This is a genomic window from Sphingobium sp. LSP13-1-1.1 (assembly GCF_040676415.1).
Classification (GTDB): domain Bacteria; phylum Pseudomonadota; class Alphaproteobacteria; order Sphingomonadales; family Sphingomonadaceae; genus Sphingobium.
Window position 1 is genome coordinate 229,931 of sequence record NZ_JBEGHU010000045.1, and the last position, 111,776, is coordinate 341,706.

The window sequence follows — 111,776 nt, forward strand, 5'->3', positions numbered from 1 at the left end:
GCCGAGGGCTGAAAATCACGGCGGTAGATGGCGATGGCCTCGTCCAGCGCGCCGGGCGCGAAGTGCGAGGCGAAGGCGTAGGGCAGGCCAAGCGCGGCGGCCAGTTGCGCGCCGTAGAGGCTGGAGCCGAGGATCCAGAGCGGCACATCCTCTCCTGCGCCAGGCGTTGCCCGGAAGCCGAGGCGCGCGTCGCCGGCGAAATAGGCCTGCAATTCCATCACATCGCGCGGGAATTCGTCGGGTCCGCCGCTCAGCGTTCGTCGCATCGCCTGCGCCACGCGCTGGTCGGAGCCGGGAGCGCGTCCTAGGCCGAGGTCGACGCGGCCCAGGAAGAGTGCGGCGAGCGTGCCGAACTGCTCAGCGATCAGCAATGGTGCATGATTGGGCAGCATGATGCCGCCCGCACCGATTCGAATGTGGCTGGTGGCCCGTCCGATATGCGCCAGCACCACGGCGGTCGCGGCGGAGGCGATGCCCGGCATGCCATGATGTTCCGCCACCCAGTAGCGGTGGAACCCGAGGGTTTCGGCATGGATGGCAAAGGCAGCGGCGCGGTCCAGCGCTTCACCGGCAGTGCTGCCTTCGTTGACGGGGACGAGGTCCAATACGGAAAAACGGGTCATGGCCAGCATATGGGGACATGACCCGTTTTATTTCAATACCTAATGGGGGCGGACGCCCGGAGCGGTTTTCGATCCGATTGGACCAGAACGACCACCCTATCCTTGTGGTGCCGCCATTTCTTGACCGTCAGATGATGCGATCCGAGTGGAAATCGCTCCACGCATGGTCCGGCGCCTGCGCCTGCCTGACCGCGCAATCAACCCGCGGCGCGGCCGAATCCGGGGGCGGGACTGTCGACGCGTCTGCCAAAGCCCTGCGGGCGGCGCGCGACGAGTGGATTTGCGTCGCGGTCGAGCAGCGCCATCGTCTCGGTGAAACAAGGGCGCAGCGCAACCACGTCCTCGATCAGTTCATCGGGCCCTTCCCGGCTCTCGACGCAGCGGCGAGCGACCATCTCTATCTTCTCGGCCAGGACGCTCAGTCGATAGGCGCCGAATTGGCCCGACTCGCCCTTCAGCGTGTGCGCCGGGGTGACCAGTGCAGCGGCGTTGCGGGCGCGAAATGCCTCTTCGATCGCGCTTATCGCCTTTTCGCCATCCTCGCGGAAATAGCCCAGGATACGGAGGAAGGCGGTGCCCAACTCCGAACGGGATTTGGCAAAATCCGTCCAATTGACCAGTTCGGCCTCTTGATATGACACCCTGACACTCCCTGCCTTGCCGGGGGCAGCATAGAAGAAGAGCGTAAATAGGGGGTTAAGTCGCGAAAGATCGAAAGCCCCATATAATCCAGTGCCGTCCCACGGGCGTCATGGCGATCTGGAAATCTCGAAAAGCGAGGCACCAGTGGCGGTGAATTGCCAGCCCTGCTGCCGCGCCAAAGCCTCCAGTTCCGCCGGCGCGATCGGATCGTCGGCCTCCACCGTGACCGCATGTCCCGAACGCATCGCCCTTGCCACGCGCAGGGCGGGCCAGGGGCATTTCATCCCCCTGGCATCGATATGCACGGTCTCACTTGCTGGCATAGGGATTTTTGGCGCTGCGCAGCGTCAGGCGCACCGGCACGGCGCCAAAGCCGAGTTCCTTGCGGATGCCGTTGACGAGGTAGCGGCGATAGCTTTCCGGCAGCTCATCCAGCCGGGTGCCGAACAGCACGAAGGTCGGCGGGCGGGTCTTGTTCTGGGTGATGTAGCGAAGCTTGATCCGCTTTCCGCCGGGAGCAGGGGGCGGATTGGCCTCCAGCGCGCGTTCGAACCAGCGGTTGAGGATTCCGGTCGACACGCGCTGCGACCAGGCGGTGCGTGTTTCGAAGGCGACGCGGATGAGATCGTCCAGTCCCTTGCCGGTGGAGGCTGAGACGGTCATGATCGGTACGCCGCGTATCTGCGCGAGGCCGTCGGATAACGCCTGCTTGATGCCCTGATAGAGCGCCGAGCCGTTTTCCACCGTATCCCATTTATTGAGGGCAATGACGAGGGCGCGGCCTTCCTCGATCACCTTGTCCGCGATGCGCAGGTCCTGCGCCTCCAGCCCGCGGGTGGAGTCCAGCAAAAGCACCACCACTTCGGCGAAGTTCACAGCGTTCAGGCCGTCCGAAACCGCCAGCTTTTCCAGCTTGTCCTGCACCTTGGCGCGCTTGCGCATGCCGGCGGTGTCGATCAGGCGGACCGGGCGTTCCTGGCCGTCGGCGCTGGTCCATTTCCAATCGACCGCGATGCTGTCGCGGGTGATGCCCGCTTCCGGGCCGGTCAGCAGGCGGTTTTCGCCCAGCAGGCGATTGATGAGGGTCGACTTGCCCGCGTTGGGGCGGCCGACAATGGCCAGTTTGAGCGGTGCGGATTCGATGTCGGCTTCATCGGGTTCGGCCTCCTCCTCCTCTTCCTCGCGGTCGATATAGGGCAGGAGAGCCTGGAAAAGGTCGGCCATGCCCTGACCATGTTCGGCGGAAAAGGGGATGGGATCGCCCAGGCCCAGGCTGAACGCTTCCATTACGCCGTCGTCGCCCGCCTTGCCCTCTGCCTTGTTGGCCATCAGCACGACGGGCGCGTCGCCTTCGCGCAGCCAGCGGGCGATTTCCTCGTCCAGCGGAGTCACGCCTGCGCGGGCGTCCACGACGAACAGCGCGACGTCGGCATTTTCCACCGCCGCCTGGGTCTGCATGCGCATCCGGCCGGGCAGCGTCTGCGGATCTTCATCCTCATAACCGGCGGTGTCGATGATCGTGAAATCGATACCGAGCAGGTTGGCCTGCCCCTCTCGCCGGTCGCGGGTCACGCCGGGCTGGTCGTCGACCAGCGCCAGCTTCTTGCCGACGAGCCGGTTGAAAAGGGTGGACTTGCCCACATTGGGCCGCCCGACAATGGCAATGGTGGGCAGCATGAGAGGCCCTGTTCCTTTAAACTATGAGTGCTCCTGCGGAGACGTGAGCCCAGTCCAGGCGTTGGAACTGGGCTCCCGTCTCCGCAGGAGCACGGTTATCTAGCATTATCGATGGCGTCAGCGAAACGCCGTCAGCTTTCCATCGTCCGCCAGGATATAAAGCGTGTTGTTCGCGACGACCGGCGACAGCGACATGGATTTCTTCAGGTCGACTTCGGCCTGGACCTTGCCGGTCGTCGGATCGACATAGTTGAGGTCGCCATGGGTCGATACCAGGATCAGGCGGCCGCCAGCCAGCACCGGTCCGCTCCAGCGGATGGCCTTGTCCTTCTTCTTTTCCTTCTGCCAGCGGCGAAGCTGGCTGATCCAGCGGATCTTGCCGGTGGCGCGGGCGACGCAGAGCAATTTGGCGTCGCTGGTCACCGCGAACACCCATTCGCCCACGACCGCAGGCGTCGAGATGCCGGCGATGTTGATTTCCCAAAGCCGCTGGCCGCTCACTAGTTCATAGCTCGCCATGCGGCCGCCCTGACCAATGGCGAACACCCGGCCGCGATCGATAACCGGATCAGCATCAATGTCGGTGAGAGTGGCGACGGCCGTGGAAATGCTGGTGCGCGAAAGCGCATCGCCCCACAGCGTCCGGCCATTTTCATAACGATAGGCGGTGAGTTCGCCCGAACTGTAGCCCGCGATCACCGTGCCCTGTGCGGCGGCCGGAGCGGCGACACCGAAAATGCCGGTGACCTGCAGCGTGCCGCTGTCCGTCCACTGCACTTCGCCATCGCTCTGGTTAAGGGCGAAGATCTGATTGTCCTGGCCCATCACATAGACATGGCCGTTGGCGAGCGTTGGCGCGCCCCGCAGCGGGCCGCCGGGGCGCTTCTTCCACAGGACAGCGCCTGTATTCGCATCCATCGCGGCGACATCGCCGACGCCGGTGCTGGCATAGAGCTTTCCGTCCACCACGCTGACGCCGCCGCCGAACAGGGCGCGGCCGCTGCCTTCGGCAGGGAGGGCGGTTTGCCAGAGCTTCGCGCCGCTGTTCGCGTCGAAGGCGATTACCCGCGCGTCAGCGTCGATCACATAGAGCTTGCTGCCCACGACCACCGGACTGGACGCCAGGCGGGCCTGGGGCGTGCTGCCGGCGATGGAGGTGGTCCAGGCTTGCGAGGGGGACGCCCCGAGCGCCAGATTGCCCATGGTCTTGGCGGGGCTGCCGCCCGGCTGCGACCATTGATCGTTCACATAGGGTTCGGGCAGGGTCACTGGCACGTCGGCCAGCGTCGGGTCGACCTCCACCCCCTGTTCATTGCTGAGGATCGAGGTGCGCTTGCCGACCACGGGGGTCTTGGGCCCGCCCTTCTTGCCGCCAACAATGCCGCAACCTGCGAGCAGGGCGATCATCATGGCAACGGTCAGGGCGCGGCTGGCGCCAGAAAATTTCGTCATGCTGTGCATTCCCATGCGCCCAATCATTCCTGTCCGGCCACAACCGGCGTTTCGACTGCGTCCACACCCAATAAGCCCGCCATCTGTCGCGCGCGTGAACGGATCGACTGGGGCACGTTCCTGTCCTTCGCCATGGCGGCGAACAGCGGCCCGGCAAGATCGGGCTTGCGCATCTTCATATAAGCGATGGCGACCAGTTCCCCGGCGCTGCCGAACCAGGGCGCGCCCTCCACGGCGAGGGGCTTCAGCCGGTCGATCACCTGTTGCGGAGCCAGGCTTTCATATTCGAGCGTGGTCTGACGGATGAGGGCGAGGTCGCGATAGGGCTGGTCGAGCGAACTGTCATCGGCCATCGCCTTATAGGCGGCGATCGCAGCCTTGCTGTCGCCCTTGCGCGCGGCGGTGCCCGCCTTCACCAGCAGAGCGGAGGCGCGAAAGCCGGGCTGGCTCGCCTGGGTGAGCTTGTCCAGTTCCTTCGCATCGGGGGTGCCGCCGCCGACGGCGGTAGCGATCACCTTGTCCATTTCCTCGGACACCGCCTGCGATTGCGTCCTGGTATAATGCTGCCAATAGAGCCAGCCGCCGAAGGCAGCGAGGCCGATGATCACCGCCGCGACGATCCAGCGGCCAAAGCGCTGCCAGAAGGTCAGCAACTGGTCCTGCCGGACGGCCTCGTCGACCTCGCGCATAAAGGCTTCGCTGTTTTGCGGCGTCAGGGCCACTTGGGTCTCCAGAAATTCATCAGAAAAGGCAGGCGGAAGGCGCGATCATTAGCGGCGCTATTGCTTCGCGCAAATCACTTTTTGGGCCGATAGACCTGATCTTCGGTTGGAAAGTGCCGGTTTCGGACATCCGCCGCATATTGGGCAGCGGCCTTTTCGATGGTTTCCGCGATATTTTCATAGCGCTTCACGAAGCGGGGCACGCGATCGAACATGCCCAGCATGTCCTCCGCCACCAGCACCTGCCCGTCGCAATGGGCCGAAGCGCCGATGCCGATCACTGGCACGTCGACGCTGTCGGTGACGGTGATGGCGATGTCTTCCATCACGCCCTCCAGCACCATGGCGAAGGCGCCGGCCTGCGCCACGGCGCGGGCGTCGGCGATGATCTTCGCATGCTCTTCCTGGCTCTTGCCGCGCGCGCCATAGCCGCCCAGCGCGTTTACCGCCTGCGGGGTGAGGCCGATATGCGCCATGACCGGAATGCCGCGCTGGCTGAGGAAGCTGATGGTTTCCGCCATGGCGACCCCGCCCTCCAGCTTGACGGCCGCGCAACCAGTTTCCGCCATGACGCGGCTGGCGCTGGCAAAGGCCTGTTGCGGGGAGGCTTCGTAGCTGCCGAAGGGCATGTCGACCAGCACGACGCTGTGATAGCTGCCGCGCACCACGGCGGCGCCATGGGCGATCATCATGTCGAGCGTGACGGGCAGGGTGGAGGGGAGGCCATAGATCACCTGCCCCAGCGAATCACCCACCAGCAGCATGTCGCAATGCGAGTCGAGCAGTTGCGCCTGCCGCGCGGTGTAGGCGGTGAGCATCACCAGCGGTTCCTGCGTCTTCCCTTCGAACTTGCGGCGCTGGATGGCGGGCACCGTCAGGCGCTTCATCGGCGCGGGCGTCGGATTGGCGCGGCTGGTCGACGTGTCGAGCGTGAAGGTCGTGGACATGGCTGCGCTGTAACGCAGCGGGGCGCGGGGCGCAAATCATGCCACATATTTGGCATAAGTGGGGTTTTTCGATCTGATTGGATGAGGCCGATCGCTCTCTTGTTTCCTTCCATGCCGATTTCCCGACCGTCAGATGATGCCAGCTGACCGGAAATCGCCCATGTCTTCACAGGAGCACCACCCAAAAATACGGGAGCGACAGGGCCGTGTCGCTCCCGCAGGGGGTGAACCTCGCTTGAGTGTCTAGAAGTTCAGAAGGAAAATTTGATCGTTCCGCCCCAGGTCCGGGGGTCGCCGGGCGTGCCGGCGATAAGGCCGGTGTTGCCGGGGGCTACCTGAAGATTGTCGATATAGTTGACGTCGAAGGCGTTTCGGACCCAGCCGAAGACATCGAAGCCGTCACCCCGGAAGCCGGCGCGGAAGTTGGTGAGGGCGTAGCCCTTCACCTCCGTATAGATCGACGGCGTGGCGTTGGAGTTCCAGTGTGAACGATAGTTGCCGTCCACGCCGACATAGAGCTGGCCGTCCTTGTCGAGCAACGTCAGCGGAATATTATATTCCGCGCCGTAGGAGAAGGCCCATTTCGACACGCCGGGCAGACGCTCGCCGGAAATGTCGACGAAGGGCGGGCTGACCTGGCTGGCCGTAGCGGCGGGGCCAGGCGTGCCGGTGTAGGAGCAACGGCCGGTCACCACAATGCCAGTGCTTGATCCGCCAGCCAGTTCCGGAGGCGGCGGCGCGTTGCAGAACTTCACATATTTGGCGTCGGTATAGGCGCCGTTCGCATAAGCGGTGAAGCGGTCGCTGGCGACGATCTTGAAGTCGGCCTCGATACCCTGCGACCGGACCTTGTCCGCATTGGCGAGATAGCCGCGCGTCGTGCCGAACTGTCCGCCATTCACCGTCGCCTGGAAATCCTTGATCTCGGTGCGGAAGGCGGTGAGGTTGAAGGTCGCGCGACGGTTCCAGAACTGGGTCTTGAGGCCCACTTCGAAATGATTGACCGATTCCGGCTTCACCGTGCCGGCGGCATAGTTGACGGTGTTGTCGGAATTGAGCGGCAGGCCGTTCTGATTGATGCCCAGCGTCTTGAAGCTCTTGGCATAGGTCGCATAGGCCAGGATGTCGGGCGCGATCTTGTAGTTGACGTTGAAGTCGTAGGTGAAGTTCCAGGCGCTGTCGGAAGGTGCGCTGACCTGCGGCTGGTAGATGCCGCATTGGGCGGTCAGCACCGGATTGCCGGCCGTTGCCGAGGGAGCGCAGCTGGTGATGACCGCACCCGTACCGGTGGTCACGACCCGCTGATAGAAGCCCGACTTCTTGTCATAGTTGAGGCGCGCGCCCGGCTGAATGGTCAGGGCATCGGTGACTTTCCAGCTAAGCTGGCCAAACAGCGCCGCGCTTTCGCTCTTCAGCCATTGCGTGTTGGTTGCGGTCAACCCCTGCAGAATGCTCGGGTTGTTCGCATTCGCACCCGTGAGGTTCCACTTGCTGGCTGCAGCGCCCTGCTGTTCCGTACCCTGCGTATCGATCCGCTGCTTGAAGCCGAACAGGCCGACGACGAAGTCGATCTTCCTGCTTTCGTAATTATAGCGGAATTCCTGGCTATACTGGTCCTGCTGCGACGGGTTCTGCGACAGCGAGACAATCGGCAGGCCGGTGAAGTCGCGGTCGTTCGCAGGCTTCCAGTCCCAGAAGCGCCAGGCGGTGACCGACGTCAGCGTGCCGGGGCCGACATTCCATTTGATGCGGGCCGAGACGCCGCCGATCTTGTTGCCCGCGTTCAGTTCCGAATCAAGGTCGGTCAAGCGGTCATAGGGATTGCGGCTGGGGACCACATAGCCCTGCGCGGCGGCGAGCGCGTCATATTGGCGGGTGAGCGGGCGCTGCGTCGTGCCGACGCGCACGAAGACGGTGCCGCAGCATTCCGGGTTCTGCCGGCTGTAATCGCCTGACAGGGTCAGGCTGAAGTCATCGTTCGGCTGGAACAGCAGCTGGCCGCGAATGCCCAGATTGTCCTGCTCATTGATCCAGCGGTCCGACGTCACATTGTAGATCGTGCCGCGGCGGCTGGTCGAGGCGATCGCGATGCGCGCGGCGATGGTGTCCGACAGCGGTCCCGAAACGGCGGCTTTCGCCTGCTTGAGGCCCAGATTGCCAACGCTGAGTTCGGCGCGGCCCTCGAAATTGAAAGTCGGCTGGTTGGTCGTGATGTTGATCGCGCCGGCGGTCGTGTTCTTGCCGTAGAGCGTGCCCTGGGGGCCGCGCAGCACTTCGACCTGGTTGACGTCGAGAAAGTCGAAAGTCGCGGCGGCGACGCGCGAGTTGTAGACGTCGTCGACATAGATGCCCACGCCCTGTTCGAACCCGTCACTGGTAAGGCCGAACGGTACGCCCAGGCCACGGATGTTGACGGAGGTGTTGCGCGGGTTGGTGGTGTAGACCTGGAGCGTCGGGGCGAGTTGCTGAAGCTTCACGACGTTGAAGTTGCCGGTCGCTTCGATGCTGTCGCCGCGCACGACGGAGATCGCCAGCGGCACCTCCTGCGCGGTTTCGGCGCGGCGTCGGGCGGTGACGATGATCACTTCGCCGCGGGCGCTGGATGCCTGTTCTGCGCTGTCCGCCGCGGATTGCGGAGAGGTTTGAGACGCATCCTGCGCTTGTGCGCTGGACGCGATGATGGATGCGCCCGCCACGCTGGCGAGCAACAGATAACGCGCAATCATGATGATTCCCCTTCCGGATGTCCGGTGAATGTTGATCGCGGCCTCTGCGGTGATCCGCTCAAAGCCCCTGGTCTGGGAATGGAAAATGTGGCCCACCCCTTGCCACCTGTTGTTCAGCCCTTTGGCGGGCCTTTTTCAGCAACCCTGTAGTCTTGCGCCCCCGCTTTGCTTCAGGCGGTAAGGCGCGTCTTTTCCGTCACGTCGATCTGCACCACCCGTGCATCATGGACGGTCAGCGTGACAGATCCGAAGCGAAGGGCCTCCAATACGCTGCGCACCCTTTCGATGCTGACCGCTATGTCGTGGCGCTGCCCATCGCCGTGGCCGTTGCGGGCGAATTCGATCGATCGGTTTTCACTCATAAATACCTCTTGGCTGCTCTTTATCTCAACTGTATCGATAGACAAAAAAGCAAATATAAGGGGCGCTCAAGTTTCCCTTGTCGCGCCCTGGAAGAAAGTTCAGCCGTTGACCCGCAATGCCGCCAATCGTCGCTCCTGATGAGCGAGCGGGATGGCGGGCCTTAACTGGCGCATTGCAGAGGCCTGCTCATGCGCATTGTCGATCAGCTTGTCGAGAAGCGCCTGGCCGAAGCGCCATTCGCCCAGACCCGAATCCGCATTGATATGGCCGCAAAAGCCCGCGTCGACAAAGCTGCTGCCCCAGTTCTTGCCGATGCTGTGGGCGCGTTCGAAGAAGATATAGGGATCGTTGCGGCTCGCCACGACGACCGATGGAAAGGGCAATTGCGCGCGCGGTGTGGGGCCGAAGCCGCCGATCGTCTCGGGCGTTTCCATCCGGTCACAATCCGGCGGCGCCACCAGCAACGCGCCTGTCACGGGCCAGCCATAGGCCTGGCTCTGCAGGGCGCCCCACCAGGCGACCGCAAGGCAGCCCAGGCTGTGCGCGGCCAGGATGATCGGGCCGTTCGCCGCCCGGATCGCGGCATCCAGCCGCGTGACCCAGCTGTTGCGGCTGGGGCTGGCCCAGCTACCCAGGTCGACGCGCTCGCAATCGCCCCGCGTCTTTTCCCATAGTGTCTGCCAATGGCCAGGCCCGCTATTGTTGAGGCCGGGAATGGTCAGCACGACCGGCTGGCGCGCGTCTCCCGAATGTCCGAATCGCTCCATGGTGAGATCCTCGTCCTATTGTCGAGGGAGAGATAATTCTATTTATCCAGTAGACAATGGGGAAGCGACAAAATGTGTCGGAATCTAGGCAACCCGATTCATCTGACGTTCATCTAGCCAAAGGCGTCGTCGGCTACCTCCTTTGCGCGGCGGGACGCTGCCCGAATGTTCCTCACCAGGGGTAGATCAGCCCATAATAATGGAACACGCTGCGGCCATAGGTGTCGTCGTAATCCGGCCGTTCGTCGGGCAGATGCCGGGGCGCCTGGTCCAATATGTCCCGGGCGAGATCCACTACATAGCCGCCCCTGTCCGTGTCGTAGCTGAGCATCGACCAGGGCAGCGGATAATGGTCGGTGCCCATGCCCAGAAAGCCGCCGAAAGACAGGACCGCATAGCGCACCTGCCCGCTGCGCTTGTCCACCATGAATTTGGAGATATGGCCCAGCCGGTCGCCCTGGCGGTTATAGACTGTGGTGCCCTCGACCCGGTCGGATGCGATCAGGTCGCCATGATTTTCCCTCGCCATGTCAGACATTGTCACTCTCCTGCGAAAAAATCGCGCTATGGTGACCGAACCCAGGGGGACCGGCAGGGTTCCCCGAGCTCGGCAGGCAGACAGGAGGACGATCATGAAGATCAATCGCAGCGGATCGGCGGTATGGAGCGGCGGGCTGAAGGATGGGAAGGGTGCGATCTCGACCCAGAGTGGCGCGCTTGACGCCTATCCCTATGGCTTTGCGACGCGGTTCGAGGGCGTGCCGGGCAGCAATCCGGAGGAATTGATCGCGGCTGCGCATGCCTCCTGCTTCACCATGGCCCTGTCGCTGATTCTGGGCGAAGCTGGACTGACCGCGGAGAAGATGGAGACCAATGCCGTCGTGACGCTGGAACAGCAGGATGGCGGCTTTGCCATCACGGCGAGCAGGTTGAGCCTGAAGGCGAGCATAGCCGGCGTGGACGATGCCCGTTTTCAGGAACTGGCGGCCGTAGCGAAGGCCAATTGTCCGGTGTCCAAGCTGCTGAAGGCGGAAATCAGCCTGGACGCGGAACTGCTCTAGGCTGGAGCCATGCGCCTGGCGCGGACATGTTCCCGCCAGGCGATGTACAGGCCGCTTCCGATGATCAGCGCCGCGCCCACCCAGGTCGTCACCATCGGCCAATTGCCCCAGATCGCCCAACTGAGCAGCGTCGTCCAGATGATCGCACTGTAGTCCATCGGCAGCACCACCGAAACCGGCGCCTGGCGCAGGGCGGCCGTCATGCAGATTTGCGCGATCCCGCCCGCTACGCCGATCAGCAGCAGCAGTCCCCAGGTGACGGCATCATGCGCCTGACCATAGAACAGCATGGCCACGCCCAATGGCGGCAGGGACAGCAGAGTGAACCAGAAGACGATCACCCCGGCGCTTTCCGTTCGCCCCAATTCGCGCAGGATCAGGCTGACGCTGGCGGTGATGAACGCGCCGCCAAGTGCGACCGCCACGCCGATGGCGGGGAAATGGCCGGCGTCTGGCCGGACCATGATGAGAACACCGACAAAGCCGGCCAGAACGGCGCTCCACCTGTGGATGCCCGTCGCCTCGCGCAGGATCAGCGCGGACAATATGGTGCCGAAGATCGGCATGGTGAAACCGATGGTGGCCGCTTCCGCCGGCAGCAGCAGGATATAGGAGAGAAAATTGAGCGCCATGCCGGTCATGCCGATCGCCATGCGCGTGGCATGAACGCCGATGCGCCGCGTGCGGATCGATCCGATGCCTGTCGTCGTGGCAATCCAGACGAACACCACAGGCAAGGCCAGCGCCTGCCGGTAGAACAGCGATTCGACCAAATGGACGCCGTGCCTGTCGGCCAGCCTGATCGTCACCGACATGATCGACAGGCAGATGACCGCTATCAGTCGCAGGCCAATGGCCGTGAACGGACGATGCGGACGGCAGGAAGGGGAAGCGGGCGGCACGTTTTTCCCCTTAACCGGGAAGATGCGGCGCGCAACTACTATCCCCGTACAGGGCGAGACGCTACTTCATCGGCTTGCGAAATTTGAGCGTCATCCTGTCGCTTTCGCCGATGGCGAGATATTTCGCCCTGTCGACCTCTCCATTGCTCAGGGTCGGCGGGAGCGTCCACACGCCCTTTTCCCAATCCGCGCTGTCCCTGGGATTGGCGTTGACCTCCGACGATCCGACATATTGGAAGCCGGCGGCCTCGGCGAGATGGCGGATGGTCGAAACCTTGAGATATCCGCTCGTCTTCTCCATCGCGACATCGCGCGTTTCGGGCAGGCGATGGTCGACGATGCCCAGCGTGCCGCCCGGCTTCAGCAGGTTGAAAAAGGCCTTGAACGTCGCTGCTTCGGTTCCGTTCATCACCATATTGTGGACGTTGCGGAAGGTCAGCAGCGTGTCGACGCTGCCGGCCGGAACGAGGCTGGTCTGGTCAGGGAAGGGCACCAGCTGAACCTTGTCATAGACGGCGGGCTTTGCCGCAAGGAACGCCTTGTACCTGTCCAGGTAGCGGCCGGTCGGCTGAAGCGCGTAGAATTTGCCCTTCTCGCGCAGCAGGGGCGCCAATATCTCCGTGTACCAACCGCCGCTGGGCGCATATTCGACCACCGTCTGGCCCGGTTTCACGCCGAAAAAGGCGAGCGTTTCGGCCGGATGGCGATAGATGTCGCGGGCGACGTTGGCGGGCGTGCGGCTGGACGAGGCAACGGCAGCGGTGATCGGATCATTCGCCTGATGCTGGGCATGCTGGGCGGCGAGGGGAAGCAGCGGCAGGGACAGGCCGGTCAGCAGCAGGGCGGCGCGGGCTAGTCGGTTCATCGGCATTCCTCTCTTTGCGGGAAGAGCGTCCGATGTGCCGATGATGCGCGCCTTGCGCAAGCGGGCCAGCGGAAAATGTCCGCCGGCAACACATTGTTACAAACCCAATCCGGGTTCCCTGCTTTCCCGGCATATCAGGGTCGGCGGCCAGTTCGGATCGCTTGGAAGCGACTGGAGGCGCCGATCGTTACAGGCAGGCTTCCAGGAAAGGCTGGTCGAAGCCGAACTGCCGGGCCTTGTCGAGCGTGTAGGGGCGCAGGCCCATGGATCGATATTCGCCGATGATCTTCCCGCTGTCGTCCTCGTCATGATATTCGAACTTGAACAGTTCCTGGGTGACGATCACGTCGCCTTCCATGCCGATGACTTCGGTGACGTTGGTGACGCGGCGCGAACCGTCGCGCAGGCGCTTCACCTGCACGATCAGGTCGACCGAGTCGGCGATCTGCTTGGAAATCGCTTCCTTCGGGATCTTGATGTCGCCCATCAGGATCATGTTTTCCATACGGCCCAGGCATTCGCGCGGGGAGTTGGAGTGGAGCGTACACATGGAGCCGTCATGGCCGGTGTTCATCGCGGCGAGCAGGTCGAAACACTCCGCGCCACGAATTTCGCCCAGGATGATGCGGTCAGGGCGCATACGCAGGGCGTTCTTGACAAGGTCGCCGATGGTGATCGCGCCCTGGCCCTCCAGGTTCGGCGGGCGTGTTTCCAGCGGCAGCCAGTGCGGCTGTTGCAGGCGCAGTTCGGCCGCGTCCTCGATGGTCAGCACGCGTTCGCCCGGATCGATCATCTTCGACAGGGCGTTGAGCATGGTGGTCTTGCCCGAACCCGTACCGCCCGAGATGACGATGTTGAAGCGGCAGGCGCCTGCGATCTTGAGCGCCGTGCACATCTTCTGGCTCATCGCGCCCCATTGGGCGAGCATGTCGAGGGTGATCGGCTTGGCGGAGAATTTACGGATCGAGATGGCCGTGCCACGCAGCGACAGCGGCGGTACGATCACGTTCACGCGGCTGCCGTCGGGCAGGCGGGCGTCGGCCAGCGGCGTGGTCTGGTCGACGCGGCGGCCGACCTTGTTCACGATGCGCTGGGCGATCTGGAACAGATGTTCTTCGTCGCGGAACTTGATGGGCGCGATCTGGAGCTTGCCCTTCTTTTCGATATAGGTCTGCTCAGGACCATTGACCATGATGTCGCTGACGTCCGGATCCGCCAGCAGTTCCTCCAGCGGGCCGAGGCCGAGCAGTTCGTCCACCAGCACCTTTTCCAGCGCGAATTGTTCGCGGCGGTTGAGGGTCAGCTTCAGTTCCGCCAGCACCTCCATGATGATCGGGCGGAATTCCTCGGCCAGTTCATCCTTGGTCAGCGTGGCGGCGGCTTCGGGGTCGACACGTTCCAGCAGGCGGGGAAGCACCTGCTCCTTGATCTTGTGGACCGAGGCTTCGAAGCCCTGGGGTCCGGCATCGGCGGCATGTTCGGCATTGGCGCGATCCGACAGACGCTGCATCGCGTCGGCATTGCGCTGCATCTGGCCGGTGGGCGCGGAAAGCGGGTCGAGCGGCGCTTCCGTCGGGATGGCGGTCATGTCCAGGGGCGGGAATTGCTCGCCGCCCTTGACCTCTTCCCTGGGCGCGCCCCCCTGCATCGGTCGGGCGAGGCCGAAACCTGGCTTGATGCCTGCAGGTCCATTTTTCCGTCCAAACGCGCTCATAATTCTCCGCCGAAATGACTGGGGCACAGCTGTGGCTGAAAAAGGTGAATAAGGCGGAAACTTTGATAAATGCCTAATGGCGACGGGTCGTCTTGCCGGGCAAGGCAGGATGGAAACGCGCAAAAAAGAAGGGCCGCGCTCCGGATTGGAGCACGGCCCTTCTGTAGCATATGTCGCTGTGGCTGATGTCAGCCCGCATGCTCCGCAAGGACGGTCAGGCCCTTTTCGTTGACCTCGGCGAAGCCGCCGCGAACCGGAATGACCTCCGGTGCAGCGCCTGACGACGCGAAGATCTGAATCGCGCCGTCGCGAACGGTCGACATGAAGGGTGCATGGCCCTCCAGCACGCCGAAGTCGCCATCGGTGCCGGGGACGACCACCTGATAGACCTCTTCCGAGCGGACGAGCTTTTCCGGGGTCACGAGTTCGAAATGCAGTGCCATTCTTGGGAAGTCCTAAATCCCCTCCCATGAAGAGGGAGGGGGACATGAGCGTTGCTTAGGCGGCTTCGGCAGCCAGCTTCTTCGCCTTCTCGACGGCTTCGTCGATGCCGCCGACCATGTAGAAGGCGTTTTCAGGCAGATGGTCATATTCGCCTTCGACCACGGCCTTGAACGACTTCACCGTGTCCTCGATCTGGACGAACTTGCCCGAGATGCCGGTGAAGACTTCGGCGACGTGGAAGGGCTGCGACAGGAACTTCTGGATCTTGCGGGCGCGGGCGACGGTCAGCTTGTCCTCTTCGGACAGTTCGTCCATGCCCAGGATCGCGATGATGTCCTGAAGCGACTTGTACTTCTGCAGGATCGCCTGAACCGCCCGGGCGGTTTCATAATGTTCTTGCCCTACGACGCGGGGTTCCAGAACGCGGCTGGTCGAGTCCAGCGGGTCGACCGCCGGATAGATGCCCAGTTCCGAAATGGCGCGGTTGAGAACGGTGGTGGCGTCCAAGTGCGCGAACGAAGTCGCCGGTGCCGGGTCAGTCAAGTCGTCCGCGGGGACGTACACGGCCTGCACCGAGGTGATCGAACCCTTGTTGGTCGAGGTGATGCGCTCCTGAAGGGCGCCCATGTCGGTGGCGAGGGTTGGCTGATAGCCCACGGCCGAAGGGATACGGCCAAGCAGGGCCGACACTTCCGCGCCCGCCTGGGTGAAGCGGAAGATGTTGTCGACGAAGAACAGCACGTCCTGGCCTTCCTGGTCGCGGAAATATTCCGCGATGGTGAGGCCCGACAGGGCGACGCGGGCGCGGGCGCCCGGGGGCTCGTTCATCTGGCCATAGACCAGCGCCACCTTGGAGCCTTCGCTGATTGCGTTGCCGTCGGCGTCCTTGGCGATAACGCCGGCGTCGAGAAATTCGTGATAAAGGTCGTTGCCCTCGCGGGTACGCTCACCGACGCCCGCGAACACCGAGGTGCCACCATGGCCCTTGGCGATATTGTTGATCAGTTCCTGGATGAGCACGGTCTTGCCTACGCCCGCGCCACCGAACAGGCCGATCTTGCCGCCCTTCGCATAGGGGGCGAGAAGGTCGATGACCTTGATGCCGGTGACGAGGATCGACGCGTCGGTCGACTGGTCGACGAACTCGGGAGCCTTGGCGTGGATCGGGGCGGAGAGGGTGGTTTCCACCGGGCCGCGCTCGTCGATCGGCTCGCCGACGACGTTCAGGATGCGGCCGAGGGTGGCCGGGCCGACGGGAACGCGGATCTGCGCGCCGGTGTCGATGACTTCCTGACCGCGGGTCAGACCGTCGGTCGAGTCCATCGCGATGGTGCGGACGGTGTTCTCACCCAGATGCTGGGCGACTTCCAGAACGAGGCGCTGGCCGTTGTTGCTGGTTTCCAGCGCCGAGAGAATGAACGGCACCGCATCGGGGAAGGTCACGTCGACGACAGCGCCGATGACCTGCGAGATGCGGCCTACATTGTTGGTGGTTGCCATTGCTTCGTTTCCTTGCCTTCTTTGTCAGCGTGCCGGCAACCAGATGTCGCCGTGGTAAATTACATCAATTGAGCCATCGCCAAGCTCTTCAAGCTTTCGGCGCTTACCGGAAAATTTCACTCTCGCACCTTTGAATACGCAGCGGGCGATGATGTCTCCATCTTTATCGCTTCCATATTCAACGCACAAAACTTCTCTAAAAGTCGCTCCTACAGGCTGCTCCGGGTTGCAATTTGTATAGCCATCCAAATCTCTGCAGCCTCGAGATATCGCCAAGGCTGATCCCACTTCCTCAGCTGACGGTAGCGCGGTTGAACTTGCAGCCAAAAGAAGAGATAGCAGCATCAAACACCTTCTTTACAAGGCCTCGGCGCCCGAAATGATTTCGACGAGTTCGGTGGTGATCGCGGCCTGGCGGCTGCGGTTATACTGGATCGTCAGCTTGTTGATGAGGTCGCCGGCATTGCGGGTCGCATTGTCCATGGCCGTCATCGACGCGCCCTGTTCGGACGCATTGTTTTCCAGCAATGCCTTGAAAATCTGCACCGTGATGTTGCGCGGCAGCAGGTCGTCGAGGATCGCTTCCTCGCTCGGTTCATACTCCACCGTCGCGCCGATGGCGTTGCGGTCGGCGTCTTCGGGAATCTTGACCGGGATGATCTGCTGCTCGGTCGGGATCTGGGCGAGCGCCGACTTGAAGCGCGAGAAGAAGAGGTGCGCGACGTCGAACTTGCCGTTCAGATACATGTCGGTCAGCTCGTGCGCTATGGCTTCAGCCTGCGCATAGCCCGGCTCCTTGGCGCCCGTCGTGTCATATTGGGCGACGATCATGCCGGGGAAAGTGCGGTTGATGACCGGGCGACCCTTGCGACCGATGAGGTAGAAACGGACGGTCTTGCCCGCGTCGATCAGTTCTTGCGCCTTGGCGCGGGCGGCCTTGACGATATTCGCGTTGAACGCGCCGGCGAGGCCGCGGTCGGAGTTGGCGACGACCAGCAGATGCACGTCGTCCTTGCCGGTGCCGGCGAGCAGCGGGGAAGCGCCTTCGCCCGAACCGCCGGCGATCTTCGACGCGAGGCTGGCGACGACCGCTTCGAGGCGGCTGGAATAGGAGCGCGCAGCCTCAGCCGCGGCCTGCGCCTTGCGCAGCTTCGCGGCGGCGACCATCTGCTTCGCCTTGGTGATCTTCTGGGTCGATTTAACCGACCCGATACGGATCTTCAGTTCCTTGAGGCTGGCCATGTCCCGTCTCGTTCAATCCTGTTCCGTCATGCCAGCGCAGACTGGCATCTCACGCCCCCAGGTCGGACCTATCCGGCCTGAGACCCCAGCTTTCGCTGGGGTGACGGCTAAATATTAGGCGAAGGTCTTGCCGAAGCTGTCGAGCGCGGCCTTCAGCTTGGCCTTGGGCTCGTCACCCAGGTCCTTGCTGTCGCGGATCGCGGCCAGCACGTCGGCATGGTCGTGACGCAGATAGGCGAGCATCAGCTCTTCATAACGGGTCACGTCCTTGACGGGCACGCTGTCGAGATAGCCGTTGGTGCCAGCGAAGATTGACGCGGTCTGCTCTTCGAAGGGCAGGGGCGAGAACTGGGCCTGCTTGAGCAGCTCGGTCAGGCGAGCGCCGCGGTTCAGCAGCTTCTGGGTCGAAGCGTCGAGGTCCGAACCGAACTGGGCGAAGGCCGCCATTTCGCGATACTGGGCCAGCTCCAGCTTGATCGAGCCCGACACCTTCTTCATCGCCTTGGTCTGTGCGGCGGAACCGACGCGCGACACCGACAGGCCGACGTTGATGGCCGGACGGATGCCCTGATAGAAGAGGTTGGTTTCGAGGAAGATCTGGCCGTCGGTGATCGAGATCACGTTGGTCGGGATATAGGCCGACACGTCGCCCGCCTGAGTCTCGATGATCGGCAGCGCGGTCAGTGAGCCATTGCCATTGGCGTCGTTCATCTTCGCAGCGCGCTCCAGCAGGCGGCTGTGGAGATAGAAGACGTCGCCGGGATAGGCTTCGCGGCCCGGAGGACGGCGCAGCAGCAGCGACATCTGGCGATAGGCGACGGCCTGCTTGGAAAGGTCGTCATAGACGATCACGGCATGCATGCCGTTGTCGCGGAAAAATTCGCCCATGGTGACGCCGGTATAGGGCGCCAGATACTGGAGCGGAGCGGGTTCCGAAGCGGTCGCGGCGACGACGATGGAATATTCCATCGCGCCATTTTCTTCGAGCTGCTTCACGATCTGCGCGACGGTCGAGCGCTTCTGGCCGACCGCGACGTAGATGCAATAGAGCTTCTTGCTCTCATCGTCGCCCGCGTTGATGCCCTTCTGGTTGATGAAGGTATCGATCGCGACGGCGGTCTTGCCGGTCTGGCGGTCGCCGATGATCAGCTCGCGCTGGCCACGGCCGACGGGGACGAGGGCGTCGATCGCCTTCAGGCCGGTCTGCACGGGTTCGTGCACCGATTTGCGGGGGATGATGCCGGGCGCCTTGACTTCAACGCGCTTGCGTTCGGTGTACTGGATCGGGCCCTTGCCATCGATCGGGTTGCCGAGGCCGTCGACCACGCGGCCGAGCAGGCCCTTGCCCACGGGAACGTCCACGATGGTGCCGGTGCGCTTGACGGTGTCGCCTTCCTTGATCTCGGCGTCCGAGCCGAAGATCACGACGCCGACATTGTCGGCTTCGAGGTTGAGCGCCATGCCCTGCACGCCATTGGCGAACTCGACCATTTCGCCCGCCTGGACGTTGTCGAGGCCATGGACGCGGGCGATGCCGTCACCCACGGTCAGCACGGAACCGACTTCGCTCACCTGCGCTTCGGTGCCGAAATTGGCGATCTGGTCCTTGATGACCTTCGAAATTTCTGCGGCGTTGATATCCATGTTCAGCCTTTCATCGCCAAAGCGAGACTATTCAAACGGGTGCGGATGGAGGAATCGATCATCTGGCTGCCGATCTTGACGACCAGCCCCCCCAGGATCGCGGGATCGACCTTGGCATCGAGCGCGACGTCGCGGCCGACGCGGGCGCGAAGGCCCTGCTGCAGGGCGCTGACCTGTCCGGCGTCGAGCGGATGGGCGCTCGTCACTTCGGCGCGAACCTCGCCCTTGTGATTCGACAGCAGCGTTTCATAGGCGCGGATGATTGCGGGCAGCTGGGAAAGGCGGCGGTTCTGGGCCAGCACGCCCAGGAAATTCGTGGTCAGCGCGTCGAGACCCATGGAGGATGCGACCGCGGCGATTGTCTTGCCTGCTGCGTCACGGCTGAGGACGGGGTTGTTCACCAGACCCTTGAAATCGGCCGATTCGGCCAGGGCCGCCTTGAGCGCAGCCAAGCTCGCCGCGACGGTGTCGAGCGTCTTGCCGTCGCGGGCCAGATCGAACAGCGCCACCGCATAGCGGCCGCTGAGGCTGGCCTGAATACCGCCGGTCGTCTCCACGCGCTTACCGTCCTCCACTTGATTCCAGGCAATTTGAATTGCCGGTCATGCAAAAAGGGGGCCCGGTCTGTCCGTCCCGATCCCCTGTTGGGGGGCCGGTTAGCAGTGGGATTGTGACTATGCAAGCCATGGAACGCGATTCGACCGTCAGTATGAAATCATCGCGATTTGACAGGGTTTCAATATGGGCCGAATCGTTGACCGGCTGCGGCGGGCGTCACCCTTCGCCCGGGGTGAGCCGACCCTTTTGGCAATGGTAGACGATCCGTTCATTGGGCTGGGCCGGAAGCAGGGCGGCAAGATCATTCTGCAGACTTGCGATTTTTCCCAGCAGGGCAGGATCGCCCGCGCACCCCTTGATCGCGCCGCCGCCTAGTGCGCGGGCCTTCGCCATGGTATCGATGTCTGGCAGCCAGCGCTGGACCCGGAGCGTGCCCGTCGCAGGATCGAAGCGGCTGACGGTCACGAAATTATGATCATCGGGCACGGATGCGCGCTGCCATCCTGTGCCGGAGGAAACATATTGGGTGTTTCCGTCGACGCACCCGCCCTCGGCCCAGTGGAACCCGATGTCATTGGGCTGGGATATGGTAAGCCGGCTGCGGTTCATGTCCACCCGGCAGATATTGTCGCCCGCCCAGGCATAGGCGCCGTTGCCGTTGACGCCCGCATCCTCCGGAAGTTTGATGCGCTCCTCTATGCTGGAGAAGCTGGGCTTCAGGAAAAACAGCCCGATTGCCGCGAACAGCAGGATGCCGCCGCCGGCCAGCCACCAGGTCGCGCGCTTTTCCCGTCCCTGGCTGTAGAGCAGGCCGCCCGCGCCCAGCCCGAGCACCGCCAGCGCCAGCAGCACGGCGGCGCCCGCCATGGCGTTCTCCCGCGCGGAGATGACGTCGCGTTCGGCTGTGTCGCGCGCCTTGTTCAGCGCCGCTTCGCGGGCGTCCGCGCGGGCGCGTTCGGATTGCTCGCTCCGGGCTTGCTCCCGCTGGGTCAGGGAGGATTCGGCGGCGTCCGCCTCCGCCATCGAACGGCAGGGAACGATCGTGTGCAGCGACGATACGCCCGCCTGCCGCAGGAAGGAGGCGATTTCGCGCCACGACACGGCGAATCCGAATTCCGCATCATTGCCGTCGGAGACAGACCCGAAGCTGTTGACGCCCAGCACCCGGCCGCAATCATCGATCAGCGGTCCGCCGCTGTTGCCGGCGGCCAGGGGCGCGGTGTGCAGCACCGTGTCGAAATTCTGGCTGGCCCGGCCGGAGGAAACATTGCCGCTGGTCTTCACCGTGCCGAGCGGTTCCACCAACTGCTTGAGGCCCAGCCCCTGCGCCCGGTCGACCGTGCCCGGATAGCCGATGGCGGTCACATGCTGCCCGTCGCTCACCGCTCCGGCATAGAAGGTGCTGACCGGCAGATGGCCTTCCTCCAGCTGGATCAGCGCAAGGTCGTTGCCGGGCGAGAAGGCGATGATCTTGCCGCCATAGGTCTTGGTTCCCTCCGAAGGGATGACGCCGATGACGAGATCCTTTTCCTCGCGCGTCAGTTCGACGACATGGGCGTTGGTGATGATCTTGTCCGGCGCGACGGCAAAGCCGCTGCCGTGGCCCACGAAATAGGCGTCGGAACCGTTGGTCGCCACCAGCACGACGCGGACCACGCCGCGGGCAGCGGCGGCAATGTCCTGCTGTTCGGCATGCACGCCGGTCGGTCCGGCAAGAGCCAGCAGGGCGGCCAGGAAGGGGGCGAGGCGACGGAATGATGCGACCATGACTGGCGGCATTCATATGCGATGGCGGGATAGAGGCAATGCGCAAAAAGCGCAGAAACCGCTTTTTGACCGCAAGCGGCAGGAAGCCTGATGCGTTCGGGCGGGCTATCTCTTATCCATGACCGAGATGAGACAGATCGAAGCCCAGATCCATGCCGTGCCTGACGCCGACGCCTGCTGGGACGCGTTTTTACGCCGCGATCGCAGCTTTGACGGGCGGTTCGTGGGAGCGGTGCTGACCACCGGCATCTATTGCAAGCCCAGTTGTGCCGCGCGGCATCCGCGGCGGGAGAACATGATCTTCCTGGCCGACCCGGAGGCAGCGCGGGCGGCGGGTTTCCGCGCTTGCCTGCGCTGCCGCCCTGATGAAGTGGGACGCGATCGGCTGGCGGTGGAGGCGGCCGTCACCTTCATCGCCGCAGCCGAAACCCCGCCTTCGCTGGAGGCGGTGGCGGCGCATGCGGGCTATTCGCCGCATCATTTCCACCGGCTGTTCAGGCGGGAAACGGGAATGACGCCGGCTGCTTACGCCCGCTCGCTGCGCACCGAGCGGTTGAAAAGCGCGCTGGAGGATGGCGGCAGCGTCACCGGCGCCATCTATGAAGCGGGCTATAATGCCCCTAGCCGCGCCTATGCCGATGCGGAGCGGCACCTGGGCATGACGCCCAGCGCCTGGAAGCATGGCGGCCGGGGCGTGGCGATTCGCCATGCGGTGGTGCAGACCAGCCTGGGGAGAGTGCTGGTCGCCGGCACGGAGCGGGGATTGTGCCGGATCAGTTTCGATGAAGATGAGGCGGACTTGCGCCGCCGCTTTCCCAAGGCGGAAATCCTGCCCGCCGACGAGGCGTTTTCGGCGCTGGCAGCCCAGCTTGTCCGGCTGATCGACGCGCCTGCCGAGTCGCTGGAATTGCCGATCGACGTCAGCGGCACGGCGTTTCAGCAGGCGGTATGGGCGGCGTTGCGGGCGATTCCGCCGGGGGAGACGCGCACCTATGGCGAAATCGCGGCGGCCATCGGCAGGCCAGGTGCAGTGCGGGCTGCCGGGACGGCCTGCGGCGACAATGTTCTTGCCGTGTTGATCCCCTGCCATCGAGTGTTGCGGAGCGACGGGAGCCTGGGCGGCTACGCCTATGGGGTGGAGCGCAAGAAGAAGTTGCTGGAGAGGGAGAAGGGCTGAGTATCGGCGCGCTCCGGCGCAGGATCATCGGGCTTCAGCGGTCCTTCAACCGCTCCATGATCGCGCGGCGCTGGGCTTTGCTCATGCCCGCCCAGCGCTGGATTTCGTCCGTTGTCCGGCCGCAGCCGGTGCAGACGCGCCGGGCCTTGTCCAGCTTGCAGATGTTGACGCAGGGACTTTCTATGGTGTCTCAGGCCATCACATGAAGTTGTAGGGATCGACGTCCACCGCGACCCGCGTCCCGGATTTCCAGGTCAGATTGCCCAGCCATTCGCGAATGGCGCCTTGCACGTCGACCTGCCGCGTGGCGTGGATCAGCAGGCGGTGGCGATGGCGCCCACGCAGCACCGACAAGGGAGCCGGGGCGGGGCCATAGACGCGCATCCCGTCGATCAGGGGCGCTGACTTGCCGATCAACCGGGCGATCTCGGCGGCTTCGTCCGCCTCCTCGCTGGAGACGATGATCGCGGCGAAGCGGCCGAAGGGCGGGGCATTGGCGTGGCGGCGATTCTTTGTCTCCACCTCGTAGAAGCGCTCCGAATCGCCGGCGATCAGGGCCTTGATCACCTCCGCCTCCGGCATCCGGGTCTGGATGAAGACGCGGCCTGGTTTCTGCCCGCGCCCGGCCCGTCCCGCCACCTGCACGATCTGCTGGAAGGTGCGCTCCGACGCGCGCAGGTCGCCACCCTCCAGCCCCAGATCGGCGTCGATCACCCCCACAAGCGTCAGGTTCGGGAAATGATAGCCCTTGGTGACGAGCTGCGTGCCGATGATGATGTCGACGGCGCCTGCCTCCACTGATTTCACGAATTCAGCCACCTTGGCGGGCGACCAGAGCGTGTCGGAGGTGACGATGGCGGTGCGGGCGTTGGGCCACAGCGCCTTCACCTCGTCCGCGATGCGCTCGACCCCCGGCCCGCAGGCGACGAGCGAATCCTCCTCCTTGCATTCCGGGCAGAAGCGCGGGGCGGGGATGACATGGCCGCAATGATGGCAGGCCAGCCGGTGGGTCAGCCGGTGCTCGACCATCCAGGCGGTGCAATTGGGGCACTGGAAGCGATAGCCGCAATGGCGACAGAGCGTCAGCGGCGCATAGCCCCGGCGGTTGAGGAAAAGCAGGCTCTGCTCGCCCTTCTCCATGGTCTCGTCAATGGCGCGGACCAGCGGCGGGGCGATCCAGCGGCCGCGCTCCGGCGGATCGGTGAGCAGGTTGATGCCCTCTATCTCCGGCATGGCCGCGCCGCCGAAGCGGGATGGCAGTTTGATCTCGCGATAGCGGCCGAGTTCCACCTGATGTCGCGTTTCTATGGCGGGCGTCGCGGAAGCGAGGATGACCGGGAATTTCTCGATGAGGCCGCGCATCACCGCCACGTCGCGGGCGTGATAATGAACGCCATCCTCCTGTTTGAAGCTCGCCTCATGCGCTTCATCGACGACGATCAGGCCCAGATTGGGGTAGGGCAGGAACAGCGCCGAGCGGGCGCCGACCACGACCGACGCCTCGCCAGCCGCAATGGCTCGCCAGGCGCGGCGCCGCTCGCTCTGGCGCAGGCCGCTGTGCCAGTTGACCGGTACGGTGCCGAAGCGCTTTTCGAAGCGCTCCAGAAAAGGTTCGGTCAGCGCGATTTCGGGCAGCAGCACCAGCACCTGCCGACCCTCCCTCATCGTCGCGGCCATGGCCTCGAAATAGACCTCCGTCTTGCCCGAACCGGTCACGCCGTCGAGCAGGAAGGGAGCGAAGGCCCGGTCCCTGACTGCCGCGATGAACTGGTCGGCGGCGGCGCCCTGCTTGTCCGACAGCAGCGGCGGGGCGTGATCGGGATCGGGCATGGGGAAGGGCGTGTCGACGCTCACCTCCACCGCTTCGAAGGCACCGGCCTTTACCAATCCGCGAATCACCGCGTCGCTGACTCCGCCGATCATCGCCAGTTCGCGGATCAGCCCCTGCCGTTCGCCGATGCGTTCCATCGCCTGGGCACGCTGTTCGGTCATGCGGTCGGGAAGGTCGCCCGTGGCGCGATATTCGATGACGGTGCGCGCGCCCTCCAGCGCCGCCATCGAGGCCAGCGTCATGCGCAGGACGGCGGCGATGGGGGCGAGATAATAATCCGCCGTCCATTCGATCAGGCGGCGCACGGTTTCGGGCACGGGCGGCGCGTCGACGACCGCCATGATATTGCGCAGGCGATTGTCGCCCACCGTCTCTATCTCGGGGAAGCTGTCCTCTTCCCACACGACGCCGACGATCTGGCGCGGCCCCAGCGGCGCCACGACGATGCTGCCCGGCCTCACGGCCATCCCGTGCGGCACGCGATAGTCGAGGGGCCCCAGGGCGGCGTTCAGCAGGATGACACGGGCGCGCGAACTCATTGCCTCCTCCCTAAACTGCCGGGCAGGGGAGGCAAGGCCAAGAAGCGTCAGATCTTCCAGCTCAATGTCAGCCAGGGGATATGCGCCACCGCATCTGGGCGGCCGTCGCGAAAGCTCTGCTGCCGCATGTAGAGCAGTTGCGCGTCGAGCGCCCTGGTGATCGGATGGCGCAGGCCAATCTGGTTGCGCATGACGGCAAGGCCCAGCTTGTCATTGGGACGGGCGCGGTTCAGGTGGAACATCAACTCGGTTGCTGCGATCAGCGTCCACCGCTTCGCCCTATCCAGCGGCACCGAAGCCTGCACCCGTTGCCGCAGCCGCCAGCTCGCCCTGTCCGCCGTATCGAAAAAGCGCTGCTCGATGCGGGTGCGGGACAGCCAAATGCCCCTGGTCAGCGTCAACTGCTGGAACAGCCGCATTTCCTGCTCCGGGTCGGACCGGAAGAAGGCGATGCCGCCACCGATCTGCACCGCCTTTGCAATGCGGTGGTCGATCGTGATGCGCGCAGTCTGCTGCTCGCCACCGGAGGAGGCCTCGCGGAAACGTTGGCTGAGGTCGAGCGACACGATGTCCGCGTCGCTTGCCTGGACGACCAGCGATTCGCTCGTCCAGAACTGATTTTCCTGGCTGGCGGCAAGGGCGGGCGAGGCGGCCAGAAGGCCGGCAGAGATCAGCGCGTCCAATATGTGGCGGGGACGCAGGCGGCGGAGCATGGATCGGTCCTTTGGAAAGGCGCCGCCGTCATAATGGTGCGCGGGGCGCCCGGTAAAGGGCCAGTCGTCGGCAATAATGGCTAATCCATCAGGGAGCCGCTAAAGGGGACGCGATTCGAACCTTTCCCCTCCGCTGGAGCAGATCCATGAAGTTCTTCGTTGACACCGCCGACACCAATGAAATCCGCGAACTGGCCGCTACCGGCCTGCTCGACGGCGTCACCACCAACCCCTCGCTGATCCACAAGTCGGGCCGCAAGTTCCTGGAAGTGGTGGAGGAAATCTGCGGCATCGTCCAAGGCCCGGTGTCGGCAGAGGTCGTCGCGCTCGACCATGAGACGATGATGAAGGAAGCCGCCGTCCTGCGGAAGATCGCCGACAATGTCTGCATCAAGGTGCCGCTGACCATCGATGGCCTCAAGACCTGCAAGGCGCTGACCAGCGAGGGCGTGATGGTGAACGTCACCCTCTGCTTCTCGGCGAATCAGGCGCTGCTGGCGGCCAAGGCGGGCGCAAGCTTCATCTCGCCCTTCGTAGGGCGCCATGACGACAATGGCTTTGACGGCATGAAGCTGATCGAGGATATCCGCCTGATCTACGACAATTACGCGTTCGACACGGAAATCCTGGTGGCCAGCGTGCGCCACCCGATCCATGTGCTGGAAAGCGCGAAGATCGGTGCCGACGTGATGACCGCGCCTCCGTCCGTTATCAAGGCGCTGTTCAACCATGTGCTGACCGAGAAGGGCATTGCGGGTTTCCTGGCGGATTGGGAGAAGACCGGCCAGTCGGTTCTCTGATGTTCCAAGGATAGGCGTCGGGGAATGGCGGGTTCCTGCGAAGGCGGGAGCCCGTCCCTGCCGTCTGGACCGTGCCGGCGCGCCACTGGTCTCCTTCCAGCGGCTTTGCAGGGACACGGCGCTTTGCTCTTTTTCGTCGCAACTCCCCGCCGCGCAGTTCATTCTCTCCCCTGAAGGAGAGAGGCGATGTTCGTCGCGGTCTATTGGTGGCGCGTCCACCCCGGCAAGGAGGATCAGTTCCGCAAGGCATGGCGCCGGGGAACCGACCTGATCCGCGAGAAATATGGCAGCTATGGTTCGCGCCTGCATCGCGATGCGGATGGACGGTTCGTCGGCTATGCCGAATGGCCCGACGAGGCGACCTGGCGCACGGCCTTCGATCAAAAGATGGTCTATGACGATCCCGAAACCCGCGCCGCCTTCGTCGATGCCATAGCTGAAGTGCCGCCCGACGCCGATCCCATCTTCACCATGACGGTGACCGACGACTTGCTGTTGCGTTCGATGGGAGGGCGCGGCAGCAGCGACTGACCGATCGGTCAAGGACCCACCCCTTGCGCGCTCCTCCCTGCGCCTTCCAGCCAGCCTGCTAACACCTATGATCTTGGGGACTGTCCCGATGCGCCGATGCGCCGGGCGATACAGGCTCTATCACCATGAGCGCCTGCCAAATCCCTGGAAAAGAGGAGGGAAAGCATCGCTGCCAGTGCTTCCTGTCCGGTCTTGCCGGTTTCGTCCGCGACGGACGCCAGGCCATCCCTGGCCTATCGTCGCGATATCGACGGGCTGCGCGCTTTGGCGGTGCTGCCGGTGCTGTTCTATCATGTCCGACTTTGGCCCTTTACCGGGGGTTTCGTTGGGGTCGACATCTTCTTTGTCATCTCCGGCTATCTGATCGCCACGATCATCAGCCGGGAAATGACGGAAGGCCGGTTCAGCCTGACCGATTTCTATGCGCGGCGCATCCGCCGCATATTTCCCGCGCTGTTCGCGACCATCGCGGTCACCATCCTGGTCGGCAGCCAGATCCTGCTGCCGCTTGATTATCGCGCTCTTGGCCTGAGCGCCGCAGCGACGGTGCTTTTCGCCAGCAACCTGCATTTTGCCCGGCACAGCGGCTATTTCGGCAGCGCGGCGGAGGAGGCGCCGCTGCTGCACACATGGTCGCTGGCGGTGGAGGAGCAATTCTATATCCTCTTCCCGCTCCTGATGCTCTGCGCCTTTCGGGCGGGAGGGCGCAGCCGGCTGTTGCTGGCGATGATGGCGCTCCTGTCCTTCGCGACGGCGCTGCTTTTGGTCGATCGTGCGCCCGTGCTGGCCTTCTACCTTCCCTTTCCCCGCGCCTGGGAATTGCTGGCGGGGGCGTTGCTGGCGATGGGCCTGTTGCCGCCGCTGCGGAGGAGATGGGCGGCGCAGCTTTGCGCGCTGGCCGGCGTGGCGTCGATCGGCTGGGCGTTGTTCGGCTTTTCCAGCGCAACGGTCTTTCCGGGGCTGAACGCGCTTTATCCCGTGCTCGGCGCATTGCTGATCCTGCATGCGGGGCAGAGCGGATCGGCGATCAGCCAGGTGCTGGGCGGCGCGGTGCCCGTAGCCATCGGCCGCATATCCTATTCGCTCTATCTGTGGCACTGGCCGATCGTCGTCTTCTGGACCTATCGCACCGACGGGGACTGGCGCTTGCGGGAGCAGTTGCTCGTCATCCTGCTTTCTTTCCTCTTTGCCTTTCTGTCCTGGCGTTTCATCGAGGAGCCGTTCCGCCGGGCGCGCCGCTTCACGAACGGCCGCGCCTTTGCGCTGGCTGGCGCGATGATGGCGGCGGGGTGCGGAGCGGGAGCGCTGCTCTATCTTTCGGGCGGCTTGCCCGCGCGGGTGGCGCCGTCCGTCGCTGCGCTCGACGCAGCGAGCGGGAGCATGGCCTACCTGCCCGAGCGCTGTTCGGGCATGGCGGCGGTCCGGCACCGGACGCTCTGTGCGGTGGGCGCGCATAATGGCACGGCGCCCAGCTTCCTGCTGTGGGGCGATTCTCACGCCCATGCGCTGAAACCCGCATTCGATCAGGCGGGCGATGCGCTGGGCCTGTCCGGACGGATCGCATCCTACCCCGCCTGCCCCACCCTGCTGGGGCTGGACCGGCTCGACCAGCCTGCCAGCCATGATTGCAGCGCGTTCAATGCGCAGGTTCTGGCAATGCTGCGCGACAGCCCGACCATCCACACCATATTCCTTGTGTCCCGCTGGGGCCTGTGCGCAGATGGACGTCGCCCGGAAGGCGGGATGCCCTGCTATCTTGGTCGGGACGAGAATGACGACAGGAGCCTCAGCCGGGATGCCCAGCTGTTCCGGGCGGGGCTGGAGGAGAGCGTGCGTGTGCTGACCGGCATGGGCAAGCGGGTCATATTGGTCGCCCCGGTTCCGGAATTCCGCCGCAATGTACCGGAAAGCCTGGCGCGGGCCGAACTCTACAGCGAACCGGCGGGGCTGGACCTGCCCCTGGCGGATTATCTGCGGCGTCAGCGCAGCGTTTTCGGCGCCTTCGACGCGATGCGGCGGCGTTTCGCGGTCAGCATCGTCTATCCGCACCGTCTTCTCTGCCGCAGCGGCCATTGCGCGACCATGATGCATGGCGTGCCGCTTTATTCCGATGACGACCATCTGTCGCGGCAAGGCAGCCTGTTGCTGACAGGCATGATCCATGAAGCGATGCGGCCGATCCGGGATGGGGCCGATCGCCGCGAAAAGCGGTGAAGCAAAGGGGAATTGGCGACCCCGACAGGATTCGAACCTGTGACCATTCGCTTAGAAGGCGAATGCTCTATCCAGCTGAGCTACGGGGCCGTTGGCGCGTTCGATAGCGGCCCTTCGCCCCGCTTGCAATCATGGGCGATTGCATTTGCGCGCGCGCCCGATATGCAGGAGCGCATGACCGACAAGGGGGTAAGGAAAATCGATGCCTATGCGCTGGGTGCGCGGCCCTTGCGCTATTTCGATTTCTGCATGGCTGGTTTCGTCGCGATCCTGCTGCTGTCCAACCTGATTGGCGCGGCGAAGCTGTCGACCGTGGGCGGCTTCACCTTTGGCGCCGGCATCCTCTTCTTTCCGCTCGGCTATGTGCTGGGCGACGTATTGACGGAAGTCTATGGCTATGCGCGGGCGCGGCGCTGCGTCTGGGCTGGCTTTGGCGCGATGCTGTTCATGGCGCTGATGAGCTGGGTGGTGGTGCAGTTGCCCCCGGCGGAGGGATGGCCGGACCAGAAGGCCTATGAGGCCGTCTTTGGCAGCACATGGCGCATCGTCTTCGCCTCCGTCACCGCCTTCTGGGCGGGGGAGTTCGCCAACAGCTTCGTCCTCGCCAAGATGAAGCTGCTGACGCAGGGCAGGCATCTCTGGATGCGGACCATCGGATCGACCATCGTGGGGCAGGGAGTGGACAGCCTGCTCTTCTATCCGCTCGCCTTCTACGGCAACTGGACCCACGGACAGGTGGCGACGGTGATGGTCACGAACTGGTTGATGAAGGTCACATGGGAAGCCGTGCTGACGCCCGTCACCTATGTCGTGGTCGACCGCCTCAAGCGCGCCGAGGGGCTGGACGTGTTCGACGAGGGCACGAATTTCACGCCGTTCCGGACCAGCCTGTGACGCATCCCGCTGCCGCCTGAGCCGGCGCGTCTCAATCGTCCGGATAACGCGCGCTTACGAAATACAGCCCGTCCGGCGGTGCATTGAGCCCCAGGGCCGCCCGGTCCTTCGCGTCCCGTGCCGCCTCCATGTCCGCCGCCGACCAGCGCCCCATGCCCACCATGGCAAGGCATCCCACCATCGACCGCACCTGATGGTGGAGGAAGGATCGCGCCTCCGCATGAATGGCCAGCCGGTCGCCCGAACGCTCCACGTCCAGTCGGTCCAGCGTCTTTACCGGGCTTTCCGCCTGGCAATGGACCGAGCGGAAAGTGGTGAAGTCGTGCCGCCCGACCAGCAGTTGCGCGGCCTGCTGCATCGCCTCCGCATCCAGTGGCTGGATCACGCGCCAGACCAGCCCATCTTCCCAGGTCAGCGGTGCGCGGCGGTTGGCGATGCGATAGACATAGGATCGGCCGTTGCAGGAAAAGCGCGCATGCCAATCATCCGGCACGGTCTTGCAGGCCAGGATCGCGACCGGCGCCGGGCGGAGCAGCGCGTTCAGCGCCTCCATCAGGCGGAAGGGCGTCATGTCCTTCGCAATGTCGGCATGGGCGCGCATGGCAAGGCCATGGACGCCCGCGTCGGTGCGGCCCGCCGCATGGACGGCGACCCGTTCGCCCGTGACGGCGAAGATCGCATCCTCAATCGCCTGCTGTACGCTCGGCCCATGGGCCTGCCGCTGCCAGCCCATGAAGGGGCGGCCGTCAAATTCGACAGTGAAGGCGAAACGGGCCATGGGGTCAGGCGTCGACCCGGCTGCCGGCGGGCATGTCAAAGCCGCGCAGCAATTCACCCGCCGACATGGCGCCCTTGCCCGCGCGCTGGATCGCTGCCGGGCGGATACTGCCATGGCCGCAGCCGATGAGCAGGCTGTTGTCGAGCAATTCGCCCGCCGGGCCTTCATCCTCCTCGACATGGGCGGCGAGGATACGGAAGCGCTCTCCGCGATATTCGAAGAAGGCGCCGGGCGCCGGGTTGAAGGCGCGCACCTGCCGTTCGACCTGACGCGCGTCGCGGCTGAAATCGATCCGCGATTCCGCCTTGTCGATCTTGGTAGCGTAGGTGACGCCTTCCTCCGGCTGGGCGACGGGCGGATGGAGGGCGATGTCGTCCAGCACCTCGACCATCAGCTCCGCGCCTGCATCGGCCAGTTCCTGCGTCAGCGCGCCGGCGGTCTTGTCCTCTATCGGCGTGACATGCTTGGCGCGCATCGGGCCGGTGTCCAGCCCTGCCTCCATGTCCATGATGGTGACCCCGGTGACATTGTCGCCAGCGAGGATGGCGCGCTGGATCGGCGCCGCGCCGCGCCAGCGGGGCAGGAGAGATGCGTGGATGTTCATGCAGCCGAAGCGCGGAGCATCCAGGACCGGGCGCGGCAGGATCAACCCATAGGCGGCGACCACCGCCACATCGGCGTCCAGTGCGGCGAAGGCGGCCTGCACTTCTGCATCCTTCAGCGAAACGGGCGTGCGCACTTCTATGCCCATTTCCTGCGCCATCGCGTGGACGGGTGAGGGGCGCAGCGCCTTGCCGCGCCCCGCCGGTCGGGGCGGCTGGCTGTAGGCCGCAACGATCTCATGCCCGGCCTTTGCCAGGGCGGCCAGAGCCGGCACGGCGAAATCGGGGGTTCCCATATAAACGATGCGCATGGCGGGCCTTTTGCTCGGTTTCGGCACGTTGAGGTGCCGCATCTGAAACGCGCCGGAGGCGTATTTACGAAGACGCCTCTCAAACCCCTTGTATCCACGACTTGCAAGCCCTTATTCCGGTCCCATGGCTTCTCCCGAAATCGAAGCGTTGACGCATGCGCTCTCCCGCCTGCCCGGCCTTGGCCCGCGTTCGGCGCGACGTGCCGTGCTGCACCTGCTGAAGAAGCGGGAATCCGCGCTGGAGCCGCTGCTGCGCGCGCTGGACGCGGTAAACGATCGGCTGGTGACGTGCAGCCTGTGCGGTAATGTCGACACGGTCGATCCCTGCGGTATCTGCGCCGATCCGCGCCGGGATGCGCGGGCGCTTTGTGTTGTGGAGGATGTGGCGGACCTCTGGGCGCTCGACAAGTCCCGGCTGTTTCCGGGACGCTTCCATGTGCTGGGCGGACGGCTGTCTGCGCTGGAGGGCGTGCGGCCGGAGGACCTGTCCATCGACGCGCTGGTGGCGCGGGTGGAGGCGGGCGGCATAGACGAGGTGGTGCTGGCGATGAATGCGACGCTGGAGGGGCAGACCACCGCCCATTATCTGGCCGAACGGCTGGAGCGCTTTCCCGTGCGCCTCACGCAGCTGGCTCATGGCGTGCCGGTGGGCGGGGAACTGGACTATCTGGACGAGGGGACATTGGCCCAGGCGCTGAGGGCCCGTCGTCCCATCGGGTGAATATGGCGATCGCTTGAAATTTTCCGGCCGGCCGTTTATTTTGGTGCCATGGCCATTCTTCCCATCCTGGAGGCGCCCGATCCGCGCCTGCGTACCATCTCGTCTCCGGTGGAGGCGATCGATGACGATTTGCAGCGTCTGATCGATGACATGTTGGAGACCATGTACGACGCGCCCGGCATCGGTCTGGCGGCGATCCAGGTGGGCGTGCCCAAGCGGGTGCTGGTGATCGACCTGCAGGAACCCGAATCCGATGAGGAAGGGGCGCCGCCGGTCAGGAAACCGATGGTGTTCATCAATCCGGAAATCCTGGAGGGGTCGGAGGATCTGTCGGTCTATAATGAAGGCTGCCTGTCCGTCCCCGACCAGTTCGCGGAAGTGGAACGGCCGGCCAGCATCCGGGCAAGCTGGATGGACCGGGATGGACGCATCCACGAGGAACGGCTGGAGGGATTGCTCGCCACCTGCCTCCAGCACGAGATGGATCATCTGCAGGGCGTGTTGTTCATCGACCATCTGTCCCGGTTGAAGCGGGACATGCTGATGAAGAAGCTGACCAAGGCCCGCAAGGCGGCCTGATCCTTGTGGTGGAGCTGAAACCAGCGCCCCGGTCGTGGCCGGGGCGTTGCAGTTAGCGTGGCGCATATCTGTCGGGAAATATCCGCATTCGCCGTCCGAACGGGTCATCAGATCAGCGGACGGGCGTCCATGTCTGGGTCTTGCAGAAGATCATGATGCAACCCTGCACCTTCAACGTGCCGTTGCCGTTGCGGCTGACCTTGCTGTTGTAGGTCTTGCCGCTCTCCGGATCGTAGATCGATCCTTTCCACAGCTCGCCTGCGTCGGCAAAACCCGTGAGCAGCGCCAGTCCGGCAAGGGGTTTGCTGCGCAGTGCAGGATCGGGGTTCTTGATGTCGGTCTGGGGCCGGCCCGGCGTGGGCTTCACGATCTTCTCGATACGCCCGCACAGCGTCTTTCCGCATGGGGCGATCTGGACGATGGCCTTGCCGTCGACAGTGGCCCAGCGGCCGATGATGGGCTGCGCAGCTTCAGCGGGCAGGGCGGCGAACAGGGGCAGGGCGAACAGTGCGGCGCGGGCGGCGATGCGGGTGATGGCGACCATTGACCTCTCCGGATTTTGCGTCTTTGCAAAGAGCGATAAGGCAGGTTCCGCCGGTTCGCCAAGCCGAAAATCAACGGCTTTCCTGGGGTTTTGGAAGGGACGCTACGGCAGCGCCCCTTTGTCGTCCCCCGATTTTCAGAAGGCCTTGCTGATAGAGCAGGCGGCAGGGCCCAGAATGACGACGAACAGGGTCGGCAGGATGAAGAGAATCAGCGGCACGGTCATGATGGCGGGCAGGCGCGCGGCCTTTTCCTCTGCGCGCATCATGCGTTCGTGGCGGAATTCGGCGGACAGCACGCGCAGAGCAGAGGCGAGGGGCGTTCCGTATTTTTCCGTCTGGATCATGGTGGTGACCACGCCCTTGACCGCGTCCAGCTTGACGCGGTTTGCCAAGTTCTCGAACGCCATGCGGCGCTCGGTCAGGAAGCTGAGTTCGATCGCGGTCAGGTGGAATTCATCGCCCAGTTCCGGATAGGCCTTGCCCAGTTCGCGTGCGACGCGGCTGAAAGCGGCATCGACCGTCAGCCCCGCCTCGGCGCAGATCACCAGCAGGTCGAGCGCGTCGGGCAGCCCCTTGCGGATCGCGGCGGAGCGTTTCTGGACCTTGTTGTCGATGAAGATGTCCGGCGCCTTGTAGGACAGCAGCAGGGCGCCCGCAAAGGCCATGAAGCGCTTGGCGCCGCCCCATTCGGGGAAGATGCCCACGGCATAGAGCAGCAGCGCCGCCATCCCGCCGATCACGATCGGCAGGATCATGCGGCCGAAAATGACCGCGACCGCCCAGTCCTTTGACCGGATGCCGGCCTGGGCCAGCTTGGTCTGCGCTTCCTTGAGCTGATCGTCCTGCAGGACCTTCAGGTTGGAGAGGAGCGACCGCATCTGGTCGGTCGCCTGATTCTTCTTCACCAGCTTGGCGCGGCGGCGCGCGGTGGAGGCGGTGATGCCCGCCTTCAACTGCTCGCGCCGATCGTTGAGCGTCTTGACGCGCTTTGCCATCGGATCGCGCACCGTCATCACCGCGTAGAGCGCGAACAGCGTCGCCAGCGTCGCCAGAGCGGCGAGCAGTGTGCCGAAATCGGTGGCGGTCAGTCCGAACAGGGTGCCGGCAGGAACGGGCGTGCTTTCCATCTTGGCGGCTTCCTCAAATCTCGAAGTTGATCATCTGGGCCATGATGAAGGCTCCGATGGCCATCCAGCACATCCCGCCAATACCGACGACCTGCATGAGCGAGAGGCCGAACAGCCCCGCCGGGTCGGGCGTGAAGAAGGGCGACATGTAATTATAGTTGATGTAGCAGATCAGGCCGAACACCAGGAACGGCAGGACGCCGATGATATAGGCCGAAGCCTTGGATTCCGAGGACATCGCCCGGATCTTGAGCTTCATCTGCGCGCGCTGGCGCAGCACGGTGGCAAGGTTGGACAGCGTTTCCGCCAGATTGCCGCCGGTTTCGCGCTGGATCGCCAGGCTGATGACGAAGAACTGGAATTCGGGCGTGCCCAGCCGGTCTGCAGTTTCCTGCAGCGCCTGATCCATGCTCTTGCCGATCTTGATGCGTTCGGTGATCAGCTTGAATTCCTCGCCCACCGGTCCTGGAACCTCGGTCGACACGACAGTCAGCGTCTCGGAAATGGGAAGACCGGAGCGCAGGCCACGAGTCAGCAGTTCCAGCGCGTCGGGAAACTTGGCGTTGAACTTCAGCACGCGACCCTTGATGAGCCGGCCGATCCACATATGCGGCAGGCCAAGGCCCGCTGCGAGGCCGAGCATCACCGCGAAAAGCGGCGGAAATCCGCGCAGCATCAATATGGCGGTCAGCAGCAGGAAGATGACGGCACAGGCGGTCATATACTGGCTGACCGTCCATTTCTTGCCGGTCATGCGGATGCGCTTGGCCAGATTTTCCGGATTGGGCACCAGCGACACCAGCATCGACGCTTCATTGCCGGCGGGGCGGTTGGATATCGCCTTGCGCATGCGCGCTTCCATGATGGCGTCCGTCGAATCGCTGTGCCGGCCGCGGATCAGCTGCATGCGGCGCTTCTGCGCCTTTTCCGGCGAAGGCCCGCCAAAGGCCATGACGATCAGGCCCAGCATGGCTGCGAGCAGCACCGTCATCAGGATGATATTGCCGTTCATGCGCCTGCCCGTTTCCAGTCTGGTTCCATCAAAGCGGCCATGCCACCCGCTGGCGGCATGGTCCGTCCTGTTCAGGCCGAAGCCTTGTCCTTGCGCCGCGAGGGGATCATGCTCTTGAGATCGCTGATCTTGCCCAGCAGGGAATCACCCTTCTTCGAAGAGGTTGCGCCACCTTCGGCATCCGCATCCTCTGCCGCGCCCAGCACCGCCTCCAGCAGGGCCTGGCAGGCGCCGCCCACCTTGCTGCCCTTGGCCGTTTCCGCCAGCGTCTTGCCCAGCTTCGCCGCCTGCGCGGCAATCTTGAGGTCGAAGGGGATCAGCACGTCCACCTTGCGTTCAATCGACTGCTCGAAATCCTTGCGGCTGATTTCCGGCGCGCCTGGATGAACGCGGTTGGCGACCACGAGCACGCGCGACTGCGGCGCATTGGTCTTGAGCCAGGACAGGATGCGGATCGAATCCCGCGCCGCCGCCAGCGTCAATTCCGTAACCACGACCGTGACGTTCACGTCGCTCATCAGATGGGGGTGCTGGATCAGCATGCCGCGCGGCAGGTCGATGACGCTGCATTCGAAAGCGACCCGGAACTCCTCCAGCAACTGGTAGAAGGCGCCGCCATCGGTCAGCATGGGTTGGCTGATCGGCGCCTCGGCCGACAGGATCGCCAGCGTGTCGCTGGCGCGCACCATGGCTCGTTCGATGAACAGCCCGTCGATGCGGCTGGGATTTTCGATGGCGTCGGTCAGCCCGCGTCCCGGTTCCAGATCCATCGCCAGCGCGTTGGTGCCGAAATGAACGTCCAGGTCGAGAAGGGCGGTCGGCCGCTTCTTCTTCTCGCTGAGCAGCCAGGCGAGCGAGGTTGCAACGCTGGAAGCGCCCACGCCGCCGCGTGTTCCGATGACCGCCGTGGTCATGTGCGGCCGTTCCGGCCCGGCGTCGCGGGGAGCGAAGAAAACGGCCTGCGCCTGGGCCAGCGCGTCGCGCAACTGGTCCGCGCCGAAGGGTTTCAGCAGATAGTCCTGAATGCCGCTGGCCAGCAGGTCGCGATAGAGGCGCACGTCATTGACCTGGCCGGCGGCAATGACGACCGTGCCGGGCTCGCACACTTCGGCCAGGTTGTTGATGTCATTGAGCGGATCGCCGCTTTCCGACATGTCGATGAACAGGATCTGCGGCGAGGCGGTGATCGACAGGGACTGCACGGCGTTGCGCATGCCGCCCTTGTTCACCTTTTCCGGCGCCCAGCCCATCTCGGCCGCGACGACGCGCAGCAGGTCGAAGCTGTGATCATCGCAGACAAAGGCATGGAAAGGGTCACGCTGGCCGGATGCGCCGGGTTTCCAGGGTGCGTTCATATCACTTGCCTCCCGTTATGGTCTTCAGGTCGCCCGATCCCGTCGGCAGCTTGTCGCGATAGGTTGATATCGCCCGGTTGGACGTTGCGGTGCGCAGATCGCTGTCGGTGGTCTGGCCACGCACCAGATCCTCCGGATTGGCGATCATTGCGGCCAGATTGCCGTTCACGCCGCAGCCGAAATTTTTCGACGCGCCCAATTGCTGGTCTGCTTCCGGCTTGTCCGACCAGTCGGGGCATCCCGGCACGCTGGCGGTGGCGCGGCGCACGATCAGGCGTATGGCGCCCTGCGGCGCGGTGCCGGCGACGGCCGTGCTGTCTTCCCCCACCAACATGCCATGGCGCGCGACCACATCGGCTATGCCTTCGCGCAGGGCGGGGCTGTAGTAGCCCGCCTCCGTCGCGACGGCGACCTGGTCGCCATAGCCAAGGCCGATGGAAACGAACCAGTCGTCCAGCCGGCGCGCTTCCGATGCCGAAAGGCCGCCATCGGGCCCTGCCTGCACGTCATAGGTGAAGGCGGTATGGCCGACGACCGGCTGGTGGACCGACTGCACGCCGCGATTGGCGGCCTGGTCGGTCTGACAGGCGGCGAGCGGCAACGCCATCAGGGCGAGCGCACCCAAGCGGACGATGCCGGTGAGGACGGGGGTCTTGCGAGACTGGAAAGTCATGTCTTTCGTCCTTCGGGTCAGAAGCTGAAGCCCGGCGCGGCGTCCTTGGAACGCTTTCCGGTGTCACGGGAGGCGACGGGCGGCAGGGCCGCCGACGATTGCGGACCGGGCGCCGGGACCGGCGCACCCGGCGCGCGGCTCGGCATGGGTGCCTGGGCGCCGCTGACGCCGTCATGGCCCTGCTGCAGGAACAGGCCCTGACCCTCATTGGCATTGCGGAACCCGTCAGTCGGCAGCCGTACGTCCGATGCATTCATCGGCTTCACCAGATAGGGCGTGACTACGATCACCAGTTCCGTTTCGTGGCGCTGGAAATTGCGCGACTTGAACAGGCTGCCCAATATGGGCAGATTGCCAAGGCCGGGCACCTTGCTGATGCTATTGGCGGTATCGTTGTTGAGCAGACCCGCGATCATGAAAGCTTGACCCGAACCCAGTTCCACCGTGGTTTCCGCGGTTCGGCTCTTGAGCGCAGGCACGCTGGCGTTGATCGAGAAGTCGAGGCTCGACACGGTGGGGCGCACCCGAAGGGAGATGCGACCATCCGCCAGAACGGTGGGCGTGAAGGCCAGTTGCACGCCATATTGCTTGAATTCGATGCTGTTTCCCTGCGTGCCGTTGCTGACGGTATAGGGATATTCGCCGCCCGCCAGGAAGCTGGCGGTTTCGCCGGACAGCGAGGTCAGGTTGGGCTGGGCGAGAGTGGTGGCGAGGCCGCTTGATTCTGCAAGGTCGAGCGCGGCGGCGACATCCATGCCCAGCAGCTTGGCGACGAAGCCCAAGGAGGTCGTGCCGTCCGTGGGACTGTTGAACAGCCAGGATCGCGAAATGTCGCTGGTCGGTGCGCCGCCACCGGTGTTGGTCTGGAACGCTCGATCGGCGCGGTTGATGTAACCGCTGAAGCTGCCGGTTCCGGTCCCGAGTCCCGTGATATTCATGCCGATCTTGTGCCCGACATCCTTGGTGACTTCGGCGATCTTGACTTGGAGGTTGACCTGGAGCGGCGTCGCGGTGCGCAGACGGCTCACCACCGTCACTTCCTTGCCGACAAAGGCCTGGGTCAGCCGTTCGGCCTCTGCCGCGTCTTCCGGCGCGGCGATGGTTCCGGTCAGCAGGACCATGCCGTTCATCTTGTTGACGGCGATGTCCGCGTTGGGCATCGCCAGCTTCAACATCTCGTCGATGCTGGTCAGGTTGTTGCCGACGCGGACCGTGCCGGAAAACAGCACCTTCCCGTTGGTCGTTGTTGCGAAGACGGTGGTCTCGCCCGCCTTCTTCGCGATCAGGTAAAGCTGGTTCTGCGAACGAACATGGACGTCGACCACATCCGGATCGCCGATCACCACGTCCGACATCTTGGCCGGCAGGTTGATGACCTTGCTGCCGCCGACGGAGAGCAGGATCGCATTGTCCTGCATGGAGGCCGGCGCCGCGTTGAGCGCGGTGGTCGGCGCGGCGGCGATCGCAACCGCCAGGCCAAGCGCGATCGCCGGGCCGAGCAGCGGCCTGGCCGCCGCCGTGTGAACGATAAACCCCTTCATCTTACTTCCCCCCGACCGGAACGACGGTCACACTGGTTCCACGGGCGACGCGGATCACCGGCCCTTGGCCCGCAATGCTGCCGCCGACCGGCACGCCCATGGCCGGAGCGCCGCCTGCGCCCATGGCCTGCAAAGGCTTGGCGGGGACGCTGCTGCGCTGATAGCGCGAGACGTCGGCGCCGGTGGAAAAGGTGCCGCCCTTGTCGACCGGGCGAGCGGCGATGCTGGCCAGCAGCTTCTTTTCCGCATTGGGATTGCTGCCGTCGGGCAGGTCGACGTCGCTGCCCGCGATGGCCGCGTCCAGCTCCGAACTATTGTCCGCCAGCGAGCGCAGCGAGAGCGAGAGCGAGCCGATCGTCTGCGCCACTGCGATCTTCTCCGCGATCTTGGGCGTGACTTCGATGGTGACGTTGGAATAGGTCTGGACGACAGGTTTGCCGTCGGCGCCTAGCGCGTCCATGCGCTGATCCGTGGCAAGCACGCGCAGGTTGCGCAGGATGGTTTCGGAAACCTTGAGCGGATCGCCATCGCCGCCGCCGCTGACGCTCTGCGTCAGCACCAGGTCGACGCGGTCGCCCGGGAAGACGAAGCCTGCCACCGAATTTTGCGCCGATACCGGCACGGTCACGGCGCGCATGCCCGGTCCCAGAGCCGCGGCGAGGAAACCGCGGTCGCCAGGCTTGATCACTGAACCCACCGTCATCGGCTGACCGGCGGAAATGGCGGTACGGATGACGCTGCCCACCAGCTTCTGGGGATCGGCCTGGCCCTTGATATAATAGGCCTGCTCGACGAGATCCTTGGGCCATGGCTGGAAACGGAAACTTTCCGCGTCCAGGATGGTGCCCACCGGCAGGGCCTTCGTCGCGACCAGCACATGGGGCTGGTCCGCCTCAACCGGCATGGACGATGCGCCCGCCTGCGGCGTGCTCGACGAACTCAGCATGTTGCGTGCGAGCAGGGCTGTAGTGACCGCTATGATCAGCGCTCCCACCAGCAGCACGATCTTCTTGGCATCCATGATGAAATTCGCCTCCCTCAATCAGACGAGTTGCGTCTGAGCCCCCGGATATTCACGCAAATTGGTTAATATATCGTTCGCCAAGTAGCCAAAGCGCCGCGAACGAGATGGCAATGCCATAGGGGATTTGCGGCTGACCCAGCCGCCGGGTCATGCGATGGTGCACGACGGTCACGATGGTGACGATGCCCCCCAGCACCGCCATCAGCATCAGCATCGACAAGGTCGCCTGCCATGGAAACCACAGCGCCAGCGCGGCCAGCAGCTTCACGTCGCCGCCGCCCATGCAGCCGAGCGCGAACAGCGCGGCGAACGCCATGAACACGACCAGCGCAACCAGAAGCTGCACCGCCATTCCGGGCCAGAGCGCAAGCCCGCAGGCCAGCCACCATATCGGCGCCAGAGCGGCCACAGTCAGGTTCAGCCGGTTGGAGATGATACGTGACCGCAGATCGGTGACAGACGCCACGATCAGCAGCAGTGCCAGGGCGCCGATCAGCGCCATTTGGAAAATATCCCCCATCATGGGTTCGAAACTATAGACCGCATGCCTTACCAAAGCGTAACCATGCCGCGCATGGATTCGCCCCGCTTCGTTCCCGCTTCCTTCGACCGGCGTGCCTGGCCCATGGACGGACGGCTGGACTACTGGGCTGCACCCGACGGTTGGCGCCTGCGCCGCTTTCGGCTGGGCGATGGCGATCGGGGCCGGATGCTGGTGCTGGGCGGACGCGGCGACATGATCGAGAAATATCTCGAGGTCATCCGCCATTGGGCCGACCGCGGTTGGGCCGTCACCAGCTTCGACTGGCGGGGGCAGGGGGGATCGGGCCGAACAACGGACGATCCGCTATGCGGACATATTGACGATTTCGGACAGTGGATCGCCGACCTCAACGCCTTCGCCGCCGAATGGCGCGGGGAAGGGAGGGGGCCGAAGGCGATCGTCGCGCACAGCATGGGCGGCCACCTGCTGCTGCGCGCCCTGGCGGAGGGCATGGCGCCGCCCGATGCGGCGGTGACGGTCGCGCCGATGATGGGACTGCATACAGCGCCTCTGCCCCGCTGGCTGGCGGTGGCGATTGCCGAAACCATGTGCGCCCTGGGTTTTGCGGAAAAGCAGGCCTGGACCCAGAAGGAGGAGTCGGAACGGCAGCGGCGCATGCGGCAGAAGCGGCTGACGCACGATCCGGAACGCTATGCCGACGAATTGTGGTGGCGGGACCATAGCCGCGAGGTTGCGTTGGGGCCGCCAAGCTGGAAATGGGTGGCGCAGGCGCTGCATTCGACGCGCATGCTGGAGAAGGGGCGGGAAATGGAGCGGATCGTCGTCCCCTTGCTCGTCCTGGCGGCGCGGACCGACCAGCTCGTCTCCACCCCTGCCATCGAGCGGATCGCAGCACGGATCGCGGGCGCGCGGCTCCATGTTTACGGGCGGGAGGCCGCGCATGAGATATTGCGGGAGCTGGACCCGGTGCGATTGGACGCGCTGGGGCGGATCGACGGCTTTCTGGACGAAGTCGCGCCACGCAGGGGCGGCGGGGGATGAAGCGGCCTGATATCGTCATCGTCGGTGGCGGCATTGCCGGGGCAAGCCTTGGCGCCGTGCTGGCGGAGCATGCCAGCGTGCTGTTGCTGGAGATGGAAGCAAGCGCCGGCTATCATGCCACGGGGCGGGCGGTGTCCTTCTGGGAAGAAACCTATGGCGGTGTTGCCGTCCAGCCGCTGACCACGGCATCGGGGCCGATGCTGGCTGCGCCGGATCCCGATTTTTCCGACACCCCTTTCCTGAAGCCGCGCCGGACACTGCATATCGGGCGGGCAGGCGACACGGTAGCGCGCGACCGGCTGCTGGAGGCGTTCGCCGGCAAGGTGGATCTGGTTCCGGTCGATCCTGCCGCATTTGTTCCAGGGCTTCGGCCGGAATGGACGCTGGGGGTGCTGGAGCCGGGGGTATGCGACATCGATGTGGCGGCCCTGCATCAGGCATGGTTGCGGCGCTTCCGTCGCCTGGGTGGCGAGGTGCGGTTGGCGACGGCCTTGCGAGGGGCCGAAGCGTGGCACGAGGGCTGGCGGGTCGAAACCGATGCAGGCGCGATAGACTGCGCGATCATCGTGAACGCTGCGGGGGCGTGGGCGGACGGCGTCGCCAGCGCTTGCGGCGTGGCGCCCATCGGCATTGCGCCGCTGCGCCGGACGGTGGTGCAGCTGCGCGTGCCCGCCATGCCTTCCGCCGATCTGCCGCTGGTCATGGACCTTGGCTCGCAATTCTATTTCAAGCCGGAGGGAGAGGGGCGCGTCTGGCTGACTCCGCATGATGAGGAGCCATCGCCCCCCTGCGATGCCGCGCCGGAGGAACTGGCAGTGGCGGAGGCCATCGCCCGTTTCGAGGCGGTCGTCGACTGGCCGGTCGAGGCGGTCGAGCGCAGATGGGCGGGGCTGCGCAGCTTCTCCCCCGACCGGGCGCCGGTCTATGGCTTTGATCCGGCGGCGAGAGGCTTTTTCTGGTTCGCGGGGCAGGGTGGGTTCGGTATCCAGACCTCGCCCGCCGCGGCTTTGCTGGGGGCAGCCCTTCTTCGGGGAGAGGCTTTGCCGGCGCAGATCGCGGGAATCGATCCGGTGCCCTATTCTCCTGCGCGGTTTCGCTAGGTCGGATTTCGATCCGATCGCTTGAAAATCGCTCTACGGCATCATGCGTGGCTGCTTCAAAACCCGTCGGCTCGCAAGGCCCATCATGGCAAAACCCGCGATCGAGGCGGCGATATTGGCGCCGGCCGCGCCGACGGTCCCATAGATCGGCAACAAGGCTGCCTGCATACCCAGCAGCAGGCCGGTTGAAACCAGTGTGATGCGGAGCGACAGGCTGGCCCGGTCGGTCGCCATGAGGAGCGGCCGATAGCTCACCCCGACCAGATCGATGCAGGCGGCGATGCCCAGCAGCAGCAGCAGCGGATAGGCCGGCAGGAACGCCTTGCCTGCGATCAGTCCCAGCAATGGATGACCGATCGTCAGGATCAACGCGATGATCACCGCGCCCGCGACCAATGCCAGTCGGTTGGTCCGCCGGAACAGCGTGCCGAGCGCTTCGTGGCCGTGGCTGGAATGGGTGCGGCTCAGTTCCACGAAAATGCTGCGGGACAGAAGGCTGGAAATCTTGGTCAGCGAGTTGGCGAGTTGATTGGCAAGCCGGTAGAGGCCGGCCCCCGCCGGGCCGACGAAGAGGCCGACCACCAGCACGGCCACCTGCTGGCCCACGGAGGATAGGGTCGTCTGCAAATTTGTGGCGGTGAGAAAGCCGACGATGCCGGGATTTTCCCCGCGCGCATCCAGCGTCCGGCCCGCGCGCCAGCTTCCCAGCATTTTACCCCCGACGCGCAGCGCGAGCCACCAATAGCTGATCGCGCAGAGCAGTTCGGCGGCGCCCCAGGCAATCAGGAAGCCAGTGATATCGGGCATCAGCACCCAGGCCAGCCCGGCGCCGATCATGCGTCCGACAGGGATCATGGTTTCGGCGAAGGCGCCGGAATCGAAGCGGTCGAACAGCCGCAGCACGCCGGTCGGGCTGGACCGGATGGTGATCATCATCACCATGCAGAAAATCCAGGTCTGCCATCCCATCCCGGCCGACAATTCCATCAGCGGCCCAAAGGCGAGGATGATGAAGGCGGCGATCAGCCCTCCTGCCACGGCCGACCCAAGATCGATCAGGATGCAGAAGCGCAACACCCGGTTCAGCGCATCGCCTTCGCCCGATGCCAGGTGAGGCTGGCCATAGCGCACCACGATCTGCCAGCTGTCGAAGCTCACCAGCGTCTGGATCACGTTGGCGGCGCTCAGCACCAGCGCGAAACGGCCGAAATCGGCGACGCCCAGCGTTCGCGTGACGATGGCGAGATAAGCAAGGCTCAGCACCGCGCCCACGCCCTTGCCGCCAAGCAGCCAGCCCGTATTCGCCAGGATGCGGGCAAAGCCTTCCTGGGGGCCACCCGATCCACGCTTGCTCGTCACTTGGGTTCCGGCCTTTCGTCGCGCGCCGACAGACCGGCGCGCGACTATCTATGATCGGCCGGGGAACGATGCAACACACGCTGTTCCTCCCCTTTCATTTGCTCTAAAGGCGCAGCCCATGACTATCGCAAAAGCCATCATCCTTTCCGCCGGTCAGGGGTCGCGCCTTCTGCCGCTGACCCGCGACGTGCCCAAATGCATGATCGACTTCAACGGCCGGACGCTCATCAGCTGGCAGGTTGCGGCGCTGGTGGCCAATGGCGTGACCGACATCGTCGTTGTCACCGGATTCCGCACCGAGCGGGTGGAGGATCACGCGCTCCAGCTCTATCGCGAAACGGGCGCGCGCATCCGCACGGTCTTCAACCCCTTCTTCCAGGTGGCGGACAATCTTGGCACCTGCTGGATCGTGCGGGAGGAAATGGACCGCGACTTCATCATCCTGAACGGCGACACCATCGTTTCGGACGAGATTGTGGGCAGGCTGATCGCGGGAGCGCAGGACGCCATCACCGTCACGGTCGACGTCAAGCCGGGCGACTATGATGATGACGACATGAAGGTGAACCGGGACGAGACGGGACGCCTGCACGCCATCGGCAAGAGGTTGCTGCCGCACGACACCAACGCCGAATCCATCGGCATGCTGGCCTTCCGGGGCGAGGGTCCGGCGATCTTCCGCAACCAGATCGACCAGATGATGCGAACGCCCGAGGGGGTGGAGCGCTGGTATCTGCGCGCCATAGACATCGTCGCCAAGGGCAATCGCGTCGGCACCGTCTCCATCGAGGGGCTGGACTGGCAGGAGGTCGACTTCCCGCAGGATGTCGAGGCGGCGAACACGCTCACCGCTCGCTGGCTGGCAGAGGGCCGCTACGCGAAATAGGGCTTCAGCCAGTCGGTGAGCACGGCGACCTGCTCGGGCGAGAGCGCAACCGCGCTGCCGAGGTCGGGCTGTCCCGGCCATCCGGCGTCGGCTATCTGAAGGTCCGCATGGCTGCGGCTGCCCTCATGACGGGGCAGCACATGGAAATGGACATGCGGGTCCACCATCATCAGCATCAGATAATTGATCTTGTCGTAGCCGACCGCCCGGGCCAGCGCGCTTTCGATCGCCCTGGTCACGGCCGCCAGCTCCGCATGGGCCTCCGCCGGAAGGTCGCCAAAGGCCGTGGCGTCGGATTTCGCCGCCAGCACCAGCGATCCCAGCGTCGGCTGGGCAGGACGCAGCAGAACGACCCAGTGCGGGAACTGCGCGACAAGCGTCGCGGGATAGCCGAATTTTTCGATGGTCGCGTTCATGTTCTTGCCTCCATCCAACTGACGATGGGCCGTCCGGAGCGCTTCGCGGCATAGGCCTGCATCAGCCGCACGGCGTGGACGATGAGCGAGAGGATGGTCCACCATGCCAGTGCGATCAAGCCGATGTCGGGGCGCCCGGCCAGCAGCGCGAAGAACAGGATCACCATATTCGGGTTGCGCCGCGCGGTGATCAGGCGGAACCAGCTATCGAACCGGCCCCAGACATGGATGTCCATGCCGAAATCCCTGATGAACATCCCCTCGATCAGCCGCTGGAGCACATAGCCCGCGATCACCGCCGCCATCACCAGCGCGAAAGTCTGCGTCGACAGCGCCAGCCCCCAGGCCGACAGGCCCACGCCCCAGAAATACCACCAGAAGGGCGGGTGGATCAGGTCCACGCCATGGTCCGCCACATTGCCCCATTTGGAGGAGGTGATGGTGCAGCGCGCGAGCTTCCCGTCCACCGTGTCCAGCACCATGAAGACGAAACCGGCAAGCATACCGGTCCAATAGAGACCCTGGGCGAAGAACCAGGTTGCGAGCACGCAAAGCGTCGCGCCCATGGCTGTCACCATATTGGGTGTCATGCCTATGGAGGCTGCCAGGCGCGTCAGCCACAGCGCCAGTTCGGGCCAGAGATATTTGGTCAGAAGGTCCGTGACGCCCTTATAGGCGCCGAAATAGCTTTTTCGCTCGATCCCTCGCCGGGTGGCGGGGGTCAATTCTCGAACAAAGGGCTGCTCCAGCTTGCGGAGCTGCCGGTTGTAGAGCTTTTGCCCGTCCGACAGATCGACGACATGCGGCGCCGCCAACGGATCGCTGCCTGCCGGCACTTGTCCCACAATCGGGCTGGCATCCCAGACGAACACCGTCCCCGGCTCCTCCAGCACCAGCCGCAGCAGCAGCGGGTCGAAGGCGTAGGCGAGGTTGAACAGCAGTTCGTGGCCATCGGCCAATGCGCTCCCGTTCTTCGCGGAGCTTTCGGCCATGCGGCGGCAGCGCTCTGCATTGGACATGCCCCAGATACGGGTGGTGTTGTCGCCCAGCAGCCGCATCGGCCCCAGCGCAGTGTTCTTCTGTATTTCCAGACCCAAATCTCGTTCCTAATCCTGAGCTGCTTTACCGGAGGCTTTCAGGAATCTTATGACTTCTAGTGCAGCACGATCGGGAACGCCTTGATCTATAGGCCCGAGCACCTCGGCTGCCTTGCGTTCCTGCGCTGAACGATAGTGCGAATGACGGTCTAGCGCACTTGATAAGGCATCCATGATCTCATCGGGCGAGGCTCCGACATCGCCCAAGAGCCACATGGCGTAATCGGCATCGTCGTTCCAGTGGATCCCGTGGGCGTTCACAAAGACGCAGGGTCGTGGAATGTGCAAAAATTCGTAGACCTGGCTGCTGATGTCGCCAAGATAAATATCGGCAAGTCGCGTGTAACTCATGTCGCTTAGACGCGGTGATTTCATGTCGATGTGGAGGTTTGGCGCGCCGGATCGCTCGAGCCACTTAGCACGCTCCGCATCACCCATCATATCGAAAAGGCGGGCATGAGGTGCCAGGATCAAGTTGAAGCGGCCATCGGATACGATGCGATCTACAATCGCCTCCGCCATTTTCCATGATGACAGGCGAGTGTTGAAGTGCGGATTGTAAAGAATGATCGGCTTGTCGTCGCTGAATGGACTTCTGACAGGTTGTGCATCCGGTCCGGTTAGTGCTGCCAGTTTAATTGAACCTACTATGGTACAGTTATCTGGGCCGGCCAGCCCCATTGCGAGTGTTCTTTCATACACCATCGATCCTGCAACTAACACATAATCGAACAAACGAATGCGGGGATCGAAGCCCCGTCCTCCATCACCGGCGCCATGAGGGAAATGGATCATCCGAGGCGGCTTGGAACCGGGAAAACGCTTAAGAATGGTCGAGGTCCGCTCTGTAGCAATCAGCGCATCCAGACCTTCAAATTGCGCCCGCAGCGCGAGGATACGCAATATCTTATTCAATTTTTTGGGTGCCAGACGGCTGATGAAGCCGACCTTGCCTGAAAAGGATAGTTGTTTGACACGTATCGGTGAGGAGCTTGGCCGGGCCAGTCCAGCCAGCATCATCTTTAGCGCTTCGGCGTCGTCTGGTCCCGTAAATGCTGTAACGCGAACGTCTTCCGTTCGTGCAAGCGACTGCGCTAGGGGAGCAATATGCATGGCTTGGTGCATTCCGCCCACGAACAGCATCCCGATGTGAGTGATGTCATTCATCTTCGAATTCTGCGGGTCCTTTTGTCGCTCATCGGTCATTTTGCGCGGCTCGTAGCGGGTTTGATGCCCAGTGCCAATGGGAATGCCATCCGTAGGTGCTTGACTAAGTGGTGCCTATATTGTTGAGGGGCGGGGAACGGGATAGCAGGACTTATCGAAATGGCCGAATTTTCGTTGCCCAAGAACAGCAAGATCAGCGCCAAGGGCGTGACCCACAAGGCGCCCGACGGCGCGACGAACGTCAAGAGCTTCAAGGTCTATCGCTACGATCCCGACTCCGGCCAGAATCCCCGTTACGATACGTTCGAGATTGATCTCGACAATTGCGGGCCGATGGTCCTGGACGCGCTGTTGAAGATCAAGAACGAATATGATCCGACGCTGACCTTCCGCCGTTCCTGCCGCGAGGGTATTTGCGGGTCCTGCTCGATGAACATGAACGGCCGCAACGGCCTCGCCTGCACCACCTCCATCGAGGAATGCGCGGGCAAGGAAGTGCGCGTGACGCCGCTGCCGCACATGGACGTGATCAAGGATCTTGTGCCCGACTTCACGCATTTCTACGCGCAGTACAACAGCATCAAGCCCTGGCTGCAAACCGTCAGCCCGGCGCCCAGCGGCAAGGAACGGCTCCAGTCGCCGGCCGACCGCGAGAAGCTGGACGGCCTCTACGAGTGCATCCTGTGCGCCTGCTGCTCGACCAGCTGCCCCAGCTACTGGTGGAACAGCGACAAGTTCCTTGGTCCTGCTATCCTGCTGCAGGCTTATCGCTGGCTGGCCGACAGCCGCGACGAATATACTGGCGAGCGTCTGGACGAGTTGGAGGATCCCTTCCGTCTCTATCGCTGCCACACCATCATGAACTGTGCGAATGTCTGCCCCAAGGGCCTCAGCCCCGCCAAGGCGATCGCGGAAACCAAGAAGATGATGGTCGAACGGCAACTCTGAGGAAGTGAGCGAGGAAGCAGGTCATCTGAGCCTGGTGGCCGACGGACCATGGGCGGGCTGGTCATGCTGGGCCGACATGGTGGAGGGCACCTTCCTCGATTCGGCCGTTGGCATCACATATTTACGCAGCGATGCCGCGGGCAAAGCGACGGTAATGCTGGAAAGCAGGCCATCGCACGCCAACCGGCTGGGCGTGCTGCATGGCGGTCTTCTCGCGGCGTTTGCCGACCATGCCTATTTCGCCGGGCTGGCAGCGATGGGCCGGCCGGAACAGGTGGCGGCGGTGACCGTTGACCTTGCCATGCAATATTGCGGTCCCGGGAAAATCGGTCCCGTCCTGCGCGCGGAGGTCGAATTGCTGCGCGAAACAGGGCGGCTGATGTTCCTGCGCCTGACCATTTCCCAGGATGATGAATTGATCGCGGCATCGACCGCGACCGTGCGCAAGGCGCCCGAAGCCAGGAGGCTTCCAGGATGAGCAGCGTCATCGCTCGCTACGACGCGCTTGTCGCTGCGGGCGAATTGCGCCCCGATTCCGACCAGCGGGCCGCGGCGGAGCGGCTGGAGCGGCTGCAACAGGAACTGGGGGCAACGCCGCCGCGTGGTTCCACATTGTGGCGATTGTTGCGCAAGGCGCCGGAACCGCCGCGCGGCCTTTATATGTGGGGCGGCGTGGGTCGCGGCAAATCGATGCTGATGGACCTGTTCTTCAACACGGTGCAGATCCAGCGCAAGAAGCGCGCGCATTTCCACGAATTCATGCTCGACGTTCACGCCCGGCTGGCCGAGGCGCGCAAATCGGAAACGGGCGATCCGATCCCCCCTGTGGTCGAGTCGCTGGCGGAAGAGGCTCGGCTGCTCTGTTTCGACGAGATGGTGGTCAACAATATGGCCGATGCCGCCATCATGTCCCGGCTCTTCACCGGCTTGCTGGAAAAGCGCGTGACGATCGTCACCACGTCCAACCGCGCGCCGGACGAACTCTACAAGAACGGTCTCAATCGCCAACTTTTCCTGCCGTTCATCGACCTCATCAAGGCGAAGCTGGACGTCATGACCCTGAACGGGCCGACCGATTATCGCCGTGATCGCCTGGGCGATGCCGCCTTGTGGCATTCACCCAATGGCGCGGAAGCGACAAGGGCGCTGTCGGAAGCCTTTTTCCGGCTGACGGACTATCCCGTGGAAGACCGGGCCAAGGTTCCGGCCGAGGATATCCAGGTGCAGGGCGGCCGGACGCTCCACGTGCCCAAGAGCCTGAAGGGCGTGGCGGTCTTTTCCTTCAAGCGCCTCTGCGTCGAGGCCCGCGGCGCGCCCGATTATCTGGCGATCGCCCGCAAATATCATAGCGTCATCATCGTCGGCATTCCGGTGCTGGGGCCGGAGAAGCGCAATGAGGCGGCGCGTTTCGTGACGCTGATCGATGCGCTCTACGAATATAAGGTGAAATTGCTCGCCTCCGCCGATGCGGAGCCGGCACGCCTCTATCCCGAAGGCGACGGGGCGTTCGAGTTCGAGCGCACCGTATCGCGGCTGATGGAAATGCAGTCCGACGACTATCTGGCGCTGGGTCACGGCGAGAAATAGTCTCGGCTCGTCGCCAGCCCGCTTATTTGATCAGAATTCAGGCTTAGGAAAGGGGCCGCGCGCTCCCGTCCAGGGAGGCGCGCAGCAGGTGGCCGCTGTGGGGAAGGGCCGTGCGCCAGGGTAGGAGCGCGTGGGCAACAGAGGCATTGGCTTGTTAATGCAATTGCGAACGAATTGCAAAGATAAATTGTGATGGGCGCTTTTGCGCGGTTGAAACCTAGGTCGTATAGGCCTAAGCGCTCATGCAGTTTCGGTTTCTCGGCAATCCAGTTTACGGCTTGGAGGATGATTGCATATGGCCCGTAATAAGATCGCGCTCATCGGCGCTGGCAATATCGGTGGCACCCTCGCGCATCTCGCGGCTCTCAAGGGTCTGGGCGACATCGTTCTGTTCGACGTGGTTGAGGGCATTCCGCAGGGCAAGGCGCTCGACCTGTCGCAATGCGCTTCGGTCGAGGGCTTCGACGCGAAGATCACCGGCTCCAATGATTATGCCGACATCGCGGGCGCCGACGTCATCATCGTCACCGCGGGCGTTGCTCGCAAGCCGGGCATGAGCCGCGACGATCTGTTGGGCATCAACCTCAAGGTCATGAAGGCCGTGGGCGAGGGCATCAAGGCCAATGCTCCCGACGCTTTCGTCATCTGCATCACCAACCCGCTCGACGCGATGGTGTGGGCGCTGCGCGAATTTTCCGGCCTGCCGCACAACAAGGTGGTGGGCATGGCGGGCGTGCTCGACTCGTCGCGCTTCAACCACTTCCTTGCGGAAGAATTCAACGTGTCGGCGAAGGACGTCACCAGCTTCGTCCTGGGCGGCCACGGCGACACGATGGTTCCGGTGATCGAATATTCGACCGTCGCCGGCATCCCGGTTCCCGATCTCATCAAGCAGGGTCGCTCGACCAAGGAGCGCATCGACGCCATCGTGCAGCGCACCCGTTCGGGCGGCGGCGAGATTGTCGCGCTGCTCAAGACCGGTTCCGCCTTCTATGCGCCGGCAACCAGCGCGATAGCGATGGCGGAGGCCTATCTGGGCGACAAGAAGCGCCTGTTGCCCTGCGCCGCCAATCTGACCGGTCAATATGGCGTCGACAATCTTTATGTCGGCGTGCCCGTGATCATCGGCAAGGATGGCGTCGAGCAGGTTGTCGAGATCGAACTGAACGATGAGGCGAAGGCGAACCTTCAGGTGTCGATCGACGCCGTCAAGGAACTGCTGGAAGCCTGCAAGGGCATTGATCCTTCGCTGGCCTGAGCCCCAAACGAGCTTGCACCGGACCGTCCCAGGTAAGTGCGCAGCCTGGGGCGGTTCGCCTTTAGACCCAAAGTGCCACGTCCACAGAAAATGAAGGGACGCTCATGTCCATTCTGGTGAACAAGAACACCAAGGTCATCACCCAGGGTATGACCGGTGCCACCGGTACCTTCCACACCGAAACCGCCTTGGCCTATGGCACGCAGATGGTCGGCGGCGTGACGCCTGGCAAGGGCGGCACGACCCATATCGGCCTGCCCATGTTCGACACCGTCGCGGAGGCCAAGTCGAAGACCGGCGCCGACGCTTCGGTCATCTATGTCCCGCCGCCGTTCGCGGCCGATTCCATCCTGGAGGCGATCGATGCGGAAATCCCGCTGATCGTCTGCATCACCGAAGGTATTCCGGTGCTGGACATGGTGAAGGTGAAGCGCGCCCTTTCCGGCAGCAAGTCGCGCCTGATCGGCCCGAACTGCCCCGGCCTGCTGACGCCGGGCGAATGCAAGATCGGCATCATGCCGGGCAACATCTTCTCCAAGGGCAGCGTGGGCGTGGTTTCGCGGTCTGGCACGCTGACCTATGAGGCGGTGTTCCAGACCACCAATGCGGGCCTGGGCCAGACCACGGCCGTCGGCATCGGCGGTGATCCGGTGAACGGCACCAACTTCATCGACGTGCTGGAACTGTTCCTGGCCGACGACGCCACCGAATCGATCATCATGATCGGCGAAATCGGCGGCGATGCCGAAGAACAGGCCGCCCAGTTCCTGATCGACGAGGCGAAGAAGGGCCGCAAGAAGCCGATGGCAGGCTTCATCGCGGGCCGCACGGCGCCTCCGGGCCGTCGCATGGGCCATGCCGGCGCGATCGTGTCGGGCGGCAAGGGCGACGCCGAGAGCAAGATCGCGGCGATGGAAGCGGCCGGCATCAAGGTCGCCGCCAGCCCGTCCGAACTTGGCACGACCCTGCTGGAAGTGCTGAAGGGCTGAACCGGCCGAACGCGATGGCCGGGCTGCACCCCGGCCATCGGTTACCCCGCTCCGCGACTGCACGCGGTTGGCATGGGACAAGAGAAATGGGTTACGAGAACCAGGAAGTTTTTGACGGAGTTGGCGAGGCTGAACGCGGGCCGAGCTGGGCGCGCACCAACTGGCCGCCGATCGACACCGACGACCTGACCGGGGCGCTTGACCCCACGCAGATGCAAGTGGCCGTAAAGGCCGCCGCCAAGACCAATGGCAAGGCGGTTTCGGACGCTGATGCCGTAAGCGCGGCTGACGATGCAATACGCGCGCAGATGTTGATCCGTACATATCGCGTACGTGGTCATTTGGCTGCCAATCTCGACCCGCTCGGCTTGACCCAGCGCGACCTGCCGGCTGACCTGACGCCGGAATATCACGGCCTGAACGACCCTGACAAAAAGGTCTATCTGGGCGGTACGCTGGGCCTGCAATATGCCACCGTGCGGGAGATCGTGGCGATCCTGCGCGCCAATTATTGCGGCAATGTCGGCCTTGAATATATGCATATCGCAGACGTGGAGGAACGCCGTTTCCTCCAGGAGCGTCTGGAGGGCAAGGACAAGGAAATCCACTTCACGCCGGAAGGCAAGAAGGCGATCCTGGCCAAGGTGATCCACGCCGAACAATATGAGAAGTTCCTGGGTCGCAAATATGTCGGCACCAAGCGCTTCGGTCTGGACGGCGGCGAATCGATGATCCCGGCGCTGGAAGCCATCATCAAATATGGCGGTGCGCAGGGCGTTCGCGAGATCGTCTACGGCATGGCCCATCGCGGCCGCCTGAATGTGCTGGCCAATGTGATGGCCAAGGGCTTTCGCGTCATCTTTCACGAATTTTCGGGCGGTACGGCCAATCCCGAGGATGTCGGCGGTTCGGGCGACGTCAAATATCACCTTGGCACCTCGACCGATCGCGAGTTCGACGGCGTCAAGGTGCATATGTCGCTGGTCCCCAATCCGTCGCACCTGGAAACCGTCGATCCGGTGGTGCTGGGCAAGGTGCGCGCGCAGCAGACTTTCCGCGACGACCTTGCCAAACATGAACAAGTGCTGCCCGTGCTGATCCACGGCGACGCAGCCTTTGCCGGGCAGGGCATCGTCTGGGAGTGCTTCGGTTTTTCAGGCGTGTCGGGCTATAATACCGGCGGTTGCATCCACTTTATCGTCAACAACCAGATCGGTTTCACCACCAGCCCGCAATTCTCGCGCGGTTCGCCCTATCCCAGCGATGTGGCGAAGGGCGTTCAGGCCCCGATCCTGCACGTCAATGGCGATGATCCGGAGGCGGTGACCTTTGCATGCAAGCTGGCGATGGAATATCGCCAGACCTTCCACCGCGATATCGTGATCGACATGTGGTGTTATCGCCGCTTCGGCCACAATGAGGGCGATGAGCCGTCTTTCACCCAGCCGCAGATGTATGCGAAGATCCGCCAGCATCCCCCCGTCAGCGATGTCTATTCGGCGCGGCTGAAGGCCGAAGGCGTGGTCGATGACGATTTCGTTGCCCAGGCTACGGGTGACTTCGTCAACCATCTGGAGGAAGAATTCGAGGCCGGGAAGAGCTACAAGCCCAACAAGGCCGACTGGTTCGCCGGTCGCTGGTCAGGTCTGCACAAGCCGGCCGACGCGGAAACGACCCGTCAGAGCGTCGAGTCCGCGATCAGCCAGAAGCTGTTCGACAGTCTTGGCAAGACGCTGACGGCGATTCCGGAAGGCCTCAACGTCCACAAGACGCTGAAGCGCGTGATCGACGCCAAGGCGGAGATGTTCAAGTCCGGCGAGAATTTCGACTGGGCGACCGGCGAGGCGCTGGCCTTCGGATCGCTGTTGTCGGAAGGCTATGGCGTCCGCCTGTCGGGCCAGGATTCCGGGCGCGGCACGTTCAGCCAGCGGCATGCGGTCTGGACCGACCAGGATACGGAGAACAAATATATCCCCCTTTCGACCGTGCCGCATGGACGGTTCGAGGTGCTGGACTCGCCGCTCTCCGAATATGGTGTGCTGGGCTTCGAATATGGCTTCGCGCTGGCCGATCCCAAGAGCCTGGTGTTGTGGGAAGCACAGTTCGGCGACTTCGCCAATGGCGCGCAGATCATCTTCGACCAGTATATCGCTTCGTCGGAGACCAAGTGGCTGCGTTCCAACGGCCTGGTCTGCCTGCTGCCGCATGGCTATGAAGGGCAGGGTCCGGAACATAGCTCGGCCCGACTGGAACGCTATCTCCAGCTTTGCGCGGAGGGGAATATCCAGGTCGCGAACATCACGACTCCGGCCAATTACTTCCACGTCCTGCGTCGCCAGATGCTGCGGCCGTTCCGCAAGCCGCTGATCATCATGGCGCCCAAGTCGCTGCTGCGTCACAAGCTGGCGGTCAGCAAGGCGGAGGATTTCCTGGGCGAAACGCACTTCAAGCGTATCCTGTCGGACCCCAATGGGTCGGCCGACAAGGACACTCGCCGCCTGGTGCTCTGTTCCGGCAAGGTGTTCTACGACCTGATGGAAGCACGCGATGCCGCCGGCGACACGGATGTGCAGATCGTGCGCATTGAGCAGATCTATCCGTTCGCGACGGAGGCCCTTACCAAGCGCATGGAGCGCATGACGAGCCTGGAAGACGTCGTCTGGTGTCAGGAAGAACCGCGCAACAACGGCGCATGGTTCTTTGTGGAACCCTATATCGAGGAAGCGCTGGCAGCCGCCGGCAAGGCGCCGATGCGCGCCCGCTATGCCGGCCGCAAGGCGTCGGCGTCGCCCGCCACGGGCCTCGCCAAGCGCCATGTCGCCGAACAGGGCGCCCTCGTCGCCGATGCGCTGGGTCACAGCGTCCGTGAAGAAATCCGTCGCCAGAAGAAAGGCTGAACAAGCTCATGGCTACCGAAGTCAAAGTCCCCACCCTGGGCGAATCCGTTACCGAAGCAACCGTCGGCCAGTGGCTCAAGAAGCCCGGCGATGCCGTGAAGGCCGACGAGCCCATCGTCAGCCTTGAAACCGACAAGGTCGCGGTGGACGTGCCCGCGCCGGCCGCCGGCACGCTGGGCGATATCATCGCCAAGGAAGGCGACACGGTCGAGGTCGGCGCGCTGCTGGGCTATGTGAACGAGGGTGCTGCGACTGCCGCTGCGCCCGCCGCTTCTCCGGCTCCCGCTGCCAAGGCGGAAGCCGCCACGCCAGCGCCGGCCGCTTCGGCGCCCGTCGAGGAGGATGAGGGCGGCAACCTGACCCTGTCGCCTGCCGTGCGCCGCCTGGTGCTGGAGCATGGCCTTGATCCGAGCAAGATCAAGGGCACGGGCAAGGATGGCCGCCTGACCAAGGACGATGTGCTGGCCGCTGCCGCTGCCGGTACTGCGCGGGCTGCGGCCGCCAGCCCTGCCGCTGCGCCTGCGGCCGCCGGTCCCGCGACTGGCCCGAGCCGCGCGCAGGAGCGCGTCAAGATGACCAGGCTGCGCCAGACGGTGGCCAAGCGCCTGAAGGAAGCCCAGAATAACGCCGCTTTGCTCACCACCTATAATGACGTCGACATGACGAACGTCATCGAGGCGCGGGCGAAGTACAAGGATCTGTTCGAGAAGAAGCATGGCGTCCGTCTGGGCTTCATGGGTTTCTTCACCAAGGCCGTCTGCATGGCGCTGCGCGACATTCCGGGCGTGAACGCGCAGATCGAGGGCGACGAGATCGTTTATAATGATTTCGCCGACATCTCGGTCGCGGTGTCCGCGCCGAACGGTCTGGTCGTGCCGGTGATCCGCAATGCGGAGTCGCTCAGCGTTGCCGATATCGAAAAGACGATCGGCAATTTCGGCAAGAAGGCGAAGGAAGGCACGCTGACCATGGAGGACATGAAGGGCGGCACCTTCACCATCTCCAATGGCGGGGTCTTCGGCTCGCTGCTCTCCAGCCCGATCATCAACCCGCCGCAGTCGGCGGTGCTGGGCCTGCACCGCATCGAGGACCGTCCCGTGGTCCGCAACGGAGAGATCGTGATCCGCCCGATGATGTATCTCGCGCTCAGCTATGACCATCGCCTGATCGACGGTCGCGAGGCGGTGACGTTCCTCGTCGCGGTGAAGAACGCGATCGAGGATCCGACCCGCCTGCTGATCGACCTGTAAGACATCACGCCAGAGGAAGGTGAACCATGGCAGACTTCGATTATGATGTTCTGGTAATCGGCGCCGGTCCGGGCGGCTATGTCGCGGCGATCCGCGCGGCGCAGCTGGGCCTCAAGACCGCCTGCGCCGAAAGCCGCGAGACGCTGGGGGGCACCTGCCTCAATGTCGGCTGCATTCCGTCCAAGGCGCTGCTGCACGCATCGGAGCTTTACGACGAAGCGGCCAATGGCGCGCTTGCCAAGCTGGGTGTGAAGATCGACAAGATGAGCCTGGACCTCGACACCATGCAGGGCCAGCGCAAGGAAGCGGTGAAGGGCCTGACCGGCGGTATCGAGTTCCTGTTCAAGAAGAACAAGGTCGACTGGCTGAAGGGGCTCGCGAGCTTCGCCGGGGCCAATACCGTGGAAGTCGCGGGCAAGAAGGTGACGGCGAAGAATATCGTCATCGCCACCGGCTCGTCGGTCACGCCGCTTCCGGGCGTCGCGGTGGACAATGCGGGCGGCAAGATCGTCGATTCGACCGGCGCGCTGGAACTGGACAAGGTGCCAGGCCATCTGGTCGTCGTCGGCGGCGGCGTCATCGGGCTCGAGCTTGGATCGGTGTGGCGCCGCGTCGGCGCGAAGGTCACTGTGGTCGAATATCTCGACCAGATCCTGCCTGGCATGGACGGTGAAGTCCGCAAGGAGGCGAACAAGATCTTCAGGAAGCAGGGCTTCGAATATAAGCTTGGTACGAAGGTCACGGGCGCGGAAGTCGGCAAGAAGGGCGTGACCCTGACGGTCGAGCCGGCCGCCGGTGGCGCGGCCGAGAAGATCGAGGCCGATGTCGTGCTGGTATCGATCGGCCGTCGCCCCAATACGGAGGGGCTGGGCCTCGAGAAGATCGGCCTGGAACTCAATGCCCGCGGCCAGATCGAGACCGATCATGATTTCGCCACCAAGGTTCCGGGCATATGGGCGATCGGGGACGTGATTCCGGGCCCGATGCTGGCGCACAAGGCCGAGGATGAGGGCATTGCCGTCGCCGAGAATATCGCCGGCCTGACCGGCATCGTGAACCATGACGTGATTCCGTCGGTCGTCTATACCAAGCCGGAAATCGCGGGCGTGGGCCTGACCGAAGAGGCGGCCAAGGAAAAGGGCGCGATCAAGGTCGGCAAATTCCCTATGCTGGCGAACAGCCGTGCCAAGACCAACCATGAGCCCGATGGTTTCGTGAAGATCATTGCCGATGCCGAAACCGACAAGGTGCTGGGCGTCTGGATCATCGCGACGGTTGCCGGCACGATGATCGCGCAGGCGGCCCAGGCGATGGAATTCGGCGCGTCGAGCGAAGACATCGCCTATACCTGCCACGCTCACCCGACCCATAGCGAGGCGATCAAGGAAGCGGCCATGGCCGTCACGGGCAAGCCGATCCATATGTGATCGCGCGCAGCCTTCCGCGAAGATGAAGAGGCCGTCCTTCGGGGCGGCCTTTTTTCGGGGAGAGCGAGCGGTTGCAGCGCCGTCCGGAAGACCGGGGCCGGCTTTCCGCTCACCGGATGCTGCGACGGAGAATTTGGAGGCCCGCGTCGGATTTGAAGCGGCGCTTCAGCCGTTGCTGACCCGCGAGGTTACATCCTGTTCCGTCGTGGCCGGCGTCGAGAGCGCCCGGCGCACGCACACCCTGTTGCGGCCACGGGTCTTGGCTTCGTAGAGCGCCTCGTCCGCCCGCGAAATGGCGTCATGGATGGAAGCGTCGCCCCGTTGCACGGCTGATAGCCCGAAGCTGGCCGTCATCGGGCGGGACAGGCCAACCTGTCCAGCGACTTCCTGAGCCAGGCTCTCGCGAATGTCATTGGCGATGGCCGCCGCGCGGGCAGCATTGGTATCGGGCAGGAAGAGCACGAACTCCTCCCCGCCGAACCGGGCTGTAACAGCGCCTTCGGGCGCGAACCGCACCAATGTACGCGCCAGCGCGACGATCACGCGATCGCCCAGCGCATGGCCATGGGAGTCGTTGATCGCCTTGAAATGATCGATGTCGCAGAGGATCAGGCTGCCCTGTGTCGGCAATTTGCGCGCTCTCTGGCCGACCGCGTCGTCAAAGCCGCGGCGGTTGAGCAGGCCGGAAAGCGGATCATGCAGCGCATCGCGCTGATAGCGGGAGAGCAGGTCGAGCATGTTCGCCGCGAGCGCCGCCAGAGCCAGGAACAGGCCAAAGACGCAGGCCAGCGCCTGCATCAGGAAGGCATAATCGCTGTTCAGGAAATTGCCGCCCGACAATGTGAGCGGCATGGTGCTGCCGCGTATCAGATTGTCCAGCGCGACCAATGTCGCCGCCCCGAACAGCGTGCGGTCCGACCAGTTGTCGAGCCGGCTCCTCCCCGCGATCAGCGGCAGGCCGATCAGCAGGAAACAGCCGAAATCGGACGATGCCAGTTCGAAGGGCAAATGGTCGAACAGGAGGGCGGCGGCGCACAGCAATATGGATAGGGCCCAGATCGCGATCCGCGCCCGCAGCAGCCAGTTCGGCCGCCACCGTTCCAGCAACGCCTGGCTGAACAGCAGGAATCCGCTGGTGAACAGCAGGTCCGCCGCCAGACTCCAGAGAGGTGAGGGCGCAAGGGCAAATCCCGCCGGCATGGCAAAGCCGCCAGCAACGCACAGATAGGCCGCGCTCCAATATCCGGCGGCGCGCACGCGCAGGCTCCAGACGAAGGCGAACACCACGCTGAAACTTGCCATCATGACGGGCAGGAAGAAGGCGAAATTTTCCCCCACGCTGTTGTGCCTGTTCCTCTTGTCGGTCGTCAGCCGGCGCGGCGTCTCTACCGCCAGACGGGTAAAAGCCGATCCTTAACAAATACTTCCAGATCGGACGAGATGTTAATCCGTTATGGACGAACCGTCGACGAGCAGATCAGAAGGAGGGGCGGCGCTTCTCTTTGAAGGCCTGCACGCCTTCATGAAAGTCGGGCTGGGTGAAGGCGTCGCGGAACATGGCGAGCGTTTCGTCATCGTCGTCTGCCTGTCCATCCAGGATGCGGCGGACAATGGCCTTGGACGAACGGATCGAATGCTGGGCGTTGGCGGCCATGCTGTGCGCCAGTGCCATCGCTGCCTCCCGTGGGGCGGGCGCGATCTGGTCGGCCAGGCCGATGGCGAGCGCATCACCCGCGTCGAGGAGGGCGGCAGTGAACAGGATGCGCTTGGCCCGCGCAGGCCCGACCAGGTCGACCAGCAGCTTCGTGTCGAACAGCGAATAGACGATGCCGAGCCTGGCCGGGGTGATGCCCAACCGGGCGGCAGGGGAGCAGATCCGCAGGTCGCAGGCTATTGCGAGTCCGCATCCCCCGCCCACGGCATCGCCGTCTATCGCCGCGATCACCGGCTTTTCGGCATGGGCAAGGGCATATTGGCTGGCGCGGATCGCCGCCTGGTTGGCGAAGCGCCAGTCTTCCTCCCCCGAACAGCGCGCGAATTCGTGTATATCCGCTCCCGCGCAGAAGAGGCCTGGCGTCGCCGATGTCAGGATGAGCACGCGGATCGCCTCGTCCGCCATCGCCTCCTGAACCAGTTGGGGAAATTGCTCCCACATCTGCTGGTTCATCGCATTATGTTGGCGTGGCCGGTCGATCAGCAGCGTCGCGACCGGACCGTCGCTTTCCAGATGAAGCGTCATGCCGGCCAGTTTTCCAGCAAGGGCATCAGATCGTCATAATGGTGGATCACGGCGTCGGCCTCCAGCGCCTCCACCGGCCCATCCAGGAAGCCGAAGCTGACAGCGATGCTGGGGATGCCCGCATTGCGCGCGCCGGCAATGTCGTTGATGGTGTCGCCCAGGAAGATCGCCCGCCCGCCCCCTGCGCGTTCGACCATGGCGTGGATCGGCGCGGGGTCCGGTTTGGCGATGCCCACCGTGTCGCCGCCCACGACGCTGGCGAAGCGATCCGACAGGCCGATCTGATGAAGCAGGGGGATGGTGAAGCGTTCCGCCTTGTTGGTGCAGATGGCGAGCTTCACGCCTGCCGCCTGCAAAGCGTCCATCGCAGCCGTCAGGCCGGGATAGGGCAGGGAATGAATCGCCAGATTCTGCTCATAATAGTCGAGCAGGATGGGCAGCATCCTGGCCAGCATTGCCTCGTCATATCCGCCGGAGGCGTCGAGAGCCCGTTGAAGCATCACCTTCGCGCCCTTGCCGACGAAGGGGTGGATCGCCTCCACCGGGAATGGCGGGCGGCCGTCCGTCGCAATGGCGTAGTTGACCGCTGCCGCCAGGTCGCCGCTGGTGTCGAGCAGGGTGCCGTCAAGGTCAAAACCGACAATGTCGAAGGGAATGCTGGCCATGGCCGGCTCATGCCGCCTGCACAGTGGCAAAGGCAAGTCAAACATGGCAGAGAGCGCTCAGATTCTTGGCCCTTTCGTGAAGGATGCCCCTGTGACCTCCAGCCGCTCGCCCGCCCGTCCCCTGGCCGTGATCATCCTTGCCGCCGGGCAAGGGACGCGCATGAAATCAACGAAACACAAGGTGCTGCACCCGATAGCGGGGCGGCCGATGCTGCTCCACCTGCTCGCCAGCGTGGCGGCGTTGCAGCCTGAGCGGCAGGTGGTGGTCGTCGGCGCGGGGCGCGACCAGGTGGAAAAGGCGGTCGAGGGCAGCGGCGCCGTCATCGCAGTGCAGGAACAGCAACTGGGCACCGGCCATGCCGTAGCGCAGGCGCATGATGCGCTGGCCGGCTTCGCAGGCGACATATTGATCCTCTATGGCGACGTGCCGCTGGTGCGCACCGAAACGCTGCGAAGCATGCTGGACCGCCTGAATTGGGGTGACGAGCCGCGCGCCGTTGTGCTGGGTTTCCGGCCTGAGGACGCCGCCGCCTATGGCCGGATCATCGCTCGCGATCAGGGCGTGATCGAAAAGATGGTGGAATATAAGGACGCCAGTGCAGAGGAGCGGGCGGTGACGCTCTGCAATTCGGGACTGATGGCGGTGCGGTCGACCGACCTGTTCGTGCTGCTCGACAAGATCGGCAACGACAATGCGGCGGGGGAATATTATCTGCCCGACATCGTCATGCTGCCGGGCGCCCAGAGCGCGGTGATCGAGGCGGAAGCATGGGAAGTGGCGGGCGTCAACAGCCGCGCCGAACTGGCGGGGGTGGAGGCTGTCTGGCAGGACCGTCGTCGGGCGGAGGCGATGCGGGATGGAGCGACGCTGATCGCGCCGGAAACAGTGTTCTTCGCGCATGACACCCTATTGGGTCGCGACGTGGTGGTTGAACCCCATGTCGTCTTCGGTCCGGGCGTCAGCATTGCTGACGATGCGACGATCCACGCCTTTTCGCATCTGGAGGGCGCCTCTGTCGGCAAGGGCGCGGCAATCGGTCCCTATGCCCGCCTGCGCCCTGGAGCGAAGGTCGGCGATAAGGCCAAGGTCGGCAATTTCGTCGAGATGAAGAAGGCCGAACTGGGCGAGGGCGCCAAGGTGAACCATCTGTCCTATATCGGTGACGCGAGCGTGGGCGCAGGCGCCAACATCGGCGCGGGCACCATCACCTGCAACTATGACGGCTTCTTCAAATATCGGACGGAGATCGGCGCGGGCGCCTTCATCGGTTCCAACAGCGCGCTGGTCGCGCCCGTGACGATCGGGGATGGCGCGATCGTCGCGGCCGGAAGCGTCGTGACCCAGCCGGTGGAGGCCGATGCGCTTTGTCTCGTCCGGCCGGCGCAGGAGGTGAAACCTGGATGGGCCGCCCGCTTCCGGGCGAAAATGCAGGCGCGCAAAGCCGCCAAGTGAAGGCCCTTTCCCGAACGCGGCGCTGGCTGATCGCGCTGCTGATCCTTTTGCTCCTGTTGACGGGAGCGGTAGTCTGGCTCGTGCTCAATGCGCGGGCCATGCCGGTGGTGCGGCATCTGGACGTCGCCCTTCCCTTCCCGACGGATGCGCCCCGACGGCCGGTCACGGTGGCTCTGCTGACGGACGGCCATTTGTCCGGTCCCGACAACAGTCCAGCCCGGATGGCGCGGATCGTCGCCCTGGTGAATGGGCTGAAACCCGATCTGGTCGTCCTGGGCGGCGACTATATCGGGGATCAAAAGGGTGGCGCGACCTATGGTCCGGAGCAGAGCATCGCGCCCTTTGCCGATTTGCGCGCGCCGCTGGGCGTGGTCGCCGTGCTGGGCAATCACGACGCCCGAAAACATGCGCGGATCAGCCGCCGGCAATGGGCCGCCCTGTTTGCCCGCATCGGCATTCCTCTGCTGGAGAATCAGGCGGTGCGCCGGGGTCCGCTGGCGATCGGCGGGCTGCGCGACATCTATACCGACCGACCCGACATCCCCGCGACGCTGGATGCGATGCAGGCGTTGGGCGGTGCGCCGCTGATGCTGTCCCATGGGCCGGATGTCTTTCCGCTGCTGCCCGACCGGCCGATGCTGACGCTGGTGGGTCATACCCATTGCGGGCAGGTGGCCTTGCCCTTTGCCGGCATAGTCTATGTGCCTTCACGCTATGGTACCCGCTATGCCTGCGGGGTGTACCGGGAAGGACAGCGGATCATGGTGGTATCGGCCGGGCTTGGCACCAGCGGCCTGCCGATCCGGTTACTGGCGCCGCCGGATGTCTGGCTGATTACAATTCATCCACGATGATGCGGTACCCCTGTCGCCCGCCGCGCGATCGTGGCATAGGCGGCACAAGCATAGAGTTTTCACGGCTTTGGGACTGAACATCCATGTGCGGCATCATCGGAATCATCGGCAAGGACGACGTGGCGGAGCGGCTGGTCGAAGGTCTCAGGCGGCTTGAATATCGCGGTTATGACAGCGCGGGCGTCGCCACCATCCATGACGGGCAGATCGACCGTCGCCGCGCCGAGGGCAAGCTTGCCAATCTGGTGAAGGAACTGGGCGCCGCGCCCTTGCCGGGTAAGACGGGCATTGCCCATACCCGCTGGGCGACCCATGGCGCGCCCACGACCAGCAATGCCCATCCCCACGCCACAAAGGAAGTGGCGCTCGTCCACAACGGCATCATCGAGAATTTCAAGCCGCTGCGCGAGGAGCTGATGGCGCGGGGCCGCACTTTCGACAGCCAGACCGATACGGAAGTCGTCGCCCATCTGGTGAGCGAACTGGTCGAGCAGGGCGCATCCCCGAAGGACGCGGTGGCGCAGGTCCTGCCGCGCCTGCACGGCGCCTTCGCGCTGGCGATCCTGTTCCGCAGCCATCCCGATATGCTGATCGGCGCGCGCCTGGGCTCGCCGCTGGTGGTCGGCTATGGCGAGGGGGAGACCTATCTTGGCTCCGATGCGCTGGCGCTGGCGCCGCTGACCCAGCGCATCGCCTATCTGGAGGAAGGCGACTGGGTCGTCATCACTCGCGACGGCGCGGAGATCTTCGACAAGGACAATGTTCCCGTCGAGCGGCCCGTCACCATTTCCGGCGTCACCGGCGAACTGATCTCCAAGGGAAATCACCGCCACTATATGCTCAAGGAAATCTACGAGCAGCCGGTGGTGGTGGCGCAGACACTGCGTTCCTATCTGCGCCGGATGGATGACCAGGTGTCGCTGCCGATCCCGGATTTCGACCTTGGCAGCATTCGCCGCGTCACCATCGTCGCCTGCGGCACCAGCTATTATGCCGGCATGGTTGCCAAATATTGGTTCGAGCAGTTCGCCCGCGTTCCCGTCGACATCGATGTGGCCAGCGAGTTCCGTTATCGCGCGCCGGTGATGGAAGAGGGCGGGCTGATGATCGTCATCAGCCAGTCGGGCGAAACCGCCGACACCCTGGCCGCGCTGCGCCATGCCCGTGCCGAGGGACAGAAGATCGCCGCCGTCGTCAACGTGCCGAGCAGCACCATGGCGCGGGAGGCCGACCTGTTGCTGCCCACCAATGCCGGACCGGAAATCGGCGTGGCATCGACCAAGGCCTTCACCTGTCAGTTGGCGGTGCTGGCGGCGTTCGCGGCCAATCTGGCGCGGGCGAAGGGACGGCTGGACGCAAAGGCGGAAAAGGAACTGGTCCGTCACCTGTCCGAGGCGCCCGCCGCGCTCAATGCCGCGCTTGCCTATGACGAATCCATCGAGGGGATGGCGCATCTGATCGCGGGCGCGCGCGATGTGCTCTATCTGGGGCGCGGGCCGGACTATCCGCTGGCGCTGGAAGGGGCGCTCAAGCTCAAGGAAATCAGCTATATCCATGCCGAGGGCTATGCCGCTGGCGAGATGAAGCATGGCCCTATCGCCCTGATCGACGACAAGGTGCCGGTGATCGTGCTGGCGCCCAGTGGACCGCTGTTCGAGAAGACCGTCAGCAACATGCAGGAAGTGCAGGCGCGCGGCGGCAAGGTGGTGCTGATCTCCGACTATGACGGGGTGCAGGCGGCGGGTGAGGGTTGCATGGCGACGATCACCATGCCCAAGGTGCATCCGCTGATCGCGCCGATGGTCTATGCCGTTCCGGTGCAGTTGCTGGCCTATCATGTCGCCGTGGCCAAGGGCACGGACGTCGATCAACCAAGAAACCTTGCCAAGTCCGTTACCGTCGAGTGAGCGGCGGCTGCCGTGCGCAAAACCGGTTCCCACTTTTGCGCACGATGCTCCAGCCGGTGTTCAGCCGCGTCATAGTCGACATCCCGGATCGCCTTTGACAGCATGAGACATGGAATGACTGGCGGCCGGGAATGTTTCATCGCTGATCCGACGCCTTGGGAAACAGCCATTTGCCGCCGAAGTTCACACCGTATGCGCGCGCGTGCCAGCGCGCGTAGGCGGCTGCGCAATGTGTCGGACGTTTCAAAGAGGGTTCCGGAATGGGCCGTCGGCGCGAAATAGGACAGGCTTAACCGGCAGGGGTTGCGAAAATAGGACGCTTTTCGGCGAGGCTGTGGCCATTGCATCACGCAAGGTCATGAGCCTGTGTTCCGGCCAGGATCGGCCCGGAAGCGAAGATGTCGCGGGAAGCCCGACGAGGCGGAACTCGGCCGGTGCTGACGCACCCCCTTAACCCTGTCTCCCCCGGCGCGACGGGCCGTTTACCAAATTTGAACGCTGATCGTTGATACAGCCTCCGGGAGGCTCCGTAATGGCGGTTTTACGCAATATATTTTGCGCAGGGAAGGCGGTGCGCCGTTTCGGCAAGAACCTGTCGCAGGACAGGCAGGGTATGGCCATGGTGGAATTCGCCGTCATCGCCCCGGCCTTGCTCGCGCTGTTGCTCGCGATCCTTTACTCGATGCTGATATATCTGGCGCAGCAGATGCTGGAAACCGCGGCGCAGAGCGCAGGGCGCCTGATGCTGACGGGGACCGTCCAGACCGTGCAACTGGCCAATGGCCATGTCGGCATGACCGCCAGCGATTTCAAGAACGCCATCTGCAACGGTTTCTCCGGAACCGATGCCAATGGTCAGGCAATCACTGTCCCATCGCTGTTGCCCGCACTGCTCACCTGTTCCCGGCTGACGGTCAATGTCGCCACCGCGAGCACCTATAATGCCGGCAGCACCGCCAAGCCGACCTTCACTTATGACAGCAATGGCGTGCTGACCTCGACAGGCACGGGCTATAGTTACCAGTCGGGCGGCAGCGGCAAATCCCGCATCGTCGTTCTTCAGCTTGTCTATCTCTGGCCGACAGGAAAAGGCCCGCTGGGCCTGAACCTGGTGAACCAGCCCAACAGCAACCGCCAGCTTGTCGCGACATCGGTATTCACGACGGAAGATTATTCATGCAGCGCATCGCAAAGCTCATGTTGAGGCGCTTTGCACAGGACGCAAGTGGAGCGGTTCTCATCGAATTCGCGATTTGCCTGCCGGTGCTCGTGCTCCTGTACACCGGCGGATGCTCCCTGTCGGACATGATCGCCTGCAACCGCAAGGTCACGATCGCGACGCGCTCCCTTGTCGACCTCACCAGCCGAACGATGTCACCCACCATCGTCTACACGGACCCGACGAGCGCCGACGCGAAATCCTATCTCAGCGCCAGCGCAGTCGTCCTGTCGCCCTACAAGCTCGACAAGGCGACCGAGCAGATATCGCTGCTCAGGGTCTGCGATGCCACCCATGCCTATGTCGTGTGGACCCAGGCCCAGACGCAAAGCGCCGACGGTAGCACCGTCACCGCCGCGACTTCGGAACAGACGGCCGGGACGCTCCCCACGGCCGGGACGCAGTCGGCCAATACCGTTGTTTCCATCCCCGCCAACATGATCAGTTCCACGATGGTCCCGACCTCTCCGGACGGTTCGAATGTGTGCGGAAACCTTGGGCCCGGTACCGGCACCAAGACCCAGGTCGGTACGGCCGGTGGCTGGCTGTTCATGGGCAAGGTCAAATATAATTTCACGCCGTCGATCAGCTTTATCCCCATCCAGACGACTACGCTGACTCACACCCTCTACATGACCCCTCGTCTTTTCTAGGTGCTTGAATGATGACAGGATCCTCTTGCCCCAACGCTGCGCGTGTCCTGGCCAGGCTGGCTGCCCGGCTGAAGGGCGACCAGCGAGGCGGCGCCCTGATGATCACGGCATTTTCCCTCATCCCGCTGACCTTCGTCGTCGGGTTCGGGGTCGATTATTCCCGCGCCATGGCCCTTCAGACGCACTTGAACGCGGCGGCCGACGCGGCTGCGCTGGCGGCTGTCGGCCCTTCGCTTATCCTGCAATCGAACAGTGAAGCGACTACCGCCGCAAGAGCCATGTTCACGGCGCAGGCCAGCCTTCTGAACGGCTATCAGGACCTGCAGGTGACGCCCACCATCACCGACGGCACCTCAGGCAGCGGCGGCGCGCTGGGCTATCTTCGCAAGGCGACCGTCAGCTATACGGTCAAGTCGGTCAATATGTTCGGCAACATATTGGGGGTCGGTACATTAACAGTCAGCGGTACGTCCTCGGCCAGCGCCGCGCAGCCGCCCAATGTCGATTTCTACCTGGCGATGGACAATTCGCCTTCGATGCTGCTTCCCGCGACGTCGGACGGCGTCAGCAAGATCATCGCGGCCACCAAGACTTCCGAAAACGCGAATGGCTGCGCCTTTGCGTGCCACGCGATGCTTCCGACGAGCGACAATATCTATGTCAAGGATCAGCAAACACGCCATATATTGCTGTCAACGGGCTATTATACGTCGGGATCGGCGACCCGGAACGTCTTCTATAGATGGGATTATACTACGAACCTCATCTATGACAGCGCAGGCAATCTCATGACCTCGACTTCGACGCCGACGGTCGTGGGCCCCGTGCGGACAACATCTGGAAACGGAAATAACAAGAAGAACATAGATACCACCACCAGTACCTACGACGTCACCACTTATATTGTTTTGCCGGTGAACAAGAATCCAGGCGGCGTAACCAACATATACAAGAGAGTGACGCCGACCAAAAAGATTGTCGAGGATTCCACGCCGGCAAGCGGTGGAACCACGACGACCACGACGACCACGACGACGGGCACCCCAATCGACACATTGTATGATACCAGCTATTTTGCCGATGGTTATTGGCTCACCCATAATTATGGGCAGATCTACGGCAGTCCCGCCAGCATCACCCTGCGCAAGGACGATGTGGTTTCGGCCGCGACGCAGTTGATCCCCTTCGCGGCTAACCAGGCGTCCCAATATCAGGTCACCTATCGCGCGCAGATGTTTTCATTCGACTGGACGCGATCTGGCAATTCTTCGCCGGTCAGGACGCTCAACAGCCTGACCAGCGTCGCCTCCTATGGCAGCGGCTTTTCCGCGGCATCGCTGTTCCCGGCCGACGATTATTGGTGGAAGAATTCCATGCCGACCAGCGGCAGCAACATCGACGATAAAGCGACCGAAGTGACGAACATGCTCACCGCCATGAACAACGTCATCCCCACCGCGGGAACGGGCGCGCCTGGAGCGACGCCGCAGAAGATATTGTTCATCATCACGGACGGCATGCTGGACCAGCCAAATGGCGGCGGCCGTTATTTCGGCCCGATGCGGAGCAGCGACCTGACCCAATGCACGGCGATCAAGACCAAGGGTATCAAGATTGCCATTCTCTATACCCAATATCTGCCGGAATCGCTTGCCGGTGACAGCTGGTCGCAGTCGAATATCGCTCCGTTCCTGCCGCGTCCGCCTTCGCCCTATCCGGCCGGCAATGCGGGAAGTTCCGACCAGGTTCTCACCGCGCTGCAAAGTTGTGCGTCATCGGGCATCAATGGTTCGCCACTGGTGCAGACCGTGACGGCCGATGACAATATCACCACAGCTCTCCAGCAACTATTCTCCACTGCCCTCCAGACGGCTCGACTGGTTCAGTGACGGAGCGCGGATATAGGGATAGACTGTCATGATGCCCGGAACGACGCTGCCGGATGGGGTAACCGCCTGAAGCCTGCCGGCAGTATATTCCGTCATCCTTGAATGACGGTATCTGCGTTATCCCCCGCCCGGCGCGTTGTGCCCGCCCGCCGGGACCGGGCCTCCGCTTGGCGCGTGGGCGTGATCGGGATTGCTGTCCCAGTCGATGTGATAGAGGTCGAACCGCCGGTCGCGCAGGTTGCGCACCGTACCCTCCGCCCGGGCCCAACTGAGGTCCGCCAGGTTCACGTCGGCCATGGTCAGCGTCTCGACATTCTCGGTCGATTCCGCCGCGATCCCGTCGCGCGCGAAGGGCAGGTCGCAGGGCGTCAGGATCGCGCTCTGGGCATATTGGATGTCCATATTGTCGACATTGGGCAGGTTGCCGACATTGCCTGACATGACCACATAGCATTGGTTCTCGATCGCCCGCGCCTGCGCGCAGTATCGCACGCGCATGTAACCCAGCCGGGAGTCGGTGCAGAAGGGCACGAAGATGATCCGCGCGCCCTGGTCCACCAGCCGTCGCGCCAGTTCGGGAAATTCGCTGTCGTAACAGATGAGCACGCCGATCGGCCCGCAATCGGTCTGGATCACGTCCAGCGAGTCGCCGCCCTTGATGTTCCACCAGAAGGCCTCATTGGGCGTCGGGTGAATCTTTTCCTGCCTGTGCAGCGATCCGTCGCGCAGCGCGACATAGGCGATATTCTGGATATCGCCGTCATCAGCGCGGGTCGGGTGAGAGCCGCCGATGATGTTGATATTATATTCCAGCGCCATTCTTTCCAGCTCTCTGGTGAGGCGCGGGGTGTAGCTGGTCAGCTTGTCGATCGCTTCGGCAGGGGAGAGGTTCCTGGTTTCGTAGGACAGCAGGGGCAGGGTGAACAATTCGGGAAAGACGATGAAGTCAGAGCGATAATCGGCCGCCACGTCGACGAAATATTCGATGTTGCGGATGAACTCGTCGAAATCCTTGACGGCGCGGGCCTGCAACTGACAGGTGGCGAGGCGGACACTCTCCACGCCGCGCGGCACGCGCATTTCCGGTGCTTCGTCGGGATCGACATAGGGGTTGCGCCAGACAAGATGCGCGGCATGTCCGTCGGACTGCTTGTCTTCAGGAAGGTAGTTTTCGAGCACGCCCAGCGGCTCGAACTGGTTCTTGAGCTGGAAGCTGACGACCTGGTCGCGCAGCTTGCCCTGGACGACCTTGTCCAGATAATCGGCCGGCCCATCGACGCGCCGCCTGGCCCTGGCGTAACCGGGCATGCGGCCGGCGATGACGATACCGTGCAGGTCCAGTTCCTCGGCCAGTTCCTTGCGCTCGTCATAAAGACGCTGGCCGATGCGCAGTCCGCGCAATTTGGGATCGACCGCCATTTCATAGCCATAGAGCCACTCGCCCGCCGCGCTGTGCCGGGTGCCGAAGCCATTGGCGGTGATCTCCTCCCAGTCATGGGGGGAAAAGGCCATCGCCTTGCTGACGCGCATGGTCGCGCAATAGCCGACGATCCGGCTGTCATAGAGGGCGACGAAGCAGCCGGTCGGGAAATTGTTGATCTGGCCGCGAAGGGTCGCGAGCGAATAATTGGGCAGGCCGGGATAGACTCGCGCGATCAGCCGCTGAATGCCGCGCACATCCGCCGGAACCGCCGGCCGGACTTCCAGGCGCTTCTTCGCCGTTGTCGTCATCATTCGCCTTTCCGCTCATGAAAAAGGCGGCGCCGGGATGCGGCGCCGCCTCGTTCCGTTACCGTATTGAACTGCAGAACGGCAGATCAGTTCCACTTGCCCATGGCGTCTTCCAGGTTCACGCGGATCGCCTCGAAGAACTGTTCGGTGGTCATCCAGGCCTGCTCCGGACCGATCAGCAGGGCAAGATCCTTGGTCATCTTGCCGCTTTCCACCGTTTCGATGCAGACCCGCTCCAGCGTTTCGGCAAACTTGGTGACTTCCGGCGTCTCGTCGAACTTGCCGCGATAGCTGAGGCCCTGGGTCCAGGCGAAGATCGACGCGATCGGATTGGTCGAGGTCTGCTTGCCCTGCTGATGCTGGCGATAATGGCGGGTGACGGTGCCGTGGGCGGCTTCGGCCTCGACGGTCTTGCCATCGGGCGAGAGCAGGACGGACGTCATGAGGCCAAGGGAGCCGAAGCCCTGCGCCACCGTGTCCGACTGTACGTCGCCATCGTAATTCTTGCAGGCCCAGACGAACTTGCCGCTCCACTTGAGGGCGGAGGCGACCATGTCGTCGATCAGGCGGTGTTCGTAGACCACGCCCACCTTCTTGAACTCGGCGGCGAATTCATTGTCGAACACTTCCTGGAACAGATCCTTGAAGCGGCCGTCATAGGCCTTGAGGATGGTGTTCTTGGTCGACAGGTAGAGCGGCCAGCCGCGGCCCAGCGCATAGTTCATGCTGGCGCGGGCGAAATCGCGGATCGAATCGTCCAGATTGTACATGCCCATGGCGACGCCGGAGCTCGGGAAGTTGAAGACGTCCTTCTCGATCTTCTCGCCATTGGCGCCGTCCCACACCATCCGCAGCTTGCCGGGGCCGGGGACGAGGAAGTCGGTGGCGCGATACTGGTCGCCGAAGGCATGGCGGCCGATGACGATCGGATCGGTCCAGCCGGGAACCAGGCGCGGCACATTGCGGATCACGATCGGCTCGCGGAAGACAACGCCGCCCAGGATGTTGCGGATCGTGCCATTGGGCGACTTCCACATTTCCTTCAGGCCGAATTCCTCGACGCGCGCTTCGTCGGGGGTGATGGTGGCGCACTTCACGCCGACGCCATGCTCCTTGATGGCATTGGCGGAATCGATGGTGATCTGGTCGTTGGTCTCGTCGCGCTTTTCGACGCCCAGGTCATAATATTTCAGGTCGATGTCGAGATAGGGAAGGATGAGGCGCTCGCGGATCCACTGCCAGATGATCCGCGTCATTTCGTCGCCGTCGATTTCCACGACGGGGTTCTTCACCTTGATCTTAGCCATAGCGCCTGTGCCTTCTCATTCGGGTGGAATTTGCGAACGCCCTAGGGAAAGCGACGGCAATGTTCAACTGGAGTGTGCAGGGCGCGCGGGGAAATGGGCGCCGCCGCCGCCGGATATCACATGTTCGGGGAGAAGATGCGGCGCGGGATTATTTCGTGGCTCTTCGGAAGGGATCGGACGTTGTCACTGCAAGTGTCTGTCCTTAAAGACGGTGTCCATGGAAAATGACGAACTGACCGTCGCGCTGGGCGGCAATGTGAAATGGCGCTTCCCCTCGGTGCATCCGGAGGGCGTGAAATTCGGCCTGATCGCGGCCGCCATCACCGCGCTGCTGTTCCTGGTGGGCTGGGAGATTCCGGGCTGGCTGATGGTGATGGTGACGATCTGGGTCCTGGCGTTCTTCCGCGATCCGGTCCGCGCCGTACCGCAGGATGAGCACGCCATCGTTGCCCCCGCGGACGGGCTGGTGACGCTGATCCAGCGGGTGCCGCCGCCGCGGGAGATGAGCGGGCCGGACGGGCTGGGCGACCAGCCGATGATCCGCGTGTCGATCTTCATGAGCGTGTTCGACGTGCACATCAACCGGACGCCGATCGGCGGGACGGTGAAGTCGGTCGTCTATATTTCCGGCAAGTTCCTGAACGCCGACCTCGACAAGGCGAGCGAGGATAATGAGCGGCAGCATATCCTGGTCGAGCGGCATGACGGGGTGCGCATCGGCTTTACCCAGATCGCGGGCCTTGTCGCGCGGCGGATCGTACCCTTTGTGAAGCCGGGCGACATGGTCGCGGCGGGGCAGCGCATCGGCCTGATCCGTTTCGGCAGCCGTGTCGACGTCTATCTGCCGGCGGGCACCGCCCCGCGCGTGGTGCTGGGGCAGCGCACCGTGGCCGGCGAAACGATCCTGGGCCAGATTGGCGACATGCGCGTGATTTCGGGGATTCAGCAATAATGCGGCAGCGGCGCACCATCCCGCGCGGTCTGCGCCGGGGGATCACCCTGCGGATGGTGGCGCCCAACGCCGTGACGGCGATGGCGCTGTGCTTCGGCCTGACGGGCGTGCGCTACGGCATTTCGGGCGAATGGGAGCGGGCAGTGCTCTCCATCCTGATCGCCGGCGTGCTGGACGGGCTGGATGGCCGCATTGCCCGGCTGCTGCGGGGGGAAAGCCGCTTCGGCGCGGAGTTGGACTCCCTGTCGGATTCCATTGCCTTCGGCGTGGCGCCGGCCCTGGTGCTTTATCTCTGGTCATTGAACGCCATGCCGAAATTCGGCTGGATATTCGCTCTTGCCCATGCGCTTTCCTGCGCGCTGCGGCTGGCGCGGTTCAACGCCAATATCGACGCCGACGTGCAGCCGCACAAATCCGCCGGCTTTCTTACCGGCGTTCCGGCGCCCGCTGGTGCCGGTCTGGCCTTCGTGCCGCTCTATCTCTGGCTGGTGACCGGCGAACCGTTGTTCCGGCAATGGTATGTAGTGGCGCCGTGGACCGCCTTCTCAGCCTTCCTGATGATCTCCAACATCGCGACCTATAGCTGGTCCGCGCTGCGTCTGCGCAAACGCATAAGGCTGGAGGCGATTGCGCTGGCCGGGCTTCTGGCAGCGCTGCTGATCACAGATCCATGGCTGACTCTGCTGGTGCTGTGCGCCATTTATCTTGCGCTCATCCCCTTTGGCATGATGTCCTATGCCAGGGTTCGCCGCCAGCGCGCGGCCGAAGCACAATGATCCTCAGGCAGCCAGCACCGCGGCGGCAAAAGCGGGGCGTTCTTGTCGCGTCGAGGGTGCGGCGCGACGCCGGCTGATGCGCAGGCGATATACCGGAACCTGTCGCGGGATGGGTTCGAATGCGAGAGCCGCCACCATCTTGTCATGATAGGTCAGCAGCATGCCGACAATGACGCCCGCGGCGAGCAGGAATGATCCGGTGAAAACAAGTGCTGCGACCAGTGCGAACATATGCAGCTCACTTTCTGTCTTGCCATTTGCACGGCTTGGTTCACTATGGGCATGCAAACGGTGCAAATCCGCCGTTTGTTCCCAATGTTCTCCTTATGTTCTATCTAGAACGGAGAGTCAAGCCCTTGCAATGATATTCCGACGCGTCTAAACGCGCGCCCATTCCACATGGGAATCGACATATCCGGTGCTGCGGCGCGCTGCTTCAGTTCCTGATTCCCAGAGGTGTAACCGGAAGGAGAATAATTATGGCGGCTCCTGTCGTCACCATGCACCAATTGATCGAGGCTGGCGCCCATTTCGGCCACCAGACCCACCGCTGGAACCCGCGCATGAAGCCGTACATCTTCGGCGAGCGCAACGGCATTCACATCCTTGACCTGTCGCAGACCGTGCCGCTGTTCGGCCGCGCCCTGGACTTCGTGTCCGCGACCGTCGCCGCCGGCGGCAAGGTGCTGTTCGTCGGCACCAAGCGCCAGGCGCAGGATCCGATCGCTGAAGCCGCCCGCAAGTCGGGCCAGCATTTCGTCAACCATCGTTGGCTGGGCGGCATGCTCACCAACTGGAAGACCATCTCTGGCTCGATCAAGCGTCTGAAGACCTTGGAAGAGAAGCTGTCGGGCGACACCCACGGCTTCACCAAGAAGGAAGTCCTCCAGATGACCCGCGAGCGCGAGAAGCTCGAAATGTCGCTGGGCGGCATCCGCGACATGAACGGCATCCCTGACGTCATGTTCGTGATCGACGCCAACAAGGAAGAGCTGGCGATCAAGGAAGCCAACACGCTGGGCATTCCGGTCGTCGCGATCCTCGATTCGAACGTCTCGCCCGACGGCATCGCTTTCCCGGTTCCGGCGAATGACGACGCCAGCCGCGCGATCCGCCTCTACTGCGACGCCGTCGCCGCCGCCGCCACCAAGGGCAACCGTGGTGCGCAGCAGGCTTCCGGCGTTGACCTTGGCGCTCTGGACGAGCCCGAGGCCGAAGAGGTCGTCGCTCAGGCCTGAGACGCGGTCTTCGAACTGCAAGATTGACAGGCTAGGGCGCGCTCCGATGGAACGCGCCCTAGCGCTTATTTGAACCATCCGAAACATTTAGGAGCCGAAACATGGCCGAGATTACCGCTGCCGCCGTCAAGGAACTGCGCGACCGTTCGGGCGCGGGCATGATGGACTGCAAGAAGGCGCTCACCGAAGCCAATGGCGACATCGAAGCGGCAACCGACTGGCTGCGCGCCAAGGGTCTTGCCGCCGCGCAGAAGAAGTCGAGCCGCACCGCCGCTGAAGGTCTGGTCGGCGTCGCCGTTGCCGGCACCAAGGGCGTCGCCGTCGAAGTGAACAGCGAAACCGACTTCGTCGCCAAGAACGACCAGTTCCAGGATTTCGTCCGCACCGTGTCGACCATCGCGCTGGAAAATGGCGTTGCCGACGCCGACGCGCTGTCGAACGCTGCCTATCCGGCTGGCGGCACCGTGGCCGAGAAGCTGGTCGCCAACATCGCCACCATTGGTGAAAACCAGACCCTGCGCCGCGTCGGCCAGGTCGAGGTGAGCCAGGGCGTCGTCGTTCCCTATGTCCACAATGCCGCCGCTCCGGGTCTGGGCAAGATCGGCGTGCTGGTCGCGCTGGAGGGCGATGCATCCGCCGACGTTCTGGAGCCGCTGGGCAAGCAGATCGCGATGCACATCGCCGCTGCCTTCCCGCTGGCGCTGTCCTCGGCCGATATCGATCCGGCCCTGCTGGAGCGTGAGCGCGCGATCGCTGCCGAAAAGGCGGCCGAATCGGGCAAGCCCGCCGAGATCGTCGCCAAGATGGTGGACGGCGCCGTCGCGAAATATGCAAAGGAAAACGCGCTGCTGTCGCAGCTCTTCGTGATGGACAACAAGACCCCGGTCGCCGACGTGGTCGCCAAGGCGGCCAAGGAAGCCGGCGCGTCGATCACGCTGAAAAACTATATCCGCTTCCAGCTCGGTGAAGGTATCGAGAAGGAAACGAGCGACTTCGCCGCCGAAGTGGCCGCCGCCGCCGGCGTCTGATCCGACAGTTCGTTCGCTTTCGGCGGTGTCGGGAGGCTGAGGCTTCTCGACAAGCCGGACGCGGGCGCTAAGGAAGTTCGGGGTTGCCAAAACCCTGCTTCACATAATGGCGCGCGCTGCTTAAGGTGCGCGCCATTTCCTTGCCCGATCATAAAAGGAATATTGCCCCGCATGTCTCGCCCAGCCTTCAAGCGCATCCTGCTGAAACTTTCGGGCGAAGTGCTGATGGGGCAGGGGCAGTTCGGCATCGAGCCGGAAACGGTGAACCGCGTGGCGGGCGAGATTGCCGCGGCGAAGGATGCCGGGTTCGAACTGTGCGTGGTCGTGGGCGGCGGCAATATCTTCCGTGGCCTTGCGGGCGCCGCCAAGGGATTCGATCGGGCGAGCGCTGATTATATGGGCATGCTGGCCACCGTCATGAACGCGCTGGCCGTGCAGAATTCGCTGGAAAAGCTGGGCTATGACACCCGCGTCCAGTCCGCCATCCCGATGGCGTCGGTCTGCGAACCCTATATCCGGCGCAAGGCGGTGCGACATATGGAAAAGGGCCGGATCGTCATCTTCGCGGCGGGTACCGGCAGCCCCTTCTTCACCACCGACACCACGGCGGCGCTGCGCGCGGCGGAAATGGATTGCGACGCGCTGTTCAAGGGCACCAGCGTCGACGGCATCTACAATGCCGATCCGAAGAAGGTGCCCGATGCCGCCCGCTATGACGCGATCAGTTTCGATCAGGTTCTGAACGACAATCTGAAGGTCATGGACGCGAGCGCCATTGCCCTTTGCCGCGAAAACCACATCCCCATCGTCGTGTTCAACATCCGCGAAACCGGCAACCTGGCCAAGGTGCTGGCCGGCGATGGTGTGGCGACGATCGTGCAAAATCAGGAGCGCTGAAACAAAATGGCTCAATATGACAAGGCCGACCTCGAACGCCGCATGGCGGGTGCCGTGGAATCGCTGAAGGGCGATTTGTCGGGGCTGCGTACGGGCCGGGCCAATATCCAGCTTCTCGATCCTGTGACGGTCGAGGTTTATGGCGCGCATATGCCGCTCAACCAGGTCGCGACCGTTTCGGCGCCCGAACCGCGCATGCTGTCGGTCCAGGTGTGGGACAAGAGTAATGTCGGCCCGTGCGACAAGGCGATCCGTTCGGCGGGCCTGGGCCTCAACCCCATTGTCGATGGCCAGACGCTGCGCCTGCCGATCCCGGACCTGACGGAGGAGCGCCGCAAGGAACTGGCCAAGCTCGCCAGCAAATATGCGGAAGGGGCCCGCATCGCCGTCCGCAATGTCCGCCGTGACGGCATGGACAGCCTGAAGGCGGACGAGAAGAAGGGCGAGATCAGCGAGGATGAGCGCAAGCGCAAGGAAACCGAGGTCCAGAAGCTGACCGACAGCACCATCGCGGATATCGATGCGACGGCGGCGGCGAAGGAAAAGGAAATTCTCGGTCAGTGATCCGGGGCTTTCCTTTCGCGGCCAAAGCACGCATTCCTGTCTGATGGCGACCCAAGCCAAACCCGATCTGACCAGCGGCGCGCCAGCCCATGGCGCGCGTCATGTCGCCATCATCATGGACGGCAACGGCCGTTGGGCGAAGAAGCGCTTCCTGCCGCGTATCGCCGGCCATCGCGCCGGGGTGGAGGCGGTGCGCCGCGTCGCCCGCGCCGCGCGGGAGCTGGGCCTGGAATGCCTGACGCTCTACGCCTTTTCCTCGGAAAACTGGAAGCGTCCGGCGAGCGAGGTGGCCGATCTGATGGCCCTGCTGCGCCATTTCATCCAGTCCGACCTCGACGAATTCCACGCCAATGGCGTGCGGCTGCGCATCATCGGCAATTATCGGGCGCTGGATCCCTCGCTGGTCGAAATGATCGACAATGCGATGGCGCGGACAGCCGGCAACAGCGGGCCGATCATAGCCATAGCGCTGAATTACGGCGCGCAGGACGAACTGGTGCGCATGGCGCAGACGCTGGCGCGCCGGGTGGCCGCGGGCGAGATCGCGGCCGAGGAGATCGGTCTGGATGATGTGGATGCAGCGCTCTACACCGCCGACCTGCCACCGCTCGACCTGATGATCCGTACCTCGGGCGAGCAGCGGCTCAGCAATTTCATGCTGTGGCAGGCCGCCTATGCGGAGCTGTATTTCACCGACATGCTGTGGCCGGATTTCGACGCGAGGGCGCTCGCCGCCGCGCTGGACGCCTTCCGCCTGAGGGACCGCCGTTTCGGCGGGCTGTGACAGCATGTCGAGCGAGCTTCGCACCCGCGCGATAGTCGGTGTCCTCCTTATCCTGGTGGCGTTGGGCGCCTTGTTTGCGGGCGGTTTCGCCTTTTGGGTGCTGTTGTCCGTGGCGGGCGTGCTGATGCAGGGGGAGTGGGGCGACCTGACGGGAGCCAGGCCTGAGAATCGCAAGCTGGCGATGTTTGCCGTATCGGTGCCGCTGGCGATTCTTTGCCCCGCGGCGGCCGGCGTGTCCTGGCTTGGCTTCACGCTGATGGCGGCTGCCTTCTTCTTTGTTGCGCTGGCCGGTCGTTCGGTCAGGCTGGCGCTGGGCGTGCCCTATATCGTCGTGCCGGTGATGGCGTTGCTGTTCCTGCGCGAGCAGTCGCCCAATCTTCAGGGGCTGCTGCTGACCTTCTGGGCGCTGGGTCTCGTCTGGGCGACGGATATCGGCGCCTATTTCGCCGGTCGCTCGATCGGCGGGCCGAAACTGGCGCCACGTATCAGCCCTTCCAAGACCTGGTCCGGCCTGGGCGGCGGCGTGCTGGCGGCCCTGATGGTCGGTTTTCTGCTCTATCGGTTCGCGGACCTGCCGATCCAGCTCGCCGCGGCAAGCGGTCTGCTGGCAGTGGCGGCGCAACTGGGTGACCTGCTGGAAAGCTGGATGAAGCGCCGGGCCGGCGTCAAGGACAGCGGTACGCTGCTGCCCGGCCATGGCGGCGTGATGGACCGGCTGGACGGGGTGGTCGCCGCCGCACCGCTGGCCGCGATCTGCTATATGATCCTGGTGCAATTGCCATGAGGAAGGTGTCGGTCTTTGGCGCGACCGGGTCGGTCGGCATGTCCACGCTGGACCTGATCCAGCGTGATCCGGAAGGCTATCGGGTCGTTGCCCTGACCGCGCACAACGACGTGGCGGGCCTGGCGGCCGCCGCGCGGCAGAGCAATGCCGCGATCGCCGTGATCGGGAACGAGGCGCGTTATGAGGCGCTGAAGGACGCGCTGCGCGGTTCGGGGACGGAGGCGGCGGCGGGCGAAAGCGCTTTGATCGACGTCGCGGGGGCCGGTGCAGACTGGAGCATGGCCGCGATCGTCGGCTGCGCGGGGTTGCGCCCGACCATGGCCGCGCTCAAGGCGGGCGGCACGGTGGCGCTTGCCAACAAGGAGTCGCTGGTATCCGCGGGCGCGCTGATGATGGATGCGGTCGGCGCGTCGGGTGCCACGCTGTTGCCAGTCGACAGCGAACATAACGCCATATTCCAGTGCCTTGCGGGCAGTCGCATGGAAGATGTGGCAAGGATCACCCTGACGGCGAGCGGCGGCCCTTTCCGCACCCGCAGTCGGGAGGAGATGCGCGGCATAACGCCCGCGCAGGCGGTCGCCCATCCCAACTGGTCGATGGGCGCCAAGATCAGCGTCGACAGCGCGACGATGATGAACAAGGGGCTGGAACTGATAGAGGCGGCGCATCTCTTCCCGGTCGGGCTCGACCGGATCGAGATCCTCGTCCATCCGCAATCGGTCATCCATTCCATGGTCGAATATCGCGATCGATCCACCCTGGCGCAGCTTGGTTCGCCCGACATGCGCATACCGATCGCCCATGCGCTGGCATGGCCGGAGCGGATCGCCACGCCCTGCCAGCCGCTGGACCTCGCCCGGATCGGTCGCCTGGATTTCGAGGCGCCGGATGAGGATCGCTTCCCCGCGCTGCGGCTGACCCGACAGGCGGCGGAGGCTGGCGGCGCTGCGCCCGCCATATTGAACGCGGCCAATGAGGTCGCCGTCGCCGCCTTCCTCAAAGGCGCCATAGGCTTCCTTGATATCGCCATGATTGTGGATGATGTCCTGAACGGTTATAGCGCGCCTGTGCCCCAGCAGATCGACGATGTGCTGGAAGCGGACGCGCAGGCGCGCAAGAGGGCTGCGCAAGTGATGGAAAGATTGACCGCTTGATCCAGAATCCCGGTTTCCTGTTGACCGTAGTGGCATTCGTGGCGGTCATCGGCCCGCTCGTCTTCGTGCATGAGCTGGGCCATTATCTGGTGGGCCGCTGGTGTGGGGTGAAGGCGGAGGCCTTCTCCATCGGCTTCGGCCCGGAAATCGCCGCCTGGGTCGACAGGCGCGGCACCCGGTGGCGCCTGGGCGCCCTGCCGCTGGGCGGCTATGTGCGCTTCAAGGGCGATATGAACGCCGCCAGCCAGACCGACCCGCGCTGGCTGGAACTGCCTGCCGCCGAACGGGCGGAGAGCTTTCCGGCCAAGCCATTGTGGCAGCGGGCCGCGATCGTTGCGGCCGGGCCGGCGATCAATTTCCTCTTTGCCATAGCGATCCTGGCGACCTTCGCCCTTGTCCATGGCGAGAGCCGCACGCCCGCCGTGGCCGGGCATGTTCAGCCGGGCAGCGCAGCGGCCGCAGCGGGTATACTGGCGGGTGACCGTATCGTATCGCTCAACGGGCGGGCGATGACGACCTTCGACGATATCCGCCTGTTCGCTCAGATTCGCCCGGGTGAGCCCGTCACCATCCTGATCGACCGGCAGGGCAAGCTGATCGAAAAGCAGGGCAAGGTCGGCGCGGTCGAGGAAAATGACGGGTTCGGCAATAGATTCCGGCTGGGGCGGCTGGGCATCGCGCCGGGCGAGCCGGTGATCGAGCCTGTCAGCCTTGTCCGCGCGCCTGTCGTCGCGATCGAACGGACGGGTCAGATCATCCGCACCATGGTCGAGACGCTGGGCCAGATCGTCGGGGGCGGCCGGTCGGTCAAGGAACTGGGCGGACCGCTCAAGATTGCCGAGGTTTCGGGACAGGCCGCGACGCTGGGGGTGGAAAGCTTCGTCTTCTTCATGGCGCTGATCTCGATTAACTTGGGGTTCATCAACCTCTTGCCAATCCCGATGCTGGATGGCGGCCATCTGCTGTTCTATGGGGTGGAGGCGATACAGCGGCGGCCGGTCAGTCCGCAGGTGCAGGAATGGGCCTATCGTTCGGGTCTGGCGGTCCTGCTGGCGATGATGGTGCTGGTAACATTCAACGATTTATCCTCTTTCGGTCTCTGGGATCGTCTGTCCGGCTTGATCGGCTGAGCCGTATCGGGCAGGAGGGCGCGATTTGGCGCCGTCTTTCCGGATATGTACGGAATGGGTCCGGCGTGAACGACATGTTGCTTTTTTGTAGAAGGTGGAGCGGGTGACAGCGATGATGAGCAGCAACAGGCAGCGCCCGGTCGTCGTGGCCCTGTTGGCGACGACGATGATCGCGGGCATGTCTGCAGTCCCGGCGATGGCTCAAAATGCCCCGCCGGCGGCCGCACCTGTTCCCGCGCCCGTGCCAGCGGTTGCGCCCGCAGCCGGCACGATCCGCAACATCACCGTCACCGGCGTCCAGCGCCTGGAACCCGACACGGTGCTGTCCTACACCAAGCTGCGCATCGGCCAGCCCTTCACCCAGGAATCGCTCGACCAGGCGCTGCGCGACCTTTACGAGACGGAGCTGTTCGCCGACGTCCAGATCCGCAACGACAATGGCGCGCTGACCGTCGAGGTGAAGGAAAACCCGGTCATCAACCGCATCGTCCTTGAAGGTAATAAGCGCCTCAAGGAAGACAAGATACGTCCTGAAATAAAACTGGCTCCGCGGCAGATCTATACCCGGTCCAAGGTCCGCGCGGATGTTGCCCGCATCATCGAACTGTATCGCCGCCAGGGCCGCTTCGCCGCCACGGTCGAGCCGAAGATGGTGCAGCTCGACCAGAACCGTGTCGATATCGTCTTCGAAATTTCCGAAGGGCCCAAGTCCAAGGTTCGTCAGATCAACATCATCGGCAACGAGAAGTTCAAGGACGGCGAACTGCGCAGCCAGATGGTGACGAAGCAGTCGCGCTGGTTTCGCATCTTCTCCTCGGGCACCAGCTACGACCCGGATCGCCTGGCCTATGACCAGCAGAAGCTGCGCCAGTTCTATCTGACCAACGGCTATGCCGATTTCCGCGTGATTTCCGCCGTGGCGGAACTGACGCCCGACAAGCAGGACTTCATCATCACCTATGTGGTCGAGGAAGGGCAGCGCTACAAATTCGGCGACGTGAAGGTCAACAGCGACATTCGCGACCTGTCGGGCGATTCGCTGACCAAGATGCTGCCGATGAAGAAGGGCGACTGGTACAACGCCAAGCAGGTCGAGGACACGGTCGACACGCTGAGCGAGACGGCGGGCCTGTTCGGCTATGCCTTTGCCGACGTCCAGCCGGACTTCCAGCGCAACAAGGACACGCTGACGATGGGGATTGATTTCCGCATCGCCAATGCGCCGCGCGTCTATGTCGAGCGCGTCGACATCAACGGCAACACGCTGACCCAGGACAAGGTGGTCCGGCGCGAATTCCGCCTGGCCGAAGGGGATGCGTTCAACAGCTTCCTGGTCAAGCGGTCGAAGGACCGCATCAACTCCCTGGGCTTCTTCCAGGAAAAGCTGGACGTCGAACAGAAGCCGGGTTCTGCGCCCGACCGCATCGTTCTGGAAACGAACGTGCAGGAAAAATCGACCGGCGAACTGTCGCTGTCGGCTGGTTTCTCCTCGCTGGAACGCTTCATTGTCTCGGCGTCGATCACGCAGCGCAACTTCCGCGGCAAGGGCCAGGAACTGCGCACCAGCGTCAATTACTCGGCCTACAGCAAGTCGATCGAACTGGGCTTTACCGAGCCCTATTTCATGGACAAGAACATCGCGCTGGGCGGCGACATCTATCGCCGCGACCTCAACAGCTTCAACTATATCAACAATAACGACCGCAACCGCACCTACCAGCAGACCACGACCGGCTTCCAGCTTCGCGCCGGCGTGCCGATCACGGAATATATGTCGCTTGCGCTGCGCTACACGCTCAACCTCGACAATGTGACGCTGGACAAGTCGACCTATTATACCGACAGCAATGGCGACGGTATTCGCGGCAACAGCGCTGGCGACACCTGCGACCCGATCCTGTCGGGCCGTTATCTTTGCGACGCCATCGGCAAGCGCACCACGTCCATGATCGGTTATTCGCTGATCTACGACACGCGCGACAACCGCATCCGGCCGACGCGCGGCAATAATCTGGTTCTCAGCCAGGATTTCGCCGGCCTGGGCGGCAGCGTCAAATATGTCCGCACCCGCCTCAGCGGCGGAAAATACTGGCCTGTCGGCGGTGGTTTCATTTTCTCGCTGACTGGCGAAGGCGGCTATATCCACAGCCTTGAGGGGGATCGCCGCGACAGCACGGGCGCCCTGGTTGATGCGGTTCGCCTCACGGACCGCTTCTTCCTCGGCAATCCGCAGATTCGCGGCTTCGACATTCGTGGCGTCGGGCCCCGGATCGTCCGTCGCTACTTCACGACCACAGCCAATAGCGACGGCACCTTCACCGGTGTCGAGAATACCGGCAACAACAATCGCGCCGACGACGCGTTGGGCGGCCGCATTTATTATCTGGCGCATGCGGAAATGGAAATTCCGCTGGGTTCGGGCGCGCGTGAAATGGGGCTGCGGCCTTCGGTGTTCGTGGACGCGGGCGCTGTCGGGGGGCTCAAGAGACCTGGTCTGGTCAGCGTACCTGGCTCCACCCCAGGCACCTTCCCGGGCTTCTGCTCGTCCACCAGCAATCCCGCCTTGCCGGTGGTTCAGGCTACCGGATCGGCCGTGGCGCCTGTCTGCAACACGGCTGTCGGCTATAATACGGTCAGCAGCGGCTTCGTGGAACAATATCTCGGCGACACGCTCAAGCCGCGTGTTGCCGTGGGCTTCGGCGTCAACTGGAACTCGCCCTTCGGTCCGTTCCGTATCGACATCGCCAAAGCCCTGCTCAAGGAACCAGGGGACGACACTCAGCTCATTAGCTTCAACGTAGGGACTCAATTCTGATGAAGACGATTTTCAAGGCTGCTGCGCTGGTTCTTGCGCCAATGACTGCCATGGCGCTGACCAGCGTTCCTGCCGCTGCCCAGTCGAAGACCGGCATCGCCGTCGTCGACCTGCAGCGCGCCGTTGCCACCAGCTCGGCCTATTCGACCGCGCGCACGCAGATCCAGACCACTTACAAGGCGCAGATCGACAGCTTCACCGCGCGCAAGAACGCCATCGACGCGGACCTGAAGGCGAAGGGCACTGCCCTGGAAACCGCGATGAAGGCCGCCGGCGGCAAGCCGACCCCGGCGATCCAGACCCAATATGAGGCCTATCAGAAGGCCGGCCAGGACGGTCAGGCCGAACTGCAGCGCCTGGGCCAGCCGATCGCGCTCGCCAACGCCTATGTCGAGGAGCAGATTTCGGCCAAGCTGTCGGACGCGCTCAAGTCCGCCATGACCAAGGCCAAGGTTGACCTGATCCTGTCGCCCGACGCGACCGTGTCCTATCAGCCGACCGTCGACATCACCCAGTCGGTGGTGACCGAACTCAACGCGCTGGTGCCCAGCGTCGGCATCACCCCGCCGGCCGGCTGGCAGCCGGGCCGTCAGGGCCAGGGCGCTGCCGCCCCTGCCGCTGCACCCGCCAATCCGTCGCAGCAGCCGGCCTCGCGCTGATCGCACGGATGACGGATCAGACTGACAATGCGGCCGCCGCCGTCGGCCCCATCGATATTCGTGGGGTGATGGCGGCGCTGCCGCACCGTTATCCGATGCTGCTCGTCGACCGCGTGATTTCGCTCGTGCCCAACAGCGCGATCCACGCGGTCAAGGCAGTGTCGATCAACGAGGACTTCTTCCAGGGGCACTTCCCCGGCCGGCCGATCATGCCCGGCGTATTGATCGTCGAAGCCATGGCGCAGGCCGCAGGCGTGCTGACGGTCGAGACGATGAACCTGCGGGGTTCGGGCAAGCTCGTCTATTTCATGAGCATCGACGGGGCTAAGTTCCGCAATCCGGTCGAACCGGGCTGCCTGCTCGACCTGCATGTCGATCTGGTCCAGATCCGTGGCCGCGTCTGCAAGTTCACGGGCAAGGCGATGGTCGAGGGCAAGCTCTGCGCGGAGGCCAGCTTCGTCGCGATGATTGCCGACCCGCCTGTGGATTGAGGCGGGGTAGTGATCCGGAATTTCCCGTCACTTCCGCCCCGGCGGGAATGACGGGGTCGACCGGCCAAGGGGCAAGGTCCGCTCTTCCCCTTGCTTTTGCGCGCATTCCCATGTAACGGCGCGCCTTCGCAATTTTTCGCATCCATGGCCGGTCGGAAACCGGCCCCTGAACGGAGCAGACCCATGAAGGCCGATACCCACCCCGATTACCACTTCATCACCGTCCAGATGACCGACGGCACCACGTTCCGCACTCGCTCGACCTGGGGCAAGGAAGGCGACACGCTGGCGCTCGACATCGATCCCAAGTCGCATCCGGCCTGGACCGGCGGTACCCGCCAGCTTGAACAGGGCGGCCAGGTTGCCCGCTTCAACAAGCGCTTTGGCGGCCTGACGCTGAAGAAGTAATCGACGCCTTCAAGGGGCATGATTTGAAAGGGCGCCTTCTGGGCGCCCTTTTTTGTTGGATAAGGGGGCAGGTTCGACCAGTTGTCGCTGGTCATGATATTGAGGAGATGCTCGAAAGCGGTCATGCCCTCAACTCATCCGCAAGATGCCGGACCTCCTATATCAGGTGTATGCTGTAACGTTGAGCGTTGGCATCGCGTTCGCCAAGCGCATTTGATAAGCGGGAATCATGAAAAAAGCCTCGATGATCACCATCTTTGCGTCGATGCCAGCCATGTCCGTTCCCGCGCTGGCACAACCGGCTGCCACGGCATCTGATCCGCCCGAATCATCGTCCCCGCGAACCGTTAACCTGACCGTCTATGGCAATGATTCCTGTCCGCCGGGCCGGGATAATGAGATTGTGGTCTGTGCCCGTAGACCGGAAGCGGAGCGCTATCGCATCCCCAAGGAATTACGGGAAAAATCGGCTTCATCGAGTGCTCCAGGTTGGACGAGCCAAGCTGCGACCATGGAAGAAACGCAACGTGACAGCCTGCCCGTCAGCGGTTGTTCGGTCGTCAGCAGCAGCGCTGCCGGTTGTCTTGCCAAGGCGTTGCGACAATGGCGCGCCGAGCGGCGCATGGAGCATGCCAAAAATCACCCTTGAGGCGCTGCACGGATATGCCCTTTGGAGATCGATAAATTGTTACGATCATCACCCTGGGTGCTTCTCGATAACGGACGCAAGTCAGATTAGATCATGGCAAGTTCGGCTGGAGATATGCCCGCGGTATGGCGAGAAATTCATGCCACCGGAAGAAGATGCGCCGGGATATGAGATTGTTTGGCCTGACAACAGCTTGCTGAGCACTTAAATTGGGCTGTGTCCCCGGATACAACCCTGACCTTCATTCCTGCCTTGGTGTCAAACCTCGGCCGCGCGATCCTGATCCAGAAACGCAGCCACATCGTCCAGCACGACATCCTTCGACAGAAAGGTCTGCCCGATTCCCCGCGCCAGCAGGAAGGAGAGGGTGCCTGCCGCCATTTTCTTGTCGTGCAGCATATATGCGACAAGCGCCGCGCCGTTCGCCTTCACATGCGCGCTGGCCAGATCGTGCGGCAGGCCGACGGCCTTCAGATGCGCGGTCACCCGCTCTGCATCTTCGACCGTGCAGAGGCCGAGCCGCGCCGAATAACGGAACGCAAGGGCGGTTCCCGCCGCAACAGCCTCGCCATGGAGCAGAAGATCGGAAAAGCCGGTATCCGCCTCCAGCGCATGGCCGAAAGTATGGCCTAGGTTCAGCAAGGCCCGCCTTCCGGACGTCTCCCGCTCATCGTCGGCCACAATGGCCGCCTTGGCGGTCACGCTGCGCTCTATGGCATATTCGCGCGCCTGGACGTCGCCGGACAGCAGCTTATGTCCTTCCGTCTCGCACCAGGCGAAAAAGACGGGATCGTCGATCAGGCCATATTTCACCACCTCGGCATAGCCGGCCCGCGTTTCGCGCGCGGGCAGCGTGTCGAGCGTCGATGGATCGATCAGCACCAGCGAGGGCTGGTAGAAGCTGCCCACCAGATTCTTGCCCGCCTTCGCGTTGATCGCGGTCTTGCCGCCGACGGAACTGTCCACCTGCGCCAGCAACGTCGTCGGCACCTGGATGAAATGGCAGCCGCGCTTCAGGATCGAGGCGGCAAAGCCCACCAGGTCTCCGATCACGCCGCCCCCCAGCGCCACTACATGGTCGCCGCGCTCGATCTCCAGTGCCAGCAGCGCGTCGAGCAGTTCTTCCAGGTGGCGCCAGCTCTTGGTCTGCTCGCCCGGCGGCAGGATGATGGGTTCCACCGCGACATTGGCGGCGCGCAGGCTCGCTTCCAGGCGGGGGAGCTGCGTGGCGGCGACATTTGCGTCGGTGACGACGACCAGCCGTCCCTTGCGCGCATAGCCCGCAAGATGCGTCCCCGCCCGGTCCAGCGCACCTTGTTCGATCAGAATGTCGTAGCTGCGCGAATCGAGCGCGACGCGGACTATGGCCATTGGGAAAGCTGCTCCATGATGCTGTCGACTGCCACGTCATGCGGCGCGGCGGCGCTTTTCACATGAATGGGGCAGAGCGCGTAGACCGGATTGCGTATGGCCGCGAGCTCAGTCAGCACCACGCGCGGATCCTTGCCCTTCAGCAGCGGACGCCCCTCCCGTCGCGACACCCGGTCCACCAGCGTGTCGATGTCGGCGTTCAACCAGATCGCCAGCGCATGATCCAGGATCAGCGCCCGCGTCTCTTCCTGCATGAAGGCGCCGCCGCCGGTCGCGATCACCTTGGGCTCGCCGTCCATCAGGCGGGCGATCACCCGCCGTTCGCCGTCGCGGAAATAGTCCTCGCCATAACGTTCGAACATTTCGGTGATCGTCATGCCCGCCGCTTTTTCGATCTCCTCGTCGGCATCGACGAAACCCAGGCCGAGCCGCGCCGCCAGCCGCCGGCCGACGGTCGATTTGCCAACGCCCATCATGCCCACCAGGACGATGGGGCCGCGCTTCGCTTGCGCATCGGCGGATTTGCTGTTTCGCTGCATGGCGAGCGGGGCTATACATCCCCGCGTCGACAAGGCAAATCGCAACTTTCCTTCAGCTTTGGCCCAGCCAGAATAGCCAGCCAGAACAGGACTCATGAAGCGCAATCGTTCCTACAGCAATTTTGAGGGCAGTTCCCGGCGCCGCAAGACGTCCCTGCCGATCATTCCCATCATTGCGGTCCTCGTGCTGGCGGGGATCATCGCCCTGCTCTGGTCGCGCGGCGGCGAAAAGCCGCAGGCTCGCGTGGAAAAGGTCATTCCTGCCGAAAAGCTGGGCCGGTAAACGGCATGCGGCAGCGGCGGGTGAACGCGAAATGGGCGCTGGGCACGCTGGCGCTGGCGCTGGCGCTGCCTGTGGTGGCGCAGGAGACGCCCGAATCGCTCCTGCCGCCCGGCTTTGGCGATGCGCCCGCGGCGCCGCCACCCGTTGCGCCGCCGCCGCGCCCCGCACCGGGCACCCCGGCGGCGCCTGCCGGTTCGCCCTCCGTGGTGCCCATATTGCCGCCCGGCTTCACCGTCCAAGAGGCGGGCGACAATGCGACGGAACCGATGAGCGAGGAGGAGCTCTCCGCCGAAAAGCAGAAATATGACCTGCCTGAAAACGCGCATCGTTCGCTCGACCGCATAGGGCCGCTGACGCCCGGCCGGTTGGGACTGGCGCCCAATGCCTTTGGCGCGCAATCGGGCTGGTTCCTGGCGACGTTGATGAAGGAAACGCGCGCGCCGATCACATCGCGCTGGGCGTCGATCCTGCTGCGCCGGGCGCTGCTGTCGGCGACCGATACGCCGCGCGACATCGATGGCGCGGACTGGGTGGCCGAGCGCGCCTGGCTGCTGCTGCGCATGGGGGAGGCGGACAGTGCCCGCCTGCTGGTGCAGAGCGTTGATTCCGACCGTTTCACCCCGCGCCTCTACGCCATCGCCATGCAGACCTATCTGGCGACGGCCGATCCGGCGGGCCTTTGCCCGCTGTCGGCGGGCGCGCTGCGGTTCAGCAAGGAGCCTGGCTGGGACATGACGCGGGCGATCTGCCCGGCCTTGTCGGGGGATCAGGGAACGGCCAGCGGCGCGCTCAATCAGGAGCAGCGGCGCGGCATGGTGCGCGGCATCGACTATCGGCTGGCGGAAAAGGTCGTCGGCGCGGGATTCAACGCCCGCCGGTCAGTAAAGATCGAATGGGACGGGGTGGACCGGCTGACGGCTTGGCGCTTCGGTCTGGCGACGGCGCTCAATGTCGAGATACCCGATGATCTCTATGCCACGGCGGGTGCGCATGTCCGCGCCTGGGAAGCGCGCGCGCCTGCTTTGTCCGCCGTTCGCCGCCTGCCGGGAGCGGAGGTGGCGGCGCGGCTCGGCGTCTTTTCCTCGCAGGCGCTGGTCGATTTCTACGGCCAGTTGCAGTCCGATGGTGACGTGCCCGCCAAAGCGGCCGATCGGGTGGATGCGTTGCGTGCAGCCTATGCCGGCGCGGGGGCTGACGAGCGGCTGCAGGCCATGCGGACGCTCTGGCAGAATGAGGCGCGGCCGGATTTCGTCGGATTGATCGCGACGGCGCGTGCGGCCGCGGCGTTGCCGGTTTCAGAGCTGAGCGCGCGCGATGCGGCCAATCTGGTCGCCGCGATGTTCACCGCCGGTTATGATCGCAGCGCGGCGCAATGGTCGCGGCTCGCGGCGCAGGCGGACGGGGACGGCGCGGCGGACCTTTGGGCCCTGCTGGCGGTCGGCGCGCCGAGTGCGGTGGTGGAGATCGGTGCGGGACGGGTTTCCTCCTTCGCCAAGGATGCCGATCCGCGCAAGGCCCAGATGCTGATAGCGTCGCTGGCTGGACTTGCGCGGCTCAATGCGCAGGACAGCGCGTCGCTGGCGCAGGATCATGGTTTCAATCTGGCTGCCGCCAGCCGCTGGTCGCGCGCGATCGACGCCGCGGCTGCCCGTGGCGAGAAGGGCAGCGTCGCGCTGTTGGCGGCGGTCGGCATGCAGACCGCCGACTGGAACCGCCTGCCGGCCTTCCACCTCTACCATATTGTCGGGGCGCTGCACCGCGTCGGCCTCGATCCCGAAGCGCGGATGATCGCCGCGGAGGCGATGACGCGACTCTGATGGGAGAGGATGCCGCGCTTATCGACCGCTTTCTGGAGATGATGGCGGCCGAACGGGGTGCGTCGCGCAATACGTTGCTGGCCTATCGGGCCGATCTGCAGGGCGCGGCGGACCTTGTCGGCGGTCTGGTGGTCGCGACCAAGGATGGCCTGGCGGAACTGGCCACAGCCTGGGCGGCATTGGCGGCCTCTTCGGTCGCCCGGAAATCTTCCGCCCTGCGCGCCTTCTACGCCTTTCTGGAGGAGGAGGGGCTGCGCGCCGACAATCCGTCCGCCGCCCTGCCGCGTCCCGTGACCCGTCGGCCCCTGCCCCGGATCCTTTCGACCCAGGAGGTCGAGTCCCTGTTCGCACTGATCGCGGCGAAGCTGGTCGTCGATCATCCTGCGCCACTGGATCTGCGGCTGTCGGCGCTGATCGAACTGCTTTACGGATCGGGGCTTCGGGCGACGGAACTGGTGTCGCTGCCGCGCCGCGCCCTGGCGTCGGATCGCCCGTTCCTGATCCTGAAGGGCAAGGGCGCGCGCGAACGGCTGGTGCCGATCTCCGACCGGGCCCGTGCCGCCGTGGCGGCCTGGTTGCTCCATGTGCCGGCCGACAGTCCCTGGCTTTTCCCTTCGGGCAAGAGCCATGTCAGCCGGATTCGTCTTTATCAGATGGTGAAGGCCCTGGCCGCCGCTGCCGGCATCACGCCGGAGCGGGTCAGCCCCCATGTGCTGCGCCATGCCTTCGCCACGCATCTGCTGGAGGGTGGGGCAGACCTGCGCGCGCTGCAGTCCATGCTGGGCCATGCCGATATCGGCACGACGCAAATCTACACCCATGTCGACAGCCGCAGGCTGGTCGAACTGGTCAACAGCCGCCATCCGCTTGCTTCCATGACGCATCGCCGCGTTGACGGCGAAGCATCTGCGTCCTAACGCCATGCGCCATGGTTAGTTTTCTCGAATTCGAAAAGCCGATTGCCGAACTGGAAGCGCGCATCATCGAATTGCGCGCGACCGCCAATGCGGGCGACATCGACATCAGCGGCGAGATCGACAAGCTGGAGCAGCGCGCCTCGAAAATGCTGGTCGATACCTATGCCAGGCTGTCACCCTGGCAGAAGACGCAGGTTGCTCGCCATCCCGAACGTCCGCATTTCAAGGATTATGTCGCGGGCATGTTCGACAATTTCATGCCCTTGGCCGGCGACCGGGCCTTTGCCGACGATCAGGCGATCATCGGTGGTTTCGCGACGCTGGACGAGCGGCGCGTGGTGGTGATCGGCCATGAGAAGGGCGATGATACGGCAAGCCGCGTCCGCCATAATTTCGGCATGGCGAAGCCCGAGGGCTATCGAAAGGCGATCCGCCTGATGCAGCTTGCCGACCGCTTCGGCCTGCCGGTGGTGACGCTGGTCGATACGTCGGGCGCTTTCCCCGGCGTGCAGGCGGAGGAACGCGGACAGGCGGAGGCGATCGCCCGTTCGACGGAGCAATGCCTGGCGATGGGCGTGCCGATGGTGGCCGCCGTGGTGGGCGAGGGCGGCTCCGGCGGTGCGGTGGCGCTGGCGGCTGCCAATCGCGTGCTGATGTTCGAACATGCGGTCTATTCGGTGATCTCGCCCGAAGGCTGCGCCTCCATCCTCTGGCGCACCGCCGAAAGGGCGAGCGATGCCGCAACTGCCATGCAGGTGACGGCGCAGCATCTGAAGGCGCTGGGCGTCATCGACCGCATCGTGCCGGAACCAGTCGGCGGCGCCCATCGGGAGCCGGTGCAGGCGATCGCCAATCTGGGCGCCGCGATCGGGGAGGAGCTGGATTCGCTATCCGGTCTTGGTGCCGACGCGCTGCGTACCGATCGCGCCGACAAGTTTCTGGCCATCGGCGTCTGACGGCGCGATCCTCTGTTTCGGGGAACATCCGCCTGCTATTGCTCGTTACGCGAAGGTAACAGGGGAGCAGGAAAGGCCGTGGAACGAAGATCATCTCTGGCTGTCGCCGGGCTGGGCCTGATCGTCCTGGCGGCTGCGCCGTCGGCGGAAGGACAGCAGCGCGCGATTCGGACGGTTTCGTCGATCAGTCCGCAGGAAAAGGAAGCGGGCGCCAAGCAGCATCCGCAGCTTCTCAACGAATTTGGCGGCGCCTATGCCGGGCCGCAGGTGAAATATGTGGAGGGCGTGGGACGACGCATCGCGGTCCAGTCCGGCCTGTCCAATGCGCAGGGGGACTTCACCGTCACCCTGCTCAATTCGCCGGTGAACAACGCCTTCGCCATTCCCGGCGGCTATGTCTATGTGACGCGCCAGCTCATGGCGCTGATGAACGATGAGGCGGAACTGGCCGGCGTGCTGGGCCATGAGATCGGCCATGTCGCGGCCCAGCATGGTCAGAGGCGACAGCAGGCGGCGCAGCGCAATGCCATTGGCGGCACCCTGTTGCAGGTACTGACCGGCGCTTTGCTGGGCGATTCGGCGTTTACCGGCCTGTTGCAGAAGGGAATTGGGCAAGGCAGTCAGCTGCTGACGCTCAAATTCTCGCGCAGCCAGGAATATGAGGCGGACGACCTGGGCATACGCTATCTGGCCTCGGGCGGTTATGATCCAAGGGCCCTGTCATCCATGCTGGCGTCGCTCGCCGCGCAAAGCAGCCTGGACGCCCGGTTTGCGGGCAGTTCCCGATCGGTGCCGGAATGGGCAAGCACCCATCCGGATCCCGCCTCGCGCGTCGGCCGCGCTTCGCGCAATGCAGCCAGCAGCGGGTCCACCAGCACGGTCCGGAACCGTGATGCATTCCTGAACGCGCTCAATGGCGTTCTCTATGGCGATGATCCCAAACAGGGCGTGATCGAGGGCAGCCGTTTCCGCCATCCTGATCTGAGGGTGAGCTTCACCGCACCATCGGGATTCGGCATGGAAAATGGCGCGAGTGCCGTCAGCGTCGTGGGATCGGGTGGCCAGGCGCAGTTCAGCGCCGCCCCTTATTCCGGCGATCTGTCCGCCTATATCGATTCGGTGTTTGCAAAGCTGGGCGGGGGCGTCGGCGGTGTTCCCGCTGGGGAGGTACGGCGCGTTACGGTCAATGGCCTTCCGGCGGCCTGGCGAACGATCCGCGCCAGCACCCAGTCCAGCCAGGTCGATGCGACCGTTTTCGCTTATGATTTCGGTGGCGGGAAGGCCTATCACTTCCTGCTGCTGACGGCGGCGGGACAGGGGATTGGCCCCTTTTCCAGCATGGTGCAGTCAGTGCAGCGTCTTTCAGCCCAGGATGCCGCGGCGATCAAGCCGCGTCGGGTCGAGGTTGTAACGGTAAAGTCAGGGGATACTGTCCAGTCCCTGGCAAAGCGCATGGCTTATACGGATTATCCGCTGGACCGGTTCCTGACGATCAATGCCCTGACGGCGAACAGCGTCCTGCGTCCGGGACAGCGGGTGAAGATCGTTAGCTGGTAAGGACGAACGCAATGAAAAAGGGCGACGGAATTGCTTCCGCCGCCCTTTTTTATCGACCAAGCTGAACTTAGTTCATGTTGTTCGAAACTTTGGTGAAGGTGTTGGTCAGCTTGCCGCCCAGGCTGGTCATCGCGCCAATGGCAGCGACAGCGATGAGAGCGGCGATCAGGCCGTATTCGATGGCGGTGGCGCCCTTTTCGTTCTTCAGCATCTTGCGGATGAACTGCATTGGAAGTCTCCTTGAATTAAATTCCACGTTTAACTACCCGGCCGCCCCCCGCTTGAGATGAAGGTCAGCTTGGACTGATGTAGAAGAAGGGGGTTGATAAAGATTTAATGGGCGAAGGAGGTGTCAGATATAGATGGTTAATGCGCCAGGACCTCCGTCGCGACGTTGTTCCACATTCCGATTGTCTTGTTGGCGACGTTGGAAACTGCGCCCATGACAGCCAGACAGATAAGGGCAAGGATCAGCCCATACTCCACCGCCGTGGCGCCGCGCTGGCAATAGATCAGCTTCCAGAAGCTGAAATTTTTGAATAATGCCCGCATGTCGCACCCCATTTACACACAGCCCGGACGCCCTTGTAAAAGGGGCAGGGTTAACAAACCCCTGAAGCGGGAACAGTATGACGATAAATTCTCCATTGCTGGTGGTGGCCGCCGCCTTGATCGACGCTGATGGCCGCGTCCTGTTGCAGCAACGTCCGCCCGGAAAGCCAATGGCGCATCTCTGGGAGTTCCCTGGCGGCAAGGTGGAGCCGGGGGAAGCGCCTGAAACCGCGCTGATCCGTGAGTTGGAGGAGGAATTGGGGATCCGCACCCATGCGAGCTGCCTCGCGCCTGCGACCTTCGCCAGCGAACCGCTCGGTGATCGCCATCTGCTGCTGCTGCTTTACGTCTGCCGCAAATGGCAGGGCGTGGCCGAAGCGCGGCATGCGACCGCGCTCCAATGGATCAGGCCCGCGCAGATGTATACGCTGGAGATGCCGCCCGCGGACCTGCCGTTGATCGGCCTGCTTGATTCCCTGATCTAGAGCGATTTCCAAGCGATCGGAACCGATCGCTGGTCAAGAAATCGCGGCAAACAAGGAATCCGGAGCGGCGATCTGCTTCAATCAGATCGAAACCCGCTCTAGCTGCCAGAGCCTTCCTTGCGAAGGCGCGGCCGGGCTGTCCACCTATGCCCGGAATGGGCGGGGCCGGCGTTCCGGAGGAGCCGGCCCCGCTGTGCTTATTCCTCCGCAGCCTTGCTCTGCAACTGGATGTAGTTCTGGATGCCCATGCGATCGATCATTTCGAACTGGGTTTCCAGCGTATCGACATGCTCCTCCTCGCTTTCGAGGATGTGCTGGAACAGGTCGCGACTCACATAGTCGCGGATCGATTCGCAATAGGCGATGGCATCCTTCAGCACCGGCAGCGCTTCATATTCCAGCTCAAGGTCGGCCTTCAGGATTTCCTCCACCGTTTCCCCGATCTTCAGGCGGCCGAGCAACTGGAAATTGGGCAGGCCGTCGAGGAACAGGATCCGCTCGGCCAGCTTGTCGGCATGCTTCATCTCGTCGATGGATTCTTCATATTCGAACTTGGCGAGCTTCTCGATGCCCCAATGATTGAGCATGCGATAATGGAGGAAATATTGGTTGATTGCGGTAAGTTCGTTCTTGAGAACCTCATTGAGATATTCGATGACCTTGGCGTCGCCCTTCATGGCGTTCTTCTCCGGCTGTAGGGGAAAGTGCCTGGATCATAAGCATTTCGCTTTCGTTTGTTAATCCGGAAAGCCGCGGGAATCCGTCATTTTCTGCCGCGCTATTGCGTCAAGTTCGCGTCATTCCGATGCGCTTGATTCGCAATGACTTCAGATGGAGGCGCGTTCGGCCGCGATGATTGTGCGGGCGAAGGGCACGCATTGGCCGCATTTCGGCCGGCGACCAAGCCGGGCATAGGCGCTGCAGGGAGTTGCACAACCTTCGCGGGCGACCTCTTTCAGGTCCTTTTCACGGATGGCATTGCAGACACAGACAACCATGCAGATCTCCTGAACAGGGAGATAGCTTAGATGATAATAGGTCGCAATAGGAATTCAGTCGCTGTTGCGAATCTTTTGCGTTTGCCCTCGGGCAAGGCTGCGCCATAGCCATTCCGCCGGGCCCAGGGCGAATCGCCGTTGCCAGAGCGGCGACCAGATCAGCATGATCGCCCATGCCCCCACCACGAACAGCGGCAGCATATGGTGCGGAACATGGCCGAACAGACCCAGCCCCCAGCCATAGAAGATCGCACACATGACAAGGCTGCTGCCCAGATAGTTGCTGAGCGCCAGCCTGCCGACGGCGGCGATCCTCGCGGTCAGGGCTGCGCTGCGGTGACGGGTGAACAGCCACAGGATCAGCGCCGCCCATCCGACCGCCAGCGGGATTCGGAAGGGGAACGACCAGGCCAGTACCGATCCCAGCGCTGTGAGCGGAGCGAACCGGCTGGAAATGATCCATATCGCGAGCACCGCCATCGGGATCAGCCCGATCAGAAAACAGTGGCGCGCCGTTCGCCAATATTGCTCCGCCGCCCAGCGACCGGTCAGGAAGCCGCCCTTCAGCATCGCCATGCCCAGCAGCATGAACCCCAGCGTATCAAACGCGATGAACGGCAGGGTCGTAGGCCACTGCCCACCGAACAGGGCGACGTGATGCAGGACAATGCCGGCATAGCTGCCGCGATAGACGTCATATTCGTTCCGAATCGCCGCATGGGCAGGATTGGACAACGAGTCGATGAAATTGGCGAAACCGGCGCTGACATGGCTGGGCGCGCCGGATGTCGCGGCGGCATGGCCCCAGGCGTAAAGCGTGCCGATGAAGCCCGCGCAGATCAGGAAATGTGCCAGGAAGAAGAAAAAGGCCCATTTGACGAGCGACAGCGGTTCCCGCCGCGCAAAGGGCAGCGCCGCCAGCCCGACCAGCGCATAGATCATCAATATGTCGCCCCACCACAGCAGCAGATAATGGGCGAGGCCGAAGACGAACAGCCAGCCAGCCCGGATTATCTGCGCGCGTGCCCCGTTCCGCCCGGCCATTTCCTCCCTGTCGATCAGCAGCAGCATTGACGCGCCGAACAGCATGGAAAACAGGGCGCGCATCTTGCCGTCGACCAACAGGAAGCTGGCCGTCCAGAAGGCGATGTCGCCTGTGGACAGCCGGCCCGCGGCGGCCGGGCTGAAATAGGCCTGTTCGGGCATGGCGAAGGCCGCGATGTTCATCCAGAGGATTCCCATGACCGCGCAGCCACGCAGAACGTCCATGGCGGGAATCCGGGAGGAGGGGGCGGTCATGGGTCGGTGCGGTCCTCGAAAGGCTGGAAAAGGGAGTGCGGCTCTGTCATTGCGACTAGCCATGAACGGCCACCGCAAGCAACGAATAAGCGACGCATTTGGCGCGGCTGCGGAGCATTATGATGATCACGCCGGACCGCAGCGGCAGGCCGCGGCGCTCGTGGCCGATCTCGCGCAGCGGCAGCGGCGCGACGGCTCCGGCCGGATATTGGAAATCGGTTGCGGCACGGGTTTTCTGACGCGCGACATCCAGGCTCGCTGGCCCGGCGCGGAATTCGTGGTGACGGACCTGTCGCCCGACATGCTGGCCCGCGCCGCCACGGGCGGTTTGGTCGCGGGCACATTCCTGGCGATGGATGGGGAAGCGCCGATCTTCGAAGGCGAATGGTTCGATCTCATCCTTTCCAGCCTGGCCTTTCAATGGTTCGACGATCTGGAGGGCGCGATTGCGCGTCTGGCCGGACTGCTGCGGCCCGGCGGAAGCCTGCTTTTCTCGACCATGGGGCAGGGCAGTTTCACCCGCTGGCGCGCCGCGCATCAGGCCGCCGGATTGAGCGCGGCCATCCCGAATTATCCTACGCTGCAAGGGCTGCGGTCGATGCTGGCGGCTTATGACGACGCCTTCGCCTTTGACGAGGAATATGCCCTGCCGTGCGATGGCGCGAAGGGCTTGATCGCCCATCTCAAGGGCATCGGGGCGGTGGTGCCGAACGAAGGGCGCAGGCCCCTTTCGCCGCGCGATCTCCGGCGCGTGATGGCGGCCTTTGACGAAGGGGGCGGCCATGACGTCTACCAGGTGCTGTTCGGCCGGGTGACGCGCAGCGCGGGCGCGGCCGCCGCTGGCATTGCTATGCCTTCAAGGACGCCTCGATCGCCTTGAGCATCGGCGCGCCCTGTAGTGCCGCGGCCCGCGCGCCAAAGAGAAATCCGACATTTCGCCGCTCGTGAAAGTCCCTGAGCGTGACCTGTGCCATGCCCGGCCAACGATAGCTTTCGGGCATGACGGTGATGCCCAGGCCTGCCGCGACCATCTGCATCACCCGCTCGTCATTGGTCGATCGCAGGGCGAAATGCGGGCGGACGCCGCGATCGACGAAATAGCGGCTGGTGGCGGAGAGCGCCTCGCAATGGCGGCGCACGATCATCGTTTCCGACGCCAGTTCCTCGGCCGCCACAACGGTCCGTCCTGCAAACGGATGGCCATCGGCCATGGCGACTGCATAGCCTTCCTCTATGATCGATTGCGTCAGAAATCGGTCCGCGCCGGGCCTGATCAGGGTAAGAGCCACGTCAATCCTTTCCGCGTCCAGCCGGCCCAGCAATTCGCGCTCGCTGCCCGGAATGAATTCGATCCTGCCATCGCTGGGCAGGGCGCCGTCGGTCAGGGCATGGGCAATCCGTTCCCCTGAAATGCTCGACAACAGGCCGATGCGTAGCACGGGCACCCGCTTGCTGCTTTCTCCCGCGAGCTCCGCCAGGTTGAATTCGCGCTCGATCCGTCGGGCATGCGTCACCAGCCTGGTGCCCGCCATGGTCAGTTCGACCCGCTGGTTGCTGCGCAGGAAAAGCGCCGCGCCCACCGCCTGCTCCAGCTTGGCGATGCCCACCGACAGCGTCGGTTGCGATACCAGGCAATGCGCGGCGGCGCGGGAAAAATTGCCCTGGTCCACGACAGCCAGGAAATAGCGCAGCAGATAGCGTTCGATCATAGACAGAAACTATACACTATCCCGCACCGTTTCAATTTTTCCTGAAGGCCGGTGAACGATAGGATGCGCCGCAAGGAGAGCCGCCATGACTGATTTCGACTTCGCGCTGGGGGATAATGCGGAAATGATCCGCGAGACGACGGCGCGTTTTGCTGCCGATCGCATCGCGCCTCTGGCGACGGAAGTCGATGCCAGGGACTGGTTCCCGCGCGACCTGTGGCCCGAAATGGGCGCGCTTGGCCTGCACGGCATCACCGTGGAGGAGGCTGATGGCGGCCTTGGCCTCGGTTATCTGGAACATGTCGTCGCGCAGGAAGAGGTGGCGCGGGCGTCCGCCTCCATCGGCCTCAGCTATGGCGCGCATTCCAATCTCTGCGTCAATCAGATCCGCCGCTGGGCCACGCCGGAACAGAAGGCCCGCTATCTGCCCAGGCTGATTTCCGGCGAACATGTCGGCTCGCTCGCCATGTCGGAAGCAGGCGCGGGATCGGACGTCGTCTCGATGAAGCTGCGCGCCGAGAAGCGTGGCGACCGCTACGTCCTCAACGGGACCAAATTCTGGATCACCAATGCGACCCATGCCGATACGCTCGTCGTCTACGCCAAGACCGGCGAGGGATCGCGCGGCATCACTGCATTCCTGATCGAAAAGGATTTCAAGGGCTTCTCCATCGGGCAGAAGATCGACAAGATGGGCATGCGCGGATCGCCCACGGCCGAACTGGTCTTCGACGATTGCGAAGTGCCGGAGGAAAACATCATGGGCCCGCTCAATGGCGGCGTCGGCGTGCTGATGTCGGGCCTGGATTATGAGCGGGCGGTCCTGTCCGGCATCCAGCTGGGCATCATGCAGGCCTGCCTCGACGTGGTGCTGCCCTATGTGCGGCAGCGCAAGCAGTTCGGCCAGCCCATCGGTACCTTCCAGCTCATGCAGGCCAAGGTGGCGGACATGTATGTGGCGCTCAATTCGGCGCGGGCCTATGTCTATGCCGTGGCGCGGGCCTGCGACATGGGCAAGACCACCCGTTTCGACGCCGCCGGCGCGATCATGCTGGCCAGCGAAAATGCGATGAAGGTGTCGCTGGAGGCGGTGCAGGCGCTGGGCGGCGCTGGCTATACCAAGGACTGGCCGGTCGAGCGGTACATGCGCGACGCCAAGTTGCTCGACATCGGCGCGGGCACGAACGAAATCCGTCGCATGCTCATCGGCCGCGAACTGATCGGCGCGTGACTCAGCTGCGGCCCACGAACAGGAAGGCAACCCCCGCCATGATGCAGAGGAAGGCGGCGAAATGGCGCCAGTGCAGCGGTTCGCCCAGCACCGTCACCATGAATCCGCCGAAGACCAGCAGCGCTATGGCTTCCTGCGCGATCTTGAGCTGGCCCGCGCTCCAGCCATGGGCGAAGCCGATCCGGTTGGCGGGTACGGCGAAGCAATATTCGACGAAGGCGATGCCCCAGCTGATCAGGATGACCGTGAAAAGGGGTTTGTTCATCCCGCCTTTCAGGTGCCAATACCAGGCTGTCGTCATGAAGAGGTTGGAAATGGTGAGGAGCAGGATGGTCGGCATGGAGGGACTCGGCTTGGGAAGTCCTCTGCCCTCTCGCATCAGCGTGCGGGGGAGCGCAAGGGGATGAGCGCGCCGACCCTTGATACGAAGCTTTCGACGGAGAGCGATTCCTTCCGCGACAATGCGGCGCATAACCGCGTGCTTCGCGATGAACTGTGCGCCAAGGTCGCACAGGCGGCGCTCGGCGGAAGCGAGGCCGCACGGGCCAGGCATGTGGCGCGCGGCAAGTTGCTTCCTCGCGATCGGGTGGAACGGCTGCTCGATCCGGGCAGCCCGTTTCTGGAGATCGGACAGCTCGCCGCCAACGGCATGTATCATGGCGAAGTGCCCGGCGCCGGGCTGATCGCGGGCATCGGCCGAGTGTCGGGGCGGCAGGTGATGATCGTCTGCAACGACGCCACGGTGAAGGGCGGCACCTATTATCCGCTGACCGTGAAGAAGCATCTCCGCGCGCAGGAAATCGCGATGGAGAACCGGCTGCCCTGCATCTACCTCGTCGACAGCGGCGGCGCGAACCTGCCCAATCAGGCGGACGTCTTCCCCGACCGGGAGCATTTCGGCCGCATCTTCTACAATCAGGCGCAAATGTCGGCACGGGGCATCCCCCAGATCGCCTGCGTCATGGGAAGCTGCACGGCGGGGGGCGCCTATGTACCCGCCATGTCGGACGAGACGGTGATCGTGCGCAATCAGGGCACGATCTTCCTCGCCGGTCCGCCCCTGGTTCAGGCGGCGACGGGAGAGGTCATCAGCGCCGAGGATCTGGGCGGCGCGGACGTGCACGGCCGCCGCTCAGGCGTGGTCGATCACGTCGCGGAGAATGACGAGCATGCGCTGACCATCGTGCGGGACATCGTGTCGACCCTGCAACCGGCGCCGCGGATCGATCTGAACCTGCGCGAAGCCAGGCCGCCGAAACAGGATCCGGAGGAACTTTACGGCATTGTCCCCCAGGATGTCCGTGCGCCCTATGACGTGCGGGAGGTGATCGCCCGCATCGTCGACGGCAGCGAATTTCACGAGTTCAAATCGCTCTACGGCGCGACGCTGGTCTGCGGTTTCGCCCATATCTGGGGCATGCCGGTGGCGATCCTCGCCAATAACGGCGTGCTGTTCAGCGAAAGCGCGCAAAAGGGCGCGCATTTCATCGAACTCGCCTGCCAGCGGCGCATTCCGCTGCTTTTCCTCCAGAATATCTCGGGCTTCATGGTCGGCGGCAAATATGAAGCGGAGGGGATCGCCAAACATGGCGCGAAGCTGGTGACGGCGGTCGCGACCGCCAGCGTGCCCAAGATCACCGTGCTGATCGGCGGCAGCTTCGGCGCGGGCAATTACGGCATGTGCGGCCGGGCCTACAGCCCGCGCTTTCTCTTCACCTGGCCCAACAGCCGCATCTCCGTGATGGGCGGGGAACAGGCGGCGAGCGTGCTGGCGACCGTCCACCGCGACGCCGCGAAATGGACGCCGGAGGAAGCCGAGGCCTTCAAGGGGCCGATCCGCCAGAAATACGAGGATGAGGGCAATCCCTATTACGCGACCGCGCGGCTGTGGGACGATGGCGTGATCGACCCCGCCCAGACCCGCGACGTGCTTGGCCTCGCCTTTGCCGCCACGCTCAACGCACCCGTCGAGGAGGCGCCCCGCTTCGGGGTGTTCCGCATGTGATCCAGTCCCTGCTCATAGCCAATCGCGGCGAGATCGCCTGCCGCATCATCCGCACCGCCCGGCGCCTCGGCATCCGCACCGTCGCGGTCTATTCGGATGCAGACGCGAAGGCTCTCCACGTCCGCGAAGCCGACGAGGCTGTGCATATCGGTCCATCCCCGGCCCGCGAGTCCTATCTTATCGGCGACCGCATCATCGACGCCGCGCAGGCCACGGGAGCACAGGCCATCCATCCCGGCTACGGCTTCCTGTCGGAAAACGCCGCCTTTGCGCAGGCCGTGATCGACGCCGGGTTCATCTGGGTCGGTCCCAATCCCGACAGCATCACGGCCATGGGCCTGAAGGACGCCGCCAAGAAGCTGATGGCCGAAGCAGGCGTGCCCGTCACCCCCGGCTATCTGGGCGAGGACCAGAGCGCCGAACGCCTGAAGGCCGAGGCCGATACCATCGGCTACCCCGTCCTCATCAAGGCGGTCGCGGGCGGCGGCGGCAAGGGGATGCGGCGGGTGGACGCGCCGGAGGATTTCGCCGACGCGCTGCTCTCCTGCCAGCGGGAGGCGGCCTCCAGCTTCGGCAACGACCAGGTGCTGATCGAGAAATATATCCTCTCGCCGCGCCATATCGAGGTGCAGGTGTTCGGCGACAGCCATGGCAATATTGTCCATCTGTTCGAGCGCGACTGTTCGCTCCAGCGCCGCCACCAGAAGGTGATCGAGGAAGCGCCCGCGCCCGGCATGGACGAGGCAACCCGCCAGGCGATTTGCGGCGCGGCGGTGCGCGCCGCGCAGGCGGTGGACTATGTCGGCGCGGGCACGATCGAGTTCATCGCCGACGCCAGCGCCGGGGAGGGCGGGGGCCTGCGCGCCGACCGCATCTGGTTCATGGAGATGAACACGCGTTTGCAGGTCGAGCACCCGGTGACGGAGGAGATCACCGGCGTCGATCTGGTCGAATGGCAATTGCGCGTGGCAAGCGGCGAACCGTTGCCGAAAAGGCAGGAGGAATTGTCGATCGACGGTCACGCCATAGAGGCGCGGCTCTATGCCGAAGACCCTGCAAAAGGCTTCCTGCCAAGCACGGGACAGCTGGAGAGCTTCACCATCCCACACGCCATGAGACAAACGCAATGGAGGGATGAGCGGGGAACTGCGGAACTGTCGACCGACTATGACGTGCGCCTGCGGATCGAAACGGGCGTATCGCAGGGTGACGAAATTTCCCCTTGGTACGATCCGATGATCGCCAAGCTCATCTGCCATGCGGAAACGCGCCAGGAGGCTCTTGTCGGCCTTAACAAAATGTGTTGGGACAGCCGGATATGGCCAGTGAAGACTAATGCGTCCTTTCTGGGATCGCTGGTCGTCATGCCTGACTTTAGACGCGGCAAGATCGATACCGGCTTCATTGAAAGGCATATGGATGACACGGCTTATGAGGTTGATCCGCCTCAATGGATGCTCGACCTGATTGCCGAACGCTTTGTGGAACGGTTCTCACCACAGACTTCTGGTCGCAAAGGACTGCGTCTCAACGCAAGCCCTCAGGCCGAAGTTCGGTTTTCCGATCAGATGGCCCAATATAGGGGACGATGGGATAGCCGGATCGGTTATGACCAGCGCAGCTATCCGCTGATCCAAGACGATGGCGATGCAATATTCGTCACCTTCCAAGGCAAGACATGGCGATTCATGCCCTCCCGGACCGAGGGCGTGATTGGAGGCGCCGCATCCGACGGCGCGATCCTTGCCCCCATGCCGGGTCGCATCATCGCCGTCGCCGTGGCCAAAGGCGAGCGGGTCGCCAAGGGTCAGAAGCTGGTGACGCTGGAGGCGATGAAGATGGAGCACAGCCTTGTCGCGCCCTTCGACGGCGTGGTGGCGGAGCTGGCCGCCAGCGAAGGCGGGCAGGTGAGCGAAGGCACGTTGCTGGTGCTGGTGGAGCGGGAGGAAAGCTAATGGCAGGCCGCTATTATGACGAATGGACTGTCGGCGATCGGATAACCCATGAAATCCGGCGCACCGTCACGGAGACCGACAATCTGCTTTTCTCGACCATGACCCATAATCCCCAGCCGTTGCATCTCGATGCCGAAGCGGCCAGAGCGTCCGAATTCGGCCAGATCCTGGTCAACGGCACCTTCACCTTCGCGCTGATGGTGGGGCTGTCCGTGGGTGACACCACGCTGGGCACGCTGGTCGCCAATCTTGGCTATGACAGGCTGGTCATGCCCAAGCCCGTCTTCATCGGCGATACCTTGAGAGCGGACAGCGAGGTGACCGAACTCAAGGAAAGCCGCTCCCGCCCCGAAGCGGGCATCGTGACCTTCACCCATCGCCTCCATAACCAGCGGGATGAAATCGTCTGCCAGTGCCTGCGCATGGCGCTGCTGAAGAAGAGGCCGGCATGAAGCTCCGTTCGCTGCTGTTCGTGCCCGCCGACCGTCCCGAGCGCTTTGCGAAGGCGGTGGCCAGCGGCGCGGATGCGATCATCCTGGACCTTGAGGATTCGGTTGCGCCGGAACGCAAGGCTTATGGACGGGCGGCCATGACCGAGTGGCTGGCGTCGCCGCGCGACTGCCTGGCGTTCGTGCGGATAAACCCGCTGGACGGCGATGACAGCCGCGACGACCTGGACGCCGTGCTGCCGGCATCGCCGGACGGTATCATGCTGCCCAAGGCGGAGGGCGCGGACAGCATCCGGGCGCTGATCGCGCGGGCGGGGGGCGCCGACCTGCCGCCGGTCCTGCCCATCGCGACGGAGACTGCCGCCGCCATTTTCGAAATGGGCACATTCCGGCAGGTGAGCGACAGGCTGGCGGGGCTGAGCTGGGGGGCGGAGGATCTGCCTGCGTCGATCGGCGCCTCGACCTCTCGGGAGGAGGATGGCCGCTACACCGCGCCCTTTGAAATGGTGCGCAGCCTGACGCTGTTCGCCGCCCATGCGGCCGGTGTTCCCGCCGTCGACACGATCTTTCCCCGTATTGAGGCGATGGACGATCTCAAGGCCTATATCGGGCGCGCGCGGCGCGACGGCTTTACAGGCATGATGGCGATCCATCCGGTGCAGATCGCGGCGATCAACCAAGGCTTCACCCCCAGCGAGGCGGAGATCGCGCGGGCAAGGGCCGTCATCGATGCCTTTGCCGCCAATCCGGGGGCAGGGGTGCTGAAGCTGGACGGCAGGATGATCGACCGGCCCCACCTCATCCAGGCGCAGCGGGTGCTGGCCGCGGGAGAATGAGAAAGGGTCCGGCGGTGCGGCCGGACCCTCCTTCATTTTTTCTGACCTTTATCGGTAGCGACCTTTTTCGAAGCTCGTGCCGCCAACGCCGCTATATCGGTCATTGGCGTCATCGCCCTGCGACCCGAACATCGCCTGCTGCTCGCGCTCCGTTCGCCAGGCGGTCTGTGCCTGTTCCGCCGTCTTTTCCAGCGTCACTTTCTGCGCATCGACCGACCTGATCCAGGATGACGGGATCGAATGATGGACGCCGCCGGATTCCTGGTCACTCTTGGTCAGGACGATGCGGTCGCCGCGCAGCTTGTCGACCGTGCCGACATGCTCGCCATCGCTGCCGACAACTTCCATATGCTCGCGCACCTGCTGCACGGCCTCGCGCTGTTCGCCGCGGCGGGTGCGCCAGGTGCCGAACTCATTGTTGAACCGTTCGCGGTTCTCGCGCTGATATTCGGCATAATCGCGGTCCAGCTCGTCGATCCGCTGCTGGCGCCAGGCATGGTAATTGGCGTCGTGATGCTCGCCATAATCATGGTTCACACCGAAGGCGCGCACCCGATAGCCATGATCCTCGCTGCCAAAGCCGCTGCGTTCGCCGGTATAGGGCGCATAACCGCGATTGGGCAGATAGCGGCTCGTGTTGGAGGCCGAGGCATAGCCGATCCGGCTGCTCTGGTCGCGCGGATCGCCATAGGGGCGGTTGTAATAATCGTCATATTCGCGACGGCGTTCCGCATCCTCGTCACCGAACCAGCTGCGGATTTCGTCGCCCGCACGGTCGAAGAAGCCGCGCTCTTCCGGATCATAATCGTCGGGCAGGCGCCGGTCGCGCGGCCCGGCATATCCGGAACCCGTTCCGCCGAACTGGCCGCGCGTGCCATATTGATAGCCGCGATCGTCCCGCCAGTCGCGCCGCGCGCGGTAACGGTCGGAATCGCGGTCCCAGTCCGTCCAGTTACGATCGCCGTCACCATAGCGACGTCCGCCTTGGTAACCCATTGTCCGTCTCCTTGTCTGCTTTTGCACGACGCCCATTCGGCCGCCGTCACCGCACCAATGAGCATGAAGCCGCATCGTTCCGGGCGTTACGCAGGAGTAATGTCCCGCCTTTGCCCCGGCATAGCTATTGAGCGTGACCTGGGCAGGCCGTTCGCAGCCGCCCCAATTTTGCGCAAAAAAGACCGTTGCATGGCCGCAATCGCTCGCTTATAGGCAGCGCTCCTTTACGGGGCCGTAGCTCAGCTGGGAGAGCGCGTCGTTCGCAATGACGAGGTCAGGGGTTCGATCCCCCTCGGCTCCACCAATTTTCCCAAAACCTGCGGATTTCTGCCAATCGGCGGAAATCTGCGGCTTTTCTTGCCTCTTTGCTGCACCGATGTGTAACACAGGGCCATGGAAGAAATGCCAAAACCGCCATACGTCGTTGAACGTGCGGGCAGCCGAAATCTCTATTATCGCAGGCGCTTTCCCGATGACGTTGCCGCGCATCTGGGGCGGGCGGATTACAACAAGTCGCTAGGGGTGTCCGCATGGAAAGATGCCGGAGAACCCGCGCGCCAGCATGAGCGCAAATATCATCTCGCGGTTCAAGCCGTGCAGCGCGAAATCCGTGAGACGCAGGACCGGATCAGCCATTCAGCGGCGAACGAGCAGGGAATTATCGTCCGGTCGCGCATTTTTGCTCCGGTTCGGCCGAGCGATCCCTCTCTGCCCTTGCTGACCGATCTGGATGCCCGGCGACTGGCGCGAGATTACCTGTTGGCAGCACGGTCGGAATTGGACGCCTTGCCTCCCGATGACGCGGTGGATGTCCAGCGCCGAGATGAATATGTGATGGAGATCGAAGACCGCATCGCAATGTTTCGATCTTCGGAAGATGCTGGAACGATGCGGCTCGTTCAGTCGGTCGAAGCTGATCTGCTGAGCAAAGCCGGTATCCGCGCTGATTTCCTTTCGCCGGAGGCGCAGTTGCTTCGGGAGCTAGTCCGTCGCGCTGCCTTGCAGGTTGCCCAGATGGAGCGTCGCCACTTGGACGGAGATTACTCCAAGGGTTTCGATGACATCGCGTTTCTGGAGCCTATTTCGGCCTCTCCCGTCTACGCGCCTTCGCTGCCCGCGTGGCACGGACCTACCTTCGGCGAGGTGCAGCAAGCCTATCTGGACGCCCTCTTCCGCAAGGGGCAGTCTGAGAAGACGAAAGACCGCTATCGCGCTGAAATGAAGCATATCTTGGCGTTTTTCGGTTCGGAGACCCCATTGGCGACGTTGACCAAGGCTGCTTGCGAGGGCTTCGCCGGGGTGATCGACAAGCTGCCTCCCAACTTTGAGGATTTGATCCGAGGCGGAGCCGATCTTCGTTCAATCGCTGCCAGCCGATCCCCGGACAGTCCGGTGCTGTCGTATGCGACCCAAGAGAAATATCTGAGCCAGCTATCACGCTTCTGCGGCTGGGCAAGCGGGCATGACTATATCGCGAAAAACTATGCGGATGGGTTGATGCCAAATGGCAAGAAGCCAGACGGCTCGGTTGCGAAGATGCCTTTCGAGGATCATGAGCTGCAACGCATTTTCCGGCGGCCAATCTATATCGGCTGCCGTGATGACCGCCACGGTTTCAGCGAACCGGGAGATGCTATCATCCGTCGCGCCCGCTATTGGGCACCCGTGATCGGCCTCTTTTCGGGTCTTCGGTGCGGCGAGATTTTGCAATTAACCCCATCGCATTTCCGCATCTCTGACGCGGGCACGCCCTTCATCGTGTTGACGAAAGATATGAAGCTGAAGAACAAGAACGCCGAGCGAGAAATCCCTGTTCACCCGACGCTGGTGGAAATCGGTCTGCTGGATTGGGTTGAGCGGCGGCGCAGTCGGGCTGAGCAAACCCTATTCCCCGAAGTGCCGATCAACAAATACGGCGACGCCAGTTCATGCTTCGCCAAATGGTATCGGAGCGATCTCAAGCATTTCGGTTTGGGCGACCGCCGACCCCTGCTGTCATTTCACTCGTTCCGCCACACCTTCAAGCGTGCCTTGGACCGGGCCGATGTGCCGGAAGAGAAAAAGGATGAGTTGTGCGGCTGGACGCGCGGTAAGAAGATCGGACGACGCTATGGCAGCGGTCTAGAGGCTGATGTGCTGGCAGAGGCCGTCAGGAACGTGTCATATGGCCTCGATCTCGATCATCTGCGGGCGCACAGTTCCCTTGTGGACTGAGCGCCTCCGAAACGTCCCCAGTCTGTTGCAACTGGTTGCAAGAGGTCGGCCTGTTTAGATGAAGCCGAAATATCTCTGGAGAGATTGATGCGTGATGGGGCTGACGGCAAATTTGCCATTGGGATCGTTAGCATCAAGCCAGTTATTCCATCCGAGAAAATAAGCGTCACTGTCGCCCGTCAAGGCTCTCGTCCGTCGTGTGGTCGCGGACTGGAAGTGTCGCACGTTAATTCCGGCTTCGCGCAAAAGGCAAGCTTCGATGACAGGCCCATGTTGCGCGATGATGCGGACACCCGCCCGGACTGGATCAGACAAACCATCCATCCATTTCTTCATGCGCTTGAACGTAATGTCCTCAAGGTCGGAGGCGTGAATGTCGTCATAAGCATCGACAACATTGGGTGCAGGAAAAGGGGCACGGCTCGGCATATCTCCGACCACGTCGTTTAGCCGCCGCAGAATTTCATTGCGCGTGCTATCGCTGAACGCGGCGAGGTCGTCAGCCGTGAGTAGGATCATCATTTTCTTGCCCGTTTGGGAGTGAGGGGATGCAAGGCGCTTGGCCAAGAAAACGCGTTAGTCGAGCTGGCGATCGTTGCACAAGCCTTTGCCGTTGATCCCCCCGTTCACACTGCCTAGACAGCCAATGAGCTAAACGGCGCGCCTTATGGGCGAGGCTGTGCGAGCAGGCATTTCGGGGGGTGAATGAGCAAGCTGACGCAGCAAACACTGGAGCGGCATCTTTGGGGGGCGGCTGACATTCTTCGGGGAACGGTCGATGCTGGCGATTACAAGCAATATATCTTCGGCCTGCTATTCTATCAGCGCCTGTGCGACGTGTGGCAGGAGGAATATGAGGCGCTGTTGGCCGAGACTGGCGACCGAGAGGAAGCAGCCGACCCGGACGAGCATCGCTTTCACGTCCCCGAAGAACACCGTTGGGAAGCCGTGCGCCAGCACGCCACGCAGATCGGTCAACGGCTGAACAATGCGCTGGCGGCCATCGAAGATGCCAATCTGCGGCTGCGCGGGGTGTTTGGCGATGTGGATTTTGCCAATCAGGATCGCTTTTCCGATGCCCTGCTGGAAAAGCTGCTCGCCCATTTCGAGAAGCACCGCCTGCGCAATGCGGATGTGCCCGCCGACATGCTGGGTGATGCCTATCTCTACCTCATCAAGATGTTCGCCGAAGGCGCGGGCAAGAAGGGTGGTGAGTTCTACACGCCTCGGCAGATCGTCCGGCTCATGGTCGAGATTGTCGAACCGCGCCCCGGCATGTCGATCTACGATCCCACCTGCGGCTCTGGCGGCATGTTGCTGGAGGCGGTGCAGTATGTGAAGGACAGGGGGGAGGATGCCCGCACCCTGTCGCTCTACGGGCAGGAAAAGAACTTCGCGACGTGGGGCATCGCCGAGATCAACCTGTTCCTCCACAACGTGGACGATGCCTTCATCGCCAAGGGCGACACGATCCTGTCGCCCAAGCGGTATGATCCCAAGGCGCGAGAGTTCGTGGAAGGCATCGGGGCCTATGACCGGGTGCTGGCCAACCCGCCCTTCTCGGAAAAGGTCTGGGGTTACGATGTCTGGCAGAACGGTGATCCGTTCGGGCGCGATGTCTATGGCTGTCCGCCTAAAGGCTATGGCGACCTTGCCTTCGTCCAGCACATGCTCGCCAGCCTCAAGGATGACGGGATGCTCGCGGTGGTTGTGCCGCACGGCGTGCTGTTCCGGGGCGGTGCCGAGGGGCGGATCAGGGAGGCCATGCTGGCCGCTGACGTAATCGAGGCGGTGGTGGGCCTTGCCCCCAACCTGTTTTACGGAGCGGGCATCCCTGCCGCCGTACTGGTGTGCCGCAAGCGCAAGCCCGCTGAGCGGCGTGGCAAGGTGGTAATCGTCAACGGCGGTGCCACCTTCCAGCCGGGCAAGGCGCAGAACTTCCTGACCGACGATCACGTCCGCACGCTGGCCAATGCTGTCCACGGCTTTGCCGACATCGAGAAGCTAGCCTGCGTCGTCCCGGTCGACGAGATCGCGGCTAATGGCTATAATCTCAATATCAGCCGCTATGTGCAAATCGGAGCGGATGCTGAGACGGTTGATGTCGCGGCGGAAATCGCCAAGCTGCAAGACCTGATCAACAAGCGCAATGAGGCCGAGGCCGTGATGTTCGGACACCTCAAGAGGCTTGGCTATGTCGGGTGAGTTGCCGGAAGGGTGGCGCACAGCGAGCCTGGGTTCTATTATCGACTTCGTCAACGGGTATGCCTTCAAGCCGGAGGATTGGCGTGACGTAGGCACTCCGATTATCCGTATCCAAAATCTGAACGGCTCCGACGCCTTCAACTATTTTGCGGGCAACATCCCGGAGCGTTATCATGTTAGGGCTGGCGATCTGTTGTTCTGTTGGTCCGGCAGTCGAGGAACTTCATTCGGTGCCAGAAAGTGGAGCGGGCCACTCGGTTTCCTAAATCAACACATATTCCGATGCGTGGTATCACGTGATCTGGATTTTGATTTTGCTTATTTTCTTTTGGAGGGAATGACCGGCGCGATTGAGGCCGAAGCTCATGGCGGCGGCGGGCTTGTGCACATCAAGAAGTCTGAGATTGTGAAGTTTGAGGCATTTCTCCCACCCCTCGACGAGCAGCGGCGGATCGCCGAGGTGCTGCGGTCGGTGGATGAGACGATTGCTCAAACCAAGGTTGCGATCGAACAGGCCAGTCGCGCGATCGAGGGTATGCTGCAAAGGCTATTTGTCGAAGGCGTCGGGCACTCTGACTTTAAAGACGGCCATTCTACACCCGTTCCCACCTCGTGGGACGAGAAGCCGCTTGGCGATCTTGCGGCT

General features: G+C 63.5%; 110 protein-coding genes and 2 tRNA genes (2 of these 112 running past the window's edge). 56 read left to right on the plus strand and 56 right to left on the minus strand.

Annotated elements, in window-relative coordinates; translation table 11 throughout:
* The 11 genes from MRBLSP13_RS18255 to MRBLSP13_RS18305 all read right to left on the minus strand — a co-directional run.
* Positions 1-623, minus strand: the 5' portion of a protein-coding gene (locus MRBLSP13_RS18255) for an LLM class flavin-dependent oxidoreductase (protein WP_363737238.1). 394 nt of this gene lie to the left of the window's left edge; the window shows 623 of its 1,017 coding nt (coding positions 1-623); the start codon lies at positions 621-623; its stop codon lies beyond the left edge, outside the window.
* A gap of 197 nt (positions 624-820) precedes the next feature.
* Positions 821-1,264, minus strand: a complete 444-nt coding sequence (locus MRBLSP13_RS18260) for an Hpt domain-containing protein (protein ID WP_133652889.1) — start codon at positions 1,262-1,264, stop codon at positions 821-823.
* A 108-nt stretch (positions 1,265-1,372) separates the two neighbouring features.
* Positions 1,373-1,588: a sulfurtransferase TusA family protein gene (locus MRBLSP13_RS18265; protein ID WP_363737237.1), complete on the minus strand. Its 216-nt coding sequence runs from the start codon at positions 1,586-1,588 to the stop codon at positions 1,373-1,375.
* The gene (gene der / locus MRBLSP13_RS18270; RefSeq protein ID WP_363755948.1) at positions 1,575-2,942 is read right to left on the minus strand and encodes a ribosome biogenesis GTPase Der; all 1,368 of its coding nucleotides are present in this window, start codon (positions 2,940-2,942) and stop codon (positions 1,575-1,577) included. Before der ends, MRBLSP13_RS18265 begins: the two co-directional genes overlap by 14 nt.
* 117 nt (positions 2,943-3,059) lie before the next feature.
* On the minus strand, positions 3,060-4,403 hold the full coding sequence (locus MRBLSP13_RS18275) for a PQQ-binding-like beta-propeller repeat protein (protein WP_414714731.1): 1,344 nt from the start codon (positions 4,401-4,403) through the stop codon (positions 3,060-3,062).
* A 14-nt stretch (positions 4,404-4,417) separates the two neighbouring features.
* Positions 4,418-5,116, minus strand: coding sequence for a tetratricopeptide repeat protein (locus MRBLSP13_RS18280; RefSeq protein WP_363755950.1), 699 nt, complete (start codon positions 5,114-5,116; stop codon positions 4,418-4,420).
* A 74-nt stretch (positions 5,117-5,190) separates the two neighbouring features.
* Complete coding sequence (gene panB / locus MRBLSP13_RS18285) at positions 5,191-6,063, minus strand: 3-methyl-2-oxobutanoate hydroxymethyltransferase (RefSeq protein WP_363737234.1); 873 nt, start codon at positions 6,061-6,063, stop codon at positions 5,191-5,193.
* A 251-nt stretch (positions 6,064-6,314) separates the two neighbouring features.
* Complete coding sequence (locus tag MRBLSP13_RS18290) at positions 6,315-8,789, minus strand: TonB-dependent receptor (protein ID WP_363755952.1); 2,475 nt, start codon at positions 8,787-8,789, stop codon at positions 6,315-6,317.
* Between the two features lie 170 nt (positions 8,790-8,959).
* Positions 8,960-9,151 (minus strand): YezD family protein, encoded by a 192-nt coding sequence (locus MRBLSP13_RS18295; RefSeq protein WP_363737232.1) that lies wholly within the window; start codon positions 9,149-9,151, stop codon positions 8,960-8,962.
* 99 nt (positions 9,152-9,250) lie between these two features.
* Positions 9,251-9,919 carry an RBBP9/YdeN family alpha/beta hydrolase gene (locus MRBLSP13_RS18300; protein ID WP_363737231.1) on the minus strand — a complete coding sequence of 223 codons (669 nt, stop codon included), beginning with the start codon at positions 9,917-9,919 and terminating at the stop codon, positions 9,251-9,253.
* Positions 9,920-10,091: 172 nt separating this feature from the next.
* The gene (locus MRBLSP13_RS18305) at positions 10,092-10,457 is read right to left on the minus strand and encodes a PRC-barrel domain-containing protein (RefSeq protein WP_363737230.1); all 366 of its coding nucleotides are present in this window, start codon (positions 10,455-10,457) and stop codon (positions 10,092-10,094) included.
* Between the two features lie 94 nt (positions 10,458-10,551).
* On the opposite strand from MRBLSP13_RS18305, the gene MRBLSP13_RS18310 reads away from it, so the two are divergent.
* On the plus strand, positions 10,552-10,980 hold the full coding sequence (locus tag MRBLSP13_RS18310; protein ID WP_133652899.1) for an OsmC family protein: 429 nt from the start codon (positions 10,552-10,554) through the stop codon (positions 10,978-10,980).
* Here MRBLSP13_RS18310 and MRBLSP13_RS18315 read toward each other — a convergent pair.
* The 10 genes from MRBLSP13_RS18315 to MRBLSP13_RS18360 all read right to left on the minus strand — a co-directional run bounded on the left by MRBLSP13_RS18315 (position 10,977) and on the right by MRBLSP13_RS18360 (position 21,616).
* Positions 10,977-11,882 (minus strand): DMT family transporter, encoded by a 906-nt coding sequence (locus MRBLSP13_RS18315; RefSeq protein WP_363737229.1) that lies wholly within the window; start codon positions 11,880-11,882, stop codon positions 10,977-10,979. The genes MRBLSP13_RS18310 and MRBLSP13_RS18315 overlap by 4 nt on opposite strands.
* Positions 11,883-11,943: 61 nt before the next feature.
* Positions 11,944-12,747 carry a class I SAM-dependent methyltransferase gene (locus tag MRBLSP13_RS18320; RefSeq protein WP_363737228.1) on the minus strand — a complete coding sequence of 268 codons (804 nt, stop codon included), beginning with the start codon at positions 12,745-12,747 and terminating at the stop codon, positions 11,944-11,946.
* A 187-nt stretch (positions 12,748-12,934) separates the two neighbouring features.
* Positions 12,935-14,461 carry a CpaF family protein gene (locus MRBLSP13_RS18325; protein ID WP_363737227.1) on the minus strand — a complete coding sequence of 509 codons (1,527 nt, stop codon included), beginning with the start codon at positions 14,459-14,461 and terminating at the stop codon, positions 12,935-12,937.
* A 188-nt stretch (positions 14,462-14,649) separates the two neighbouring features.
* On the minus strand, positions 14,650-14,904 hold the full coding sequence (locus MRBLSP13_RS18330) for an ATP synthase F1 subunit epsilon (protein ID WP_133652903.1): 255 nt from the start codon (positions 14,902-14,904) through the stop codon (positions 14,650-14,652).
* Positions 14,905-14,959: 55 nt separating this feature from the next.
* The gene (atpD, locus tag MRBLSP13_RS18335) at positions 14,960-16,405 is read right to left on the minus strand and encodes a F0F1 ATP synthase subunit beta (RefSeq protein WP_363737226.1); all 1,446 of its coding nucleotides are present in this window, start codon (positions 16,403-16,405) and stop codon (positions 14,960-14,962) included.
* A 24-nt stretch (positions 16,406-16,429) separates the two neighbouring features.
* Positions 16,430-16,750, minus strand: coding sequence for a hypothetical protein (locus MRBLSP13_RS18340; RefSeq protein ID WP_363737225.1), 321 nt, complete (start codon positions 16,748-16,750; stop codon positions 16,430-16,432).
* A gap of 12 nt (positions 16,751-16,762) precedes the next feature.
* Positions 16,763-17,647, minus strand: a complete 885-nt coding sequence (locus tag MRBLSP13_RS18345; protein WP_363755954.1) for a F0F1 ATP synthase subunit gamma — start codon at positions 17,645-17,647, stop codon at positions 16,763-16,765.
* A 114-nt stretch (positions 17,648-17,761) separates the two neighbouring features.
* The gene (gene atpA, locus MRBLSP13_RS18350; RefSeq protein ID WP_363737223.1) at positions 17,762-19,291 is read right to left on the minus strand and encodes a F0F1 ATP synthase subunit alpha; all 1,530 of its coding nucleotides are present in this window, start codon (positions 19,289-19,291) and stop codon (positions 17,762-17,764) included.
* Between the two features lie 2 nt (positions 19,292-19,293).
* A complete protein-coding gene (locus MRBLSP13_RS18355; protein WP_133653031.1) occupies positions 19,294-19,848 on the minus strand; it encodes a F0F1 ATP synthase subunit delta in 555 nt (184 codons plus the stop codon).
* Positions 19,849-20,065: 217 nt separating this feature from the next.
* Positions 20,066-21,616 carry a S1C family serine protease gene (locus MRBLSP13_RS18360; RefSeq protein WP_363737222.1) on the minus strand — a complete coding sequence of 517 codons (1,551 nt, stop codon included), beginning with the start codon at positions 21,614-21,616 and terminating at the stop codon, positions 20,066-20,068.
* A gap of 118 nt (positions 21,617-21,734) precedes the next feature.
* On the opposite strand from MRBLSP13_RS18360, the gene ada reads away from it, so the two are divergent.
* Entirely contained in the window at positions 21,735-22,793 is a 1,059-nt protein-coding gene (gene ada, locus MRBLSP13_RS18365) for a bifunctional DNA-binding transcriptional regulator/O6-methylguanine-DNA methyltransferase Ada (RefSeq protein ID WP_363755956.1), read from the plus strand.
* A gap of 34 nt (positions 22,794-22,827) precedes the next feature.
* Here the strand turns inward: ada and MRBLSP13_RS18370 are convergent, their stop codons facing one another.
* From MRBLSP13_RS18370 to MRBLSP13_RS18380, 3 genes are read right to left on the minus strand one after another with little or no spacing between them, the layout of a single operon-like run.
* On the minus strand, positions 22,828-22,977 hold the full coding sequence (locus MRBLSP13_RS18370; RefSeq protein ID WP_363756038.1) for a DUF1289 domain-containing protein: 150 nt from the start codon (positions 22,975-22,977) through the stop codon (positions 22,828-22,830).
* A gap of 14 nt (positions 22,978-22,991) precedes the next feature.
* Positions 22,992-25,163: a primosomal protein N' gene (locus tag MRBLSP13_RS18375; RefSeq protein ID WP_363755958.1), complete on the minus strand. Its 2,172-nt coding sequence runs from the start codon at positions 25,161-25,163 to the stop codon at positions 22,992-22,994.
* Between the two features lie 47 nt (positions 25,164-25,210).
* Positions 25,211-25,876 (minus strand): DUF2490 domain-containing protein, encoded by a 666-nt coding sequence (locus tag MRBLSP13_RS18380; protein ID WP_363755960.1) that lies wholly within the window; start codon positions 25,874-25,876, stop codon positions 25,211-25,213.
* Positions 25,877-26,022: 146 nt separating this feature from the next.
* Between MRBLSP13_RS18380 and fsa the strand changes: the two genes are divergently transcribed.
* From fsa to MRBLSP13_RS18395, 3 genes are all read left to right on the plus strand, one after another.
* Positions 26,023-26,676 (plus strand): fructose-6-phosphate aldolase, encoded by a 654-nt coding sequence (fsa, locus tag MRBLSP13_RS18385; protein ID WP_363755962.1) that lies wholly within the window; start codon positions 26,023-26,025, stop codon positions 26,674-26,676.
* Positions 26,677-26,862: 186 nt separating this feature from the next.
* A complete protein-coding gene (locus tag MRBLSP13_RS18390) occupies positions 26,863-27,207 on the plus strand; it encodes an antibiotic biosynthesis monooxygenase family protein (protein ID WP_363737216.1) in 345 nt (114 codons plus the stop codon).
* A gap of 192 nt (positions 27,208-27,399) precedes the next feature.
* Entirely contained in the window at positions 27,400-29,421 is a 2,022-nt protein-coding gene (locus MRBLSP13_RS18395) for an acyltransferase family protein (RefSeq protein ID WP_363755964.1), read from the plus strand.
* Positions 29,422-29,434: 13 nt separating this feature from the next.
* Here the strand turns inward: MRBLSP13_RS18395 and MRBLSP13_RS18400 are convergent.
* Positions 29,435-29,511: transfer RNA gene (locus MRBLSP13_RS18400), tRNA-Arg, on the minus strand.
* An 84-nt stretch (positions 29,512-29,595) separates the two neighbouring features.
* On the opposite strand from MRBLSP13_RS18400, the gene MRBLSP13_RS18405 reads away from it, so the two are divergent.
* Positions 29,596-30,315 (plus strand): queuosine precursor transporter, encoded by a 720-nt coding sequence (locus MRBLSP13_RS18405; protein ID WP_363755966.1) that lies wholly within the window; start codon positions 29,596-29,598, stop codon positions 30,313-30,315.
* A 31-nt stretch (positions 30,316-30,346) separates the two neighbouring features.
* Here the strand turns inward: MRBLSP13_RS18405 and truA are convergent, their stop codons facing one another.
* Together truA and fmt are read right to left on the minus strand one after the other, a co-directional pair.
* A complete protein-coding gene (truA, locus tag MRBLSP13_RS18410; protein ID WP_363737213.1) occupies positions 30,347-31,093 on the minus strand; it encodes a tRNA pseudouridine(38-40) synthase TruA in 747 nt (248 codons plus the stop codon).
* A gap of 4 nt (positions 31,094-31,097) precedes the next feature.
* On the minus strand, positions 31,098-32,006 hold the full coding sequence (gene fmt / locus MRBLSP13_RS18415) for a methionyl-tRNA formyltransferase (RefSeq protein ID WP_363737212.1): 909 nt from the start codon (positions 32,004-32,006) through the stop codon (positions 31,098-31,100).
* A 124-nt stretch (positions 32,007-32,130) separates the two neighbouring features.
* On the opposite strand from fmt, the gene recR reads away from it, so the two are divergent.
* Both recR and def read left to right on the plus strand, forming a co-directional pair.
* Positions 32,131-32,727 carry a recombination mediator RecR gene (recR, locus tag MRBLSP13_RS18420; RefSeq protein WP_133652959.1) on the plus strand — a complete coding sequence of 199 codons (597 nt, stop codon included), beginning with the start codon at positions 32,131-32,133 and terminating at the stop codon, positions 32,725-32,727.
* 48 nt (positions 32,728-32,775) lie between these two features.
* Positions 32,776-33,306 carry a peptide deformylase gene (gene def, locus MRBLSP13_RS18425; RefSeq protein ID WP_363737211.1) on the plus strand — a complete coding sequence of 177 codons (531 nt, stop codon included), beginning with the start codon at positions 32,776-32,778 and terminating at the stop codon, positions 33,304-33,306.
* Between the two features lie 112 nt (positions 33,307-33,418).
* Here the strand turns inward: def and MRBLSP13_RS18430 are convergent, their stop codons facing one another.
* From MRBLSP13_RS18430 to MRBLSP13_RS18465, 8 genes are all read right to left on the minus strand, one after another.
* Positions 33,419-33,850 (minus strand): DUF2147 domain-containing protein, encoded by a 432-nt coding sequence (locus MRBLSP13_RS18430; protein ID WP_363737210.1) that lies wholly within the window; start codon positions 33,848-33,850, stop codon positions 33,419-33,421.
* 135 nt (positions 33,851-33,985) lie between these two features.
* Positions 33,986-34,978: a type II secretion system F family protein gene (locus tag MRBLSP13_RS18435; RefSeq protein WP_363737209.1), complete on the minus strand. Its 993-nt coding sequence runs from the start codon at positions 34,976-34,978 to the stop codon at positions 33,986-33,988.
* Between the two features lie 13 nt (positions 34,979-34,991).
* Complete coding sequence (locus MRBLSP13_RS18440; protein WP_363737208.1) at positions 34,992-35,990, minus strand: type II secretion system F family protein; 999 nt, start codon at positions 35,988-35,990, stop codon at positions 34,992-34,994.
* Between the two features lie 71 nt (positions 35,991-36,061).
* A complete protein-coding gene (locus MRBLSP13_RS18445; RefSeq protein ID WP_363737207.1) occupies positions 36,062-37,345 on the minus strand; it encodes a pilus assembly protein CpaE in 1,284 nt (427 codons plus the stop codon).
* Between the two features lies 1 nt (position 37,346).
* Positions 37,347-38,018 (minus strand): CpaD family pilus assembly protein, encoded by a 672-nt coding sequence (locus tag MRBLSP13_RS18450; protein WP_363755968.1) that lies wholly within the window; start codon positions 38,016-38,018, stop codon positions 37,347-37,349.
* Between the two features lie 17 nt (positions 38,019-38,035).
* On the minus strand, positions 38,036-39,559 hold the full coding sequence (locus tag MRBLSP13_RS18455; RefSeq protein ID WP_363755970.1) for a type II and III secretion system protein family protein: 1,524 nt from the start codon (positions 39,557-39,559) through the stop codon (positions 38,036-38,038).
* Between the two features lies 1 nt (position 39,560).
* The gene (cpaB, locus tag MRBLSP13_RS18460) at positions 39,561-40,580 is read right to left on the minus strand and encodes a Flp pilus assembly protein CpaB (protein WP_363755972.1); all 1,020 of its coding nucleotides are present in this window, start codon (positions 40,578-40,580) and stop codon (positions 39,561-39,563) included.
* 52 nt (positions 40,581-40,632) lie between these two features.
* Positions 40,633-41,106, minus strand: coding sequence for an A24 family peptidase (locus tag MRBLSP13_RS18465; RefSeq protein WP_363737203.1), 474 nt, complete (start codon positions 41,104-41,106; stop codon positions 40,633-40,635).
* 42 nt (positions 41,107-41,148) lie between these two features.
* On the opposite strand from MRBLSP13_RS18465, the gene MRBLSP13_RS18470 reads away from it, so the two are divergent.
* Both MRBLSP13_RS18470 and MRBLSP13_RS18475 read left to right on the plus strand, forming a co-directional pair.
* The gene (locus MRBLSP13_RS18470; protein ID WP_363737202.1) at positions 41,149-42,129 is read left to right on the plus strand and encodes an alpha/beta hydrolase; all 981 of its coding nucleotides are present in this window, start codon (positions 41,149-41,151) and stop codon (positions 42,127-42,129) included.
* Positions 42,126-43,229, plus strand: coding sequence for an NAD(P)/FAD-dependent oxidoreductase (locus MRBLSP13_RS18475; protein WP_363737201.1), 1,104 nt, complete (start codon positions 42,126-42,128; stop codon positions 43,227-43,229). The genes MRBLSP13_RS18470 and MRBLSP13_RS18475 overlap by 4 nt, the downstream gene beginning before the upstream one ends.
* A gap of 33 nt (positions 43,230-43,262) precedes the next feature.
* Here the strand turns inward: MRBLSP13_RS18475 and MRBLSP13_RS18480 are convergent, their stop codons facing one another.
* Complete coding sequence (locus MRBLSP13_RS18480; RefSeq protein WP_363755974.1) at positions 43,263-44,588, minus strand: lipopolysaccharide biosynthesis protein; 1,326 nt, start codon at positions 44,586-44,588, stop codon at positions 43,263-43,265.
* Between the two features lie 118 nt (positions 44,589-44,706).
* Between MRBLSP13_RS18480 and MRBLSP13_RS18485 the strand changes: the two genes are divergently transcribed.
* On the plus strand, positions 44,707-45,474 hold the full coding sequence (locus MRBLSP13_RS18485; protein ID WP_363737199.1) for a phosphocholine cytidylyltransferase family protein: 768 nt from the start codon (positions 44,707-44,709) through the stop codon (positions 45,472-45,474).
* On the opposite strand, the gene MRBLSP13_RS18490 is transcribed toward MRBLSP13_RS18485, so the two are convergent.
* From MRBLSP13_RS18490 to MRBLSP13_RS18500, 3 genes are read right to left on the minus strand one after another with little or no spacing between them, the layout of a single operon-like run.
* Positions 45,462-45,890 carry an HIT family protein gene (locus tag MRBLSP13_RS18490; RefSeq protein ID WP_363737198.1) on the minus strand — a complete coding sequence of 143 codons (429 nt, stop codon included), beginning with the start codon at positions 45,888-45,890 and terminating at the stop codon, positions 45,462-45,464. The genes MRBLSP13_RS18485 and MRBLSP13_RS18490 overlap by 13 nt on opposite strands.
* Positions 45,887-46,948: a CDP-alcohol phosphatidyltransferase family protein gene (locus MRBLSP13_RS18495; RefSeq protein WP_363737441.1), complete on the minus strand. Its 1,062-nt coding sequence runs from the start codon at positions 46,946-46,948 to the stop codon at positions 45,887-45,889. The genes MRBLSP13_RS18490 and MRBLSP13_RS18495 overlap by 4 nt, the downstream gene beginning before the upstream one ends.
* A gap of 48 nt (positions 46,949-46,996) precedes the next feature.
* The gene (locus MRBLSP13_RS18500; protein ID WP_363737197.1) at positions 46,997-48,193 is read right to left on the minus strand and encodes a hypothetical protein; all 1,197 of its coding nucleotides are present in this window, start codon (positions 48,191-48,193) and stop codon (positions 46,997-46,999) included.
* A gap of 120 nt (positions 48,194-48,313) precedes the next feature.
* Between MRBLSP13_RS18500 and MRBLSP13_RS18505 the strand changes: the two genes are divergently transcribed.
* From MRBLSP13_RS18505 to lpdA, 8 genes are all read left to right on the plus strand, one after another.
* The gene (locus MRBLSP13_RS18505) at positions 48,314-49,102 is read left to right on the plus strand and encodes a succinate dehydrogenase iron-sulfur subunit (RefSeq protein WP_025547823.1); all 789 of its coding nucleotides are present in this window, start codon (positions 48,314-48,316) and stop codon (positions 49,100-49,102) included.
* A 34-nt stretch (positions 49,103-49,136) separates the two neighbouring features.
* A complete protein-coding gene (locus MRBLSP13_RS18510; RefSeq protein ID WP_363737440.1) occupies positions 49,137-49,580 on the plus strand; it encodes a PaaI family thioesterase in 444 nt (147 codons plus the stop codon).
* Complete coding sequence (gene zapE, locus MRBLSP13_RS18515) at positions 49,577-50,689, plus strand: cell division protein ZapE (RefSeq protein WP_363737196.1); 1,113 nt, start codon at positions 49,577-49,579, stop codon at positions 50,687-50,689. Before MRBLSP13_RS18510 ends, zapE begins: the two co-directional genes overlap by 4 nt.
* Before the next feature lie 295 nt (positions 50,690-50,984).
* Entirely contained in the window at positions 50,985-51,947 is a 963-nt protein-coding gene (gene mdh / locus MRBLSP13_RS18520; protein WP_363737195.1) for a malate dehydrogenase, read from the plus strand.
* Between the two features lie 104 nt (positions 51,948-52,051).
* Positions 52,052-52,936: a succinate--CoA ligase subunit alpha gene (gene sucD / locus MRBLSP13_RS18525; RefSeq protein WP_025547828.1), complete on the plus strand. Its 885-nt coding sequence runs from the start codon at positions 52,052-52,054 to the stop codon at positions 52,934-52,936.
* Positions 52,937-53,022: 86 nt separating this feature from the next.
* Complete coding sequence (locus tag MRBLSP13_RS18530; protein ID WP_133652978.1) at positions 53,023-55,833, plus strand: 2-oxoglutarate dehydrogenase E1 component; 2,811 nt, start codon at positions 53,023-53,025, stop codon at positions 55,831-55,833.
* An 8-nt stretch (positions 55,834-55,841) separates the two neighbouring features.
* Entirely contained in the window at positions 55,842-57,083 is a 1,242-nt protein-coding gene (gene odhB / locus MRBLSP13_RS18535; RefSeq protein WP_363737194.1) for a 2-oxoglutarate dehydrogenase complex dihydrolipoyllysine-residue succinyltransferase, read from the plus strand.
* Between the two features lie 26 nt (positions 57,084-57,109).
* Positions 57,110-58,510 carry a dihydrolipoyl dehydrogenase gene (lpdA, locus tag MRBLSP13_RS18540; protein ID WP_363737193.1) on the plus strand — a complete coding sequence of 467 codons (1,401 nt, stop codon included), beginning with the start codon at positions 57,110-57,112 and terminating at the stop codon, positions 58,508-58,510.
* A gap of 165 nt (positions 58,511-58,675) precedes the next feature.
* Here the strand turns inward: lpdA and MRBLSP13_RS18545 are convergent, their stop codons facing one another.
* From MRBLSP13_RS18545 to gph, 3 genes are all read right to left on the minus strand, one after another.
* Entirely contained in the window at positions 58,676-59,848 is a 1,173-nt protein-coding gene (locus MRBLSP13_RS18545; RefSeq protein ID WP_363737192.1) for a GGDEF domain-containing protein, read from the minus strand.
* Between the two features lie 139 nt (positions 59,849-59,987).
* Entirely contained in the window at positions 59,988-60,749 is a 762-nt protein-coding gene (locus MRBLSP13_RS18550) for an enoyl-CoA hydratase/isomerase family protein (RefSeq protein WP_363737191.1), read from the minus strand.
* Positions 60,746-61,414, minus strand: a complete 669-nt coding sequence (gene gph / locus MRBLSP13_RS18555; protein ID WP_363737190.1) for a phosphoglycolate phosphatase — start codon at positions 61,412-61,414, stop codon at positions 60,746-60,748. Before gph ends, MRBLSP13_RS18550 begins: the two co-directional genes overlap by 4 nt.
* Before the next feature lie 160 nt (positions 61,415-61,574).
* Here gph and glmU point away from each other — a divergent pair, with 160 nt between their 5' ends.
* The 6 genes from glmU (at position 61,575) to MRBLSP13_RS18585 (ending at position 69,389) form a co-directional block, all read left to right on the plus strand.
* Positions 61,575-62,867 carry a bifunctional UDP-N-acetylglucosamine diphosphorylase/glucosamine-1-phosphate N-acetyltransferase GlmU gene (glmU, locus tag MRBLSP13_RS18560; protein WP_363737189.1) on the plus strand — a complete coding sequence of 431 codons (1,293 nt, stop codon included), beginning with the start codon at positions 61,575-61,577 and terminating at the stop codon, positions 62,865-62,867.
* A gap of 26 nt (positions 62,868-62,893) precedes the next feature.
* Positions 62,894-63,721 (plus strand): metallophosphoesterase, encoded by an 828-nt coding sequence (locus tag MRBLSP13_RS18565; protein WP_363737439.1) that lies wholly within the window; start codon positions 62,894-62,896, stop codon positions 63,719-63,721.
* A gap of 83 nt (positions 63,722-63,804) precedes the next feature.
* Positions 63,805-65,628 (plus strand): glutamine--fructose-6-phosphate transaminase (isomerizing), encoded by a 1,824-nt coding sequence (gene glmS, locus MRBLSP13_RS18570; protein WP_363755976.1) that lies wholly within the window; start codon positions 63,805-63,807, stop codon positions 65,626-65,628.
* 532 nt (positions 65,629-66,160) lie between these two features.
* A complete protein-coding gene (locus MRBLSP13_RS18575) occupies positions 66,161-66,832 on the plus strand; it encodes a TadE/TadG family type IV pilus assembly protein (RefSeq protein WP_363737187.1) in 672 nt (223 codons plus the stop codon).
* A complete protein-coding gene (locus MRBLSP13_RS18580; RefSeq protein WP_363737186.1) occupies positions 66,805-67,500 on the plus strand; it encodes a TadE/TadG family type IV pilus assembly protein in 696 nt (231 codons plus the stop codon). Before MRBLSP13_RS18575 ends, MRBLSP13_RS18580 begins: the two co-directional genes overlap by 28 nt.
* Before the next feature lie 8 nt (positions 67,501-67,508).
* Positions 67,509-69,389: a pilus assembly protein TadG-related protein gene (locus MRBLSP13_RS18585; RefSeq protein ID WP_363737185.1), complete on the plus strand. Its 1,881-nt coding sequence runs from the start codon at positions 67,509-67,511 to the stop codon at positions 69,387-69,389.
* 117 nt (positions 69,390-69,506) lie between these two features.
* On the opposite strand, the gene MRBLSP13_RS18590 is transcribed toward MRBLSP13_RS18585, so the two are convergent.
* Both MRBLSP13_RS18590 and MRBLSP13_RS18595 read right to left on the minus strand, forming a co-directional pair.
* Complete coding sequence (locus tag MRBLSP13_RS18590) at positions 69,507-71,120, minus strand: bifunctional GNAT family N-acetyltransferase/carbon-nitrogen hydrolase family protein (RefSeq protein ID WP_363737438.1); 1,614 nt, start codon at positions 71,118-71,120, stop codon at positions 69,507-69,509.
* A gap of 86 nt (positions 71,121-71,206) precedes the next feature.
* On the minus strand, positions 71,207-72,427 hold the full coding sequence (locus MRBLSP13_RS18595; protein ID WP_363755978.1) for an NADP-dependent isocitrate dehydrogenase: 1,221 nt from the start codon (positions 72,425-72,427) through the stop codon (positions 71,207-71,209).
* 217 nt (positions 72,428-72,644) lie between these two features.
* On the opposite strand from MRBLSP13_RS18595, the gene MRBLSP13_RS18600 reads away from it, so the two are divergent.
* Complete coding sequence (locus tag MRBLSP13_RS18600) at positions 72,645-73,379, plus strand: phosphatidylserine decarboxylase (RefSeq protein WP_133652990.1); 735 nt, start codon at positions 72,645-72,647, stop codon at positions 73,377-73,379.
* A complete protein-coding gene (locus MRBLSP13_RS18605) occupies positions 73,379-74,155 on the plus strand; it encodes a CDP-alcohol phosphatidyltransferase family protein (RefSeq protein WP_363737183.1) in 777 nt (258 codons plus the stop codon). The genes MRBLSP13_RS18600 and MRBLSP13_RS18605 overlap by 1 nt, the downstream gene beginning before the upstream one ends.
* A gap of 3 nt (positions 74,156-74,158) precedes the next feature.
* Here MRBLSP13_RS18605 and MRBLSP13_RS18610 read toward each other — a convergent pair whose 3' ends face one another.
* Positions 74,159-74,386: a hypothetical protein gene (locus MRBLSP13_RS18610; RefSeq protein WP_363755980.1), complete on the minus strand. Its 228-nt coding sequence runs from the start codon at positions 74,384-74,386 to the stop codon at positions 74,159-74,161.
* A gap of 248 nt (positions 74,387-74,634) precedes the next feature.
* Between MRBLSP13_RS18610 and rpsB the strand changes: the two genes are divergently transcribed.
* The 13 genes from rpsB (at position 74,635) to MRBLSP13_RS18675 (ending at position 86,756) form a co-directional block, all read left to right on the plus strand.
* Positions 74,635-75,393 carry a 30S ribosomal protein S2 gene (gene rpsB / locus MRBLSP13_RS18615; RefSeq protein ID WP_133652993.1) on the plus strand — a complete coding sequence of 253 codons (759 nt, stop codon included), beginning with the start codon at positions 74,635-74,637 and terminating at the stop codon, positions 75,391-75,393.
* Between the two features lie 101 nt (positions 75,394-75,494).
* A complete protein-coding gene (gene tsf / locus MRBLSP13_RS18620; RefSeq protein ID WP_133652994.1) occupies positions 75,495-76,421 on the plus strand; it encodes a translation elongation factor Ts in 927 nt (308 codons plus the stop codon).
* Between the two features lie 171 nt (positions 76,422-76,592).
* Positions 76,593-77,318 (plus strand): UMP kinase, encoded by a 726-nt coding sequence (gene pyrH, locus MRBLSP13_RS18625; protein WP_363737180.1) that lies wholly within the window; start codon positions 76,593-76,595, stop codon positions 77,316-77,318.
* A 6-nt stretch (positions 77,319-77,324) separates the two neighbouring features.
* The gene (gene frr / locus MRBLSP13_RS18630) at positions 77,325-77,882 is read left to right on the plus strand and encodes a ribosome recycling factor (protein ID WP_133652996.1); all 558 of its coding nucleotides are present in this window, start codon (positions 77,325-77,327) and stop codon (positions 77,880-77,882) included.
* Positions 77,883-77,925: 43 nt separating this feature from the next.
* Positions 77,926-78,666 (plus strand): polyprenyl diphosphate synthase, encoded by a 741-nt coding sequence (uppS, locus tag MRBLSP13_RS18635; protein ID WP_363737179.1) that lies wholly within the window; start codon positions 77,926-77,928, stop codon positions 78,664-78,666.
* A gap of 4 nt (positions 78,667-78,670) precedes the next feature.
* Positions 78,671-79,450 (plus strand): phosphatidate cytidylyltransferase, encoded by a 780-nt coding sequence (locus MRBLSP13_RS18640; RefSeq protein WP_363737178.1) that lies wholly within the window; start codon positions 78,671-78,673, stop codon positions 79,448-79,450.
* Entirely contained in the window at positions 79,447-80,604 is a 1,158-nt protein-coding gene (locus MRBLSP13_RS18645; RefSeq protein ID WP_363737177.1) for a 1-deoxy-D-xylulose-5-phosphate reductoisomerase, read from the plus strand. The genes MRBLSP13_RS18640 and MRBLSP13_RS18645 overlap by 4 nt, the downstream gene beginning before the upstream one ends.
* Positions 80,601-81,734: an RIP metalloprotease RseP gene (gene rseP, locus MRBLSP13_RS18650; RefSeq protein ID WP_363755982.1), complete on the plus strand. Its 1,134-nt coding sequence runs from the start codon at positions 80,601-80,603 to the stop codon at positions 81,732-81,734. Before MRBLSP13_RS18645 ends, rseP begins: the two co-directional genes overlap by 4 nt.
* 112 nt (positions 81,735-81,846) lie before the next feature.
* Positions 81,847-84,549: an outer membrane protein assembly factor BamA gene (gene bamA, locus MRBLSP13_RS18655; RefSeq protein ID WP_363737437.1), complete on the plus strand. Its 2,703-nt coding sequence runs from the start codon at positions 81,847-81,849 to the stop codon at positions 84,547-84,549.
* Complete coding sequence (locus MRBLSP13_RS18660; protein ID WP_363737175.1) at positions 84,549-85,208, plus strand: OmpH family outer membrane protein; 660 nt, start codon at positions 84,549-84,551, stop codon at positions 85,206-85,208. Before bamA ends, MRBLSP13_RS18660 begins: the two co-directional genes overlap by 1 nt.
* An 8-nt stretch (positions 85,209-85,216) precedes the next feature.
* Entirely contained in the window at positions 85,217-85,699 is a 483-nt protein-coding gene (gene fabZ / locus MRBLSP13_RS18665; RefSeq protein WP_363755984.1) for a 3-hydroxyacyl-ACP dehydratase FabZ, read from the plus strand.
* 183 nt (positions 85,700-85,882) lie between these two features.
* Entirely contained in the window at positions 85,883-86,107 is a 225-nt protein-coding gene (gene rpmE, locus MRBLSP13_RS18670) for a 50S ribosomal protein L31 (protein WP_007687040.1), read from the plus strand.
* 229 nt (positions 86,108-86,336) lie between these two features.
* Positions 86,337-86,756 carry a hypothetical protein gene (locus MRBLSP13_RS18675; RefSeq protein WP_363755986.1) on the plus strand — a complete coding sequence of 140 codons (420 nt, stop codon included), beginning with the start codon at positions 86,337-86,339 and terminating at the stop codon, positions 86,754-86,756.
* 258 nt (positions 86,757-87,014) lie between these two features.
* Here the strand turns inward: MRBLSP13_RS18675 and aroB are convergent, their stop codons facing one another.
* Positions 87,015-88,127, minus strand: coding sequence for a 3-dehydroquinate synthase (gene aroB, locus MRBLSP13_RS18680; protein WP_363737173.1), 1,113 nt, complete (start codon positions 88,125-88,127; stop codon positions 87,015-87,017).
* Entirely contained in the window at positions 88,118-88,666 is a 549-nt protein-coding gene (locus MRBLSP13_RS18685) for a shikimate kinase (protein ID WP_363737172.1), read from the minus strand. Before MRBLSP13_RS18685 ends, aroB begins: the two co-directional genes overlap by 10 nt.
* Before the next feature lie 94 nt (positions 88,667-88,760).
* On the opposite strand from MRBLSP13_RS18685, the gene MRBLSP13_RS18690 reads away from it, so the two are divergent.
* From MRBLSP13_RS18690 to MRBLSP13_RS18710, 5 genes are all read left to right on the plus strand, one after another.
* Positions 88,761-88,949, plus strand: coding sequence for a hypothetical protein (locus MRBLSP13_RS18690; RefSeq protein ID WP_363737171.1), 189 nt, complete (start codon positions 88,761-88,763; stop codon positions 88,947-88,949).
* A gap of 5 nt (positions 88,950-88,954) precedes the next feature.
* Positions 88,955-90,766 carry a hypothetical protein gene (locus MRBLSP13_RS18695; RefSeq protein WP_363755988.1) on the plus strand — a complete coding sequence of 604 codons (1,812 nt, stop codon included), beginning with the start codon at positions 88,955-88,957 and terminating at the stop codon, positions 90,764-90,766.
* A complete protein-coding gene (locus tag MRBLSP13_RS18700; RefSeq protein WP_363755990.1) occupies positions 90,766-91,683 on the plus strand; it encodes a tyrosine recombinase in 918 nt (305 codons plus the stop codon). The genes MRBLSP13_RS18695 and MRBLSP13_RS18700 overlap by 1 nt, the downstream gene beginning before the upstream one ends.
* An 11-nt stretch (positions 91,684-91,694) precedes the next feature.
* Positions 91,695-92,639, plus strand: coding sequence for an acetyl-CoA carboxylase carboxyltransferase subunit alpha (locus MRBLSP13_RS18705; protein ID WP_363737168.1), 945 nt, complete (start codon positions 91,695-91,697; stop codon positions 92,637-92,639).
* A gap of 78 nt (positions 92,640-92,717) precedes the next feature.
* The gene (locus tag MRBLSP13_RS18710) at positions 92,718-94,196 is read left to right on the plus strand and encodes a M48 family metalloprotease (RefSeq protein ID WP_363755992.1); all 1,479 of its coding nucleotides are present in this window, start codon (positions 92,718-92,720) and stop codon (positions 94,194-94,196) included.
* A gap of 67 nt (positions 94,197-94,263) precedes the next feature.
* On the opposite strand, the gene MRBLSP13_RS18715 is transcribed toward MRBLSP13_RS18710, so the two are convergent.
* Both MRBLSP13_RS18715 and MRBLSP13_RS18720 read right to left on the minus strand, forming a co-directional pair.
* Positions 94,264-94,425, minus strand: coding sequence for a Flp family type IVb pilin (locus MRBLSP13_RS18715; RefSeq protein WP_363737166.1), 162 nt, complete (start codon positions 94,423-94,425; stop codon positions 94,264-94,266).
* Between the two features lie 137 nt (positions 94,426-94,562).
* A complete protein-coding gene (locus tag MRBLSP13_RS18720; RefSeq protein WP_363737165.1) occupies positions 94,563-94,748 on the minus strand; it encodes a Flp family type IVb pilin in 186 nt (61 codons plus the stop codon).
* A 77-nt stretch (positions 94,749-94,825) separates the two neighbouring features.
* On the opposite strand from MRBLSP13_RS18720, the gene MRBLSP13_RS18725 reads away from it, so the two are divergent.
* Positions 94,826-95,233: a (deoxy)nucleoside triphosphate pyrophosphohydrolase gene (locus tag MRBLSP13_RS18725; protein ID WP_363755994.1), complete on the plus strand. Its 408-nt coding sequence runs from the start codon at positions 94,826-94,828 to the stop codon at positions 95,231-95,233.
* A gap of 197 nt (positions 95,234-95,430) precedes the next feature.
* On the opposite strand, the gene bfr is transcribed toward MRBLSP13_RS18725, so the two are convergent.
* The 3 genes from bfr to MRBLSP13_RS18740 form a co-directional block, all read right to left on the minus strand.
* Positions 95,431-95,910, minus strand: a complete 480-nt coding sequence (gene bfr, locus MRBLSP13_RS18730; RefSeq protein WP_013847267.1) for a bacterioferritin — start codon at positions 95,908-95,910, stop codon at positions 95,431-95,433.
* A gap of 150 nt (positions 95,911-96,060) precedes the next feature.
* Positions 96,061-96,231 carry a (2Fe-2S)-binding protein gene (locus MRBLSP13_RS18735; RefSeq protein ID WP_025547882.1) on the minus strand — a complete coding sequence of 57 codons (171 nt, stop codon included), beginning with the start codon at positions 96,229-96,231 and terminating at the stop codon, positions 96,061-96,063.
* Positions 96,232-96,285: 54 nt separating this feature from the next.
* Positions 96,286-97,530 carry a DUF418 domain-containing protein gene (locus MRBLSP13_RS18740; RefSeq protein WP_363755996.1) on the minus strand — a complete coding sequence of 415 codons (1,245 nt, stop codon included), beginning with the start codon at positions 97,528-97,530 and terminating at the stop codon, positions 96,286-96,288.
* A gap of 61 nt (positions 97,531-97,591) precedes the next feature.
* On the opposite strand from MRBLSP13_RS18740, the gene MRBLSP13_RS18745 reads away from it, so the two are divergent.
* A complete protein-coding gene (locus MRBLSP13_RS18745) occupies positions 97,592-98,410 on the plus strand; it encodes a methyltransferase domain-containing protein (RefSeq protein ID WP_363755998.1) in 819 nt (272 codons plus the stop codon).
* On the opposite strand, the gene MRBLSP13_RS18750 is transcribed toward MRBLSP13_RS18745, so the two are convergent.
* Entirely contained in the window at positions 98,379-99,239 is an 861-nt protein-coding gene (locus MRBLSP13_RS18750) for a LysR family transcriptional regulator (RefSeq protein WP_363756000.1), read from the minus strand. The genes MRBLSP13_RS18745 and MRBLSP13_RS18750 overlap by 32 nt on opposite strands.
* Positions 99,240-99,324: 85 nt before the next feature.
* Here MRBLSP13_RS18750 and MRBLSP13_RS18755 point away from each other — a divergent pair, with 85 nt between their 5' ends.
* Positions 99,325-100,470 carry an isovaleryl-CoA dehydrogenase gene (locus MRBLSP13_RS18755; RefSeq protein WP_363756002.1) on the plus strand — a complete coding sequence of 382 codons (1,146 nt, stop codon included), beginning with the start codon at positions 99,325-99,327 and terminating at the stop codon, positions 100,468-100,470.
* Position 100,471: 1 nt separating this feature from the next.
* Here the strand turns inward: MRBLSP13_RS18755 and MRBLSP13_RS18760 are convergent, their stop codons facing one another.
* Positions 100,472-100,810, minus strand: a complete 339-nt coding sequence (locus MRBLSP13_RS18760; protein WP_363737159.1) for a DMT family protein — start codon at positions 100,808-100,810, stop codon at positions 100,472-100,474.
* Positions 100,811-100,873: 63 nt separating this feature from the next.
* On the opposite strand from MRBLSP13_RS18760, the gene MRBLSP13_RS18765 reads away from it, so the two are divergent.
* From MRBLSP13_RS18765 to MRBLSP13_RS18780, 4 genes are read left to right on the plus strand one after another with little or no spacing between them, the layout of a single operon-like run.
* Positions 100,874-102,475, plus strand: a complete 1,602-nt coding sequence (locus MRBLSP13_RS18765) for a carboxyl transferase domain-containing protein (RefSeq protein ID WP_363756004.1) — start codon at positions 100,874-100,876, stop codon at positions 102,473-102,475.
* Positions 102,472-104,430: an acetyl/propionyl/methylcrotonyl-CoA carboxylase subunit alpha gene (locus MRBLSP13_RS18770; RefSeq protein ID WP_363756006.1), complete on the plus strand. Its 1,959-nt coding sequence runs from the start codon at positions 102,472-102,474 to the stop codon at positions 104,428-104,430. Before MRBLSP13_RS18765 ends, MRBLSP13_RS18770 begins: the two co-directional genes overlap by 4 nt.
* Entirely contained in the window at positions 104,430-104,882 is a 453-nt protein-coding gene (locus tag MRBLSP13_RS18775) for a MaoC family dehydratase (protein ID WP_363737156.1), read from the plus strand. Before MRBLSP13_RS18770 ends, MRBLSP13_RS18775 begins: the two co-directional genes overlap by 1 nt.
* The gene (locus MRBLSP13_RS18780; RefSeq protein ID WP_363756008.1) at positions 104,879-105,715 is read left to right on the plus strand and encodes an HpcH/HpaI aldolase/citrate lyase family protein; all 837 of its coding nucleotides are present in this window, start codon (positions 104,879-104,881) and stop codon (positions 105,713-105,715) included. The genes MRBLSP13_RS18775 and MRBLSP13_RS18780 overlap by 4 nt, the downstream gene beginning before the upstream one ends.
* 48 nt (positions 105,716-105,763) lie before the next feature.
* Here the strand turns inward: MRBLSP13_RS18780 and MRBLSP13_RS18785 are convergent, their stop codons facing one another.
* Positions 105,764-106,711, minus strand: coding sequence for a DUF2171 domain-containing protein (locus tag MRBLSP13_RS18785; RefSeq protein ID WP_363756010.1), 948 nt, complete (start codon positions 106,709-106,711; stop codon positions 105,764-105,766).
* A gap of 228 nt (positions 106,712-106,939) precedes the next feature.
* Between MRBLSP13_RS18785 and MRBLSP13_RS18790 the strand changes: the two genes are divergently transcribed.
* Together MRBLSP13_RS18790 and MRBLSP13_RS18795 are read left to right on the plus strand one after the other, a co-directional pair.
* Positions 106,940-107,015, plus strand: a tRNA-Ala gene (locus MRBLSP13_RS18790).
* 89 nt (positions 107,016-107,104) lie between these two features.
* Positions 107,105-108,925 (plus strand): site-specific integrase, encoded by a 1,821-nt coding sequence (locus tag MRBLSP13_RS18795; protein WP_363756012.1) that lies wholly within the window; start codon positions 107,105-107,107, stop codon positions 108,923-108,925.
* 54 nt (positions 108,926-108,979) lie between these two features.
* On the opposite strand, the gene MRBLSP13_RS18800 is transcribed toward MRBLSP13_RS18795, so the two are convergent.
* Positions 108,980-109,447 carry a hypothetical protein gene (locus MRBLSP13_RS18800; protein ID WP_363756014.1) on the minus strand — a complete coding sequence of 156 codons (468 nt, stop codon included), beginning with the start codon at positions 109,445-109,447 and terminating at the stop codon, positions 108,980-108,982.
* Positions 109,448-109,630: 183 nt separating this feature from the next.
* Between MRBLSP13_RS18800 and MRBLSP13_RS18805 the strand changes: the two genes are divergently transcribed.
* On the plus strand, positions 109,631-111,130 hold the full coding sequence (locus MRBLSP13_RS18805; protein ID WP_363756016.1) for a type I restriction-modification system subunit M: 1,500 nt from the start codon (positions 109,631-109,633) through the stop codon (positions 111,128-111,130).
* Positions 111,120-111,776, plus strand: the 5' portion of a protein-coding gene (locus tag MRBLSP13_RS18810; RefSeq protein WP_363756018.1) for a restriction endonuclease subunit S. The gene runs 558 nt beyond the window's last position; the window shows 657 of its 1,215 coding nt (coding positions 1-657); its start codon is at positions 111,120-111,122; its stop codon lies off the right edge, out of view. Before MRBLSP13_RS18805 ends, MRBLSP13_RS18810 begins: the two co-directional genes overlap by 11 nt.

Bases quoted from the DNA above. Each gene is read 5' to 3' on its own strand.
- zapE (WP_363737196.1), top strand. From the start codon at position 49,577: ATGAGCAGCGTCATCGCTCGCTACGACGCGCTTGTCGCTGCGGGCGAA.
- MRBLSP13_RS18390 (WP_363737216.1), top strand. From the start codon at position 26,863: ATGTTCGTCGCGGTCTATTGGTGGCGCGTCCACCCCGGCAAGGAGGAT.
- MRBLSP13_RS18475 (WP_363737201.1), top strand. From the start codon at position 42,126: ATGAAGCGGCCTGATATCGTCATCGTCGGTGGCGGCATTGCCGGGGCA.
- MRBLSP13_RS18795 (WP_363756012.1), top strand. From the start codon at position 107,105: ATGGAAGAAATGCCAAAACCGCCATACGTCGTTGAACGTGCGGGCAGC.
- MRBLSP13_RS18375 (WP_363755958.1), bottom strand. From the start codon at position 25,163: ATGAGTTCGCGCGCCCGTGTCATCCTGCTGAACGCCGCCCTGGGGCCC.
- MRBLSP13_RS18470 (WP_363737202.1), top strand. From the start codon at position 41,149: ATGCCGCGCATGGATTCGCCCCGCTTCGTTCCCGCTTCCTTCGACCGG.
- odhB (WP_363737194.1), top strand. From the start codon at position 55,842: ATGGCTACCGAAGTCAAAGTCCCCACCCTGGGCGAATCCGTTACCGAA.
- MRBLSP13_RS18690 (WP_363737171.1), top strand. From the start codon at position 88,761: ATGAAGCGCAATCGTTCCTACAGCAATTTTGAGGGCAGTTCCCGGCGC.
- MRBLSP13_RS18405 (WP_363755966.1), top strand. From the start codon at position 29,596: ATGACCGACAAGGGGGTAAGGAAAATCGATGCCTATGCGCTGGGTGCG.
- MRBLSP13_RS18780 (WP_363756008.1), top strand. From the start codon at position 104,879: ATGAAGCTCCGTTCGCTGCTGTTCGTGCCCGCCGACCGTCCCGAGCGC.
- MRBLSP13_RS18575 (WP_363737187.1), top strand. From the start codon at position 66,161: ATGGCGGTTTTACGCAATATATTTTGCGCAGGGAAGGCGGTGCGCCGT.
- MRBLSP13_RS18745 (WP_363755998.1), top strand. From the start codon at position 97,592: ATGAACGGCCACCGCAAGCAACGAATAAGCGACGCATTTGGCGCGGCT.
- MRBLSP13_RS18360 (WP_363737222.1), bottom strand. From the start codon at position 21,616: ATGGTCGCATCATTCCGTCGCCTCGCCCCCTTCCTGGCCGCCCTGCTG.
- MRBLSP13_RS18585 (WP_363737185.1), top strand. From the start codon at position 67,509: ATGATGACAGGATCCTCTTGCCCCAACGCTGCGCGTGTCCTGGCCAGG.
- MRBLSP13_RS18750 (WP_363756000.1), bottom strand. From the start codon at position 99,239: ATGATCGAACGCTATCTGCTGCGCTATTTCCTGGCTGTCGTGGACCAG.
- MRBLSP13_RS18590 (WP_363737438.1), bottom strand. From the start codon at position 71,120: ATGACGACAACGGCGAAGAAGCGCCTGGAAGTCCGGCCGGCGGTTCCG.
- tsf (WP_133652994.1), top strand. From the start codon at position 75,495: ATGGCCGAGATTACCGCTGCCGCCGTCAAGGAACTGCGCGACCGTTCG.
- MRBLSP13_RS18435 (WP_363737209.1), bottom strand. From the start codon at position 34,978: ATGGAAAGCACGCCCGTTCCTGCCGGCACCCTGTTCGGACTGACCGCC.
- MRBLSP13_RS18775 (WP_363737156.1), top strand. From the start codon at position 104,430: ATGGCAGGCCGCTATTATGACGAATGGACTGTCGGCGATCGGATAACC.
- fsa (WP_363755962.1), top strand. From the start codon at position 26,023: ATGAAGTTCTTCGTTGACACCGCCGACACCAATGAAATCCGCGAACTG.
- glmS (WP_363755976.1), top strand. From the start codon at position 63,805: ATGTGCGGCATCATCGGAATCATCGGCAAGGACGACGTGGCGGAGCGG.
- MRBLSP13_RS18610 (WP_363755980.1), bottom strand. From the start codon at position 74,386: ATGTTCGCACTGGTCGCAGCACTTGTTTTCACCGGATCATTCCTGCTC.
- MRBLSP13_RS18490 (WP_363737198.1), bottom strand. From the start codon at position 45,890: ATGAACGCGACCATCGAAAAATTCGGCTATCCCGCGACGCTTGTCGCG.
- MRBLSP13_RS18430 (WP_363737210.1), bottom strand. From the start codon at position 33,850: ATGGTCGCCATCACCCGCATCGCCGCCCGCGCCGCACTGTTCGCCCTG.
- MRBLSP13_RS18495 (WP_363737441.1), bottom strand. From the start codon at position 46,948: ATGCGGCTGCTGGGCGACAACACCACCCGTATCTGGGGCATGTCCAAT.
- MRBLSP13_RS18805 (WP_363756016.1), top strand. From the start codon at position 109,631: ATGAGCAAGCTGACGCAGCAAACACTGGAGCGGCATCTTTGGGGGGCG.
- MRBLSP13_RS18760 (WP_363737159.1), bottom strand. From the start codon at position 100,810: ATGCCGACCATCCTGCTCCTCACCATTTCCAACCTCTTCATGACGACA.
- truA (WP_363737213.1), bottom strand. From the start codon at position 31,093: ATGGCCCGTTTCGCCTTCACTGTCGAATTTGACGGCCGCCCCTTCATG.
- MRBLSP13_RS18275 (WP_414714731.1), bottom strand. From the start codon at position 4,403: ATGCACAGCATGACGAAATTTTCTGGCGCCAGCCGCGCCCTGACCGTT.
- MRBLSP13_RS18685 (WP_363737172.1), bottom strand. From the start codon at position 88,666: ATGCAGCGAAACAGCAAATCCGCCGATGCGCAAGCGAAGCGCGGCCCC.
- MRBLSP13_RS18320 (WP_363737228.1), bottom strand. From the start codon at position 12,747: ATGAACCGACTAGCCCGCGCCGCCCTGCTGCTGACCGGCCTGTCCCTG.
- MRBLSP13_RS18595 (WP_363755978.1), bottom strand. From the start codon at position 72,427: ATGGCTAAGATCAAGGTGAAGAACCCCGTCGTGGAAATCGACGGCGAC.
- MRBLSP13_RS18380 (WP_363755960.1), bottom strand. From the start codon at position 25,876: ATGCTCCGCCGCCTGCGTCCCCGCCACATATTGGACGCGCTGATCTCT.
- MRBLSP13_RS18550 (WP_363737191.1), bottom strand. From the start codon at position 60,749: ATGACGCTTCATCTGGAAAGCGACGGTCCGGTCGCGACGCTGCTGATC.
- MRBLSP13_RS18765 (WP_363756004.1), top strand. From the start codon at position 100,874: ATGAGCGCGCCGACCCTTGATACGAAGCTTTCGACGGAGAGCGATTCC.
- MRBLSP13_RS18330 (WP_133652903.1), bottom strand. From the start codon at position 14,904: ATGGCACTGCATTTCGAACTCGTGACCCCGGAAAAGCTCGTCCGCTCG.
- pyrH (WP_363737180.1), top strand. From the start codon at position 76,593: ATGTCTCGCCCAGCCTTCAAGCGCATCCTGCTGAAACTTTCGGGCGAA.
- MRBLSP13_RS18300 (WP_363737231.1), bottom strand. From the start codon at position 9,919: ATGGAGCGATTCGGACATTCGGGAGACGCGCGCCAGCCGGTCGTGCTG.
- MRBLSP13_RS18605 (WP_363737183.1), top strand. From the start codon at position 73,379: ATGCGGCAGCGGCGCACCATCCCGCGCGGTCTGCGCCGGGGGATCACC.
- MRBLSP13_RS18440 (WP_363737208.1), bottom strand. From the start codon at position 35,990: ATGAACGGCAATATCATCCTGATGACGGTGCTGCTCGCAGCCATGCTG.
- MRBLSP13_RS18740 (WP_363755996.1), bottom strand. From the start codon at position 97,530: ATGACCGCCCCCTCCTCCCGGATTCCCGCCATGGACGTTCTGCGTGGC.
- lpdA (WP_363737193.1), top strand. From the start codon at position 57,110: ATGGCAGACTTCGATTATGATGTTCTGGTAATCGGCGCCGGTCCGGGC.
- MRBLSP13_RS18485 (WP_363737199.1), top strand. From the start codon at position 44,707: ATGACTATCGCAAAAGCCATCATCCTTTCCGCCGGTCAGGGGTCGCGC.
- gph (WP_363737190.1), bottom strand. From the start codon at position 61,414: ATGGCCAGCATTCCCTTCGACATTGTCGGTTTTGACCTTGACGGCACC.
- MRBLSP13_RS18645 (WP_363737177.1), top strand. From the start codon at position 79,447: ATGAGGAAGGTGTCGGTCTTTGGCGCGACCGGGTCGGTCGGCATGTCC.
- frr (WP_133652996.1), top strand. From the start codon at position 77,325: ATGGCTCAATATGACAAGGCCGACCTCGAACGCCGCATGGCGGGTGCC.
- MRBLSP13_RS18325 (WP_363737227.1), bottom strand. From the start codon at position 14,461: ATGAGCGCGTTTGGACGGAAAAATGGACCTGCAGGCATCAAGCCAGGT.
- MRBLSP13_RS18695 (WP_363755988.1), top strand. From the start codon at position 88,955: ATGCGGCAGCGGCGGGTGAACGCGAAATGGGCGCTGGGCACGCTGGCG.
- mdh (WP_363737195.1), top strand. From the start codon at position 50,985: ATGGCCCGTAATAAGATCGCGCTCATCGGCGCTGGCAATATCGGTGGC.
- aroB (WP_363737173.1), bottom strand. From the start codon at position 88,127: ATGGCCATAGTCCGCGTCGCGCTCGATTCGCGCAGCTACGACATTCTG.
- MRBLSP13_RS18305 (WP_363737230.1), bottom strand. From the start codon at position 10,457: ATGTCTGACATGGCGAGGGAAAATCATGGCGACCTGATCGCATCCGAC.
- MRBLSP13_RS18295 (WP_363737232.1), bottom strand. From the start codon at position 9,151: ATGAGTGAAAACCGATCGATCGAATTCGCCCGCAACGGCCACGGCGAT.
- MRBLSP13_RS18345 (WP_363755954.1), bottom strand. From the start codon at position 17,647: ATGGCCAGCCTCAAGGAACTGAAGATCCGTATCGGGTCGGTTAAATCG.
- glmU (WP_363737189.1), top strand. From the start codon at position 61,575: ATGAAATCAACGAAACACAAGGTGCTGCACCCGATAGCGGGGCGGCCG.
- MRBLSP13_RS18785 (WP_363756010.1), bottom strand. From the start codon at position 106,711: ATGGGTTACCAAGGCGGACGTCGCTATGGTGACGGCGATCGTAACTGG.
- fabZ (WP_363755984.1), top strand. From the start codon at position 85,217: ATGACGGATCAGACTGACAATGCGGCCGCCGCCGTCGGCCCCATCGAT.
- MRBLSP13_RS18735 (WP_025547882.1), bottom strand. From the start codon at position 96,231: ATGGTTGTCTGTGTCTGCAATGCCATCCGTGAAAAGGACCTGAAAGAG.
- bfr (WP_013847267.1), bottom strand. From the start codon at position 95,910: ATGAAGGGCGACGCCAAGGTCATCGAATATCTCAATGAGGTTCTCAAG.
- bamA (WP_363737437.1), top strand. From the start codon at position 81,847: ATGATGAGCAGCAACAGGCAGCGCCCGGTCGTCGTGGCCCTGTTGGCG.
- MRBLSP13_RS18715 (WP_363737166.1), bottom strand. From the start codon at position 94,425: ATGCAGTTCATCCGCAAGATGCTGAAGAACGAAAAGGGCGCCACCGCC.
- MRBLSP13_RS18705 (WP_363737168.1), top strand. From the start codon at position 91,695: ATGGTTAGTTTTCTCGAATTCGAAAAGCCGATTGCCGAACTGGAAGCG.
- der (WP_363755948.1), bottom strand. From the start codon at position 2,942: ATGCTGCCCACCATTGCCATTGTCGGGCGGCCCAATGTGGGCAAGTCC.
- MRBLSP13_RS18265 (WP_363737237.1), bottom strand. From the start codon at position 1,588: ATGCCAGCAAGTGAGACCGTGCATATCGATGCCAGGGGGATGAAATGC.
- MRBLSP13_RS18660 (WP_363737175.1), top strand. From the start codon at position 84,549: ATGAAGACGATTTTCAAGGCTGCTGCGCTGGTTCTTGCGCCAATGACT.
- MRBLSP13_RS18290 (WP_363755952.1), bottom strand. From the start codon at position 8,789: ATGATTGCGCGTTATCTGTTGCTCGCCAGCGTGGCGGGCGCATCCATC.
- MRBLSP13_RS18310 (WP_133652899.1), top strand. From the start codon at position 10,552: ATGAAGATCAATCGCAGCGGATCGGCGGTATGGAGCGGCGGGCTGAAG.
- MRBLSP13_RS18500 (WP_363737197.1), bottom strand. From the start codon at position 48,193: ATGACCGATGAGCGACAAAAGGACCCGCAGAATTCGAAGATGAATGAC.
- panB (WP_363737234.1), bottom strand. From the start codon at position 6,063: ATGTCCACGACCTTCACGCTCGACACGTCGACCAGCCGCGCCAATCCG.
- MRBLSP13_RS18340 (WP_363737225.1), bottom strand. From the start codon at position 16,750: ATGCTGCTATCTCTTCTTTTGGCTGCAAGTTCAACCGCGCTACCGTCA.
- ada (WP_363755956.1), top strand. From the start codon at position 21,735: ATGACCGAGATGAGACAGATCGAAGCCCAGATCCATGCCGTGCCTGAC.
- MRBLSP13_RS18720 (WP_363737165.1), bottom strand. From the start codon at position 94,748: ATGCGGGCATTATTCAAAAATTTCAGCTTCTGGAAGCTGATCTATTGC.
- MRBLSP13_RS18600 (WP_133652990.1), top strand. From the start codon at position 72,645: ATGGAAAATGACGAACTGACCGTCGCGCTGGGCGGCAATGTGAAATGG.
- MRBLSP13_RS18505 (WP_025547823.1), top strand. From the start codon at position 48,314: ATGGCCGAATTTTCGTTGCCCAAGAACAGCAAGATCAGCGCCAAGGGC.
- sucD (WP_025547828.1), top strand. From the start codon at position 52,052: ATGTCCATTCTGGTGAACAAGAACACCAAGGTCATCACCCAGGGTATG.
- rpmE (WP_007687040.1), top strand. From the start codon at position 85,883: ATGAAGGCCGATACCCACCCCGATTACCACTTCATCACCGTCCAGATG.
- MRBLSP13_RS18700 (WP_363755990.1), top strand. From the start codon at position 90,766: ATGGGAGAGGATGCCGCGCTTATCGACCGCTTTCTGGAGATGATGGCG.
- cpaB (WP_363755972.1), bottom strand. From the start codon at position 40,580: ATGGATGCCAAGAAGATCGTGCTGCTGGTGGGAGCGCTGATCATAGCG.
- uppS (WP_363737179.1), top strand. From the start codon at position 77,926: ATGGCGACCCAAGCCAAACCCGATCTGACCAGCGGCGCGCCAGCCCAT.
- atpA (WP_363737223.1), bottom strand. From the start codon at position 19,291: ATGGATATCAACGCCGCAGAAATTTCGAAGGTCATCAAGGACCAGATC.
- MRBLSP13_RS18450 (WP_363755968.1), bottom strand. From the start codon at position 38,018: ATGACTTTCCAGTCTCGCAAGACCCCCGTCCTCACCGGCATCGTCCGC.
- def (WP_363737211.1), top strand. From the start codon at position 32,776: ATGGCCATTCTTCCCATCCTGGAGGCGCCCGATCCGCGCCTGCGTACC.
- MRBLSP13_RS18465 (WP_363737203.1), bottom strand. From the start codon at position 41,106: ATGATGGGGGATATTTTCCAAATGGCGCTGATCGGCGCCCTGGCACTG.
- MRBLSP13_RS18800 (WP_363756014.1), bottom strand. From the start codon at position 109,447: ATGATGATCCTACTCACGGCTGACGACCTCGCCGCGTTCAGCGATAGC.
- atpD (WP_363737226.1), bottom strand. From the start codon at position 16,405: ATGGCAACCACCAACAATGTAGGCCGCATCTCGCAGGTCATCGGCGCT.
- MRBLSP13_RS18455 (WP_363755970.1), bottom strand. From the start codon at position 39,559: ATGAAGGGGTTTATCGTTCACACGGCGGCGGCCAGGCCGCTGCTCGGC.
- MRBLSP13_RS18530 (WP_133652978.1), top strand. From the start codon at position 53,023: ATGGGTTACGAGAACCAGGAAGTTTTTGACGGAGTTGGCGAGGCTGAA.
- fmt (WP_363737212.1), bottom strand. From the start codon at position 32,006: ATGCGCATCGTTTATATGGGAACCCCCGATTTCGCCGTGCCGGCTCTG.
- recR (WP_133652959.1), top strand. From the start codon at position 32,131: ATGGCTTCTCCCGAAATCGAAGCGTTGACGCATGCGCTCTCCCGCCTG.
- MRBLSP13_RS18755 (WP_363756002.1), top strand. From the start codon at position 99,325: ATGACTGATTTCGACTTCGCGCTGGGGGATAATGCGGAAATGATCCGC.
- rpsB (WP_133652993.1), top strand. From the start codon at position 74,635: ATGGCGGCTCCTGTCGTCACCATGCACCAATTGATCGAGGCTGGCGCC.
- MRBLSP13_RS18580 (WP_363737186.1), top strand. From the start codon at position 66,805: ATGCAGCGCATCGCAAAGCTCATGTTGAGGCGCTTTGCACAGGACGCA.
- MRBLSP13_RS18445 (WP_363737207.1), bottom strand. From the start codon at position 37,345: ATGAACGCACCCTGGAAACCCGGCGCATCCGGCCAGCGTGACCCTTTC.
- MRBLSP13_RS18675 (WP_363755986.1), top strand. From the start codon at position 86,337: ATGAAAAAAGCCTCGATGATCACCATCTTTGCGTCGATGCCAGCCATG.
- MRBLSP13_RS18640 (WP_363737178.1), top strand. From the start codon at position 78,671: ATGTCGAGCGAGCTTCGCACCCGCGCGATAGTCGGTGTCCTCCTTATC.
- MRBLSP13_RS18725 (WP_363755994.1), top strand. From the start codon at position 94,826: ATGACGATAAATTCTCCATTGCTGGTGGTGGCCGCCGCCTTGATCGAC.